The sequence below is a fragment of the Sutcliffiella halmapala genome (assembly GCF_050107295.1).
Taxonomy (GTDB): domain Bacteria; phylum Bacillota; class Bacilli; order Bacillales; family Bacillaceae_I; genus Sutcliffiella_A; species Sutcliffiella_A halmapala_A.
Window position 1 is genome coordinate 1 of record NZ_JBNIKR010000008.1, and the last position, 115,343, is coordinate 115,343.

Genomic DNA, 115,343 nt, shown 5'->3' on the forward strand with positions numbered 1-115,343 from the left:
CTTTCTCTGTAAAAAGCTTTTTAGTCATAATTCTCCGTCTCCAAATTCATGATGTTATATTGATTATACAAAAAGACCCTATAGAGAGCACTTTTTTTAAGTGTCTACTCTATAGGGTACATTTTAAAAGGATGCCCTCCTCTTTCATCTTCAGTTCAACACACGCTCCACCGATTCTTCCCCAAGCTTGAACGCTACATGCAATGCCTCCACAGCCTTGACCATGACCGCAACATCCACCACAGTGGATACCTTGATTTCGGAGGTACTTACCATTTTGACGTGAATGCCTTCTGTCGCCAGCACCTGGAACATTTCAGCAGCTACACCAGGGTTGGAAATCATACCGGACCCAACGATGGAAACCTTCGCTAAGTTGCTCTCTTTTTCAATATGGGTAAAGCCGAGATGGTCTTTATATTGCTCGAGCACTTGGATTGTCTCTTCCACATCTTTCGTTTTGACCGAGAAAGAGATATTAGTTGTATCTTTATCCATACTTGTCTGGATGATGATATCGACGTTCAGGCTATGTTTCGCCAATGTTGTAAAAATAGTGGATAGAGTATGTAGCTCATTCGGCAAGCCACATACGGTAATACGGGTAATCTGATCTTCAAACGCAATTCCTCTTACTACTAAACTCTTTTCCATGGAAACTTCCTCCTCAATGATGGTGCCTTCTTCCTCTTCCATACTTGAACGCACTACAAGCTGCACTCCGTAATTTTTCGCAAATTCAACCGCTCTTGGGTGCAATACACCCGCTCCTAAATTGGCAAGCTCCAGCATCTCGTCATAGGATACTGCCGCCAATTTTCTTGCTTCTTTCACAAAACGGGGATCCGTCGTAAACACCCCGGTCACATCTGTATAGATATCACATTTCTCCGCTTCAAGTGCAGCAGCCAGTGCAACAGCCGTTGTATCGGAACCGCCTCGGCCAAGTGTCGTGATCTCATTCGTCTCCGTAATACCTTGGAAGCCTGCCACAATCACAATTTTCCCTGCAGCAAGATGGCTTTTCAAAAGGTCTGTTTCAATATGGGTGATTCTGGCATTCCCATGTACCGGCTCTGTACGAATACCTGCCTGCCAACCAGTCAAGGATACCGCTTCTTGGCCTCTTACCTGAAGTGCCATCGCTAAAAGTGAAATGGTGATCTGCTCTCCGGTTGTAAGCAGCATATCCATATCGCGTTTGCTCGGGTGTGGATTAATTGCATTTGCCAACGTTAACAACTGATCTGTCGTTTTCCCCATGGCAGAAACCACCACCACTACCTTGTGGCCTTTTTCTACTTCAGAAATAACTCGTTTTGCAACATGCTGAATCCGCTCAACAGACCCGACAGATGTTCCTCCAAATTTTTGTACAACAATCGTTGACATACCCACCATTCCCTTTTCTTTTTTTTTTCATCATAATGTAAAAGATAGAAAGCCCAATGGATGCACCTCGCGAGGAAATAAGTCTTAAGCCCGTGACTATTTCCTGAATGAAGGTATAAAAAAACAGCAATGAGCTTTATCTCATTGCTGTGATTGGCAAAATATAAAAACCGTTCACGCGTGAGATAGCTCTCCAGGCAGCACAAAAACAGCCTGACAGTCCTACATTTCTTAAACGCAGAACCAGTAAAAAAAAGAAAAAGAGACTTTTTTTTACTTCGGCGATCCTCCCCTTTCCGTAATCTTCTCGGAAGCTCTTTCTTCTCCGATTACATACTTTTGAAGTTCGCACCTCTATCATCACTTCATTAATTTGAAGTGGCACATTATGAAATTAATAGTGATTATATCAGACTCAAAGAATAGATTCAACACCTATTCCTGTAATTTTTTAAAAATTTCTTCAGCGATGGCACGTGGAATTTTCGCCTGCTGAATCTCTTCCACTGTCGCTTCCATCAGTTTTGAAACAGATCCAAACTGCTTGAGCAGCGCTTTTTTCCTTGTCGCCCCTACTCCAGGAATATCGTCCAAAACGGAGTGGAAGACATTTTTACTCCGTAGCTGGCGATGGAATGTAATCGCAAATCGATGGACCTCATCCTGGATTCTCTGCAGCAGGTAGAATTCCTGGCTCGTCCGCTCGAGCGGGACAATCATGGCGTCCTCACCAGCCAGCAGATTGCTCGTCCGATGCCTCTCATCCTTTGCAAGTCCGACAATCGGTATAAAGAGGTTCAACTCGTTTTCAAGCACATCTCTTACAGCCGACATATGCCCTTTTGCGCCATCAATGATGATCAGGTCTGGCAGTGGCAGGGATTCCTTCAGAACTCTCGTGTACCTTCTTCTTACCACCTCACGCATGGATTCGTAATCATCCGGTCCTTGTACGCTTTTTGTCTTGTATTTCCGGTACTCCCTCTTCTCCGGCTTCCCATCGATGAAAACAACCATCGCAGAAACAGGATCTGTCCCTTGGATATTCGAGTTGTCGAACGCTTCAATTCTTAGAGGGGTTTCAATTCCAAGAATCTCACCAAGGTTTTCCACCGCTTTGATTGTTCGCTTTTCATCGCGTTCAATCAAGGAGAACTTCTCCACCAAGGCTACTTTGGCATTTTTTTTCGCCAAGTCCACCAATTGCTTCTTTTTTCCTCTTTGCGGCTGCATCACATTGGTCTGCAGAAGTGCCTGCGCCATCTCCAATTCAATTCCATTCGGCACCATCACTTCTTTTGGGACAAAGTGATTCTGCTTGGAGTAGAATTGTCCGAGGTATGTCAGGAAATCCTCCTCCGGTTCATTATAGATCGGGAAAAGTGATACATCCCGTTCTATCAATTTTCCTTGTCGGATAAAGAACACCTGCACACACATCCAGCCCTTGTCCACCGCATATCCGAACACATCACGATCCACAAAGTCGTTCATTTCCATCTTCTGCTTTTCCATCGTGGCTTCGATATTCAGGATTTGATCGCGAAATTCCTTTGCCCTTTCAAACTCCAGATCCTCTGCGGCCTTCTGCATCTTTATGGTCAATTCTTCCTTGACCTCTTTATATCCGCCGTTAAGGAATCTCACAATCCCATCGACCATCTCTTTGTTCGTTTCCTGGGATATTTCCTCCACACACGGGGCCAAACATTGACCCAAGTGATAATAAAGACAGACTCTGTCTGGAAGAGTCATACATTTACGCAACGGATAGACGCGGTCGAGCAGCTTCTTGGTTTCATTGGCAGCCTGTACATTGGGATAGGGTCCGAAATACTTGCCCTTATCCTTTGCCACCTTTCTTGTAATAAGAAGTCGTGGATGCTTCTCCGCCGTAATTTTTATAAAAGGATAGCGTTTATCATCCTTCAGCATCACATTGTATTTCGGGTTATGCTTTTTGATCAAGTTCAGTTCAAGGATCAATGCTTCAATATTTGAAGACGTGACAATATATTCAAAATCCACGATCTCATTCACCAGTCTCAGCGTTTTCCCATCATGACTTCCTGTAAAATAAGAGCGGACCCGGTTCTTCAGCACCTTTGCCTTTCCAACATAGATGATGGTACCCTGCCTATCCTTCATGAGGTAGCATCCTGGTTGGTCAGGCAAAATCGAAAGCTTTTCTTTTATGTTCAGTTCCATTTACCCTTTCACCCCAACCAATGATTTGTCTCTTTTTATTATACATCTATCTGTTTTTTTGTTCCATTTTGAGTTTGGTGTGGACCTAATCAAAAAAAGCCCGGTATCCCCATCTGGGACACCGGACTCTCTGAACGCTCAAAAATTAAGCGTGTTTGTTCAATAGTTCAGCTAAAGCTTCTTTAGGTTGGTAACCAACTGCTTTATCTACCACTTCACCGTTTTTGATAACAAGTAAAGTCGGGATGCTCATTACGCCGAATTTGCCAGCAGTTTCTTGGTTTTCGTCTACGTCGACTTTTACGATCTTCACTTTTTCGCCCATGTCTTGATCTAGTTCTTCAAGTACTGGAGCAATCATCTTGCAAGGACCACACCAAGGTGCCCAGAAGTCTGCTAATACTAAGCCTTCGCTTGTTTCTTGAGTAAAAGTTTGATCTGTTACATTTTGAATAGCCATTAAAATTCCTCCTAAACGGTTATGTCACAACTAACGTAAGTTAATTGGCTTCTCTGTTAGATGGAAAATCTTTCAGAGTTTTTGTATAGCTAAAGTATAGCACTTCCGAAATACTGACGCTAATTATTTGCCTCACTCTAGTTTTAACCTATTTTTCAAAATTAATTTGCGCTTTTCCAATAAAAAACGACCAAGCGATTGTACCCCACTCGCTTGGTCGGTCTATTGCCTTAGTTTGTAACTAAAAGCTTTTTGAACTCTGCAGTCAATAAAGGTACAACTTCGAAAAGGTCTCCAACAATTCCATAATCCGCGATCTTGAAGATATTCGCTTCCGGATCTTTGTTGATTGCTACGATTACCTTGGAGTTCGACATACCAGCCAAATGCTGGATCGCTCCTGAGATACCGCAAGCGATGTAAAGGTCGGGAGTGATTACTTTACCAGTCTGCCCGATTTGCAGGGAGTAGTCGCAATAGTCAGCATCACATGCTCCACGGGATGCCCCGACTGCTGCTCCAAGCACGTCAGCAAGCTCTTTTAGCGGTTCAAATCCTTCTGTACTCTTCACTCCACGACCGCCTGCCACTACTACCTTCGCTTCAGAAAGGTCGACACCGTCCGTTGCTTTGCGAACCACTTCTTTAATGATGGTACGTAGGTCTTTTACATCAACATCCAAAGAGGAAACGTCGCCAGTTCTAGACTCATCCTTTTCTAACGTTGCGATGTTGTTTGGACGGATTGTTGCAAAGATTAGACCATCCGTTACGATTTTCTTTTCAAACGCTTTACCTGAATAGATCGGGCGAGTGAACACAAGGTTTCCGCCCACTTCTTCTACTTCTGTAGCATCTGAAACAAGTCCTGAATTCAACTTGCTTGCAAGCTTTGGTGAAAGGTCTTTTCCTAATGCCGTGTGTCCGAAAATCAGTCCTTCCGGTTTTTCTGCATCAATGACAGCCGTTAAAGCTTGCGCATATCCATCAGATGTATACGTTTTCAAATTGGAGTGCTCTACAGTAATGACACGGTCTGCTCCGTATGCAATAAGCTCCTGTGCCAGAGAACCAACACTTTCTCCCACTAATACGGTAACAACTTCTCCACCCTCTGCAACTGTTTTACCTGCAGCAATCGCTTCGAATGAAACATTACGCAATGCCGATTCACGTACCTCTGCTAAAGTTAATACTTTTCTTGCCATGTTTGTCTCCTCCTGTCCATGTATCGATCTATCTGTATAGGTTAGATTACTTTCGCTTCATTTCTAAGTGCTGCCACAAGTTCTTTTACTTGTGCATCAAGCTCGCCCTGCAACACTCTTCCCGCTTCTTTTTTAGGCGGCAGATAGATTTCCAATGTTTTTGTTTTTGCTTCCACATCATCTTCTTCAAGATCCAGATCATCAAGCTCCAGTTCCTCCAAAGGCTTTTTCTTCGCCTTCATGATACCAGGCAATGATGGATAGCGCGGTTCATTCAATCCTTGCTGAGCTGTTACCAATAATGGAAGAGATGTCTCGATTACTTCTGAATCCCCTTCCACGTCACGAGTGATGGTTACTTTTTGCCCCTCGATTTCAAGCTTCGTGATCGTTGTCACGTAAGGGATGTTAAGAATTTCTGCAACACGCGGTGCCACTTGGCCAGACCCGCCATCGATTGCTACGTTTCCACCAAGGATCAGATCTGCATCCTTGTCTTTTAGGTATTCCGCCAAAATTTTTGCTGTTGTGAACTGGTCGCCATTTTCAATATCATCCTCTGTATTGATCAGCACTGCTTTATCGGCACCCATTGCCAACGCGGTACGAAGCTCTTTTTCAGCTTCTTCCGTTCCAACAGTAACTACGGTGATTTCACCGCCATGAGCGTCTCTTACTCTAATTGCTTCTTCCACTGCATATTCATCATAAGGGTTGATGATAAATTCCGCTCCGTCTTCATTTATCCCACCATTTGACACCGTCAGTCTTTCTTCTGTATCAAACGTTCTTTTAAGTAACACATAAATATTCATCACAGTACCTCCTGTTTAAACATTAGTTTTATTAGTAATATTCTGTTTTTTATAGATAAAAAATTACTTCCCTTTGAATTCGGGAGCTCTTTTTTCTATAAACGCCTGGATGCCTTCTTTTCCATCTTCGGAAGTAAACACTCTTCCAAACAGCTCCGCTTCCCTTTGAACGCCGTTATGGAATTCCTGCGTTTTGGAGTAGCGGGCCAATTCAATGACTGATGCCACAGATATTGGTCCTTTTTGTGCGATTTTCTTTGCCATTTTAAAAGCCTCACCCATCAAGGCCTCTTCTTCATATGCATGATTTGCAAGGCCCCATTTGACGGCTTCTTCGCCAGTTAGAGGGTCACTGGTAAACAGCATTTCAAAAGCTTTAGCAGATCCTACTAATCTAGGTAAACGCTGTGTCCCTGCAAAGCCGGGAATGAGTCCCAGCTGAAGCTCAGGCAAGCCCAGCTTGGCTGTTTTCGTGACAAGACGGATATGGCAGCCCATTGCAAGCTCCAGCCCTCCTCCGAGTGCAGCGCCATGAATGGCAGCTATTATCGGTTTCGGGAAGGTTTCCATCTTTTCGAAAAGGTCCTGACCGAATTTAGCTAGTTGAGTAAACTCTTCTCCTGTTTCGACAGTGGTGAATTCCTTGATATCCGCTCCCGCCGAGAAGAATCTGCCTTCCCCATGAAGAAGCACTACACGGACTTCCTCCTGATTTTCCAACTCGTCAAGAACAATTGAAAGCTCTTTCAAAACTGCGGACGATAAAGCATTTGCCGGCGCCTTATTAATGGTAATGGCGGCAACCCCATCCTCCACATTCACTTGTAGAAAATTCATGTCCCATCCCTCCTTATGTATAAAACCGGAGCCACTTAAGGTGTGGCTCCAAACCCTTTGATTAAAAGATCGTGTACACGCGGTGCAATGGCTGTCAGGTCATACTTCTGATCATTCATCACCCAGGTGGTAATGGTTTCATCAATCGTCCCGAACACCATCTGCCTTGCCAGGCGCACATCCAGATCATCCCTGAACTCACCGGTTTCTTTCCCGACAGTCAGAACTTCATCTACAACCATTAGATACCCTTTTAGCACCTCGTTAATCTTCAAGCGGAGCTCTAAATTGGATTGTCTGAGTTCCAATTGGGTGACGATGGCCAGGTGATGGTCATCTGCAAGCATGGAAAAATGTTTTTGTATCAATGTTAATAGTTTCTCTTTTGATGTCGATTTTCCTGCAATTTCTTGACGAATCTTTTCGACGAAGAGCCCCATTTTTTCCTGAAAAAGCGAAATAAGAATGTCTTCTTTATTTTTAAAATATAAATAGATGGTTCCGTCCGCTACTCCTGCCTGTTTTGCAATCTTGGAAACTTGTGCATGATGGTAGCCGTTCTCCGCTATAACAATAACTGCGGCATCTATTATTTGCTTGTATTTAGGTTTTTGTTGTTTCAACCTGTTCTCTCCTTTTACAAAATGAATGAATAATCATTCATAATTTTATAATACTTTACCCGAAAAGAACTGTCAATTACTATCTTATCATATTATTCTGAGAATGGTAGATAAAAAGTTAGGTCCATTGAACACCGCAGTTGATTTCCGCACTAGGCTACGCTTTCCGCGGGGCGTTTGTTGAGCCTCCTCGGCTTCGCCTGTGGGGTCTCAACTAAACGCTTCCTCCCGCAGGAGTCTTCGCCTATTGCTCCAATCAACAGCTAGATTCTTTTATACTATCACTAGTCTATAAAAGAGATAAAAAGAAAAAGACGATGCATACATCATCTTTTTCTCTTTAGAATTTAGATACCGTTGATCATATTATTTTGCTATCTTCTGCTTTTCCTCTTCTATTAGCGCTCTTCTCAGTATTTTCCCGACCGCTGTTTTCGGCAGTTCGTCCCTGAATTCATAAAGTCTCGGAACCTTGTAGGCCGCTAGATGCTTTCTTGCATAGGCATCCAGCTCTTCTTCGGTCAAGGTTACGCCCTGTTTTTTGACAACATAAGCTTTTACCGTCTCCCCTCTATATGGGTCAGGTATCCCTGCAACAATCACTTCCTGGATTTTCTCGTGCTCGTAAAGCACTTCCTCAATCTCGCGCGGATAAATATTGAAGCCGCCGGCAATGATCATGTCCTTTTTGCGGTCGACCACATAGAAGAAACCTCGTTCGTCCATATAGCCCAAGTCGCCAGTCAAAAGCCAGCCATCCTTCAGCACCGCTTCCGTCTCTTCCTTACGGTTCCAATAGCCCTTCATTATTTGGGGACCTCTCACGACGATTTCCCCGATTTCGTTTACTGGAGCCTCTTCACCGGTTTCCATGGAAATGATTTTGGAATCAGTGTTCGGCCATGGAATACCTACGCTTCCCGATACTCTTTCATCCCATAAAAAGTTTGCATGTGTGACAGGGGATGCTTCTGAGAGGCCGTAGCCTTCTACAAGCTTACCGCCGGTTACCCGTTCAAACTGTTCCTGAACCTCCACAGGGAGTGCGGCTGATCCGCTGATGCAGGAATCAATGGAAGACAGGTCGTATTTCTGGATATCAGGATGGTTCAGGAGTGCAATATAGATGGTTGGAGCTCCCGGAAATAGGGTCGGCTTCTCTTTTTGGATCGTTTTCAATGTTGTCTCTGGATCGAATTTCGGCAAGAGCACCATTTCAAATGCCTGCATGATGGAAAGATTCATGACAGCCGTCATTCCATATACGTGAAAGAAAGGCAAGATCCCGATTACCTTCTCCTGTGCCCTTTTACATTTATACATCCACTTCACACTCATCATCGTGTTGGAAACCAGGTTCATATGGGTCAACATGACACCTTTCGGGAAACCTGTCGTCCCCCCGGTATATTGAAGCAAGGCAAGATCATTCTCCGGGTCAATATCCACATCAATCTCATTAACCTGGGATTCCTTCATCACTTCTGTAAACAAGTGGTTTTCTCCGCTATGTTCCACTTTCACGACGATGCCATATTGTTTTTTCTGAACAAAAGGGTAGAGCATATTTTTCGGAAACGGCAGATAATCCTTTATACCCGTAACAATGATATCCCTGAGCTTTGTCAGCGCTTTCACTTTAGATACTCTTGGATAGAGGATATCAAGTGTAATGATGATTTCTGAACCGGAATCATTTATCTGGTATTCCAGTTCCCTTTCCATGTATAGCGGATTGGTCTGCACCACAATACCACCGGCAAAAAGCACGCCATAATAGCTGATGACGGCTTGTGGACAGTTTGGCAGCATGATGGAGACGCGGTCACCCTTTTTCACACCAAGTTCTTTCAGGTAGTTTGCAAGTTTCAAAGATTGATCATACACCTCTTGGAAAGTAAGCTTTTTCCCAAGAAAATGGATGGCGGTTTTGGAAGGATGTTCAATGGCAGCTTCCTTTAAATAGGACTGAAGTGTTCTTTCTTCGAAGTTGATTTCATGAGGTATTTCACTTGGATAAAGCGAGAGCCATGGCTTATTCACTACTTGTTCCAATTCATTCCCTCCTTTTTCGGCCTGTACTATTACAATAGGCCCATATCTTTTTGTTATAGTATATCAGTTATCCCATCAAAATTATAACATTTTTTTAATTTTTAGATAAATCAGTGTGCTTACACTTTAAAAAAAGAGTTTGACCAAAATTGATTTAGTCAAACTCCTGCTGTCTTATGCTAAAAAGAATAGATATACGATGCCAATCAAGACAAACAATCCGCATAGTCCAATTAATACTTTTGCTAAAGTTTCCATTCCATAACTCCTTACCCGATGCTTGCCCCAATGATAAATGACAGTCCGACAGAAATGGCAAAGGAAATAAGTCCTACTGCCCGATTATCCTTGCTTATTTCATCGTCAATATTGAAGCTTGGTGTCAGAAATTCAAAGATGAAATAGGCAAAAAGCAAAAGGACGAAGCCAAGCGCTCCCCACCCGATCATCGTAAAAAGCGTGTCATGGTCAAGAATGGAGTAGCGAAAGATATTGGCAATCCCCAATATCTTTCCTCCTGTTGCCAATGCTACCGCCATATTGCCTTTTTTGATCTCTTCCATATTATGATATTTAGTCACCAGCTCAAAAATCGCCAGAAATAAAATCATGCAAAGGACCACGACACTGAAATTGGCTGCCGTTCTTACTAATTCATTCTCCCAGAAACTAGACATAGTTTGCTCCCCCTGTTATTTCAGTTCGACCACTGTCACTCCGGTTCCGCCTTCTGAAGCTTCTCCAAAGCGATAGTTTTTCACAGAGCGATGATTTTTCAAGTAATTTTGCACCCCGATGCGCAGCGCCCCGGTTCCTTTTCCATGAATGATGGATACGCGATGATAACCTGCAAGTGTTGCATCATCAATGTATTTCTCCACACGCATCAATGCATCCTCAAAGCGTTCCCCTCGCAGGTCCAGCTCAATGTTCACATGATAATCCTTGCCTTTTATCGTAGCCAAAGGCCTTGTCTCGACAGGCTTAGGTCTGCTTATATACTGAAGGTCTTTTGTTTTCACTTTCATTTTCAGGATCCCGATCTGGACCTGCCATTCCTTATCATTCGTCTTTTCCACCAGATGGCCTTTTTGGTTCAGACTCAATACTTTCACCTCGTCACCTGGCTCCAGGGTCTGATTGGTCGCTTCCTGCTTTTTGGTTGAGGCTGACTTCTTGACGGTTGGCACGGCTTCTTCCAAGCGTTTTTTTGCATCAATCAGTTCATGCTCTTTGACAGTGGCATGCTGCTCGATTCTCATTTTCCGAAGCTCCCTGATGACCTTTTCCGCTTCTTCTTTCGCCTCTTCCACCATTTTTTCCGCTTTTAGTGCCGCTTTTTCCATAAGCTTATCGCGCTCTTCATTCAGATCCTGCATCTGTTCCTGTAAGTCCTCATGCAGTTTTTGAGAGGTCTTTCTGATTTGCTCGGCCTCTTTCCACTCTTCTTCCGCCCTCTTTTGGGAAGCTTCCAAGGAGGCGATCATGTTCTCCACTTTGTTGCTGTCTTCGCTTACAAAGCCTTTGGCGCGTCCAATGACATCCATGGATAATCCAAGGCGCTTTGAGATCTCAAATGCATTACTTCGGCCAGGAACCCCGATCAATAGACGATAGGTCGGGCTTAGTGTATTGACGTCAAATTCCACACTCGCATTTACCACGCCATCCCTATTATATCCGTATGCCTTCAATTCCGGGTAATGGGTCGTCGCGATAACACAGGCACCTCGGCTGTATACTTCATCCAGAATAGAGATGGCAAGGGCCGCTCCCTCTTGAGGGTCTGTACCCGCTCCCAGCTCATCAAAGAGCACAAGGCTGTTGTGGTCCACCTTTTTCAAAATATCCACGATATTTACCATATGGGAGGAGAAGGTACTCAAGCTCTGTTCAATCGACTGTTCATCCCCGATATCTGCATACACGGCCGAGAATACGCCGACTTCCGAACCGTCCTGGGCAGGAATATGCAATCCGGCCTGTGCCATGATAGTCAATAGTCCCAATGTCTTCAATGTAACAGTTTTCCCGCCCGTATTCGGACCGGTGATAACAATGGATGTGTATTCTTTCCCTAATTCGATCGTGTTCGGAACCACCTCATCCGGTGAAATCAACGGATGACGGGCCTGGACAAGTCTTACATACTTCTCATCATTGATTGCAGGCTTGGTTCCTTTTACATGCTTGCCGTATTTCGCTTTGGCAAACATAAAGTCAATGTCAGCCAGTATCATGACATTGGCCAACAGCTCTCTTGCGACTTCCGCCACCTCTGTGGACAGTTCAGCGAGAATGCGGTCGATTTCGAGCTTTTCTTTTACTTTTGCCTCTTGTAGCACATTGTTCAGATCGACCACCTGCTGCGGCTCGATAAATAGTGTCGCACCGGATGAGGACTGGTCATGCACAATCCCTCCGTATGCCCCTCTATATTCCTGTTTGACAGGGATGACATAGCGCTCGTTCCGAATCGTGATGATTGCATCTGAAAGCATTTTTTGTGCATTAGAGGATCGGATCATGCTTTCGAGCTTTTCACGAACCCTCGATTCCGTCGAACGCAGTTGCTGGCGGATCCCGCGCAGCTTGTCACTTGCTCCATCCAATACTTCCCCGTACTCATCAATGCAGTTTTTGATGTTTCTTTCGAGCTCAGGATAGATGTTCAACTGCTCCATGTAATTTTTCATGATCGGAACATCAATTTCATCATCAAGCAGGGCTTCGACAAAGCGATCAAGTTTTCTTGCCGCGTAGATTGTACCAGCCACATCCAGAAGCTCGTGCGTATTTAATGTACCGCCGATTTCAGCTCGCTTCACATGTGCACGGATGTCAGTGATACCCCCAAGCGGAATCTCCCCTTTTATCCGAAGTATCATGGCCGCTTCGTCGGTCTGCGCCTGTCTTTCCACAACTTCCAAATATTCGGTGGATGGCAGAAGCTGTGCCACCTTTTCTTTTCCTAATGAGGAAGCTGTAAAGGAAGCCAATTTATCTTTTACTTTATTAAATTCCAAAACCTTCAATACTCTCTGTTGCACGTGACCATAACTCCCTTCTCTGCTTGCTTTACGTATGATGACGTGATAAGAATCTCTTTAGCTCATCTTCCGTCCAGGTGTTGATGACATTTTCTTTTCTGATCCAGCCTTTTCTGGCAGTTGCGACTCCCGTTTCCATATGTTCAAGCATATCGATGCTATGGGCATCCGTATTGATGACAAGCTTCACACCTGCATCCTGTGCCATTCTTACATACTTGCTTGCCAGGTCCAATCTGTGCGGATTGGCATTCAGCTCAAGCGCCGTATCCGTATCCTTTGCTAATCTGATCAGCATCTCCATATCCACTTCATAACCTTCCCTTTTACCTATCAGTCTTCCTGTAGGGTGGGCGATGATATCCACATGGTTGTTTTCCAATGCCGTTTTCAAACGCTCCATGATCACATCTCTCTTTTGCGAGAAGCTGGAATGGATGGAGGCGATGACAAGGTCCATCTCTTCAAGCAAACTATCATCATAATCCAAGGAACCATCCGGTAGGATATCCATTTCCACCCCTGATAGTACCGTAATATCATCATATTTCTCATTGAGCTTCCGTATCTCTTCCTTTTGCTGACGCAGCCTTTCCGACGACAATCCGTTTGCCACCTTCAAATACTGGGAATGGTCGGTGATGGCAATGTATTTGTATCCTTTGGCGCGGCATGCTTCAATCATTTCTTCGAGCGTATAGGCGCCATCGCTCCATGTTGTATGCATATGCAGATCGCCCTGGATATCTTTCAAGTCAACAAGCGGAATTTCTCCATTTTCGATTGCATAATCCACTTCCGTGCCATCTTCCCTGACTTCAGGAGGGATAAAAGGAAGATCGAAATGCTTGAAAAATTCTTCTTCCGTTTTGAAATGGGTGGCTTCTCCCGTTTCTACATTCTCCACGCCGTACTCGCTAATTTTCTCACCGCGGTCCTTAGCGAGCTGACGCATGCGTACATTATGATCCTTTGATCCTGTAAAATGGTGCAGGGTCGTCGGAAAGCTGATTGGATCAACCATCCGGAAATCGACGGAAACATCATAGTTGTACTCAAGCACGATAGAAACCTTCGTATCCCCGTTTGAGATAATCTCCTTCACCCTGTCCATTTTTACAAGTTGCTCCCGAACCTCGGCAGGATTCGTGGTAGAAATGATAAAATCAAGATCTTTTATCGTTTCTCTGTATCTTCTTAAGCTTCCCGCTCTGGAATAGGCCTCTATTCCGGTGACTTTGGAAAGGTGTTTTTCTATTTCCTCTGCAATCTCTGTCATAAAGGAGATTGGCAGGCGTTCAGGCCTTTTCCCGACCTCTTCTATGGCAGCCAATATCTTCTCTTCCGTTTTCTTTCCAAAGCCTGCAAGAGCCTGAACCTTCCCGGACTCACACGCTTCTTTCAATGTCACAATATCCACTACGTTTAATTCCTGATAAAGTTTCGCTATCTTCTTTCCGCCAAGACCCGGCAGATTCAATAATGGAACCAACCCTTCTGGAACCTGCTCCTGCAATTCCTCCAATACTGATGATTTCCCAGTCTCCAGTACCTCTTGTATGACGGAAGCAGTCCCTTTTCCAATACCGTTTATCTTCGTAAAATCATCGATCTGACTCAGGCTTCTTTCATCGTTTTCAAGTGCCAGCGCTGCTTTCCTGAAGGCTGATACTTTAAAACCGTTTTCACCTTTCAATTCCATATATATCGCAATGGTCTCCAACCATTTGACAATCTGCTTCTTGTTCACTGGTATCACCCTACCTCAGAATAATAGTCCTACTTAAAATCATACAAATAATTGACCTAAAAGTACAATTGAAAAACCGGCATGACACCATGACAAAAGAAAAACCCCTCAAGAAAGAAGAGGAGTTTTAATTTCCAGCCATATAACCTGTCCATAAATCCTTGAGCTTTTCAGAAAAAACAGGCGTGTTCTCGACGATTCCTTTCGCCATGGAGGAATCGCTGATCGAGCTTTGGACAATTTCCACTGGTACCAATGCACCTATGTAAAGAAAAATAAACACAATCAAGTAGATTTCCACAAAACCAAGTACAGCACCAGCCCAGCTGTTCAGCTGCTTCAGAATTGGCAGATGGGAAAGAAAATCAAACATCGAACCTATAATCTGTGCCGCTATCCTTGTACCAAAAAATAGCATGGCGAAAGCAATGGCACGATAATAAGCAGTATCCAAGCTGATTGTTTCAAAAAACATCGTCGCCGACTCCGGATCGCCAAAGCTTGGCATCGGAATCCAAAGCTTCAGTTTTGGTGCAAGATCGGCATAGAACATATATGCTACGACAAACGCTGCGATAAAACCGGACAAATGTACGATCTGCATGATAAAACCACGGCGTATGCCTATAATTAACCCCATTATAAACAAGAAGATAATGATTAAATCCAACATTCCATTCAGCCCTTTTTCTTCATTTCATTTTCAAGTGTTTCGTATGCATCTTTTAATTTGATATAATCATGTACAACATTGACTGCTGTAAGGACAGCCAGTTTGCTGATATCCAGATTTGAATTTTTCCCATTGATTTCTCTCATTTTTTCATCGACAATGGAAGCAACAAGTCGTATGTGACTTATACTTTCCGTACCAACAATAGAATATTGCTGTCCATATATGTCGACGGTCGTGCGAGTTTTCTGCTCTGACAACGTGTATGCCCCCATTCATAAAATCCTAATCTTAATAATACCATGAAAGATTGGAAGTTGGAAAGCAAACCTGTTAGTTTCCATAGAAAAATGTAAAATTTTGTAGTAGGAGTGAAAGATTTGTCATATCAAGTCATACAAGTGCCAACAAGTGTTCTTATCAAGCTAAAAGAGTTCTATCATCCCCACCGGATCGAGAAACTTCCAACAGGTGCAGTATTCGCCGCAAAATCATCACAGTGCATGATTACAGCCTATAAATCAGGTAAAGTATTATTCCAGGGAAAAAGTGCAGATGAAGAAGCGGCGATCTGGAGAGAGTTCGGAGGGACACCTGCTTCTGTAGCGAAGACCACTGCTGGTAAGCCAAAGTCCTCCCCAACCAAAAGCGGAACTGGTCTGCCACCTGGTTTCGCGTCATTATCAGTCATCGGATCAGATGAGGTGGGAACAGGAGATTACTTCGGCCCCATTACGGTGTGCGCCGCTTATGTAAGAAAAGACCAAATGGCGAAGCTGACCGAGCTAGGGGTAAAGGATTCAAAAGCATTGACGGATGAAAAAATTGTGCAGATCGCTAAGAACATTCTTCCTCACATTACATATAGCCTACTTGTTCTGCATAATGAAAAATACAACAAACTTCAGCAGAGCGGCATGACACAAGGGAAAATCAAAGCGATATTGCATAACAAGGCCTTAGAGAACGTGCTTGGCAAAATTGCACCGGAGAAGCCGGATGCCATTCTGATCGACCAGTTTGCTGAAGCGGGCGTGTACTACAGGCATGTAGCAAAAGAAAAGACCATCATCAAAGAGAATGTATATTTTTCCACAAAAGCGGAAGGCCTTCATCTTTCAGTGGCAGCAGCATCCATCATTGCACGCTATTCTTTTTTGAAAGAGATGGACAAAATCAGTGAGATTGCAGGAGTGACCATCCCTAAAGGCGCTGGCGCAAAAGTGGATACCGTAGCTGCAAAAGTGATTCGAACTCACGGGGAGTCGATCCTGAACAAAATCGCCAAGGTGCATTTCGCCAATACGTTGAAAGCCAGAAAATTGGTTTGATGCCTTTGTGTCTGTTTACAGCTTTAAAGGTTGTGCTATAATCAATTTATACACATATTCGAAGAAGCCAAAGTGTTGGACGCACTTTGACCCTTAACAGTATAACTCCCGCAGAAGCACGGCTACTGTGGAGTCGAACGTACTAATAACTCACCCGACTGCCTAACAGCGAATCAGTAGTCACGGGTGGGTTATTTTTTTGTCATTTCCTTTATCAGCACAATTACTAGATTCACAAATGCAAAGAGGAATAGTCCTGAGGTCAAAAATAGCTGCATCTCACTCATACGGTCACCCCCGTTCTCCACAGGGACTCACCGCACCACCCGTTCCTATTATACTGTCTCCTCTATTATACCATTCTATCGGAAAAACAGAACACCCGTTCTTATAAATCGTACGTTTTACCTATTTTTTAGTAGATTTATTATTAATCTTTTTGAACACCGCTGGTGATTTCCACAAAATGCTTCGCTTTCCGCGGGGCGGTGCTGGAGCCTCCTCAGGCTTCGCCTTGCGGGGTCTCCAGCCTACCGCTACCTTCCCGCAGGACAAGGAAGGCTACGGCAGCGATACATCGCACGAAGAAAATGCTCGCATTTTCGAGGAGTCTACGCATTTTGCTCCAATCACCAGCTAGCAAACTTGAATTGCCAACGTCCTTCTTAACATTAGGTATAAAAAAGAGACACCACCTTTTTAAAATGGCATCTCTCTTCATTTTCTCTTTATCAGCTTCTCAATACAGCGTCAAATTTCTCTTCGACTGCTTTCAGAACTTTTGTATGCACTTTTGTTACTTCTTCGTCTGTCAGCGTGTGCTCTGGGTGGTAGTAGCGCAGTGCGAATGCGACTGACTTTTTCGAAGCATCGATTTTATCGCCTTCGTATACGTCGAAAACTTGAACATCCGTGAGTAGCGTTCCGCCAGTTTCCTTGATTACCGCTGCAAGCTCGCCTGCAGGTGTATTGCGGTCCACTACAAGTGCGATATCACGCCCGATGGATGGGAACCTTTGGATGGCTTCGTATTTGATTTCATTTACATTAGCTCCTAATAGGTCAGTCAAGGAAAGCTCAAACACGTATGTCTCAGGTAGATCCAGTTCATTTAATTTTTCCGGATGAAGCTGGCCGATGAAACCGACAGTTTCTCCATTTAAACGGATTTCCGCTGTACGGCCAGGATGCAAGCCGACTTTTTCTGCACGGGTATATGAAATTCCTTCACTTATACCAAGCATCGCGAACATGCCTTCCAGAATTCCTTTTGCCACAAAGAAGTCAACGGCCTTTTTCTCGCCCTGCCACGGATGCTGCTCCCATAATCCCGTCAAAGCTCCAGCCAGACGCTCTTTCTCAGAAGGCAGGATGCTATCGTCTGAACCGATGAAAACTGATCCAATTTCATAGACTGCATTTGCAGGCAAGGAACGAGCGATATTATGCTGCAGCGCCTCCAATAGATGTGGAACAAGACTTAAACGCAAGGTGCTTCTTTCTTCACTCATCGGCATCGCCAAGCGGATTGCTTTTCCATCCTCAAGCGCGAATTGCTTCGCACGCTCTTCACTTGTCAAGGAGTAAGTGATGTTCTGGATCAGACCGGCACCTTCCAAATAACGGCGAACTTTACGGCGTTTCGCTTGATAAGGAGTCAAAACTCCAGGTGTCGCTGCACTTACCGGCAGGGTTGTCGGGATATTATCATAGCCGTAAAGACGAGCAACTTCTTCCACCAGGTCCTCTTCGATGGTGATGTCCCCGCGACGTGTAGGTACCGTTACAGTAAAGCGTCCGTTGTCTTCTTTCACTTCGAATTGAAGTCTAGTGAAGATATCCTTCACTTCAGCCGCTGTTACGGTTGTGCCAAGAACGGAATTGATTTTTTCCACAGTAGTCACCACTACTGCAGGTTCCACTTTTAATGTGTTCACTTCAACAGAACCGCTGACCACTTCACCACCAGCATACTCCTCCATCAATGCAACCGCTCTTTCAGCCGCTTCACGCGTGCGGTTCGGATCGATACCTTTTTCAAACCGGGCACTTGCTTCACTGCGCAGTCCGTGGTCTTTGGATGCTTTACGGACAGTTACTCCGTTAAAGTATGCAGACTCGAGCAGGATTGTGGTAGTGTCTGATTGAACCTCTGAATTCGCTCCGCCCATCACACCGGCAAGTGCGATCGGTTCTGTACCATTTGTGATAACCAGATGATCTTCCGTTAATGTGCGTTCTGCATCGTCAAGCGTGATGATTTTTTCATCTTTGTTCGCACGACGCACAAGAACTTCCTTGCTGCCAAGACGATCATAATCGAATGCATGCAATGGCTGACCGTATTCCAGTAAAATGTAGTTCGTAATATCGACTACATTGTTATGTGGACGAATTCCGGCTGCCATCAATCGCCCTTGCATCCAAAGAGGCGCTGGACCGATTTTCACGTTCTTCACGATTTTCGCAACATATAATGGATTGTCTTCTGCTGCATCCACTTTAACAGAGATGTAGTCTGCAGCCTGTTCATTGTTTGCATCGTATGCTGTTTCCGGCCATTTCACTTCTCTTCCAAGGATTGCGCCAACCTCATAGGCCACTCCAAGCATGCTTAAAGCGTCTGAACGGTTTGGCGTCAAGCCAAGCTCCATCACCTTGTCATTACGGTTCAAGTAATCGAGTGCGTCTGTCCCGAATTCCACGCCTTCTGGGAAAACGAAAATTCCTTCTGCAAATTCCTTGGCTACAAGCTTGGAACCAATGCCTAGCTCCTGCAGGGAACAGATCATTCCGTTTGATTCTTCGCCACGCAGTTTCGCACGCTTTATTTTAAAATTACCCGGAAGCACAGCGCCAACTTTCGCAACAGCAACCTTCTGGCCCTTGTCGACGTTTCGTGCACCACAGATAATCTGTACCGGCTCTTCGTCTCCAACGTCCACAAGACATTTGTTCAGCTTATCGGCATTCGGGTGCTGCTCTTTTTCAAGGACATGCCCGATTACAACACCTTGGATGCCTTCATTCAGAATCTCCACGCCTTCCACTTCAATACCGCTTCTTGTAATCTTTTCCGCCAGGTCCTTTGCGGAAATATCATCTATATTTACGTAATCTTTTAACCAATTGTAAGATACTAACATGGTTTCCCCTCCTCTTAAACTCGATTGAATTGCTTCACGAAACGCTGATCGTTCGTGTAGAAATGGCGGATGTCATCAATGCCGTAACGCAGCATTGCAATACGCTCCGGCCCCATTCCGAAAGCAAATCCCTGATATTTTTTCGGGTCATAGCCGGACATCTCGAGTACGCGGGGATGAACCATGCCAGCACCTAAAATCTCGATCCAGCCTGTACCTTTGCACATGCCACAGCCTTTTCCTCCACATTTCGCACATGTCACATCAATCTCAACGGATGGCTCAGTGAAAGGGAAGAAGCTTGGGCGGAGACGGATTTCACGGTCTTCGCCGAACATTTTTTTCGCAAAAGTTTCAAGCGTGCCTTTTAAGTCACTCATGCTGATATTCTCATCAATGACAAGCCCCTCGATTTGAGTGAACTGATGGGAGTGGGTCGCATCGTCGTCATCACGGCGATACACTTTTCCAGGACAGATGATCTTGATTGGCCCTTTTTCCTTGTTCGCTTCCATTGTTCTTGCCTGTACAGGGGAAGTTTGCGTACGCAATAATACTTCATCCGTGATATAGAAGGAATCCTGCATATCACGCGCTGGATGATCCTTCGGCAGGTTCAATGCTTCGAAATTGTAATAGTCCGTTTCCACTTCCGGACCTTCAGTGATTGTGTAGCCCATTCCAAGGAACAGGTCTTCAATTTCTTCGATTACCTTTGTTAAAGGATGTGGGTTTCCTGTTGGTGCAGGACGTCCCGGCAGTGTAACGTCGATGGTTTCGGATGCCAGCTTTTTCGCTACCTCCGCCTTTTCCATTTCCGCCTGTTTCTCTTCGATTTTCGAAGCAACAGCTTCACGGACAACATTTGCAAGTGCCCCCATTTTCGGACGCTCTTCGGCAGAAAGTTTACCCATTCCTTTTAAAATTTCCGTGATTGGCCCTTTTTTCCCTAGGTACGCAACACGCACTTCATTCAACTGCTTAAGATCCTGTGCTTGACTTACCTGCTCTAACGCCAGTGCTTCGAGTTCCTTTAAACGCTCTTCCACATCTATTCCTCCTTGATTCATTTTTAGACAAATAAAAAACTCGCCCCTCAAAAAGGGACGAGATATTCGCGGTACCACCCTAGTTAACAAAGAGTTTGTGCTCTTTGTTCGCTCCATTCCAGATAACGGCTATCTAACCGGAACACCTTTACAGCAAGGTTGCTGGTCCAAGTGCCAACTCAGGAGGTGAAATTTCACTTAGCCTTCCTTAAAAATGCTTGCAGTCTACGGCATTTTTTCCCTGAAAAGGTTGGGTGTAAGCTACTTTCCTCTGTCATTGCTTTGTTCTTTATGTAACTATTTTTATATTATATTGAAAACAGATGCCGGATGCAACTCTATCCGCGTAAATAATACATTAATATTCCTGCTGCAACACCAACATTCAACGATTCACTCTGACCATGGATGGGAATGTAGAGATTTTGGTCGGTCTGGTCCAGGTGCTCCGCTGCCATACCTTTTCCCTCGTTGCCAAGGATAAGGGCAAAAGATTCGGAAGGTGCAACTTCATCGTAAGGAATGCCATTTTGAAGAGATGTTCCATAAACAGGTATCTGCTGTTCCTTCGCTTTTTTAATCCATTCACTAAGGTTTCCTCTATGGATCGGCAAGTGAAAAAGTGATCCCTGGGTGGAACGGATGACCTTGGAGCTGTATAGATCGGCACAGCCCTCTCCCAAGATCACCATATCCAAGCCAGCAGCATCTGCCGTTCTTATCATTGTTCCCACATTTCCCGGATCTTGTACATTATCCAGGAATAATAGCCGTTGATTCGGCAAGATGCTCAGCTCATCACTTTTTGGTATCCTGCAGATGGCAACTATCCCTTGAGGAGTTTCTGTTTCACTAAGTTCCTTAAGCACATTAGGAACGGCATAAATGAGTTCCACGTTGTTCAAGTTCCAGTGAGATGGGATGGAGCGGTCCTCTGCAACGATGATTTCTTCTATGAGACCTTCTATTTTCAAGGCCTCCTCGATCAGATGAAAGCCTTCAATCAGAAACATTCCTGACTGCTCCCGTTCTTTCTTTTTATGTAGCTTCTTCCATTGCTTCACTTTATTATTCTTTACCGATTCAATATGTTTCAACGTCGTAATTCTCCTTTTAGTGCTCGATACTGCTATTATACGCATTTTTTATACATATTTAAAGGCAGGAACAGACATCCTATGGGATGATACTATTTTTCCCTACGAGGTGATAAGGATGAATTTGAATTTACGTCATGCTATTCGTCAGAATGTGGAAGGCAATTCCCAAGACCAACTAAGAGATACGATCCTAGATGCCATTAATAAAGGCGAGGAAAAAATGCTTCCAGGTTTAGGCGTGTTGTTTGAGGTAATCTGGGAGAATTCCTCCGAGCAGGAAAAAACTGAAATGCTCTCTACACTTGAGGACGGATTGAAATAGTATTAGCTTGGGGCAGCTCCTTTACGGGGCTGTTTTGTTTTTAGCATACGTTTTGGGAGTGTGTAGGTGCGCTGGTACATAGACCCACAATGTTGAAGTTCCAGTGAGGAGATTATTTTTGAGGTAATGGAATCGGAGTGAAGTTCCAGGAACTCTTTAAATTGTTTATGCGTTATTTGTGCACCGAAAATAAGTAAACGATCTTCCAAAGCGGCTAAGTGTGCATTTTTTGACTCGTTTCTGCACCTTGTACAGACCCACCTACCTCTCGTTCTTTTCATTGTTATTTCCATGCAACTTGGACATTGTACCCCAGATATTATCTCTTCAGGAGCAATATTATATCGCTCTAAAATGTTTATATCCTCTTCACGATGTTTCTTTAATAACAATCTTGATAGCTTTGCCAGTTCTTTTTCCGTTAGTATCGGCTGGGCATGATTTCGTTCCATTTCTTCAATTTTAGCTAAAAGATTGTGGCTATGAATCACCGAGCGGGAGGCATTTACCCGGGAATCGGCTCTGATGATGGTTTGGGGATTGGTAAAACAAACTAAAGATTCAATTGGGATTTCATTTATTTTATGGTCTTTAAGCCATTTTTTCAGTCTGTGCTTCTGCAATTTAATTTGACTCAGGGGATTAAGGAAACCTTCTTCCTTCCCATTCAATGTCCTGATAAATTGATCAAAGTGGCTTTCGAATAAAACAGTACCGATGATGTTTTTAATTTCTAAAATGAGGATATATCGGGTGGTCAATATGAGGATGTCCATCTGAAATGCATAGTTATTGTTTATCAACCTTAAACTGTGAAAAATCAGATGTTTTTGTGGATGTAAAAAGGTCAAATGATATTTCATGGAAAGTTCACCTTTATACCCTGCCATCCTTTTTGCGAAGTCCTGCTCAATTAGTGGCCTTTTAGGGTGATCTTTAGTAATTCTTCTGAGTAATGCCACCAATATAAGAATAATAAGCGGCATTTCTAATGGTTTTTTTATCATGGATTACCTCCTAATAGCTTAGTGAATTTCATCTTACCATAATTTAGAATTTATACGGGTATTTTTCAGTGTTTTTTTGAAGTTCGTGCGGAAATGTACCGAGTTCATGCGAAACTAGCAATAGTTCGTGCCGAAATGCACCGAGTTCGTGCCAAACTGCCCTTAGTTGATGCCGAACCCCATATTCGAACCCCAGCTCCACAACCCACACAAAAAAAGAACCCATCGCCCAACCGAGCGACAAGTTCCCAATATCAAAAGCTATCAATCAAAAGTTAATCTTTCAACCGTCTCACTATCCAAACGCTTGATCACTTCCGCAATCAGCTTTACTGCATTCTCGTAGTCATCACGATGTAGCATTGCTGCATGTGAGTGGATGTAACGAGTTGCAATGGTGATGGACAATGCTGGTACACCTTGGGCAGTCAGATGGATTGCTCCGGAGTCCGTACCGCCTCCTGCAACGGAGTCGAATTGATATGGAATGTCCATTTCGTCCGCTACGCCGGTTACAAAGTCACGCAATCCTTTGTGGGAGATCATGCTTGCATCATAAAGGATGATTTGCGGACCTTTGCCCATTTTGCTGAGGGCTTCTTTTTCGGTTACGCCTGGAGTGTCCCCTGCGATTCCAACGTCAACTCCGAAGCCGATGTCAGGCTGGATCAGGTTAGCGGATGTTTTCGCACCGCGAAGTCCCACTTCCTCTTGCACCGTTCCTACGCCGTAAACCACGTTTGGATGGTCTGCATCTTTCAAATGCTTCAATACGTCAATAGCGATGGCACAGCCGATACGGTTATCCCATGCTTTTGCAAGAAGCATTTTTTCGTTGTTCATGACGGTAAATTCGAAGTAAGGAACCACCTGGTCGCCAGGACGTACTCCCCATTCCTGTGCTTCTTCACGGCTGGAGGCACCGATATCGATGAACATGTCCTTGATATCAACCGGCTTTTTGCGTGCTTCCGGAGGCAGGATGTGCGGCGGCTTGGAACCGATGACGCCTGTTACGTCCCCTTTGCTCGTTACGATTGTGACACGTTGTGCTAGCATTACCTGGGACCACCAGCCACCAACTGTTTGGAAGCGCAGGAATCCGCGATCATCAATGTTTGTAACCATGAAGCCGACTTCATCCAAGTGGCCTGCTACCATTACTTTCGGTCCGTCCGCTTTCCCGATTTTCTTCGCGATCAAGCTTCCCAATCCGTCTGTCATGACTTCATCTGCAAAAGGAGTTATGTATTTTCTCATTACATCGCGTGGTTCCTTTTCATTGCCCGGAATACCCTTTGCATCTGTTAAATCTTTTAGCATGGTTAAAGTTTCATCTAATTTAGCCATTTATTTCGACCCCCTTAATTTCTCTCAAAGAATATTATACAGAAAACTCTTACTAATGTAAAAAACATTAGTATCCCTGCTGCTGCCTCTTATGATTCACTAGATTCTTCTCCATATACGCCTCTTCTACTTCTTTCCATGAAAAGCCTAGCATTTCCCCAAGCTCCACGTAAGTTGCAAACAGCACCTGAAACGGTTCCTCCTGCTTTTCGACGCGGAACAAGCTTACCAGATCGTATAGTATTAAAAATTGATCGGTCAGCGATTCTGTTCTTGTCCCCGCTTCACGTGGAATTTCATTTGTGTAGCCCAACGTCAATCCAACGGAAAGGAGAAAATGAACCCCATCCACATATTCCTCGAGAATGACACTTCGTTCAGAGGCAGGCTTGACGCTCCAGAACTTGAAGCATCTTGTTTCGTTGGCCAGTTCCCCCAATTCTACAAGGAGCGCCAAGATCTTTTGGTCGACGAGATCTTTATTGTCCAGTCCGTGCTGTTCTTCTATTTTTGCATCAAGTTCCTTCTGCATCGTGTAAAGCTCTTTTAGTCCCATATGTACCGCCTTTATAAAATTTTTTAAAATAAAATGAAACTTTCTGTTCCCTTAACCCGTATAAAAGGTATTTTATAATATATTTTATGTTTTTGCGAAGGAGAAGCGAATATGTTTTTTATTATCCTCATCCGATTGGCATTGCTTGCACTCATTATTTTTATTATTTATTCGATCTTCAAGTATTTGCTCAATCCGAAACGGAAACTGGAGCTTGCACATGAGCAGAAGAATTTCTACCTGCTTGATCAGAAAAACAATGTACGCAAGAATTTCCTGCTTACCTATAAAGGAGTCATGTTTGAGGGCGAAAAGTATTTGGGGACAACGGAGAAATCTTTTGAGGTCATTTCGATTTTCATCTGGCCAAAAAATCCGGAAAAGCTGGAGGGTTTGAAGAAGCAGGATTTTTCTTTTATTCAAAAGGAAATCCGAAAGCAGTACCCGGACGCTATCATTGATTGGAAAAGTCCAATAAAAGAGTTTTTGAAGGAAGATTAAAAAAAAGAGGATAGCATGGCTGCCTGGTGAAATCGGCATCCTAGGCTATCCTCTTTTGTATTGCTTTTCTTTTTGAAAAAATTGCTCCCATTTCATGACTACTACCTTCTGCCTCATGATAAGGAGCATCGCTGAAAGGAATATCAGTATACCCACCATGGCAGTTGGAGAGAACCCAGTGATAAATTGACCAAAAACCGTATAGATGATGGCAAGCGGGATATTGGTAAGAAAAGACGCTCTGGCGTATTTGGAAAATGTCTTGGTAGTTTCAATCAGACAAAGGGAGAGGAGATGGAAATGGATGAATGGGACGAGGCGCAGAAAGGTGATCTGCCCTACTGAAAGGTTTCCTCTGTTTCCGAACCATCGTTCCTTCATGGCAAGAACCTTTCCAAATACCCTTGGCATCTGGTGGTAAAGGAAATAGAAAAAAAGACTGGAGATCGTCAACCCCACAATGGAGTAGATGCTGCCGATCAAGCCTCCAAATAGGGCTCCGCCTGCTATACAGATGATGACTACCGGAATGAAAAGGACTTGTCTTACTATATGAAAAATAATAAAACCGAGAGAAGCCAGCCACCAATGAGTTTCGATGATGACAAATAATACGTTCAACTTTTCATCCATAAGGCTTCACCTCTCCTATTCTTGGATAGACAAGGAATAATATAGCTTATTCAAAAAAGAATACATTATGTTAACACGATGAGAATATAGCTTATCAGTGCCGCTTGCAGAATCGTCATTAAAGGCAAGCCGTACTTGAAGGGAAAATGCTTCGTTTTATGGCGATAGGTTCTCATCCCCATCCAAGCTCCCAAGGCCCCACCTATGAATGAAACGGTCCAGAGCTTGGATTCCGCGATTCTCCATTCGTGATTGACCGCCCTTTTTTTATCCACTTTCATCAGTAGAAAAGCAAGGATATTTATTAGTATGTAAATTGTGATAAATAGTTCCATGTTCGACCTCCGCACATCTTCTTCTTGATTTCTTTATACTACACCGACTCTTGCAGAAAATAAAGAAAAGAGGCTATCTAAAGCGATAGCCTCAATCAGAAAAATTATTTGTTTAAGCTGTTTTTTGCAGCTGTTGCAAATTCAGAAAATGCTTTTTCGTCGGTAACTGCTAGCTCAGCTAACATTTTACGGTTAACTTCGATACCAGCTAATTTCAAACCGTGCATTAGACGGCTGTAAGAAAGACCGTTCATGCGAGCCGCTGCGTTGATACGAGCGATCCAAAGCTTACGGAAGTCGCGTTTCTTCTGGCGACGATCGCGATAAGCATACATTAGGGATTTCATTACTTGTTGGTTTGCTACTTTATATAAAGTGTGTTTAGAACCATAATAACCTTTAGCTAATTTAATGACTTTTTTACGACGTTGACGTGTTACTGTACCGCCTTTAACTCTTGGCATTATAAATACCTCCTAATTAATTTATTACTTGATGTTGTCTAACATGTGACGGATGCGCTTGAAATCGCCTTTGCTAACTACAGCTGCTTTACGTAATTTACGTTTTTGCTTCTGAGATTTGTTAGCGAATAAGTGACTTGTGTAAGCATGAGAACGCTTCAGGCTTCCAGATCCAGTTTTCTTGAATCTTTTCGCTGATCCACGATGAGTTTTCATTTTAGGCATTGGAGTTCCTCCTCATATCATTACTTTTCGTTTTTAGGTGCTAGTACTAAGAACATGCTACGACCATCCATTTTCGGATGTGATTCGATGGTTGCCACTTCTGCACAAGCTGCTGAGAAACGGTCCAATACTCGCTGACCAATTTCCTTATGAGTGATTGCACGGCCTTTGAATCGGATCGAAGCTTTCACTTTGTCCCCTTTTTCAAGGAACTTAATTGCATTTCGAAGTTTCGTATTGAAATCATGCTCATCAATAGAAGGACTTAAACGAACTTCCTTAATGTTGATTACTTTTTGGTTTTTGCGCGCTTCTTTGTCTTTCTTCTGTTGTTCGAAACGGAACTTTCCGTAGTCCATGATTCGACATACAGGAGGTTTTGCAGTTGGCGCCACCATTACTAAGTCAAGGTTTGCACGTGCTGCGATTTCCAGCGCTTCCACCTTTGACTTGATTCCAAGCTGGTCTCCATTTTGACCGATTAGACGAACTTCACGGGCACGAATGCCATCGTTTACCATCATATCTTTGCTAATAATTAGCCACCTCCAAGGTTTTTTCCGAACACCGTTTGACGAACAATTACTCAGCAAACAAAAAAGTGTGGGTGCACATGACACCCACACTTTACGATTAAGTAAAAGATTGAAATCTTTCTCGTAAAACCTGTCAACTGCAATCATTTGCGTCAATCAGGTGAGAAGCGGGTGCTTCTTCTTGTTCTCAAACAAGTATTCAATTTGACCTTGTATAATATATCATTAATGATGATTGATTGTCAAGAATTCGTATCAAATGAAACAACGTTTTAAATGATATCAGATATATTTCAGTTATGCAATAGTTTTTTTACGGGTTCTTAAAAATTAGAAGTTCACACTAAATACCGCAGTTGATTTCCGCAATAGGCTGCGCTTTCCGCGGGGCGTTTGTGGAGCCTCCTCGGCTACGCCTGTGGGTCTCCACTAAACGCAACACCCGCCGGAGTCTTCGCCTATTGCTCCAATCAACTGCTGGAGAATCCTTGTAATAAAAATTATATTTCGTCTTACCTCTTAGCCTCTTTCACGATGGAATCCACAAATTTTTCCAAGGAGATTGTTTCGGATTTTTGTTCTCCGTATTTGCGGACATTTACGTCGCGTTCTTGGATTTCGTTGTCCCCGATTACGAGCATGTAAGGGATTTTTTGCATTTGTGCTTCACGGATTTTGTAGCCGATCTTTTCGTTTCTTTCATCCATCTCGACACGCAGGCCTTTGGATTTCAGAAGGTCCTGCACTTCTTTTGCATAGTCGAAGTGTGCGTCGGGAGATACAGGAATCACTTGAACTTGGACAGGTGCGAGCCAAGTTGGGAATGCGCCTTTGTACTCTTCGATCAAGAAGGCAACAAAGCGTTCCATTGTGGAAACAACCCCGCGGTGGATAACGACCGGACGGTGCTGTTTTCCGTCTTCCCCTACATAAGTCAGATCGAATTTCTCAGGCAATAGGAAGTCAAGCTGTACAGTGGAAAGTGTTTCCTCTTTTCCAAGGGCAGTGCGAACCTGTACGTCCAATTTAGGTCCGTAGAATGCCGCTTCGTCGATCGCTTCGAAGTAGTTCAATCCTAGATCGTCCATTGCTTCTTTCAGCATGCTTTGTGCTTTTTCCCACATTGCATCGTCATCAAAGTACTTCTCTTTATTTTCCGGATCACGGTAGGATAGACGGAATGAATAGTCATCCAGGCCGAAATCTTTGTATACTTCAAGAACCAGGTTCACTACACGCTTCAGCTCATCCTTGATCTGGTCAGGGCGAACGAAGATGTGCGCGTCATTCAGAGTCATCCCGCGTACACGCTGCAGTCCTGCCAACGCTCCGGACATTTCATAGCGGTGCATTGTTCCAAGTTCGGCAATGCGGACAGGAAGCTGGCGGTAGCTGTGAATGCTGTTTTTATATACCATCATATGGTGCGGGCAGTTCATTGGACGAAGCACCAGTTGCTCGTTATCCATTTCCATTGGAGGGAACATGCCGTCCTGATAGTGGTCCCAGTGACCGGAAGTTTTATAAAGGTCAACGCTTCCCATGATAGGAGTGTAGACGTGATCATAGCCAAGAGAAACTTCTTTGTCCACAATATAGCGCTCGATCACTCGGCGGATTGTAGCACCTTTTGGCAACCAAAGCGGTAACCCCTGCCCAACCTTTTGAGAGTTGAAAAACAGATCAAGCTCTTTTCCAATTTTACGGTGGTCACGCTCTTTTGCTTCTTCCAACAGGCGTAGATGCTCATCCAGTTCCGCTTTTTTGAAGAAAGCAGTTCCGTAAATACGCTGAAGCATCTTGTTTTTGCTGTCGCCTCTCCAATACGCCCCAGCAATGCTAAGGAGCTTGAACTCTTTGATTTTGCCAGTGGATGGTACGTGAATTCCGCGGCATAGGTCAAAGAATTCGCCTTGCTCATAGATGGAGATTATTTCTCCTTCCGGAAGTTCACGAATCAATTCAAGCTTCAGTTCGTCATTCATCTCTTCATAGCGACGCAGCGCTTCTTCCCTGCTGACTTCCACCCTTACAACATCCAGGTTTTCACTTACAATCTTCTTCATTTCCTTTTCTATTCTTTGCAAATCATCAGGAGTCAATGACTCTTCCATATCAATGTCATAATAGAATCCATTTTCGATTACTGGTCCAATCCCAAGCTTCACGTTGCCATATAGACGCTTGATCGCCTGTGCCATCAAGTGTGCAGTGCTGTGACGCATGATTCCAAGGGCTTCCTCAGTATCCTGGACAACAATGCTGATTTCTCCATCTGCTTCTATCGGGGAACGAAGGTCAATGAACTCTCCGTTAAGTTTACCTGCAATAGCTTTCTTTTTCAGACCCGGGCTAATGGATGCAGCGATATCTTCTGTTGTCGTGCCACGCTCAAACTCCTTTACCGCTCCGTCTGGAAATGTGATTTTCAATAATTCCGACATCCCTGTCACCTCTTCTTTAGATTTTTTAACGCTCCGTTAAAAACCGCAGTTGATTTCCGCAATAGGCTGCGCCTGTGGGGTCTCCACTAAACGCAACACCCGCTGGAGTCTTCGCCTATTGCTCCAATCATCTGCTAGATATACAAGATAACTCTAGTCTTTAACAGAGAATTTTGAATAAATAAAAAAACCCGTCCCCTATAAATAAGGGACGAGTTTAATATCCGTGTTTCCACCCAAGTTCCCATCTTTTTTAATCTTTAAAAAAAGACGGCTTCGTTTTCGATAACGGGGGATTTCCCCGTCAACAGCTACTGTGATGTTCGCTGCTGAAGTTTAGAGGTGGTAAATACTTTAACCGTAATAGGAAGCTTTCAGCCGGTGACTTCCCTCTCTTGAATTCGTGTTAATCGTACTCATGTCCTCATCATTACTTGTAGGCTATAAGGTTTAAAATTGATTATGTCTGTTATTATATTCTCCATATCAAGGAAAATCAAGTACACATCTTAATCAATTTTGCTTTTTTTTTGCCCAAAATAGTGATAAGGAAGAATTTCCGTTCTCTCCTCGAAAATATTGCGGATGGTTTCTACCAGCTGATGATCCGTATTGTCGGTATAAAGGAAGAGCTTTCTCGGTGCAATAGATACCAATGGGGCCAATACGACTGAATCGATGTAGTAGGAATAGTTGTTGAAATGCGTTCGGTTCATGTATTTTATCAGTTGATTCTTCGTAATATGATTCAAGCTTTCATCGTAGAAATCAAATTGGTATTGGTAGACAAGGTGGACCTCATTCAATTTGGAATCCGTGGCGTTCAACAGCTCCCGCAACTGATGGATGAAGGTCTGGTATTCCTGTTCCAGCTTGTATTCATCTATTGCCGCCTCCAGATAAATCTGCAAGGTATCATAGTACTCTTTTAGGCGGAAAGTCAAAAAAGAATCAAAAGAAAAGGAAACAGGTTCCAAAAAAAAGCCATGGATGATGGAATCTAGCTGCTTTTCTCTTTCCTCAATGGGAGGGAGATTGGGTATATCGCTTCTTTCCCCTTGAAGGATAGATTGCAAGATACATAGAATCTGTTCGTGCTCTTCTTCATCCTTGAAGTAAAATGTATTTTCCAAGGTAGATACAATATACGCTTTTTCCTTCACCTTTGTAATGAAGCTCTTTAATGCAGGTATGATTGCATGTTGGTAAAAAACAAGATCCTTTGACTCCACTACAATTTTTTCTTTATGTAAAGAAAGGATTGAATCACCTTCTGGATTAGTCTCAAGTATTCGTAAAAACACTGTTTTTGCATCCAATTCATCGCGAAAGGAAATCTCAAACAAGTTTGTCCCCCCTTTGGTACACCTGATTCTATGTATATGGGAGGACAAGGGAAAAAATGATAACAAAAATAAGGAACAAGAGGGGATTATTTTCTCAACAACCCTCCTCCTTATGGCAAAATGGGGAGACCTCTCTATACTATGGCAGCAAAGTCTCCCACCAGGACTTTCAGATGGTTGGGTAGAATCTTTATTTTGGATGGGGTGCTGAAATTGCATTCCCCGTCACAATCTATTTCCTGTTTAGGGGTTGTCTCAATTTTCAGCTCCCGTGCCTGGAAGTAAATCAGGTCTTCGTTCGCTTCTGCAGGAAATTGCTGCTGGATTTTGGATTGCATCCACGTCCATAAGTGGGTGAGGGAGGTTTGTTTGACTATCAGGACATCAAGCAACCCGTCCTGGACATGGCTTTCCGGAAAGAAGGACTGGAACCCCCCCACATAGGAGCCATTTCCGATCAGAAGCATCATCGCTTCTCCCTCGTAACTTGTCGTGTCACTCTTTATTTTCAGCTGAAATGGTTCACTATCGAGAACCGTTTGGCCGGCAGTGATATAATACGAAAGCTTTCCAAGTAGCTGTTTATTTTGGGTATCCATATTATCCGAAACCTTTGATATCAGGCCGATTCCCCAAAAGTTAAGAAAATATTGTTTTTCACATTTTCCTACATCGACGAGTTCCATTCTCTTTTCAACAATCTGTTCCGCAGCAAGGATCGGATCCTGGTTCATTCCGATTGTCCTGGAAAAATCATTGCAGGTGCCACCCGGTATAATGGCAAATGCAGGACGATCCTTCTGCTTGCAAATGGCGTTGATCAGCTCATAGATGGTTCCGTCCCCGCCTGCGCCAATGATAAGGTCGACCTTGCCTTCCAGGTCCGAAACTATCTTTGCTCCATCCCCAGCTTCCTTTGTTACACAAATCTCCACGTCATTAAAGCCTTTCTGCAGCGTTTCTTTAATCACATCAATTGACTTCGCGAGTTTTCGCTTCCCAGCGTTCGGGTTTAAAATAAGTGCCACTTTTTTCACAAATCGTACCTCCTTCCGACATGAAATTATCGTACATTTATTTTACCATACCCAATAATTGCATGAATAACGTGAGAAGGAGGACTCTTCCTAGAAAAAATACAGACAAAAAGCCGCGCAACACTCTGACAAACCGAGTGCACGCGGCTAGGTGGTTCTAGTTATCAAGCTTCAACTTCCTGTTTTTCAATTTTGCAAGGCGTTCTGCGAGCTTCTGTTTGTCCTGTTCTTGTACTTCCTGGAAGCTTTCAGCGTTCTCCTCTGCAGGGTCCGGCTCGCTTACAAAGCGGTTCCGGACCTGCTTCTCTTTCGAAGCGGGGGCAGATTTCTTCGTCGTTTTCGTATCGGCCCAGTTTTGATACTGGCGATGCTCCTCTTTTGCAAGCTCCATCGCAGCGCTCACTGTTTTGACCTGCTTGCGGGCCCAGTGGCTTGCTATTTTCTCTACATATTTGCGGTTCAGTTTCATGTCCGTTTTCAGTAGAACGTAGTACAGCAATACGTTTGTAACCCCAGGGGTGAGCTGTTGCTTGAACATGACGTCCTCGACAATGCGCAAATCCGATAAGGACGGCTCCGCTCCTCCTGAGAGGTCTGTGAGCATCGCTTTAGGCGATACATTTTCAAGTTGCTGTATCAGCTGCTCCTCCTTGGATGAAGGGTTTTTATCGGTAAACTGTTTAAGATTGGCCGGCTGGGTTTTCTCAACCAAAGAGGGAAGGGTATTGTGATACTCCAATTGGTACCAGTCACGTGCCGCTTTTCTTAATTTCTCCAGATTAATCATATCGTCTTCATCAATGACATTCATCATCAGATCCTTCATCGTTATCGGATCGATCTGATAGATAAAGGCGAGCTTCTGGATGGCTTGTTTCACTTTTGCTGTGATCGCTTTCTTTGGAATTACCACATCAGAAAGACCGGCATAAAACAACTCGAAATCAAATTCACTTTTTCCGACTTCCGGCTCCCGGCCAGCTTTACGTCCTATCCACTCTTTATCCTCTGATAGCTGCAGCTCTTCCATCGTTTCCTCATTTGCGGCATAGGCGATATTTTCTGCTTGGACAGATTGAAAGACGTCACTGAATTGACGGGTGATCTGGGTGTAATCCGCCTCCGGAATCGCCTCATCTGAAAAATACTTCTTTACGCTCAAGTATTTTGTCTTACCGAGTCGATTGTAGAGGTAGATGGTCAGCATAGGCTCGGAAAAGAAGGCATCAGGAGAAAGGGGAGGCTGAAGCTCATAGATGAACGTCCGTGAATGCTCGTCCTCCTTCACCCAGGTTTTCAAAAGCCCGATACCTTCCAGCTTGATCCGTTCCTGATGGATGTCCTTTAAATTGCATTGCATCGTTGTCATGATGCCGTGATGGGTCGTCACTTCCCCCCATAGCCGATCCTGGTCCAGCTCACTCCAAAGTGTCATGAACAGGCTGAAACCCCTATAGCCGAGAAGAGGCTGATAGAGCATGGTCAATATTTTCCGATCAAATGATTGAAGTACCCCGCTTGCACGGACCATATAGCGGTCAACAGGTACCAGTTCTTTCCAATGACGTTCAGACATAACACATTCAAACCTTTCTCTAGCTATAAGTGATCAATGATAAAACAGAGAGGCTGATATTTCTCCTCTCTGTTCTGCTGATTTTGCGATATTATTTCCGCTCTTTTTCTATTATCTCTTTTAATTCATCAAGGAAAACATTGATATCCTTAAATTGACGGTATACCGAGGCAAATCTCACATAGGCGACCTCGTCAATTTTGGAAAGTCGCTCCATCACCATCTCACCGACAATATCGCTCTTTACTTCGGATATGCCGATATTGCGAAGTTCCTTTTCCACTTCGATGACAATGTCTTCTAGCACTTTGAGCGCTACCGGTCTTTTTTCGCAAGCCTTTATCAGGCCACGCAGCACCTTTTCCCTACTGAATTCTTCCCTGATCCCTTCTTTTTTCACCACGATCAAAGGCATCTCTTCCACCTTTTCAAATGTGGTAAAGCGATAGGAGCAGGACTCACACTCTCTTCGTCTACGAATAGAGCGCCCTTCCTCCACTGGTCTGGAATCCAATACCTTGGTGCCATTATGTTGACAAGCTGGACATTTCATAAGGGTTTCAGCTCCATTTCCTTATCGTATTTTTATCTTTCCGAATTTAAACCCGAACCTGTATAGTTGAGAGATTTATTAAGTTCCTGGTACATATGCAGGACCAATTTGCGACTGAAGCCGAAATCTGTCGGCAGAATGGCAGAATCCGTTGTAACGGAAAAGTCGATTGCCGTTTCAAATGGCCTCACCGAAATCACCGTCACGACCATAAAGGCCTTTTTTCCTTTGTTCACCTGTACCGCTATTTCTCCATGTTCCTCTGAAACGGATTTGACTGTAAACCCGTCCATCTTTTGGAACATCTCCTGGATGGCTTTCATGGCATTTTTGTTGGATACCTTGTAATAATGGCTTCGCAATGCTGCATCGCTATGATTTTCCCTTGTCTCCGTATGAGTGGATAAAAAATTTTTTAATTTCTGCATAGCTCCCACGATAATTTGACAACCCCTTAGTTTTACTACGTTCTATATAAAAGAAATGATATGTAGGAAAAAAGATATAATAAAAAGAGGTGCATATTATACACCTCTTACCATTTTAATCGATTTAGATATAATTTTAAAGTGCTTTCGCTTTGTTTACTTGAACAGGACCCATTCCACGTGGAAGTTCGATAGTTTCACGAGTCTGTGCATTTAAAGCTTCAGCAATGTAATCTGCAGAAATGTTAGGATCCAACTCACCGCATGTATAAACGTCAATGCTTGCATATCCGTGTTCTGGGAAGCTGTGAATAGTTAAATGTGATTCAGAGATGATGACAACTCCGCTGACTCCTTGTGGTGCAAACTTATGGAATGCAACCTCACGAACCTCAGCTCCGGATTTCAACGCAGCATCAACAAAAGTTTTTTCAATGTAATCCATATCATTCAACTTATCAAAATCGCAACCCCATAATTCTGAAATAACGTGACGACCTACTGTTTCCATCTCACGTTCCCCCTTTAACATTTTTTAGAATACATGAATTCCTCAAAGGTGAAGATTGATTATTGTATTACTACCACGGGGGAAAGTTAGTCCAGAGAGGTCCTAACCCTTTAAGTAGCCACATAACCGTTTCAAGAAGTTCACGAAAAATAGTATACTGTTTTTATATTAGTTTTGCAACATGCATTTCATATTTTTTTGTTATCAGAAAAAGAAAGAATTCATCCTCCCTTTTCTTCCAACGCAAAAAAGCGGCTAACATGGTATGTTAACCGCTTTCACATTTTATCAGTACACACTACAGGAAATACTATCCAGCCATTACTTCTTTCGCTTCTACCATTTTCTCTGCTACATAATGAACCAGGTCCACTACTCGGCAAGAGTAGCCCCACTCGTTGTCATACCAAGCCAATACTTTCACCTTAGTTTCCCCCATCACCATGGTGGATAGGCCATCGATCACTGCCGAGTGTGGATTTGTGTTGAAATCGACTGACACAAGAGGCTCCATGGTTATACCCAAGATGCCGTCCATTGACCCGACTGCAGCTGTTTGGAATGCATTGTTTATATCATCCACCGTTACAGGCTGCTTTAGATCCACAACCAAGTCTACCAGCGAGACATTCGGTGTAGGTACTCGTAATGCCATACCATGCAGCTTGCCCTTCAAATGCGGCAATACAAGGGACAATGCTTTCGCTGCACCAGTCGATGTCGGGATGATGGACTGACCGCACGCTCTCGCACGTCTCAGGTCCTTATGCGGATTATCGATGTTTTTCTGATCATTCGTATATGCATGGACCGTCGTCATCAATCCATTTTCGATTCCGAACTGCTCATCTAGGACTTTCACAACCGGCGCCAAGCAGTTCGTTGTACAAGATGCATTCGAAATGACATAATGCTGATCCAAATTCAAGGCTTCTTCATTTACACCCATTACGATGGTTACATCCTCATCTTTACCAGGGGCAGTAAGAATCACTCGTTTGGCACCTGCATTCAGATGAAGCGCCGCTTTATCGCGTGCATTGAATTTTCCTGTCGCTTCAATTACGATATCAATATTCATTTCCTTCCAAGGCAATTCTTCCGGATTACGGTTATTGACCAATTGAATGCGCTTACCATTTACAATAAGAGCGTTGTCCTCTGCGTAGACATCAGCATCGAAACGCCCATGATTTGTGTCATACTTAATTAAATGAGCTAACGTTTCGGCTGGATAGCTCGCATTGATTGCAACAATATTCAAACCTTCCTCTTGGATGGCACGTCTAAATACCATTCTTCCAATACGTCCAAAACCATTAATTGCAACCCTTTCCTTCATGCAAATTCCCCATTTCTGTATATATGTTATACTTATGTTATGATTACCTGCAATTAGTATAACATATTTAATTTGAATATGTCATGAAAAAATAAAAAAAAGGGCATATCCCTATTTTTGGATAGCCCATTTCTTCAATATAGTATGTAGCTGTTCTTTTGTTTCTTCTATTGAACCGTTGTTTTGTATAACTTCATCTGCTAGATTCACTTTTTCCCGGAGCGGCATTTGTGAGGAGATTCTAGCCATGGCATCCTCTCTAGATAGGTTATTTCTTTTCATGAGCCTCTCGAGCTGCACTACTTCATCCACGTAGACAAGCAAGGTCTTTTCCACAAGATGAGTGAGCTTGCTTTCAAACAGCAGTGGAATATCCATGACAACCGTTTGATGCCCTTTATTTACATACTCCTTCGTCTCTTCCTTCATTCGGTTACGTATACTCGGATGCATGATGGAATTTAAGCGCTCTCTTTTTTCTTTATTTTCAAAAATGAGTTTCCCAAGCTTTACCCTGTCCAGAGATCTGTCCTCCTGTAAAATGCCTTCTCCAAACTCTGAAACCAACTTTTCATAGGTTTCCTCACCAACTTCCACCACTTCGCGGGCTACTACATCTGCATCAACAATCGGCAATCCATATTCCTTCAGCATTGCAGCTACCGTACTTTTGCCACTGGCTATTCCGCCGGTCAATCCAATAATCATGGGCCAGTCCAGCTCCTCTCTAATGGAAGAGGCTACTGTGGGAACAGATAGCCTCAAATCTTGATAATCCCGATAATAATAAGTAAAACACCTGGCAAAAAAGAAAATTTGTTCATCCAAGATACTCCGGAAAAGATTCTTCCAAGCTTTATGCCAGTGATAACAAATAGGGAACTCATCATCGCAACAGAAACAGCCATCATCCAAGGGGAATATCCCAATAACGCTGCGCCTATCCCGGCTCCGAATGCGTCAAGCGATAATGCAATCCCCAGAAAGAATGCCTCCAGTCCAGTGATGGACCCTGATTTGTCAAAATCTGCTTCTGTCGGCTTCCTTAAAATATTGATGACGACTCCCAAAGACTTGATTTCTAGATTGAATAAGATTTTCTCTCCAATCGGTGTTGGATCCTCAGATGTATTCGACTTGAAAAACTGATACAGCACCCAGACTCCAAGAAGAATGAGAATCGCTCCTCCTATACTCTCTGCATAGACAGGAGAAAGGAACGTTGTAAGTATCGTGCCAACAAACATCGCCAGCAAAAGTGAAACAGCAGAGCAGCATGCAATGATACTGATCGATTTGAGCGGCATATGCATTTTTCTAAGGCCATATGTCAAACCGACACTGAAACTGTCCAGACTGACAGCAAATGCTAAAAGAACAAGTGAGATGTATGGAATCATAAAGAGCTCCTCCCTAACTATCACTGAGATAGTATATGGCAGGAGCCCATTCGATGTGTTTTATCGAATGACCCTTTCATAAAGATTGTTGTTTTAAGCATGGGGCTCTCCTGAAAATAGAGTGTACACATTAAACCCCCTGTTGGTTTCCGTTCCAGGGGTTCGCTTATCCAGGGCGGCCACGGGAGCCTCCTCGGTTCTATTGCGCCTGCGGGGTCTCCCTTGACACGCTGCTCCCGCAGGACAAGGAAGGCTGCGGCAGCGATACATCGCACGAAGAAAATGCTTGCATTTTCAAGGAATCTCACCCCTTGCACTACAACAAACAGGGGAGACAGAAAAAATTCAAAATAGAATTATCTTCCTTTCGGCTGGCAGATGGGACACGTGTGGGTTCCTCTTCCTGCCACCACGGATTTCTCAATTTCCGTTCCACATTTTTTGCAAGGTTCCCCTTTTCTCCCGTATACAAACAGTTCTAGCTGAAACATGCCGATCTGACCTTGAGAATTGATGTAGGATCGGATCGTACTTCCGCCCTTATCCACCGCTTCCTGAAGCGTGAGGACAATTTCCTTCTGCAATGTCTCAAGTTCCTGATCGGAGAGGCTGTTGGCAAATCGCTCCGGATGTATCCCTGCACGAAAAAGCGCTTCATCCACATAGATATTGCCAAGCCCCACTACAACGGTCTGGTCAAGCAGGACGGCTTTGATGTTCCTCTTCTTCTTGTAGAGGGTTTCCTTGAAGCCTGCGAGGCTGAAGCCCTCGTCAAATGGTTCCGGTCCAAGGCTTGCAAGCGACTTCGCCTTCAGCTCCTCCCCTTTTCTATAAAGGTGGAGCGTTCCGAACTTCCTCACGTCCTGGTAGCGGAGCTCTGTTCCGTCCTCAAAATTGAAGAACACATGGGTATGCTTATTGAAAGGTTCGTCCTTTTGGTAAAGTCCGTATTTACCTTCCATACGAAGATGGGAAACCATGCAATAGTCATCCAGATAGAAAAGAAGAAATTTCCCTCTGCGCCCAATCGTCTGAATGGTCTGCCCCACAAGCATATGCTCAAACAGGGCGACATCATCCGGCTCCTTCACCATTTTTGGCCATAGAACCCTTACCGCTTCAATCTTCTTTCCTTGCACAAGCTGCAGAAGTGTTTTCCTGACGGTTTCAACCTCTGGAAGCTCTGGCATAATAAAAACCCCTCCCTTACATCATTTTGCATCGTACCAGGTGGAGCCGTAAGAGTAGTCGACCTTCAATGGCACGGTCAGCTCCAGTGCTTGCTCCATCACTTCCGGCACGATTTTCTTCAATTTTTCTATTTCCTCTTTCGGAGCTTCAAAGACAAGTTCATCATGCACCTGCAGCAGCACTTTTGCCTGCATGTTTTCTTTCTCCAATCTCATCGACATTTCAATCATCGCCTTCTTGATGATGTCAGCTGCACTGCCCTGGATTGGGGTGTTCATCGCCGTTCTCTCGGCAAAGCTTCTAAGATTGAAGTTGCTGCTTGTAATCTCCGGCAAATAGCGTCGACGGTGAAGCAGTGTCGTTACATAGCCCTTATCCTTCGCTTCGAGTACCACGTCATCCATATACTGCTTGACTCCCGGGAAGCTCTCCAGATAGCGGTCAATGAACAGCTTTGCTTCTTTCCGTGTGATATCCAGACTTTGCGATAAACCATAGTCGCTGATTCCATAGACAATACCGAAGTTGACCGCCTTCGCCTGACGTCTCATGTTGGAAGTGACCTTATCCTCTGTAACATGAAACACATCCATGGCGGTTTTCGTATGAATATCTGCATCCTCCCTGAATGCTTCAATCAGCTTTTCATCATTGGCAATATGGGCAAGGACCCTTAACTCGATCTGGGAATAGTCCGCTGCAAAAATGACCCAATCCTTATGGGATGGAATGAATGCCTCCCTGATTCTTCTACCTTCCTCCAGTCGGACCGGAATGTTTTGAAGGTTTGGATCAATGGAGCTTAATCTGCCAGTTTGGGTTAGCGCCTGGTTGAAGCGTGTATGGATTTTATTGGTGTCTTCATGCACAACCTTCAACAAGCCTTCAATATAGGTTGATTTCAATTTCCCCAGTTGACGATAGAGAAGGATCTGGCGAATGACCTCATGCTTGTCAGCGAGCTTTTCTAGTACATCGGCTGAAGTGGAGTATCCTGTTTTCGTTTTCTTCACCGGCGGTAGTCCGAGCTTTTCAAAAAGAATGACACCAAGCTGCTTTGGCGAGTTGATGTTGAACTTTTCACCGGCAAGCTCAAAGATGTCCTCTTCAATCTTCTCTAGCTTTTCGGATAAATCTTGTCCCATATCCTCCAGACGGGTTTTATCAACCTTAATTCCGAGCGCTTCCATTTCAGCAAGTACAAGTGTCAATGGCATTTCGAGTTCCTCAAACAGCTCAAGTTGTTCGTTATCCTTCAATTCATGGATAAAAGACTCCTTCATCTCCTGCATCGCAAAGGTTTTGCGAACAAGATGCTGCGATACCGTCTCTTGATCCGGCACTGCCCGTTTGGCGCCCTTGCCATAGACCGCTTCATCCGTTTCAATCTGATGATACCCTTTCTTCCGTGCAATCTCCGCAAGATCCGTTGACGTATCGGACGGGTTAACGATGTAGGAAGCGATAATAAAATCAAAGTCTATCCCATTCAGCTCGATTCCCTGCCATTTTAGTGCCACGATTGCCCGTTTGGCGTCAAAGACGGTCTTCTTTTTTGTGGAATCTGCTGCGAAGTCTTTAAACTCATCTGACTTCAGTGCCACTTCAGTAGGAATGAAGAAGTTGCCCTTTTCATTCACAAGCGCAAATCCTTGAATGTCTGCCCGGTGATAGTTTTCTTCCAGGACCTCTACCATGAAAAAGTTTTCTTTTGCAAAATGATCGGCAGTCAGCTCATCCACTACATCAAACGTAATGTCAGTTAAGTCCTCGGTAACTGTTTCCCCTTCGTCCCCCATCTTTTCCAATAAGGAGTTGAAGCTCAGTTCTTTGAATATCGAGATGACTTTCTTCTTATCAAAACCTTCATAGATAAGTTCATCTACCTGCATTTCAACAGGCGCTTCCGTCATGATGGTCGCAAGCTCCTTGCTCATGATTGCCTGTTCCTTGTTCTCCTCGAGTTTTTCCTTCAGCTTTTTACCGCTGACCTGATCGATGGATTCCAGGAGCGTTTCAATGGTGCCAAATTCCTTCAACAGTTTGATTGCCGTCTTTTCCCCGACTCCCGGAACCCCAGGGATGTTATCGGAGGAATCACCCATCAAGCCCTTCATATCAATAATTTGATCCACATTCAAGCCATACTTCTCTTCAATGAAGGCAGGTGTATAGGAGTCAACATCCGTGATCCCCTTTTTCGTGATATCCACCGTTATCTTATCGGTTGCTAACTGAGTCAAATCTTTGTCACCAGAAATGATCTTCACGGTAAAATCATCGTTGGCTGCCTGGCGGGCAAGGGTCCCGATAATATCATCCGCCTCGTATTCCGGCAGTTCATAGCGTTTAATATTATAGGCATCCAATAATTCTCTTAAAAAGGAGAACTGTTCGGAAAGCTCAGGTGGGGTCTTTTGTCTCCCCCCTTTATATTCTCCGAACGTTTTATGACGGAAGGTTGTTTTTCCTGCATCAAAAGCCACAAGCATATGTGTCGGTTTTTCTTCCTCCAAGATCCTCATCAGCATCATTGTGAATCCGTAAATCGCATTTGTATGTATACCCTTTTCATTACTTAAGAGGGGCAGCGCGAAAAAGGCGCGATATGCAATGCTGTTCCCATCAATCAGGACTAATTTGTTTGCCATGTGAATTCCTCCTTCTTCCTTTTATGGTCTATGTAAATACTTCTTTCAAACATATAAATAGCCACAATCTCCCTCTCTATTTTATCATGGATAAGAACAGAAAGAAAAATTGCGGCATTATTGATTTTATCTTACTCCATATAGCCCATTAAGAGTCGTGCATATGGGGAACTGGACGGCAGCACGATTACCGTTTCACCGTTGATGGTTTTCTTATAGGACTCGAGTGTACGGTATAACTCGTAGAACTCGGGATCCTTCGAGAAGGTGTCATTGTATATTTTCGCGGCTTCCCCTTCTCCTGTTCCACGGATGACATCTGCGTCCGCTTCGGCTTTTGCAAGAATTTCACGAACCTCTCTATCTGTGTTGGCGATAATGATGTTCTTATCAGCATCCCCTTTGGAGAGGTAGTCCTGTGCAGTGGACTCACGCTCGGAAATCATGCGGGTAAAGACGGATTGTTCATTTTCCGGAGGCAGATCCGTTTGTCTCATTCTTACATCTGTTACAACAATCCCGTATCCGTCCTTTGCAAGAAGCTCATTGACTCTTTCCGTTACACGGTCATTCAGGCTCCCCCTTGAGGACTTCTCATCATTGACGATCTCATCATAGTTTAATTGACCAAGCTCCGTCCGGACGACGGAAAATACAAACTCGGACATTTTAGTCTCTGCATTAATAATATTGGCAAGGCTGTCAATCATCATTCTGGGATCTTCCACACGCCAAACCACATAGTTATCAATCAACATCCGCTTCTTATCTTTTGTATTGATTTCCGCTCCAGCTTCATCATAGAGCATCTGGTATTTTGGAACGGTCGTTATTGTCTGGACGAATGGCACTTTGAAGTTAAGACCTGGTTCATCCACAATATTAACTACTTCCCCAAACTGCCTGACTACCTTGTACTCCCCTTCCTTTACCACAAACACATTAGCAAGACCTACACCCAGCAGGACGATAAGAAGAACGGCTATTATCCCGCCTCTGACCATCTTCCTCCACTCATAGGTAGGTTTACGACCCTCTAAATCTATGATGTTCTGATCACTCATTTGTCCCACTTCCTTCCTGCGTTGTTGGAGGCTTAGGAGTTGTGCCCGTCGTTTCCGTTCTCTCCATTGGACGTATCGGGAAGTACTTCATCGTATTGCCATCATCATTCATGATATAGATTTCTGCGTACGGAAGGACTTCTTCCATTGTCTCAAGAATCAATCGTTTTCTAGTCAGTTCAGGTGCATTCACATATTCTGCGTACAAGGAATTGAACCTGGCAACATCCCCACGTGCCTGCTCGACTCGGGCTGCCTTTTCCCCTTCTGCCCTGGAGATGATTGCCTTCATTTCTCCTTCCGCTTCATTCATTTTCTGATTGCGGTAGCGGTTTGCTTCATTGATTTTGGTATTCATTGTTTCCCTGGCATCTGTAACATTGGTAAATGCTTTACGAACCTCCGCATTCGGAAGCTCCACATCCTGCAGCTTAACCGCAGTTACCGATATACCAACGTCATACTTTTCCATAAGTGAGGTTAATAGATCAAATACCTCCACTTCGATCTGGCCTTTTCCAGATGTTAATGCTTCATCGATTTGCGAGCTTCCGATGATACTTCTTAAAGAAGCGGATGTTGCATTGTAAAGGACCGCTTGCGGATCGTCCGAATTATATAGATATTTACCCGGATTGGTTATCTTCCACATCACGACCATGTCGGCCAGGACGATATTTTCATCTCCGGTTATCATTTTTGTATCACTGGTGAATTCTACAACTTCCCCATCCTTTTCCTCATAGCCGAACTGTAAGCTGAATGTCTCTTTTGACAGCTTTTCCACAGTCTGGATCGGCCAAGGCATCTTGAAGTGCAGACCCGGTTCACTTATTCCCTCTTCCACTTTTCCGAAGGTTTGGATGACAGCCTGTTCGGATTGGTCCACTGTGTACCAGGAACTGAAGGCCACTATTCCAAGCATGACAGCCAGCACCACAAGAAAAACAGTTGTATATATGCGCTTTAAACTCATCACTGTTGTCTTCTCCCCTTTTTTTGTTCTCAGTGATTAATACGTTCAAGTAACAGGAAAGTTTCTTTTTTTACAGAGGTTTTTCATTTTCATAGGCTCTTTTTGTAAAGATTATTGTTTTAAGCATAAGTAGCTGGACTAAAGATGAAATGTGGACAATAAACACCCTGTTGGTCTCCGTTCCAGACGTTCGCTTTCCGCTGGGCGATGCATGGGCCTCCTCGGCATAGCCTGTGGGGTCTCAAGTCAACCGCTATCTCCCGCAGGAGTCTCACGCCTTGCACTCCAACCAACAGGGGTGACTCTTAGTATAATACTTGCCTTTTAAAGCTTGGAAAATTGGGCATTGTCTCATCTTTTCATTTCAGCGTAGCAAATAATATCAAAAAAACTGAGTTGATTGTAGCGGAGGACACTTGACTCCTGCGGGAGAGTAGAGGGCATGGGAGACCCCACAGGCGAAGCCCAGGAGGCTCCCATCCGTCCCCGGGGAATCTTGTGTCTCTCGCTGCAATCAACGGCTTCATTTAAAGATTGCACCTTTTCTAAATAGCAATAATGATTGCGAAAAAATCCTATAAATAAAAAAAGAAGGCGAGAACTGAAGAGTTCTCGCCTGCCAAAATTGGCTCCTTGGATGAAGGGGTTTTCAATAGTTATAGTAACAGAGCTTTGTTAAGCAGCAATGGAAAAAATGTAAAGCTATTGTAAATCTTTGTTTTCTTTGGACAATTTCACCTTAAATGCTGTCCCGCTGTTCACTTTACTCGCAACTGTAATACTGCCGTGGTGCGCTTCCACCAGGTGTTTGACGATTGCCAACCCTAACCCTGTACCACCGGAATTTCTGCTCCTCGCTTTATCCACACGATAGAAGCGCTCGAAAATTCGGGGTATCTCCTCTTCATCCATTCCAATTCCTGTATCTGAAACGGTTATTTCTACCTTGTCACCTGCATCCTGGACTGTTACACTCACTTTGCCGCCGGACGGGGTGTAGGCTAATGCATTATTGATAAGGTTAATGAAAATCTGTTTAACCCGAGGGTTATCCCCATAGATAAACAAGTCCCTTTTCGCTTTCGACAGCTCCAGATCAATTTCCTTCTCCTTGGCTTTTGCTCCAAGAATGATAAGGATATCTTCCAATAATTCATGGATATCCACATAATCCATATTGAGTTTGAAGCCTTGTCTTTCTATTTTGGAAAGATCTAACAAGTCTTCTATCAACGACTGAAGTCTCTCACTCTCCTTTAAAATGATGGAAAGGAAGTACTCCAGTGTCTCTTTGTCGTTCATGGCTCCATCCAGAAGCGTCTCCGAAAACCCCTTGATGGAAGTGATCGGTGTCTTCAATTCATGAGATACGTTAGCTACGAAGTCCTTTCTCATCTGCTCCAGCTTTTTAAGCTCTGTGATATCATGGAAAACAAGTACAATTCCCTTCCATTCATCATTAGTGCCGATGATTGGTGCCCCGTAAACTTCAAAATGCCTTCGTTCAATTTTAAGAGGAAGCACAAGCTGCTTTCTTACACGGACTTCCGTCATGAAAATTTCTTCCACCAGCTCTACTACTTCTTTATGCTCCAATGCTTCATAGTATAAGCGGTATAAATAGTCGGATTGCTCTACATGAAAGGTTTCCTTATAAGCACGATTGATCAGATTCACATAGCCTCTTCCATCTATCAAAATCAAGCCGCTTCCCATATTTTCGATTAATGTGCTAAGTCTATCCTGTTGCATTTCCTGCGCTTTTGTCATATCCTGCAGGTTTCTCGCAAGCACATTGATTGATTGACTCAGCATCCCTGTCTCGTCCACGTGTTCCTCGTAAGTTCTCGCTTTATAATTACCTTTAGCAAGCTCCATTGCCACTTTTGTCGCCGATTCAATCGGTCTCGTATACTGGGCTGTAATTCTGACCCCCAGTAAAAGAATGACAACAAGTGCAGCACCGAGACTTGCAATCAATAACCCCCAGATTTGTTGATTGACCCTGTGGAGGGATTCTACAGGCGTGCTTAAAACCACAAAACCAGCGCGTTCACCATCTCTCTTCAAGGAGGCACCATAATAGTACATTTCATCATTTCGTTCATAATAGACGCGCTGCTTATCTTTGTTTTTTTCTATGATCTGCTGTAGCACATCCTGATGGGAATCCTCTTCAGGTTGCACACTGCCATCCGTATCATACTGAAGGGTACCATCCAGATCTGTAATACTAATTCTCGCAGCTAACGTCTTTCCGATATCCTCGAGGTGTTTTTGAAGCGAAGGCGTGATGGTTTCTTCCTCTTCCACTAATAGCGTGACAAGGTTGGTTTCTTTCTCGAGACGCTGATTGAATGTATTAAGATAAAAGCTTTTAAAAAGCTGTCCCAATAAAAGCCCCAACCCAACAAGAACGACAATAATGAGCGTAATTAAAGCAAAAAGCAGACGGGAACGAAACCTACTCATCTAATTTCGGTTCCTCAAGCTTGTAACCTAACCCTCTTATTGTCTTTATATATGTAGGTTTTTTTGTATCTTTTTCGATTTTCTCCCGCAAGTGGCTGATATGCACATCCACAATCCTGGTGTCACCGGCAAAATCGTAGTTCCAAACTGCACTTAACAGTTGATCACGGGTCAATACCCTGCCTTTATTTTTTGCTAAATAGACAAGAAGCTCAAATTCCTTTGGAGTCAATTCAATACGTTCATTTTGGAAGTACGCTTCATAATGCTCCGGCAATATCTTTATATCCCCAATGATGATCTTTTCGGAAGGATCCTCACCTTTTACATTTTCCTCATGACCTGACAAGAGTTGTGTCCTTCTCAGGATAGCCTTTATACGCGCGACCACTTCTCTTGGGCTGAAAGGTTTTGTCATATAATCATCAGCACCTAGTTCGAGTCCCAACACTTTATCAAATTCATCATCTTTTGCGGTAAGCATCAAAATGGGAGTGTTTATTTTTCGTTGCCTAAGTTCCTTGCACACCTCGATACCATCCATTTTGGGAAGCATCAAGTCCAGAACAATCATATCAAATTGCTCATCTGCTGCTTTATTAAGACCTTTCTCCCCATCCATGGCAACTGACACATCAAATCCTGCCTGCTGTAAATTATATTGCAATAAAGTTACAATGGACTGTTCATCGTCAACGACCAATATCTTTTTACTCATCTTTTTCCTCCACCAATTGTTTTGGAAAGCCCCTATTCATCCATGAATATCTATCTATGTATTTACAATACCATCATACACCTTAAATTATTTCTTCACAATAAATAGAAAAAAGAGCCCAATATGAGCTCTTTTTTGGCACTGTTATACACCGCTGTTGATTTCCGCACTAGGCTGCGCTTTCCGCGGAGCGTTTGTGGAGCCTCCTCGGCTGCGCCTGTGGGGTCTCCACTAAACGCTTCCTCCCGCATGAGTCTTCGCCTATTGCTCCAATCAACAGCTAGTATTGGTTGAGAACAATTTTTCTAAAAGTTCTCCATCGCGCTGCTTTCCATAGGTTCCAATCGATGGGGAGGACAGACGGTTATTGTTCCCTTTGCTACCGTTTCTTCCTTTTCGTTTGTTCCATGGACCGTCATTTCAATGGTGTGCTTATCGTAATTCACGTCAACAATCTCAAATAGAAATTGAATCGTTGCATAATGGTAAACAGGCTTTGGAAAGGATAGCTGTTGTTCTACAACATGGCTTCCCGGCCCTGGCAAATACTTTGAAACTGCAGAAGTAATAATTCCAGTTAACATGATACTAGGAACAATCGGCTTCTTAAATGGTGTCTGAGACGCATAGTCATGCTGAATGTACAATGGATTGGCATCATTGGTCAGTCCCAGATACAGAAGCAGATCTTTGTCTTCAATCTTTTCGGTTAGAGCGAGCTTTTCACCCACTTGAATTTCTTCCAGTCTTCTTCCAAGTTTTCTCTTTTTACCAAGTAACATTGTGACACCTCCAGTTGTGAAAGCGATTACATTATCTTTTGAAAAATTCGGGGATATTCTCCCCGAATCCACTCACTATTATGATAATACGTTCATTACGCTTTTTACAGATTCTACTGATTTTGCAAGTGCAGAGCTTTCTTCGTCAGTCAGCTCAAGTTCGATGATCTTCTCGATTCCACCGGCACCAAGGATGGTAGGAACTCCAAGGTAGATACCTTCATGTCCATATTCTCCTTCAAGGTATGCGATAGAAGGAAGTACACGTCGCTGGTCTTTAAGGATGGCTTCCACCATTTCCACCATGGATGCAGCTGGGGCGTAGTATGCACTACCGTTACCTAAAAGGTTAACAATCTCTCCGCCGCCTTTTCTTGTTCTTTCCACGATAGCATCCAGACGATCTTGCGGAAGCAGTGTTTGAAGCGGGATGCCTCCAGCATAGGAATAGCGAACCAATGGCACCATGTCATCCCCATGTCCGCCTAAAACAAATCCTGTAATGTCTTTTACAGACAAGTTAAGCTCTTGGGAAACGAATGTACGGAAACGGGCTGTATCAAGCACACCCGATTGACCGATTACACGGTTTTTCGGGAAGCCAGACTCTTGGAATACTGTGTAAGTCATTGCATCAACAGGATTTGTCAACACGATGATAAAGCATTCTGGTGAATACTTCACGATTTCTCTCGTTACACTTTTCATGATGTTTTGGTTTGTTGTAACTAGGTCATCACGGCTCATTCCAGGCTTACGCGCAATACCTGCAGTAATGACAACGATATCGGAGTCTGCAGTGTCTGCGTAGTTGGATGTACCTGTGATATTTGCATCAAATCCTTGTACCGGACCAGCTTCCAGCATATCCAAAGCTTTACCTTTAGTAGGGTTCTCCATTTGTGGAATATCTACCAATACCACATCTGCAAGCTCTTTTTGTGCTAGTAAAAACGCTGTAGTGGCACCTGTGAAACCTCCACCGATTACGGAAACCTTTTTACGCCTCATTGTCATGAACTATTCCTCCCAGCCCAAAGTATTTAAGCTAAAGCTGGCACGAAGCCAGCTTCAATATTACATATTTTTAATTAGTTCTTCTCCGAATTCAGAGCATTTAACTTCTGTTGCGCCATCCATCAGACGTGCAAAGTCATATGTTACCACTTTGGAAGAAATGGATTTTTCCATTGCATCCATTACCAATTTCGCAGCTTCTGTCCAGCCAAGGTGCTCAAGCATCAATACACCTGAAAGGATAACAGAAGATGGGTTCACTTTGTCCAGTCCAGCATATTTAGGAGCCGTTCCATGAGTGGCTTCGAAAATCGCATGACCTGTTTCATAGTTGATGTTTGCACCTGGAGCAATACCGATTCCACCAACCTGTGCAGCCAACGCATCAGAGATATAGTCTCCGTTCAGGTTCATGGTAGCAACTACATCAAATTCTTTTGGACGAGTAAGGATTTGTTGCAAGAAGATATCTGCAATGGAATCCTTCACAAGAATCTTGCCTTCTGCTTCTGCAGCTTCCTGTGCTTTATTTGCAGCGTCTTTTCCTTCCGCTTCAGCAATACGGTCGTATTGAGCCCAAGTGAATACTTTATCGCCGAATTCTTTTTCAGCCAGTTCATAACCCCAGTTCTTGAAAGCACCCTCTGTATACTTCATGATGTTTCCTTTGTGTACCAAAGTTAAAGATTTACGGCCATGCTCAATTGCATAGTTGATTGCAGCACGAACCAGACGGGATGTACCTTCTTGGGAAACAGGCTTGATTCCGATACCGGAAGTTTCAGGGAAGCGGATTTTGTTTACTCCCATTTCATTTTGAAGGAAGTTGATAAGCTTTTCCACTTCTGCAGATCCTTTTGCATATTCGATGCCAGCGTAGATGTCTTCTGTATTTTCACGGAAGATAACCATATCCGTATCTTCAGGGCGTTTTACAGGGGAAGGCACCCCTTGGAAATAGCGAACTGGGCGAAGGCATGTGAAAAGATCCAATTCTTGACGCAATGCTACGTTTAGAGAACGGATTCCTCCACCAACAGGAGTTGTTAAAGGACCCTTGATCGCAATTATGTATTCACGGATTACATCCAAAGTTTCTGCAGGTAACCACTCACCAGTTTGGTTGAATGCTTTTTCTCCTGCCAACACTTCTTTCCATACGATTTCTTTTTCACCATTGTATGCTTTTTGCACAGCCGCTTCTAAAACCTTGGATGCCGCCGACCAGATATCAGGACCGATTCCGTCACCTTCGATAAATGGGATAACCGGATTGTTTGGTACATTAAGTACACCATTTGTTACTGTAATTTTAGTTCCTTGAGTCACGGTAAAATACCTCCTATGATAGTTGAAATTTAGGGAGGAAGTTATGAGGCCCCCCCCTTACCTTGATAGTAATAAATTATCTTTGCTCTAATGGTACATAATCTTGCTTTCCAGGTCCAGTATAATCCGCACGAGGACGAATTAGCCGGTTGTTGGAGTACTGCTCCAAGATATGAGCCAACCAGCCGGATACTCGGCTAACTGCAAAAATTGGTGTGAAAAGATCATGATCAATTCCTAAAGAGTGGTACATGGATGCAGAATAGAAGTCCACGTTTGGCGGAAGCGGTTTTTCGGAAGTTACCACTTCTTCCACTTTTACAGACATTTCATACCATTTCGGCTCCCCGGTCAATCCAGCAAGCTTTTCGGACATGGCACGAAGATGCTTGGCACGAGGATCGCCTTGACGATATACTCTGTGACCGAAGCCCATGATTTTTTCTTTGTTTGCCAATTTTTCACGAATATAGCTCTCTGCATTTTTCACTTCCCCGATTTCGGAAAGCATTTTCATAACTGCTTCGTTGGCTCCACCGTGAAGTGGTCCTTTTAAAGCACCGATTGCTGCAGTGACTCCTGAGTACACATCAGATAGAGTGGCTACACAAACACGCGCTGTAAAAGTGGAAGCATTCAACTCATGATCCGCATGAAGTACAAGCGCTTTATTGAATGCTTCTACCGCTATCTCGGATGGCTCTTCGCCAGTTAGCATGTATAGGAAGTTTGCCGCAAAACCTAAATCGGTTCTTGGAGCAATAGGATCCAATCCTTTACGAATTCTTGAGAACGCTGTCACAATTGTCGGCATTTTAGCTTGTAGGCGTACCGCTTTGTGATAGTTGGCGTCCTGATCCATATTGTCAGCTTCTTCGTCATATAAACCTAATAGTGAAACGGCTGTGCGTAATGCCGCCATTGGATGTACTTTCTCGATCGGGTATGTTTTGAAGTGGTTGATAACCTCTTGTGGAAGGGCAGCTTCTTCCGCCAGTTCCTTTTTAAGAGCGTCCAACTCCTCTTTTTTCGGCAATTTCTGGTGCCATAAAAGGTAGATTACCTCTTCAAAGCTGGCGTGGTCTGCTAAATCATCAATATTGTATCCAACATACGTCAGCGTATCATCAATGATAGAACTGATTGCTGATGTTGTTGCTACAACTCCCTCTAGACCTTTTGTGGTTGTCATTTAAAACCTCTCCTTTACGTATAGTTTCCCCATATCCTTATCTACTTCCGCCTATTGAACGCTTGCTCACCATAATGATTGTAGACATCCTTGTTAATAAATACACATTATTGGTGCATAGATTAACAAGCCTATATAATTCTATCAAAATAAGAAAATGCTTACATTTCCATTCATAAAAATAAGCGCATAACCATTTCAATCATGGGATGTGCGCGCACTTCCAGGCGAACAAAATAAGAGTAACCCATAGGAAGGATGTGTCCTTGTCCCTATTATAAACAATTATCTGAACTTTGTGAATGAAAAGAACAAAACTACTCGAAAAAATATTATTACGAAAAAACAATTTGTGAAAATTATCCTTATGTAAAGTACTCTACCACCTTCATGGCCAAATAGGCAATTCCTGCACCTATCAATGGTCCTACTGCAACCCCCTGGAATAGTGCCACTGCGAGAATGGTCCCAAAAACAAGAGCAGTTGTAATGTGGGGATCATTTGCAAGCAGCGTCAATCCACTTTTTGCAATCAATGCCACTGCTATCCCAGCTCCAAGGGCAATCCATGCATAGGAGGATTTAACGGCCTCCTGCAGCTGTTTGAATCCTATATCACCAGTAGCAATCGGTACAAGTACAGCTATCGTAATGATCGTTACTCCCCAATTGATGCCTTTTGATTGAAGATAGGGGAATATTTTATTATCCAAGCCAATAGCTTTAATAACCAGCAGTACACCGACTGCAAACATAAGCGAGGGATTTTTCGCAATAAATCCAATTACAAGTAGAATGACCAAAAACAATGTAGCTTGACTTAACATTCTATTCCATCCTTCCAAAAGGCCAGAGCCTATTTCCATCCTAACATAAAAAAAATCCAATGAAAAAGATTTGAAACCAGTCAATGTCTAATATTAGAAAACATTTATCTTTCCAAAGAAATTCAAAGGCTGTAAAATATGGATTAAGAGAGTGTTGGTAAATAAAGGAGTGTTGCGGTTGAATTGGAATTACGTTCATATTGTATTCAGAAGCTTGCTTGTTATCCTGATTGCCATTTTAGGATTGCTTTCCTTTTATTATCTTTTTTCCATTGCCTATCCATTCATCATCGCTTTAACTTTAGCTTTCCTTATTAACCCCCTTGTGAACATCATCGAAAAAAGAGGAAAGATCCCAAGAAGCTTCGCCGTATTCATTTCGTTGATGGCCGTCTTTGCCAGCGTCGCCGGTATTGTCACACTGTTGATTGTGGAGATTGTTTCCGGAACTGAATACTTGGCAAAGGTCGTACCTGGCCATTTTGAAACGTTGGTCGTATTTGTCGAGCAATTCATCGTAACCAAGGTTCTTCCTTTTTTCAATGAAATAACTACGATGTTTCACAGTCTCGAAGAAGGGCAGCAACAGTCCGTTCTTACAAACATAGAAAATATGGGTGCAAGCATTGCTACTAATGTCGGGGAATTCATCCAGTCATTCCTGCAAAACCTCCCTAAATTGATTACATGGATTCCAAGCTTTGCTACAGTGCTTATCTTTTCCCTCCTCGCCACATTTTTTATCAGCAAGGACTGGTACCGTCATCAACAACGATTAAAAAGAATCATTCCTGCTAAAGGACAAGAAAGCCTTACAAAGGTTTTTCTGAGCCTGCAAAAAGCATTCATTGGATTTCTCCGTGCTCAAGCGACACTAATTTCCATCACTACAGTCATTGTGCTGATAGGATTATTGATTCTGCGGGTTGAATACGCCATTACAGTAGCATTGATAATAGGATTGGTGGATCTTATTCCATACCTTGGAACCGGATTGATCTTTGTACCTTGGATTATTTTCCTGGCCATAAGCGGCAATCTTCCGCTTGCCATTGGACTTGGCGTTCTGTACCTTATTGTAATTGTGCAGCGACAACTGATGGAGCCGAAAATCCTTTCATCGAGTATTGGATTGGATCCTTTGGCTACTTTGGTATCTTTATTTATCGGATTTCAGCTTTTCGGGTTCCTGGGACTTCTTGTAGGTCCTGTCACAGTTGTGATTTTCAATACCTTGTACAAAGCGGGAGTATTCCATGAGATCTTTACTTTTATCATTGGCAGAAATCGAACCATATGAAAAAGAAAAAAGAGGCTGTCCCCAAAAAAATTCGGGGCAGTCTCTTTTCCATTATTTGAATAAATTAGCGATGGATTGAAAAAGCTCTCTGAAGAAATCTGCAACTCCCTGCCAGAATCCCGGATCACCTATTACATTTTCCACTCGATCTTTGATTTCCTTAGAAATATCCTCAAGCTGCTGCTTGACACCGTCAAAGTTGATGTCAAGCTCCCGCATTTTATCAAACAAGTCGATAAGCAGCTGTCGATCTTCCTCACTCAACTGAATTTCAAGCTTTTTTAATTGCTCTTCGACAATCTGTTCAATATCTTCTCTTGTAGCTGGATTTTGTTCTGCAATCTGCTTTTTAATTTCTGTCAGCAGTTCACTTACTTTTTCCTGATCCATACCTTCTTTTTCCGCAAGGTTGGTAGCAAGGCTAAGCTCCTCATTGGCCACTTCCATGCGATCCTTGTCCAGAACCTCGCCGCTTACTTCATATGCTTTATAGATACCAACAAGGGCGGAATGGCCGCTCACCTTTACAGGAGAGACCACGATAACCTCTGCGTCCTCGATTCCCGCCGTCAATAGTGCATTGGCGTACATATCATTTGTTACTTCTGTAATATTTTTTGGAGTTTCCCTTTTGATTGCAAGGCCTTCTCCTTTTTCTTTTCTCGTAATTTTAGCAGAAGAGAACATTCTTGCATTTTGATCTTCCCCATCGATATACTTTACAAGGTCCTCACCTGTTACTGTGATTTCCTCCACCATTTCCGGATCCTTCACATTTAAAAGCTCACGGACCTCCTGCTTCTGTTCCTCAGAAAGAGACCCGCCGTATACAACAATCGGCAAGCCGAACTTTTCATTGATGCTATCTTCCTCTTTGTCGCCATTAGCGGCTAGGGCTGTCCCTGTAAAGCTCAAACCTGTTAGTATTAATGTAAAAACTAGCAAGACTTTCAATAGGTGCTTCATCGTTTATCCCCCGTATTTTTTACATATTTTACAATTCTATCTGTCTCATATATTAGCATGAATTTACAGAAAGGCAATGGTTTCCCAATGCCTTTCATTCTTTTATCTTCTGTTGATGATGGTAAATTGCCCCTTGTCCATTCTATTCCGGATTCCCCGGATGATGAATGGCTTCACGATATTTCTGGTAGCAGGAATCAGCAGAAAGAATCCAATGGAATCCGAGATGAATCCCGGAGTGAGCAGCAGGACACCACCAACCAATATGCATAATCCATCAATGATCACATCTCCAGGCATCTGCCCATAACTCATTTTTTGCTGGGCATTCCTCAATGCTTCCAGTCCTTGATATTTTGCCAGCCATGCGCCAAGAACACCTGTCAGGATAATCAGGATAATGGTTAGCCACGGTCCGATAAATTGACCAATTGAAATCAGCAACCAGATTTCGAGTGCAGGCACAACTATTATTAAAGCCAAAAGTATTCTGAACACAGAGGTCATCCCCAATCGTAAAAAAGCTCGTTATTTCTATAGAAACCTCAAGCTCCTATTTTATAATTATATCAAATGGAGCGGGATAACTCTAATTTTAGAAGAATGGTCCACAATTGTGCAGGTTTTATCCAAGTTATCAATTGTGTATACTTCATTGATTATCTATAAATAAAAAACCACAAAAACGCCCTTTCCCGTCAGGCGACTTCTGTGGTTCAATCATTACATTTTTCATTTTCATAATAACAGGTGGAATAAAAATGAATTTGAAAATTAAATGTTTATGTATGCTTGAAGGTTAAAATCCAGCGCTCTTTTCTATAGCACTTTCCCAATTTGGAAAATAATACAATGCATTTTTCATTAGCTCTGGATTTGACTTCTTAACTTGCTTCTTACGAAGTGGCTGTCCTTCTTTTTGCGAAAGTTTCGAGATTTGGCTCATCACTTCTTCCACACTCATACTCGTTTCCACTTAATCCCTCCTTTCTGTTCTCAACTTTATAATTTCCACTTAACGAAAAAAAATTACAAATTCCCCTCAACATTACTGCTTTTTTAGTTCAAAAAAATAAGAGGATATCCTCATTAGAAGATAGCGCCCTCTCGTATTATTAGGTCATCCAGTAAATTATTTTATCTGGTTGGCCTATTATTTATAGGACTCGCTATTTGTAAAAAACAGCCCTCATCTAACATCTAAGTTAGAAAGGGCTGTCCCGTTTTTACCTATTATAGTACGCTTGCATGTCCAGTGTAGATGGTTCCTCTGGAGGAATCCACTGTGATTTCCTGGCCATCTTTCAGAATGGAGGTTGCACCTTCCACCCCAACAATGACAGGAATGCCAAGGCTTAAACCTACCACTGCTGCGTGGCTTGTCAATCCGCCTTCTTCTGTGATCAGGGCAGATGCTTTTTCAAGTGCTGGCATCATGTCTTTGTCCGTACCATTTGTAACAAAGATTGCACCATGGCTCATTTTGGATTTAGCTTCTTCCGCTGTTTTCGCTACAACCACTTTACCGTATGCAGATTTTCTTCCGATTCCTTGTCCACTCGCAAGAACGTCGCCAACCACATGGATTTTCATCAGATTTGTTGTTCCTTTTTCACCAACAGGTACACCTGCAGTGATTACAATCAAATCACCATGAGAAACAATACCTGTGTTGATGGATTCTTCCACCGCTACATCCAGCATTTCGTCCGTTGTAGTAGCTTGACGGCCGATACGAGGGTATACGCCCCATACTAAAGCTAGCTTACGGGACACCGCTTCACAAGAAGTGACTGCAACGATCGGCGCTTTAGGACGGTATTTGGAAATCATGCGTGCAGTATGACCGCTTTCCGTTGGGGTTACAATGGCAGATACGTCCAGGTTGATCGCTGTGTAAGCAACAGATTGTCCAATAGAATCTGTAACTGATGCTCTTGATTGCTTGCTTCTCTTACTTAACAGCTCTTCATAGGATAAAGCCGTTTCTGCACGGGATGCGATATTGTGCATTGTTTGAACTGCTTCGACCGGATAGCTTCCTGCAGCTGTTTCACCGGAAAGCATGATTGCGTCCGTACCATCAAAGATCGCATTCGCTACGTCACTTGCCTCTGCACGTGTTGGACGCGGATTGCGCTGCATGGAATCCAGCATTTGTGTTGCCGTGATAACAGGTTTACCAACCAGGTTGCATTTTTTGATCAGTTCTTTTTGAACTAGAGGTACTTCCTCTGCAGGAATTTCCACACCAAGATCTCCACGTGCAACCATCAAGCCATCTGAAACCTCAAGGATTTCATCGATGTTATCCACACCTTCTTGGTTTTCGATTTTAGGGATGATTTGAATGTCTCCTGCATTGTGGGCTTCCAATAACTCGCGGATTTCCAATACATCGGATGCACGGCGAACGAAAGAGGCTGCAATGAAGTCTACACCTTGTTCAATACCGAAACGGATGTCATTTGCATCTTTTTCAGTCATACCAGGCAGCTTCACTTTCACTCCAGGAACGTTTACACCTTTTTTGTTCTTCAGTGTACCACTGTTAAGGATTTTCGTATTGATCTCATTGTTACTGAAACCGATTACTTCAAGACCGATCAATCCATCATCAAGCAGGATTCTTGATCCGATTTCTACATCTTCCATTAGTCCTGGATAAGAGATGGAGAACTTTTCAGTCGTTCCGATCACTTCTTTCATGGAAAGGATGATTTCTTTTCCTGCCTCAAGCTCAATAGCTCCGTCCTGCATTGTATGTGTACGGATTTCCGGACCTTTTGTATCCAATAGGATTGCCACATTTTTGCCTGTACGCTCGGAAGCTTCGCGGATATTGCGGATTCGTGCACCATGCTCCTCGAAATCTCCATGGGAGAAGTTAAGTCTTGAAACATTCATTCCTGCATCAATAAGCTGGATTAACTTTTCGACACTTTCACTTGCCGGTCCTATCGTACAAACAATCTTGGTTTTTCGCATGTAAAGTTTCCTCCTATAAATTACCCGTTCTTTTTATATACCTTATTATAAGCCAACCCTGCCAAAATTAACATTCTTAAGGGTATAGCCTAGTTATGAAAACGATTCCAAAACCTCCACATCGTTAAATGGAAAGTTCTTTTGAAAGGTCATACATTTTGCGATCAATGGTATGAGTTCTGGATAAAGCTTCAATAATATCATGGTCCACTAATTCATTACTTTGAATACCGACACATCTTCCGCCCTTGCCATCAAGTAAAAGTTCTACTGCACGAGCACCGAGACGACTTGCAAGTACACGATCATGGGCTGTCGGCGAACCGCCTCGCTGAATATGGCCCAATACGCTGACACGAGTTTCGAATTTTGTTTCTTCCTGGATTTTCTTACCGAATTCCACACCACTGCCAACGCCTTCAGCAACAATAATAATACTGTGCTTTTTTCCGCGATCCGATCCACGTTTAAGCCTTGCAATAACCTCATTCATATCATCTTCCGCTTCGGGAATAAGAATAGTTTCCGCGCCTCCAGCAAGTCCTGCCCATAATGCAATATCACCAGCATGTCGACCCATTACTTCAATTACATATGTACGTTCGTGAGAAGTTGCAGTATCGCGTATTTTATCAATTGCATCAATAACAGTATTTAAAGCTGTATCGAATCCAATGGTAAAGTCCGTACCTGGAATGTCATTATCAATGGTTCCCGGAACACCGATACATGGGAAGCCGTGCTCTGTCAATTTCTTCGCCCCCTGGTAGGAACCGTCTCCACCAATAACAACCAATGCTTCAATTCCATGTTTTTTCAGGTTTTCAATTCCTTTAAGCTGGCCTTCCAATGTTTTGAATTCCTCACATCGTGCAGAATAGAGCATGGTACCGCCACGATGAATAATATCTCCAACTGAACCTACTTCCAGTTTCTTAATATCCCCATCTATCAGGCCAGCGTATCCGCGATAAATGCCGTATACCTCCATATTGTGAAAAATAGCTTTTCGAACAACCGCTCGTACCGCAGCATTCATACCTGGTGCATCTCCACCACTCGTCAGTACGCCAATTCGTTTCATATCTCAATCACCTCTTAGGCATTTTTGCTTATTAACTTTCATCCAAACATATATTTTATTAGAAATCTGCCTAGATTGCAAAGCTGTTTTATTAAAAATTAACACGAAGGTATGTCGAAAACAATAGAAAACAGTCGAATAATTGTTGCAGAACAAGAAATTTTTGTTTGCCGTTGGCAAAGGATCAACACCAACTTACCACTATTTTCTAGCGAATAGCTAAAAAAGAGGAAGAGTTGTAGCTAACTCCGCCTCTTTTTTGAGATGCTATTGTTTGATTTTCTCCAGGTTTTCCGTAAAAGAAAATTCCCCAATACGCTTATATTTCGCATAGCGATGCTCGATAAGCTCCTCAGGTGTCAATGGCATTAAATCCTGAAGAGATTCCTTGATGATCTCCCTGATTCCTATTGCCTGGAAATCCACATTCTTGTGGGCGCCACCCTTGGCTTCCGGAATGATTTTATCAATGATGCCAAGTTCATATAGATCCGGAGCTGTGATCCTCATGGATTCAGCCGCTTTTTTGGCAAGTGATGCATCCTTCCAAAGAATAGCAGCCGCACCTTCTGGTGAGATAACGGAGTACGTGGAATTCTCAAGCATATGCAAGTGATTCCCCACTCCTAAAGCCAGTGCCCCTCCGCTGCCGCCTTCCCCGATTACAATACAGATGACCGGAACCTTTAAGCCAGCCATTTCAAAAAGATTTTTTGCGATTGCTTCACTCTGTCCACGCTCTTCTGCAGCCTTACCAGGGTAGGCACCCTTCGTATCGATGAAGCAGATAATCGGACGATTAAATTTCTCTGCCTGATACATGAGGCGCAGGGCTTTTCTATATCCTTCAGGATGGGGCATACCGAAGTTGCGGCGGATATTCTCCTTCGTATCCTTCCCGCGCTGATGTCCGATAACTGTTACTGGTACCCCTTCAAACTTGCCGATTCCACCAACAATCGCCTCGTCATCACCGTAGTATCTGTCACCATGGCATTCCAAAAAGTTCGTGATGACTCTTTCTATATAATCCAACGTGGTAGGCCTTTCCGGGTGTCTTGCAATCTGTACACGATCCCATGGATTCAGGTTACCATATATATCGCTTTCCAGCTTTTCCAATCTTACTTCAAGTTTTTCAATCTCGTTGGACAGGTCCATATCACTGTTTTTCGTAAATTCTCTCAGTTCACCGATTTTTTTCCGCAATTCCACAACCGGTTTTTCAAATTCCAGTTCCCCTACCATTTGGTATCACCTCCAGGAGCGTGAATATCTAATACGTTGGATAAGGTTTCCTTTAAGTCCAGACGGGAGATTACTGCGTCCAACTGACCGCACTTAAGTAGAAATTCTGCTGTCTGGAAATCTTCCGGAAGCTCCTCCCTGATCGTCTGCTCGATGATTCTTCGGCCTGCAAATCCGATAAGTGCTTTCGGTTCAGCAAAGTTATAGTCTCCTAAAGAAGCAAAACTAGCTGAAACTCCACCAGTAGTAGGATGGGTCATAATGGAAATAATTAAACCTCCGCTTTCGCTATGGAGTTTTAGCGCACTGCTCGTTTTTGCCATTTGCATCAGACTTAAAACACCCTCCTGCATCCTCGCACCGCCCGATGCAGTGAAAATGATGAATGGCACTCCTTTTTCCTTTGCTTTTTCAATGGCTCTGGTAATTTTCTCCCCCACTACAGACCCCATGCTTCCCATACGGAAGGTGGAATCCATGACTGCAAGGACGAGAGGGAAATTGTTCAATGTCCCTTCCCCGGTAACAACCGCTTCATTGATGCCTGTTTTTTTTCTGTCGCCTTCCAATTTCTCCAGATAGTTTGGAAACTGTAGGGGATTTTCAGAAATCATGTCTGCATCATAAGCAACAAAGCTCCCTTTATCGAGCAGACTGTGAATTCTTTCCTTTGCATTCATAGGATGATGATGGTTACAATGCAGGCAAACTTTCAGGTTTTTCATCAATTCTTTTGTATACATGATCTTTTTACAGCTTGGACACTTTGTCATGATTCCTTCTGGAACATCTTGATTCGCTACTTCAGATGGTATAGAAGCGTATTTCTTCTTTTTCGTAAATAAATCCTTTAACAAAACAACAGAACCTCCCTTATCTACTTGCATTCCTATCTCCCCATACCTCACTCGGAGCCATAAGCTGCAAAATAACATTTCTACTTGTTTACGTACACTTGTATAAAGTGTCCCAATGCTTTATCATCTGCCATTGGGATTTGGTCCTAATAATAGGTGAAAATATAGGCAAGCAAGGCTGTTAAAGTTATAGTAATAAACAAAACCCTCTACTTACCAATATACTTGTACTATTAATGTAACGGAAATGTGCTGAATAATGTTGTAGAAATTTGTCTACTTGCTCGCGACAATTTCCGCAAAATGTTTTTCATATAGTAATATTGCCTCATTGGCATTTTTAGTTTCTAGCAATTGAATAAGAGATTTGAACAAGTCACTCTCTATTCTATTATCTTTGGTGATAATTAGTGCATAACTATTGACAATATTCCATATTCTCAACATTAGACTATTATCAATAAGTGTAACCATCTGTTTGAAAAAATCGGTTCTTGAAAATTCGGCGGACTCGATCATCTCTTTTAAAAGAGTAAATTCCTTCGCACCTGCTTTTTTAGCAAAAAGCTGGATACAGGTCTTTTCGATTTCCATTTTTGTTTCAATCAGATCTGTCTTCGTCTTATCCTGCTCGAGTATAAACGTTCCAAGCAGCTCAACAAGATGATGTTCCTTGAAATCCTTGATGAATGTCCCTTCGCCCCGTCTCGTTTCAATGAGACCCAGAAGCTCCAATGCACGAAGCGCTTCACGAACAGAAGACCGCCCGACATTCAATCTGTCGGACAGCTCTCGTTCTGAAGGAATCTTATCACCGCTGCTTAATCCATCCTCCACAATAATGGAACGGATTTTTTTGACGATCTCTAGATACATTTTTGTAGGTGTGGTTGTCATGGACTATTCACTTTTTCCGATAATCGCAGCTTTTCTTGTTTTTTCCGCTACTTCTTCCGGATCCACCTGAATTCTCGCAACTCCCGTTTCCATTGCAGCTTTGGCAACGGCTGCTGCCACTGCCGGAGCTACTCTTGGATCGAAAGGAGCAGGGATGACATAATCTGCACTTAATTCGTCGGTAGCAACAAGACTGGCAATCGCTTCAACTGCCGCAATCTTCATTTGCTCATTGATATGGGTCGCCCTGACATCCAATGCCCCGCGGAAAATACCAGGAAATGCAAGAACATTGTTAACCTGGTTAGGAAAATCGGAGCGTCCCGTTCCAATGACACTCGCTCCAGCAAGCTTCGCCTCTGCCGGCATGATTTCCGGGTTCGGGTTTGCCATTGCAAAAATGATGGACTTTTCGTTCATGCTTTCTACCATCGCCTGAGTAAGGGCCCCTTCAACGGAAACTCCGATAAAGACATCTGCACCCTGCATCACATCAGCCAGTGTACCTTCCACCCTACTACGGTTGGTATATGTTGCGACTTCCGCTTTCACACTGTTCATCCCAAAAGGACGGCCTTCATAGATGGCACCCTTGGAATCACACATGGTGATATCTCGGACACCATAGCGGTATAAAAGCTTGATGATGGCGATTCCAGCCGCACCAGCACCATTTGCAACCACTTTGATTTCCCCGATATTTTTCCCTACAAGTTTCAATGCATTGACAAGTCCAGCGACTGTAACAATTGCCGTTCCATGTTGGTCGTCATGGAAAATAGGGATGTTTGTTTCCTTTTTCAAGCGTTCTTCAATTACAAAACAATTAGGTGCTGCGATGTCCTCAAGGTTCACTCCACCGAATGTCGGCTCCAACAGCTTGACTGTTTCCACAATTTTATCTACATCCGTCGTGTTCAAGCAGATCGGGAACGCATCCACCCCGGCAAAACTCTTGAATAATACAGCTTTCCCTTCCATAACTGGCAGTGCCGCTTCCGGTCCGATGTTACCAAGTCCCAATACCGCTGTACCATCTGATACGACTGCTACCATATTGCCCTTCATTGTATAGTCATACACTTTATTTTTATCATCATAGATCGCTTTACAAGGCTCAGCTACACCAGGTGAATATGCCAGACTCAGATCTTTTGCATTTCTGACAGGTACTTTTGACTTTGACTCCAACTTCCCTTGGTGAATCTTATGCATATGTAACGCTTCTTCTTTTAGTGACACTTTTTGGTCCCCCTTGATTAAATGGCTTGCGCACCATGATAAGTGCTATTGCTAGAAAATATTATAATGATAGTCCTTCTATATTCGATAGGAGATATCATTCTCATATGCTTTTATTTTACTAGGAGTAGAAGAAAAGCGGAAGTATTAAACTGAATCAGGAAGGTGGTCAGACCACCTTCCTGTTAACTATAGCATAATATTAATTATTGTAAAGATTTTTTGAAAACCACATTCGCCTCACCTAGCAATTCCTTCAGGGCATCCAAACAGGCAACTGTTGGCGTGACATGATAAGCAGGCTGCAGTCTGATTGTTTTTTTCTCTTTGATATAGTGAAGGTAAACAGGAGATGGGCCGTGATGTTCCTTTAGCACCTTCTGCACCTTTTGCAGGACATCTCCCCCATGCAGATGCTCTTCAATCTGCAAATAGATGTTTCCCACCAAGTGTGCATATGTTTCTTTTAAAGTATCCATGTTCATCACATTTTTCAGAATCAACTGCTCCTTGCCATCCCTCAGCTCAAGGGTTCCTTCAGCAAGAACTGTTTGGCCGGTTTTCAGGACAGAGGAGAATTTTCTATATAAATCCGGGAAGGCTACCGCCTCTAGATCTCCCGTCTGGTCGGACAAAGTAAGGAAGGCCATCAGATCACCTTTCTTTGTACGAATAATACGCTCGGCTGTTACGAATACGCCAAACTTGGCCCTTTTCGCATCTCCCCCAAGGATATCCTGGATAAAGGCCGTCCCCCCCAGTTGGAAATAGGCCGAGAAAGGTTCTGTAGGATGCTTAGATAAATAGAATCCCAGCGCTTCTTTTTCAAGTTGAAGCTGTTCTGTCAGTTGAAGAGGCTCCACCTTCACATATTTAGGTTTCAGGGAAAATTCCTCTTCAATGAAAAAGTCGATTTGATCATCGTTTGCGGGCATCATCAATTCTGCATGTTGAAGGGCTACATCCAGGGTGGCGAGAAGGGTGGCCCGATCTTCATTGAATTCGTCAAGTGCTCCACCATAGATGAGGGTTTCCATTGCTTTTCTGGTAACCTTATTGGAAAGCCGTATGCAAAAGTCAAAGAGGTCCTCAAATTCCTTTTTCCTGCGCTCTTCCACGATGGCTTTTATGATCTGACCGCCGACACCCTTTAAGGTGAGCAGGCTGAACCTGATCTTATTATTCTCCACCTGGAAGTAATAGCCGCTCTTGTTGATGGAAGGAGGCAATACGGTGATTCCCTTTCTTTTTGCCTCACTGATGTATTGGGCCACCTTCTGTTCACTGCCTACCGCACCACTCATCAAAGTTGCCATGAAAATGACAGGATGATTGGCTTTAAGATAGGCCAATTCATAAGAAATCATACTGTATGCCACGGCATGGCTTCTGTTGAATCCGTAATCAGCAAAGCGGACGATCAAATCATACACCTGATTGGCAGTTGTCTCGTCATAACCCTTTTTTAAGCAACCGCTTACGAAATGATTACGCTCTTCTGCCAGCACTTCTTTCTTTTTCTTCCCCACCGCTCGTCTTAGCAGATCCGCTTCTCCAAGCGAAAATCCAGCCATAACAGCCGCTATCTGCATAATTTGTTCCTGATATACGATGACACCATACGTATTTTTAAGAATCGGCTCCAGGTCAGGATGAAGATATTCCACTTTCTTCTTTCCGTGCTTTCTGTCAATAAAGAGTGGAATCTGCTCCATTGGACCAGGACGATAAAGGGCATTGACAGCAACAATGTCTTCGAGGGACGTCGGCTTCAGTCTTGTTAACACCTTTTTCATTCCCGGAGACTCCAATTGGAAGATGCCTGATGTGTCCCCATCACTAAGCAGTTTAAAGGTAGAAAGATCGTCAGCTGGAAGTTCTTCCATGCTTTTGTAGGACTTCTTCGACTTTTTCAACTGGTTTTGAATGTTCTGGATCATTGTCAAGTTGCGCAGACCGAGAAAATCCATCTTTAAAAGTCCGAGTTCCTCGAGCGTCTCCATTGTAAACTGGGTAAGGTAGATATCCTCGTGACCTGATTGGATCGGAATGATTTCCGTTAAAGGCTTATGGCTGATGATCACGCCTGCAGCATGAGTAGAGCTGTGTCTTGGAAGACCTTCTATTTTCTTCGCAGCGGCAAATGCCCGTTTCCGCTCCTCTGTTTCATTGATTGCTCTTCTTAACTGCTCATTTTCCTGATAAGCCGCGTCAAGGGTGATGCCTGGTCTCGATGGAATCATTTTGGATATCATATCGACCTCTTTACCGGACAGGTTCAGCACCTTGCTGACATCCCTCCAGGCTGCCTTGGCAGCGAGGGTCCCAAAGGTGATGATCTGGGCTACATGCAATTCCCCATACTTCCGGGCCACATATTGAATGACCTCGTCACGCCTATTGTCCTGAAAATCGATATCGATATCAGGCATCGTTATCCTCTCGGGGTTCAGGAATCGCTCAAATAGAAGCTGATGCTCGATTGGATCGACATCCGTAATATAAAGACTGTAGGCTACCAGTGAACCGGCAGCTGAACCACGCCCCGGTCCTGTGAGAATGCCTTCTTTTCTGGCAAAATACATAAAGTCCCAAACGATCAGGAAATAATCACTGAACTTCATGCCCCTTATCACTTTCAATTCATAACGAAGCCGTTCTTTATATGTTTCGTCCACCTCACCCAAGCGGTCCGTGAGCCCGAGCCAGCATCGTTCTTCAAGATACTCATCAGCGGAAAGACCATCCTCGACAGGATAGCTCGGCAATGCATTCTGATTAAATTGTATGTGAACCTGGCATCTCTGGCTGATGAGATAGGTATTTTCCATCGCTTCAGGAATATCCTGAAACAACTCCATCATCTCGTTGACATTTCGTAAATAGTGGGGAGCGGTCTTCGGCAGGGATTCAAGCTTCACTCCCTCTTTGATCGAACGGAGACATTCATAGACAAAAGCATCCTCCTGCACCGTGTATTGGACTTTACTTAATGCTACGATAGGCAATGTCAGGGATTTACGGAGAGCTTCCGATTTGTCATAAGCTTCTTTGGTGTTTCGATCGATACCGAGAAATACATGCGGCTTGCCAAACATTTCTGTATACTGCTTGACGATGCTTTCAATTGCTTCCATTTCTTCCACCCAAGCCAGTTCCGATTCTGTTGCAGAGAGTATCGCGGTCAAACCCGCAGCATAGTGCTTGAGCCATTTTTTCGGGACCCCTTGAGGTGACTTTGTTTGTACAATGCTCGAGAGCTTCATCAGATTTGTGTAGCCTTGCATGTTTTCTGCAAGCAATACAATCGAACTGCTTTCCACATCCTCCTCAGAATTCAAAACAGATAGTTTCAGTCCGATAATCGGCTTGATATCCGCTTTTTTGCATGCTTTATAAAAATCAACCGCTCCATACATCACATTTTCATCCGTTAATGCAAGAGAGGTTAATCCAAGTTGTTTTGCTCTGTCAATCAGCTGTCCGAATCGTACCGAACTGTTCAACAAACTGAAAGAGCTCATTATATGTAAATGGACGACACTCATTTTTATCACACCTTACTAACTAATCCTGAATTTATTATAAATTTTCCTTTTATTAAAAAACAATCCTGATAACCTAAGTCTAACACATCATACTTCCTACTCCCTGTCCATATATATAAATAATGACAGAAAGGATGATGGGCATGGATGTAAAGGATCCATTTGTAGCAACAATGCTATTCAGCTTCTTTATAGCGATCGGAGTCATTATCGGCGGGGCCATCATAGGTGGTATTGCCGCCTTTTTAGTGGGGGATGCACCATTGACAAGGATTTTCCGGCTTGCAAACAGTTTGAAGATATGGGCTATTGTGGCGGCCATCGGTGGAACATTTGATACTTTTTATAATCTTGAAAAAGGACTGTTTAACGGGGAGACAAAATTCCTTGTTAAACAGCTACTCCTGATTATTTCAGCAACCGGCGGCGCTCAGACAGGTGCTTTGATCATCAGCTGGCTGACACAGGAAGACCTCTGAGATGCGGGTGCCTCCTTATCATAAAGAGCCAAGCTGGCAGCTATTCTTTTCAGGAGTCGTGCTTGGTGCAGTCATTGGTTGGGTAGTGTTCTTGGTTTTGTATGGAGCCATTCAGGAGCGGCAGGTTGGTGAATTGATAAAAGCAAAAAAACAATTGGAGCTGTCTGAAGCAAGATATCATATTTTAATAGAAGACAATGAAAAACTTAAAGAGGAGAAAGATAAACTGAAGGTGCAGGATATCAAGATCATCATTATCAATCATGACAAGTACATGTTGGGATCCCTGACTCGGTTTTCCGTCATAGAAGGAATAAAAAAGGACTTGAATCATCTCATCGCAAAGGAAGTCAAAGGTATCAAGGACAATAAGGAGCTCTTGAAAAAAACGATAGAAAACAAAAGCTACGAACTGGATGAAAAGAAATACTATTTTCATGTGGAAGACCTTTATATTGATACGACCATTGAAATTGGTCTTATGATCGTGAAGGTGGAGTGATGGGAGGCTGGAGTCGGATGACGTCAGCCTCTATCTTTTATTCTCCCTGCAATTGCGCTCTGCACGTTTCAATTAAATCACTCAGTACATTCTCCGCTTCATCCCACTGGTAGATCGAAGCTCCTGATGCCAGAGGATGCCCCCCGCCGTTATAGCGCTTAGCCACCTGGTTTACAATCGGACCTTTGGAACGGAGTCGTACTCTGATCTGATCTGTTTCCTCGATAAAGAAAACCCATGCCTTGATTCCTTCGAGGTTGCCAAGCATTCCAACTAGCTGAGACGCTTCGGAAGGCAATGCGTTGTAACGCTGAAGAATCTCTTTTGTGATTCTCATGGAAGCGACCCCCTCTTCATGCAAGGTGAAGTTTTCCAGCACATACCCACTCAGCTTTGCAACATGAAGCTTCATTTTATAAAGCTCATTATAAAGGTCGGTCATGGAGAAACCATAGCTTAATAGCTCGCCTGCATACTGAAAGGTTTTGGTGTTGGTGCTTTTGAAAAGGAATCGTCCTGTATCCCCGACAATCCCTGCAAAGATCAGCCTTGCCGCTTCTTTTGTCATTCGGTAGCCCTGATGCTCTCCTGCAAGATAAAGTTCATAGATCATTTCGCTTGTAGAGCTTGCATCCGTATCTACCCAGACCAGGTCTCCATATTTGTCATCGTTCGGATGATGGTCGATTTTTATTAGCTTACTCGCCAGCTTATACCGCTCATCACAGATTCGTTCCGCATTGGCCGTATCACAGACAATCACGAGTGCCCCTTCATAGCTGGAATCAGGTATTTCATCCAATCTGCTAAGGAAGTTCAGGGATTCCTCCGCTTTTCCTACTCTGTACACCATCTTCTCTGGATAAGACTCTTTGATGATTTCAGCCAGTCCACATTGAGATCCATATGCATCAGGGTCCGGACGAACATGACGGTGAACAATAATCGTGTCATGGGCCTTGATTTCATCTATTATTTGCTGCTTCATACTATCCCTCATTTATCTGTTTCATTACTTTCATTTAATCATAGTTTCTCTCAATATCAAAGTGATATAAAGGGTACCACCGCTATCAACTGGGAGCAAAAGTAGAATTTTTGTCACGAACACGTTACAATAAGGTGGCAATCTTTTGTTAAAATGAAACTAGTTCACATATAAGGAGTGTTCCTGCATGCCTATTTTTGTATTTTTGATCATTTTCTCGTTCATTTTCTACTTGTTCTATAAAGTAAAATACTTCCGTACCCAATTGCCTGCTGAAAAGAAATGGCTAAGCGCGAAATCCAGTATGGCTCTGGGCAGCTTCGTCTTTTTCTTTGGTTTGAATACGATTATTAATCCGTTGTCGACTGTGGCGATTGTGGTCGGAGTCGTACTGATCTTGGTGGGTGCAGCCAGCTTTTGGGCCGGACTTAAGTCATACCGCTTCTACCTTCCATATGCAATCAAAGAAGCGGAATATGTAAAAGAACAGGAAATGAAAGAAAAGACCGTTACTAATTGATAGATTACAGACGTAAGAAAGCTGCCTTATAAGAGGCGGCTTTTTTTTGTGAGATTCGACTAGATTGTGTGGTTGCAACAGTCCGGTTGGAACGAAAATTGACTTGTCGGTTCCATGTTGAGGGATTTGATGGTTAATTACCACGCAGAAGGTTTTATGCATAACGTTAATGTTTTTGTGCATAAACCGTATTTCACATCCCTCCAATAGCCCAAAAGAACCGGATTCCCAGGGTTTGGGGATCCGGTTCTCTATTTTTATTGCATCAACTGCACCATCATCATCGCTTTTCCGACAACGGCGCCTTCATGGTAGACTTCTACGTCCACTTTTCCGAACTTACGCCCGACCTCAAGTATCTTCGGTTTAATCTCGATCATGCTATCAATCTGAACAGGCTTGATAAAGTAGATGGTGATATTCTCCACAACCATATCACCCTTTTTCAGGTTACGGATTGCCCGTTTTGCCGCTTCCGTGACGATTGTTGTAAATACACCATAGGATATGGTCCCAACAGAGTTCGTCATCTGAGGAGTCACTTCGCTTTGGTAGTGTTCCTCCCCTTTTGTCTCTGTTACATCCACGAATTGATTGGTCACGATGTCGTCCAGCGTTTCCCCGACCTGTGGCTGCCTTTGGATCATCTGCAGCGCCTTCAGGACATCCTGGCGACTGATGATGCCAAGCAGGCGATGGTTTGGATCGACGACAGGCAGCATCTCAATGCCTTCCCACACCATGATATGCGCTGCGGATGCAACGGACGTTTTTCCGTTGACGGTAATCGGATTTTTCGTCATCACTTTTTCAATCAGAAGTCCATTATCTTTTCCGAGTACGTCTTTGGATGTGACAACCCCCTGGACTTTCAGGTTCTTGTCTATTATCGGAAAACGGCTATGCTTGATTTCCTCGTTATATTTATACCAGTCCTTGATTGTATCCTCGGTCGTCAGATAGGTTGTCGCTTCAATAGGAGTCAAAATGTCCTCAACCAGTACAATTTCTTTTTTGATGAGCTGGTCATAGATGGCTCGGTTGATCAGCGTTGCCACTGTAAAAGTATCATAGCTGCTGGAAATGATCGGAAGCTTCATTTCGTCTGCGAGCTTTTTCACATGCTCGTCTGTATCGAATCCGCCTGTGATAAGCACAGCGGCTCCCGCTTCAATTGCAAGCTGATGGGCATTCGTCCGGTTACCGACAATCAATAGATTGCCCGCCTCCGTATAACGCATCATTGCCTCCAGTTTCATGGCGCCGATGACGAATTTATTCAAGGTTTTATGTAACCCTTCTTTTCCGCCCAACACTTGTCCATCCACAATATTGACAACCTCAGCAAATGTCAGCTTTTCGATGTTCTCTTTCTTTTTTCGTTCGATGCGGATCGTACCTACACGTTCTATGGTACTGACGTAGCCTTTGTTTTCCGCATCCTTGATCGCCCGATATGCTGTCCCTTCACTCACAGTCAGCTCTTTCGCGATCTGACGAACAGAAATCTTCTCCCCGATTGGCAGTTCTTCAATAAAATGGATAATTTGTTCATGCTTTGTCACACTCTTCACCCGTCCAACTAATTATTTATCCCTTTATTATACGGTGGAAAGGTGGTGGATTCAATGAGTTTACTAATATTGGCGCAAACGCACCCTTTTTTCCTGCTCGATTTTCACTTTGCTGACGATGCGCTTTCTTTTTGGAAGATACATAAGTGCTGCAATATTCCCCCCGATTGCCATCAAACATACAACGAGCCAGGCAAGCGCAAACCAGCCGGCAAGCCCGTCTTCTCCCATCGGAAGCCTTGGCACTGCCACATACAATAATGCCCCGATACAAAGCAAGCTTAGCAGAATTCTATTCTTCATCTACAGTCCCTCCCACTCTATTAACAGCTTGTTCTATATATATTCTTAAGGCCAAAAAAAAGAAGCAGGGATTTCTGCTTCTCTTCTCGTTACAAATCTATTGTGTCTCCTACCTTCATCACAAGGCCTGTCCCCCTTGACAGTCTTGCAACAAATTCGTCCGGGTTCTGTTCGATTACCGGGAAGGTATTGTAATGGATGGGAACCACCCGCTTTGCATCCAGCCATTTTGCAGCCCGCAAAGCATCCTCAGGTCCCATTGTATAATTGTCTCCAATCGGCAGGAAGGCCAGATCAATCTCGTTAAGTTCCCCGATCATTTTCATGTCTGAGAATAGACCTGTATCACCGGCGTGATAAATCGTTCTGTCATCTACCGTCAGCAAGATTCCGCTTGGCATACCAGCATAGACGATTGTTTTAGATTCATAATCCGTATAGCTTGAGCTGTGGAAAGCCTGGGTCAGTTTTACCGTTCCAAAATCAAAGGTATGGGAACCGCCAATGCTCATCCCGTGTGTTCTCAAGCCTTGCCATTCGAGGTATTCAGCAAGCTCAAATGGTGCAATTACCAAGGCATCATTTTTCAAGGCAAGATCTACCGTATCTCCTACGTGGTCATTGTGCCCATGCGTGAGGAGGATCACGTCAACTTTTACATCCTCAAGCTTAAGATCGGTACTGCCGTTCCCTGTAATAAACGGATCAAACAATATTGTTTTTCCCTTCGTTTCCACTTTCACAACAGAGTGACCATGAAATGAAACCTTCATAACTATCCTCTCCTATCGATAGATTTCTACCATAGTTTCTCTTCCAAAAGGGAGAAATCCTCCTTTTAATTTTACAGATGTATGATTCCCTGCTAATCTAAATGTAAAACACACATACTTTGTAAGTGGAATGATCTAAAAGGAGTGATAGAAATGAAAGAACAACGACTGAAACAGCTCGTACATTGGGTAAAAGAAGAAAATCTTTCCGCATGTTTTTTAACTTCCACACCTAACGTTTTTTACCTCACAGGATTCTACACAGATCCACATGAGCGTCTATTGGGGCTTCTCGTTTTTCCTGACAGCGAGCCAGCAATTGTCTGTCCGAATATGGAGAGGGAGCAAGTGAAGAAAAGCGGTTGGACGTATGGAATCATAGGGTATGACGACACGGACGATCCATGGGCAAAAGTGAAGGAAGATATAGCAAAGCGTAACGTTACAATCGAAAAGCTTGCGATCGAACAGGAACATATGACGGTTTCACGTTTCCAAAAGCTTCAGGAGATTTTCCCTCAAGCTGCATTTACTTCCGCGGAAGTGAAGATGTATGAGCTTCGCCTGACCAAGGATGAGGATGAGATTTCCATATTGCGTGAGGCGGCAAAGCTTGCTGACTACGGAGTGGAAGTAGGCGTACATAACATTAAAAAAGGGCGCACAGAGCAGGAGCTTGTGGCCATTATTGAATACGAACTAAAGAAAAAGGGGATAAGCCAGATGTCCTTCTCCACCATGGCACTTGCAGGGGAAAAGACGGCTTCTCCACACGGTAAACCTGGACTCGAGACTATCCAGCATGGCGACCTTGTACTGTTCGACCTCGGCGTTGTCCTGAATGGTTATTGCTCTGACATTACCAGAACGGTCGCATTCGGGGATGTAGGCGAAAAGCAGCAGGATATTTACGAAACAGTTCTGAAAGCCCAAACCTCGGCACTTGAAATTTGCAAGCCTGGCGTTGAGATCGGACTGATAGACCGTACTGCCCGCTCCATCATCACAGAAAAAGGATATGGCGAGTATTTCACGCATCGCATCGGCCATGGCCTCGGCATTGAGGTCCATGAATATCCATCCATGAATGCCACGAATACCATGCTTCTCCAAAAAGGAATGGCGTTCACTGTCGAGCCTGGCATCTACAAGCCGTCAGTTGGTGGCGTAAGAATCGAGGATGACATCCTGGTGACAGAAAGCGGAATTGAGATCCTCACAAGCTATCCGAAAGACCTGCAGATTATTAAAGCATAATAGATAAAATGGTCAGAGTTTTTTAATAACTCTGACCATTTTTCAAATCTATTTATATCTTTTCCTTCTCATCCATTGTGTTGCTGCCCACTTTTCCCCCTTGATAATTGGAGAACCACCATGTAAAGTCAGTTCGTTCAAATGATGATTATCATAAAAGTATTCGAAATACACCGCCATCCCCTTTTTTGGAGCCACTGAAAAGTTCAGTTTACGAAAATATGTCTCTCCACCCTCCTCCACGTCATTCAAGTACATGACCAGGGTGCTTACTCTCGGATTGTTTACCGGTCTACTGGCTGATGAAAAAAAATCGAAATGAGCTTTATACTCTTGTCCTATTTTATAGTTAAGAACTTGAAGTCCTTCTCCATGTTCAACAGGAATGTTCATAATCTGTGAGGTTCTTTTTTCAATTCTGGCAATAATGTCATTTTCACCTTCTTGAAAAAACATACTGCTACTTGTTCTGAGTTCATCGACTTCACGCGCATTACCAATCTTTGAACGCTGCATCCTATCTCTTGACTGTATAATCAATTCGTCACATTCAGCATCACTTAAAACATTGCCAAGGACTACTATTAATGGTTCTTCCAATCTAGCAATTATGTTTATTTCTCTATCTTCTGTGATTATTTTATTTCCCGTGTGATGAAAAATGGTTTGTTCTTTAATAGTTACATCGTGTGTCAACTTCATCGACCTCTTTAACAGTTTTAATATTCTGATTTTTCAGTTGCTAGGAGTGATAAATTATTCGACTCCTCTAAAGACCGCAGTTGATTTCCGGAATAGGCTGCGCTTTCCGCGGGGCGATGCTGGAGCCTCCTCGGGCTTTGCCCTGTGGGGTCTCCAGCCTACCGCTATCTCCCGCAGGAGTCTTCGCCTATTGCTCCAATCAACTGCTGGAATACATAAAAACAACAATATAGTTTATGAAAGCAAATATTAAATATTAATAAGTTATTTTTAATAATTTTACACCTTGATTTGGGGAATATCTATCATTATATTTTTTTACATCAAAAAAAGAAGCACCCCAATTGGAATGCTTCCGTGATTTTAATTAAACTCTGAATCTCGAGATGGATTGCTGCAGACTTACTGTGAGTTCCTTCAGTTCAAGAACTTTTTCACTCAGGTTGGTGAATGCGTGGACTTGTTCTGTGGTGGCGGCGCTGATTTCTTCGCTGCCTGCTGCTGTCTCTTCTACCACTGCGCTGATATTATCGACATTGGAGAGGACGTGTTCGCCGAGTTCCTTTGACTTGGAAACACCCTGGACAAGGTTGGAGATTTGCGCGTCCATCAGCTCCATGCTTTCCTGTATCACATGAAATGACTTGGAAGTGAGCGTCATGGTCTCTTTTTGCTCTAGGGACATAGTCACACCATGCCCGACGGATACCACTACTTCTTCAAGCCCCAGTTTCAATTCCCCAATAACCGAGAACACTTCTGTCATCAGGTTTTTTGATTCATCAGCTAGCTTTCTCACCTCTGTTGCTACAACAGCAAAGCCTTTTCCAGCTTCACCTGCTCTTGCAGCCTCTATGGCAGCATTTAATGCTAACAGGTTGGTATGCTCTGAAATGGAAGATACAGAGGCCGCAACATCTTCAATTTTCTCGGCGTAGGATTGGAACTGTTTGGTTGCCCGTTCAATGGATTGAGTCGCAAGCTGTGTTTCCTCCACATTTTTTTCTTGGGACTGAAGCGTCCCCAAGCCGGTATCCACCGCAGCCTTAGCCTTTTGGGCCAGCTCCTTGCTCTCTTTTGTAATGACAACATTGGAGGAAAAATGCTCATCCATATCAGAAATCATATGCACAGAGTCCTGTAGCTCGCTTGAAATGGATTGGGCTCCTGCAGACAGTTCATCTGTCGATACCGCAATCTGCTTTGTAATTTCACTCAAAGTGGCATTTTCGGCTTCCACAAGCGTAGCGAAGCTGTTGACCTGATCACTTGCCACTTGAACTTCTTTTATCAAGTGATGCAGCTGTTCAGACATTTGCTGGAATGAATGATTCAATTGGCCAAGCTCATCTTTTTTATTATAGACAAACGGCTCCACCTGAAGGTTTCCGTCCGCAATTTCCCTTGCCTGCTCGGCAATGCGATCCAACGGTCGGGTAATGGCATATGTCATCCTTAATGAAGAAGCGATGGAAAAGATGATGAGTATTACAGCTCCGATAATGGCAGATACCACTATGGACTTTACCTGTTTTTCCAGATTGGTCTGCACTTGATCGTAATATTCCGTTACATACATATTGAGCATGTAGATATCATTGGAAATACCATCTACACGGACAGACTGGCGTTTTAGCTCTGCGTTGTCATTGGCATTCAATGCTGAAACGGTCGAATTGTTCAACAGTTCCAGCTTCATTGCAGCGTTTTCCAAGTATCCTCTGCTCTCTTTGTCGAATAATGTTTCCTCCAGCTTCTTGAACCAGGAGAGTGTGTGATCCCTTGCTACCTTGACCTCATGCTTACTCGCGTCATTGTTTAAAATCGATGCATTATTCAGGCTCTGTTTCAATGTCAGCGTACTTGATTCCAGTTTTTGAACATTCACAAGAACATCTACAACATCGCGGTTACTAGTCTGCATGGAAATCATTTGAAAAATGATAGTGGCGACCATGATGAGTGCAACGATAAGAACCGCAGTGGAATTGAGTATTAGTTTTCTTTTGATCGTCATCTTATTCTCCTCACTTTACGGTAATCGTTCCGTCCATGATATTTTCTTTCCACTCCTCCAGCTCTTCCTGATCGATAGTGGAGTGCGTGATGACCCTGATCGGTGCAAGACCGACTCCACCTTCCACCAAGCCTAATTCAATGGTTCCGGAAGGTATCTCCGGACTTTTGGTATATTCATCTATGATATTGTATAATGCGATGTCCACATTCTTCATCATAGAGGATATAACGGCCTTTTCAGCAAAAAAGAATTGATCGCTGTCCACTCCAATAGCAAGCTTACCTTGGGTTTGGGCTTCTTTTAGGACACCTACACCGGTTAAGCCAGCTGCGGCATAGAGAACGTCCACATTTTCATCCATCAACTTTTTTGCAAGCTGTGAACCTAAGTCACTATTGCCGAAATCATTGGCAAAATGGGATACCACTTCGATACTAGGGTCGATCGCTTTCGCTCCTTGCTCAAATCCAGAAAGGAATTTTCGGATGAGCGGCACATCAGCTCCTCCTACGAAGCCCAATTTCTTGGAGTTAGTAGTTTGGGCAGCCAAAACACCAGCCAGAAAGCTTCCTTCATTTTCTTTGAACGTAATTGATGTGATATTTGGAAGCTCCGAAACCGAATCCACCAATATAAAGTTCTGTTTTGGAAAATCAGAGGCGACTTTTTCCAGATCCTCCTGTACCATGAAACCTAAACCAACAATCAGGTCATGATCTTCTTCCACCAATTCCAGTAGTCCTTTTTCATAGGTGCCTGTTTCCGAAAGCTCCTTATAGGAAAAAACAATCCCCAATTCATCCCTGGAACGGACAAGCCCCGTAAATGCAGCATCACTGAAGGACTGATCTCCGAGTCCCACATCCGACAGCATGATTCCGACACTGACAGTATCCTTCATATCAACGGTAATCTCCTGCTGGGAGCAACCTCCCAATAATAGTAATATAGTAATAAATAAGATCAAAACACGGCTATTTTTCATAAAAAAACTCCTTCAACTAGTGTACCTAACTTATATCGGCCACTAAATGAAGGAGATTAATATGTTTTAAAATAATCCGCAATTTTAACTATTCTAACTATTTTAGAAAAACAGTCCATCTGGCGGCAGGTAACGGTATTTGTCCAAATCGATTCTGTTATTTTCATCTACAATGATTTGCTCCATTTCCAATATTCTTTTTTGTTCAAACAGCTGTCGCTCATCCTTGAATCCAATCTCACCCTTTGCATTGATAACACGATGCCAGGGGATATCATGTTTTCTACTCATGGAGTGAAGAATCCGGACAATCTGGCGAGCGCCTCTCGGACTTCCCGCCAAAGCCGCAACTTGCCCATAGCTCATCACTTTTCCAGCAGGAATCTGTTTCATGATCGTAATAGCTCGTTCCGTAAAAAGGTTCATTTTTATTCATCCTTGCTATATAAAATAAGACCGAACAAGTGGGGCTCCACCATGTTCGGTCTTCTATATCAAGCTTTTGATAATAATGTGCTTGCGCTCTCGTAAGCCAAACCATGAGAATCTGCAACAGCGGCATAGGTTACATAGCCATTCAAGGTATTGATACCTTTTAATAGCGCCTCGTTGTCCAAGCATGCCTGCTTGTAGCCTTTGTTCGCGATTTGCACTGCATACGGCACTGTTACGTTGGTCAATGCAATAGTCGACGTACGTGGAACAGCTCCTGGCATGTTTGCTACTGCGTAATGCACAACATCATGCTTCACATAAGTAGGATCATCATGCGTTGTAATGCGATCGGTTGTCTCAAAGATTCCGCCTTGGTCGATAGCGATATCGACTACAACAGAACCGGCACCCATGGATTGTATCATTTCTTCTGATACAAGCTTTGGTGCTTTAGCTCCTGGAATAAGAACGGCACCGATAACAAGATCGGATTCCTTCACTGCTATTTCCAGGTTCAACGGGTTACTCATTAAAGTCTGAATGTCTTTTCCAAAGATGTCATCCAACTGACGCAAACGGTCCGGGTTCAAATCAAGGATTGTGACATCGGCACCAAGACCGATAGCCATTTTTGCAGCATTCGTACCGGCAACACCACCACCGATGATGGTTACTTTACCGCGGCGAACACCTGGAACACCACCAAGAAGGATTCCTTTTCCGCCTTTGATTTTCTCAAGGAACTGTGCCCCAATCTGCGTTGCCATACGTCCTGCCACTTCACTCATTGGAGTCAATAGCGGCAGGGAACCGTTTGGAAGCTGAACCGTTTCATACGCTATCCCAACCACTTTGTTGTCGATAAGCGCTTTTGTCAATTCAGGCTCTGGAGCTAGATGTAGATAAGTGAAAAGAATCAATCCTTCACGGAAATAACCGTATTCGGAAGGAAGCGGCTCCTTTACTTTCATGACCATATCCATGGACCATGCTTCTTCAGCTGTATCAACTATTTTAGCTCCAGCCTGCACGTACTGCTCGTCCATAAAACCCGAGCCCATACCTGCTTCTTTCTCTATGTATACTTCGTGTCCAAATCCAACAAGGTTCACAACACCTGCTGGAGTCATGGCTACACGGTTTTCATTATTCTTTATTTCTCTAGGCACTCCAATACGCATGGATCAAATACCTCCTTCATATAATCACAAAGACGTAATTAATATAACATTAAAAAAGAAAATGTAAAACCATTTTCTGCAACTTCATGTAAGCGCTTTAATAAACTCAGAATTATCAATATTGACAAATAATTCAGATAATCCATTAAGTGTGATTATAGGCTCTCTAGCGGTGCCGATTGATGACATCCACTCCCCCTGTAACTTCCATTACGGTTCCTGTAATCATATCGGAATTATCGTCACATAGGAAAAGAATGGCTCGTGCAATATCTTCTCCGGTTCCCGAACGTCCAACTGGGGTTTGAATATCTGCAATGCCTCGTGAATACGCGATATCCGCCTCTTTCATTTCCCCTACAATATTTCCTGGACATATCATATTAGAGGTTATTCCATTCTCCGCCTCTTCAATGGCAATGGATTTTGTCAGGGAGACCAAGCCCACCTTCGAAGCAGCAAACGCGGAACGGTAGATCCAACCTGGTGAGGACTCCGCTCCTTGAAACCCGTAAGTAACAATTCTCCCAAACTTCTGCACTCTCATGATCGGAATGGTATGGCGGAATAAATGGAAAACCGAACTCAAGTTGCCTTCTAACATCTCATACCATTCATCTTCGGTATAATCTGCGAGCTTTTTCCGTTCAAAAATATAAGGTCCTGCATTATTAATCAAGTAATCGATGCGACCGAATCTAAGGACAGCTTCTGTAACGAATCGTTCCATGTCCATTTTTTTCGTCACATCCCCTTGGAAGAAATGAAGGCGGTCTTCTCCATAATGAGCCCATTTCTTTTTTAGTTTTTCTATCGCATCCTTGTCACTGCGAAAATTGATGGAAACGGTACAGCCTTTTTCTAGAAGCATTTCAGATACTTTCTTTCCTAGCCCTTTGGAACCAGCTGTTATCAAAGCATGACGCAAAACAGGATTCCCCCTTAAACTGAAGTCTCTCTCTATTTTCATGCAGAATAAAAAAATTTACAACATTTAAGCTGTCAACATGCGATAAAATGAAACTAACATCATTTAGAGGATGTTCAAAAAGTCCGGTTAAAAAGCTATAGAATTTCTTCGTCAGCTTGCCTCTCCGCTCCGCAACATTACAAATCATACGCTGCGGTGCTCGAGTCTTCGCTTCCTCGAACTTCTTTGCTCTTTTTATTCTCCTTTTTGAACACGGACTATTAAACGGGAAGAAGGGAACACCGTCGTGGCAAATTTAGAAAACACCGTACCTCTTCGTAAAACAAGAGTTGAAAAATTCGGACTGGAAGCAGTACCACAGGAACTAAGAAAAACCAAATGGTATGAGTATATGATCATTCAAATAGCATTTTCCGTTAATGCAGGAAACTTTCTCGTCCCCGCCTTGGCGGTCATCGAGGGCGGTTTGAACTTTACAGCTGCATTTTTGTCTACGATTGCCGGGGCAGCACTTGCTTTCCTTTTTGTGTCCTTCTTATCATTGCCTGGTGCAGAACGAGGCATACCTTCACAATTTGCAATCAGATCGATTATCGGAGTAAAAGGGGCACGATTCGTCTCTTCCCCATTAAGGACAATCACATCGCTTTACTGGTTTTCGGTACAAACCATTGGAGGCGCAATGGTGGTGCAATTCCTGTTGGAACGGGTCCTTAAGGTTTCCATACCCTTTGCTGTCATTGCCATGGTCCTCGCATCCATTATGACGCTCTTGGCACTTGTCGGGTTCGAAGCGGTGAAGAAAGCAACGAAATACTTTATGCCATTATTGCTGACAGGACAGATTCTAATGTTCTTTCTATTATTAAAAGGACTGTCTAGCAAACCTATTCTGGATGCCAGTGACGGGACATGGGATCTGTCGATGATGGTTTTCTTCGCAAGCCTGGCTTTTGTGCAGTACGTTTCAGGTGTATCTGCTTCTTCGGATATGACCAGATATGCCATCACAGCTAAACAAGGTTTCTGGGGACTCTATGCCGGTAATGTTTCCGGATTTATCCTCACGGCGTTTTTCGGGGCATTTACAGCGAGTTTGAACGGCTCTTTGAATCCCTTTATTTCCACAAGTGAAATGACCGGTTCTGCCGTATCTGGCTCCATTATCCTTGGGGCAGCCATGGTGTCGATGATCTACATCAACCTAAGCAACGCCTATACGGGGGGCTTCAGCCTGCTTAATTCTGTTCCGAAACTCGGAAGAATAAAGAGTTCGCTGATCTTCGGGGTGGCAGGCATTCTTCTTTCCCTGACACCTGCACTCGTGGAACAGGCAAAAGACTACATATCACTGATAGGTGCCTTTGTTATTCCTTTATCCGCTGTGATTGTGACAGATTTTCTGTTCATCAAAAAATTAAAAATAAACGAGGAGCATACATTACCGGCCTATAATAAAGCCGCATTTTATTGTATTGCAGCAGGAATCCTACTCTATTTCCTGCTGCCTGACCCCTTCTCTCCAGGATTTCTATCATTTGTATTTACAGGCTGCTTATATGTATTGTTCAAGAAATCATCCAAAAAGGTGCCGGCATAGTTGCCGACACCTTTATTATAGAGAATTTATTGCCCCTCTTGCTTGTTCGGCTCTTCTTCAGTCGGCTGATAAGCATTCTGGCTGTACTGGTCCCCTACCACTCCACTTGAATAGGCATCCGTAATTTGATTATGCACTTGATTTACCGCTTCATCGTCATAAGAAAATATCTCTTTTGGATCTTTTTCTTTCATACTATTTCATCCACCTTTCTCATCTCTTTTTACCATGATAGCTTTCCTCGTTTATCATTCTTTTAAATGTGGTAAAAAATAGTATAAAAGAGAATGGAGCTGATCAATATGGATGGATCATATCGAAATATACTGGTTGCAATTGACGGTACGGAAGAGGGCATATCAGCATTTCATAAGGCTATTCACCTCTGTCTACAAAGTAATGCCGCACTCTTCATTACACATGTCATTGATATCAGATCCATCGCAACGACGGAGGCATATGATGTGACAATGACTGATGAGGCGGAAGGACATGCCAGAGAGCTATTGCAAGAGTATGGCGAGCAAGCAAAAGGAAAAGGAATCCATACCGTGAAAACCATCATGGAATTTGGTTCACCCAAACAGACGCTGCCAAATGAAATTGCAGAAGATCATCAAGTGGATCTCATTGTTTGTGGTTCCTCGGATATGAATCTTGCTGAAAGGCTGGTCCGTGGGAGTGTTTCTGAAAAGATTGTCCGCCATGCAAATTGCGATGTTCTAGTCGTACGGAGTTAAAAGCGGGAAACAGATATTTCCTTTTCATAGATTGTTGAACTCGCTTGTTATACAATAAAGAAAACGAGAAGAAAAAGGATGTTGTCGTCATGTTTTCTTTTAGACAAAATGAACGATTAGGAATTCCCCTGCCGGAGTTAGAGATGGATTGGAAACAATACAGCAAAGAGACCCAGCAGGAAATTCTGTTGGAATGGGAAATAATCAGAGGTAAGATCCCGGACCGAATAAAGGAATTGGAAAATGAAATCAATGAAAAGCAGGAGAGATTGAATAACGAATCAAATTTTGAACGCTCCTGCCAATTAAATTCAGATATTGCAGAACTAGCAAGTGTGATCAATGATCTGTGGCTTTGGTATCGCATGAATCAGCACGTATCACAAGATCGTCTGCACGCCTGAAAAAAGACCGGCACTCAAACCTAGTTTGAGTGCCGGTTTTTTAAGTTAGTTGTTTGCTGAAAGATGGCGCATCACATAATAATGGTGGGCAAATTGAGAGACTTCTTTTGTCCAATAATAATTGGTACCAGCAGCAGCCACCATGCCTATGAAAGGAATGCCATTCACTTTCCTCCGCCCAAGCACCACGACAAATAATAGTTTTACAAGATGAAACAAAGGCTGTTGGAGCCAAACGGTAGGATGGTCCTTTTCCGATAGCGTGTCAAAATAAAGATCCCCTTCCTCTCCTATGTCTTTTGTCAGTGACTGCCACCGCTCATATTGATATTTTTTCGGGATGGTAGCACAGTAGAACAGCTGCAGGGCTTTCACCATTTCATACGGTGTGCTGGCACGATATCCGAAGGACAAAGAAATCAGCTGGGTTGTTCGAATATTCAATGCTGCAAATGCCGGAATATCCACGGCAAGTGTAGAAAGCTTGCCCGTACCGGTCATCCCTCCCTGGACAACGGAGTACAGCTTTTGCTTGGCAATCTGCTGCTCAGCAATAAAAACTTTTTGGCTTAAAGTCAATGTCTTGATGTCTTCAATCGTTTCCACATCCTCCTTATAGCTTTGGGCCATTTTCAAGATCCGTTCTTCGGCCTGTTGCTGAAAGGAAGTTTGTTGAATAAAGCCGTGTAAGTGGAATAGCCAAGTGTCAATTTGAGAAAAGAATATATCTTTGGTATCAGCCGGCAGGTATTCAAATGCCAGATCCAACCAATAATCCACTGTGGCGCTGAACTGTGATGGTTCATATGAATAAAGGGCTTGCTCCCATTTTTCTATTCTTTGCTTCCATTGTTCTTCGGTAGATTTGACAGACACTGTCTTCCCCTCACTCTCCAACATGATTAGTACCATTATAGCATAGAAGCAGGCTGTAAAAAAAAAGCCCAAGTCGGGGGAATATCCAACTCAGGCTTTCATTTTTATAGTGCTATTTTCACAACATCTCTTGCGATCATTACTTCTTCATTTGTAGGGATTACCATTACTTTTACCGGTGAATGAGGGTAGTTGATGAATGCTTCTTTTCCACGTACCTTATTCAGCGCCGGATCCCAGTAGACGCCCATGAATTCAAGGCCCTGGAGTACACGAGCACGGATTACATCACTGTTCTCCCCGATACCGGCTGTGAAGATGATGGCGTCCACACCGAACATTCTTGCAGCATAAGAACCGATGTATTTATGGATACGGCTTGCAAACACTTCAAGAGCAAGTTCCGCACGCTCATTTCCTTCCTTGGCAGAAGACTCGATATCACGCAGGTCACTGGAGAAACCGGATACCCCTAAAATACCACTGCGTTTATTTAAAACATCCAAGACTTCGTCAGCCGTTTTTCCTGTCTTCTCCATAATGAACGGAATTAAAGCCGGATCGATATTTCCGGAACGAGTTCCCATCGCTACACCAGCCAATGGTGTGAAGCCCATGGAAGTATCGATTGATTTACCGCCCTCGATAGCTGCGATACTCGCACCATTACCTAAATGGCAGGAGATTAGACGAAGCTGTTCAACCGGTCTGCCAAGAAGCTCAGCTGCACGCTCTGATACATACTTATGGGAAGTTCCGTGGAAACCATATTTACGTACACCATAATCCTCATAGTACTCGTATGGCAAGCTGTACAAGAAAGATTTTTCAGGCATCGTCTGATGGAATGCCGTATCAAAAACAGCAACTGCCGGAACGTTTGGCAGAATTTCTTTGAAGGCTTTTATTCCAACGATGTTTGCAGGATTATGAAGAGGGGCCAATTCGGAAAGCTCTTCAAGCTGACCTAGCACTTCATCCGTAATCAGGACGGAATCATTGAATTTCTCTCCACCATGCACGACACGGTGGCCAATTCCTGTGATTTCGTCAAAGCTTTGAATGATTCCCAAATCTATCAGTTTGCTCAATAATATTTTAACCGCTACTCCATGTTCGGGAATGTCTGTGATTTCTGTTACTTTTTCTCCGTTCACGGAAATAGTGAATACTGCATCATTTAATCCGATACGTTCCACTAGCCCTTTTGTAATAACATTCTCACTTGGCATTTCGAAAAGTTGGAACTTAAGAGAAGAACTACCTGCATTTATCGCAATAACTTTTGACATGACGTTACGTACAACTCCTTTTATATTGTCACTCATCTTATATGAAAAAAAGGGTGACCATACTAATCCTAGCTTGTGCAATGCACGTTCATTATATATACCTTTTTCATTTAAACACCGTCATAATTCATTTGCAAGAGCCTTCCCTTAATGGTAACGCTTTCCTTATATATTCGTTATTTTCTGAATAGAAACACCTTTATTTGGAGGTGTTTTTCTCCGTAAACCACTGATTGATCTGCCCCATCATTCGCTCCATCGCCTGGACGTTAGAGAAGCTAGGAAGACTGGCAAGCAGCGCTTCTTTCGGCTTTTCCACTCCTATGCCTTTTTTCTGGAGGATCAGGATGCTTTTCCCGTGCTTATTGTGCTGGAACATGGATTCGGGCAGCTGCAGCATCCCTTGGATATACGCTTCTTCCTTGATAAGGGTATTCAACCTTGGTGCATCCTCGTCCTCGAACATGGAGTTGGGAATAAGGAAGAAAAGGTATCCACCTGATTTGGTATACTTCAAGCTCTGTTCAATAAATAGATAGTGCGCATAGGAATGGCCTTCCGAGGCTTTCAGCTGGAAGTTGGCAGCATTCACCGCGTTCGGATAGTATCCGACTGGCAGGTCACTTACCACGACATCCACAGGCTCCAGATATAAGTTACCCAAGCTGTCCTGGTTAAAAAGATTGATGGACTGCTCCTGCAGATTGGCATTATTATAAGCAAGCTTTACTAGGAGCTCGTCTACATCAATTCCAAAGCCTTCAAGCTTCTTCCCTTGCAGATGGTTAAGCACAGCGGTCAACAGGTTTCCTGTACCCACTGCAGGATCGAGAAGTGTCAGCTGCTGCTCTTGGGAAGTGAATTTCCCTACAAGATAGCCCATGAATATGGCTATGGCATCGGGAGTCATCTGATGATGAACCTGAGCCGCATCCTTCATGCCTTTTAGAATGGCAAGCTGGAATCCTTTGCGGATTTCTTCCTTACTTAGCGACTGCAGCTTCAATTTGTCATACTCCTTTGTAAGGCGGCGCTTCGTCACTTCCGATACTTCCTCCTGGATCACGTCCCCGTGAAACATATTCTCGGCCGTTTCCGCAAGTGCCTCCAAGTACGTGCACCCCAATTCCTCCTGCAAAATCTGCGCGGTTGTATCAAATAAACTAAATGTGTTTTCCAATTTGGTAATGGACATTCCTGACACTCCTATTCTTTTTTCCTTAATGAGTATACTTATTTTAACTAGTGCTGACCTGAAAGTGCAAGCCGCTTGGTCAGCTCCGACAAGCAAAAAAATAAAGCAGACTGCATGTTCTACAGTCTGCTCCTATCGATGCCAAATAAGACGATTAATTACTCAGCAGCTTTCAAAGCTTCGATAGCCGCATCATAATCAGGGTGATCTGTTCCTTCACCTACATATTCCACATACGTTACAGTATCATTTGAATCAACTACGAAAGTAGAACGAGCCAATAAACGAAGTTCTTGCATTAACACGCCATACGCTTCACCAAATGATGCATCGCGATGATCGGAAACAACTTGTACATTATCTAGGCCGCTGGCAGCACACCAACGCTTTTGAGCGAAAGGTAGATCCATGCTGACAGTGATCACTTTTACATTATCCAATTTAGAAGCTTCTTCATTGAAACGGCGGGTCTGTGCATCACACACACCTGTGTCAATAGAAGGTACTACACTGATTAGTCGCTTGAAACCTTTAGAATCTTCAAGAGCCACTGGGGATAGATCGTTTGCAAGTACGGAAAAATTAGGTGCCTTATCCCCAACTTTAACTTCGCTTCCAACTAAAGTCATTTTGTTCCCTTTGAATGTAACGTTTGCCATGAAATGTTCACTCCTTAAAAGTTATGTACTATGTTAATAATAGCCCTGTTGAGGGTGTTTTGCAATTAATCACCCTCCATAATCGCTTTTTAAAGTCTAACCGTTCAATTAATAAGGTTCTGGTACTGTCTAGTATTGATATAATAAGAATCTAGCTGTTGATTGGAGCAAAAGGCGGAGACTTCTCGAAAATGCGAGCATTTTTCTTCGTGCGATGTATCGCTGCCGCAGCCTTCCTTGTCCTGTGGGAGATGGCGTTTAGTGGAGACCCCACATGCGAAGCCGAGGAGGCTCCATCAACGCCCCGCGGAAAGCGCAGCCTTTTGCGGGAATCAACAGCGGTGTTTAAATGAGACATAAAAAAAGAAGTCAACTGCTAAGCAGCCAACTTCTTAAAAGTCCAAATCCTGTTTGTGATCTGAATAGGAGTTGTGATTGGAATGCTGGTTTTGGTTCTTTTTATTGCTGTTCATCATCTGCTGCACTTTTTCCACCGCTTGTGGAGCCAAATCCAGAATGCGCTCGTAGAGATGTGTGCTTTCATCAAGATGGAGCATTTTCACACCTGAAGAGCTGACAATCAAGAAGGCGATTGGGGTAATGGAAACTCCTCCACCGCTACCTCCACCAAAAGGCAGCTTAGACTGCTGTTGCTGGCCATTGCCGCCATCATGCTTTTCCTGGCCTGCAGAAGAAGTGCCTTGAAATTCACTTCCACCAGCTGCGAATCCAAATCCCACCTTCGACACGGTAAGGATGACACTTCCATCAGGTGTCTCAACCGGATCACCTATGATGGTATTGACATCAATCATATCTTTCAAGTTTTCCATTGCGGTCGTCATCAGACTTTTAATAGGATGTTCAGACATATAGATCCTCCTTCTTTACACTTACATAGATTCTTGTCTATCTTCTTCCTTAGACAACATTGATAACGGACGAGTCTTGAATTTCGGCCGTCCGCCTTTCCAATATTTAACGGTTCTTATTCCTGCTAGAATAGCATACCCGATTTGAAAACGAATCATACACTTAATCAGAGTTTGGGTGACCATCATTTGAAAGTAGGGGGTAATAGTGAGAACCGGCTGTGTCTGCAATTTGGTAAAGTGGCTCATAAAGCCGACTATCCCACCCTTTAGCGTCCAGCCCGCACCAACCACCATACCGGTATGGGCAGCATCCCCAAGTCCGATATTACTGTGCCATTCCAATTCTTTGATTTCCATTTTCGATAAAAACCTTCTAACTATTTTATGCATTCCCACCACATGTCTCACCAGTTCATAGGTATCACGAAAGCTATTGAGTATTTCCTCTGGAGAAAACTTTTTATCCTTCTCCTTCGTCTTCCCACCCTTACCCATATGAGTCTCTTCCTTCACTTCAATGGAGGCCGTTTCCTTGTCCACTTTTATTAAGGGAACATCTATCGTATACCTAATAAGCCCAAACCAGGCGCTTAGGCGAATTATCATTTCGTCATCATCCTGCTGGTGATGGTAATAAAAATGGACCGTGATTTTAGTGAAAAATATCAATAAAAATAGTAAAAGGACGATTCCAACTAAAATACCAATCCAAATCAATATACTCACGCCCTTTCCTTCAACAACCATTATCTCCTTGGACAAAAAAAATAAACCTGCAAGCTACAAGCCTGCAGGTTTATCATCAATTTTCATGAACAACACTAGTATCAGCAAAGAGGTCATGCACGCCTTGCTTCTTTTTCGTGAAAGCGGCAACCAGATAGACTACAAAGGTGATAGGCGCAAAAACGCCTGCAATGTAACGCCCGATGCCTTCACGAAACAATACTGTTTTCCAGGATAGCCTTTCCTCCGCAAGATCGACTACCCTCAGTCCAAATACCATTTTACCTAGCGTCTGTTTAAAGTATTTGGTCATAAGGATAAAGTAGGCATAAAAGACAATGGTCGTTGCAATAGTGGCCGGCGAAAACATGGAGCTCTCTCCAGTAGAAAGACCAAGCCCCCTAAATAGTGGAACAATTAAGATGGACCCGATACTCCAAATAATGATTCCATCCAAAAGAAATGCCCACAGTCTCATCCAGAATCCTGCAAACCGGTATACTGGCTTTTCCGGCGGAGACTTAAAGACGGCACTCGGATAGGAATCGTGAACCAACTCCTCCTCGACGTTCTCTACATGAACCTTTTCAACATGCTCATTCTTGTTGTCAGCATTCCTATTCATTTCAGGCTCTGTTCTATTAGATTCTTCTCTCATTCTTCCACCCTCCTAGTCCGCATACAAGTACATCAGTCTTGGGGAATTAGGCTGGTTGATGAGTTTCGCAAGCATCTGCATCTCTGAATCCGGTTTAAGGAGAGAGCTGGCATTCATACTGAACAGGGAGCCTAGCCCTACATTTTCTTCATACTGAATCACTTGGACACTTCCTAGTTTATGGTCCTTTTTGATAGCTTCCACTACATCCTCGAAATAGCCGATTTCATCAACAATATTGATGTCTTTGGCCTGCTGGCCGTCGTAGATGCGTCCATCAGCAATGTTACGTACCTCCGCCTCACTCATACCACGGCCCTCTACAATAACATTGACAAAGCGGTCGTACATATTGTCGACCATCGTTTGTAGAATTTGGCGCTCTTCATCCGTCATATCCTTTGTTGGGGACATGATATCCTTATAGGGCCCACTTTTGAAGGTCTCGAATTTCACACCATACTTTTCTGCAAGCTCCTTGTAGTTCACACCTTGCATAATGACCCCGATGGAGCCGGTAATCGTTTCATTGGTTGCAAAAATTTTATCTGCAGGAGCGGCGATGTAATAACCACCGGAAGCGGCCATCGCTCCCATGGAAACATAAATCGGCTTTTTCGTCTCTTCTTTGATTTCCATCAATTTTTTATGTATTTCCGCACTTTCCGACACCCCGCCACCAGGTGTGTTCACTCGAAGTACGATTCCCTTCACAGAATCATCTTCTTTCGCCTGATCGAGCATTCTCAAGAATTGGCGATGATTATAGCCTGCTGATTGAAAAATGGATGTCACATCTTCCCCCAGATCTTGAATGGCACCATTCACTTCCAATACAAGAAGCTTGCGGTCCGGGTTGCCCTCTTCCACCACTTCTTCAACAAACCCCGTGTCTGTTCCAAAAATATCTGACAGTGACTCACTGCTTTCCGTTGCGCTAACAGTCATATTCGTCACGATTGATACCAAAAATAGCAATGAGGCTATTCCTAATGCTGCCCACCGTTTTCCGCTCATGCTAAAACCTCCTAAAGTGTGTGTACAGTACTACTACGATAAATTCTTTCAAAAAGTTTCATGAAAATGATAAACTAGTCACAATATAGAATTGTACTAAAAACAAGACAAAAAGGATAATGATTATTGGTTATCTTTTGATTTTCTACCATTATTTATTAATCAGAGGAGGAAAAAAGATGACAGAGCGCCGTAAAATGTATTTCTTTTATAAAAAGGAGCAGGACCTTGAAACAAAGGTGAACAATTTGCAGCTTTTAGCGGAAGCCAATAACTTTGAGGTGGTAAAAGACTACCGGATAGCCAATATCATTGTTGCTGTTGGAGGGGATGGCACGATCCTGCAGTCTGTCCAAAAAACAGGATTCAAGGAGGATTGCCTTTACGCAGGTATTTCCACTGAATATTCTTCCAGCTTCTATTGCGATTTTCATATAGACGAAACCGATAAAATGGTGGAGGCTATGACAAATGAACAGATTGAAGTAAGAAAATACCCTACTATCCAAGTGACGGTGGATGATTTGTCCAAGTTTTATTGCCTGAATGAATGCTCGATTCGATCAGCCATCATCAAAACCTTTGCCATCGATGTTTACATAGACGACCTGCATTTCGAAACATTCCGTGGAGATGGCATGATCGTATCCACACCTACTGGAAGCACCGCGTACAATAAATCCGTACATGGAGCGGTTGTGGACCCGATGCTGCCATGCTTCCAGGTAAGCGAGCTTGCTTCCATCAACAATAACAGCTTTCGGACACTTGGCTCCCCATTCATTATGGCTGGCGCAAGAAAGCTGACACTAAAAGTGATCCAGGACGGAAATGACTACCCAACTATCGGTATCGACAACGAAGCCTTAAGTATCCGTCATGTCGAAAAACTAGATATACAATTGACCGACCAGAAAATCAAAACCGTAAAATTGAAGGACAATTCCTTCTGGGAAAAAGTGAAACGCACTTTCCTATAAGGATAAGCACCCCACTCCATCGACTCTGGAGTGGGGTGTTTTATTGGCATGTCATTTTTGATACATGACAGTTCCGTCCACGACCGTCATTCTTACATTAGTCTCCAGGATTTCATCAGTGGCAATCTGGAACAGATCTTTATCCAGTATCGTGAAATCCGCGTAGTACCCTCCCTTGATCAGACCCTGCTTCTCTTCCTCACCAATGGCCTGGGCACTTCCTTTTGTGAATAATTGAATGGCTTCATACATCGATAAGCGTTGCTCCGGTTGATACACCGTTTGTTCCGGGTCGGATGGAATCTGCCTTGTGACAGCGGCATGTATGCCGAGCAATGGATCTACCGGCTCGATTGGCGCATCGGATCCACCTGCACATATCAACCCTTCATCAAGCAGCGTTTTCCACGCATAGCTGTACTTCAAGCGATCCTCTCCAAGTCGTTCAATAATCCAAGGAAAATCCGTTGCGACAAACCGGGGCTGAATATCCAAGATGATCGGGAGCTTTTTAGCACGCTCAATCAATTCCTCTGTTAATATCTGTGCATGAATGAGACGGTCCCTTTCCCCTGCCGGTGCAGGATAAAGCTCGATTACATCCAAAATATATTCAAAGGCCTGATCGCCGATGGTATGAACGGCGACTGGCATCCCATAATCCCTCGCTTTTTTGACAAGCATCTCCAGCTGTTCCTTCGAATGGATCTCCACCCCCGAGGTTTCCGGTGCATCATTATAAGGCCTGCTTAAAAGTGCTGTTCTTCCACCAAGCGCACCATCTGCAAATATCTTCATCGCACCAAGCGTGACAAATCCTGTGGAATCTTTATAGCGGTGTCCGAATTCGTGCATATCATCCACAACCTCATGATGCACAAGAAGATGTGCACGGTACTTGCAATTGTCCCGTTCAATCAGATTCACAAATGCTCCGTACGTTTTGTGGAAGCTGCCGTAATAGCTTAGGTCCTCGCTGTGGCTTCCTACCAGCCCAAGAGACAGGCAATCCTGAACCGACTTCTTCAGTGCGGTATACAAGTATTCTTCTGTCGCTTTTGGAATGATCGCTTTGACCAGCTCCTGTGCCTGATCCAATAGATATCCTGTGGGCTCACCTTGCTCGTCCTTCACAATGACGCCTCCAGGAGGATTTTCGGTATCCTTTGTGATACCTGCGAGCTCTAATGCCTTGGAATTTACGAGTACCGCATGGCGGCATACTCTCGATAGGATCATCGGATGGCTGGAGGTGATCTCATCCAGTTCTTTTCGATGAAAGATTTTTCTATCGATAAAGTTGTTTTCATTCCATCCTTCTCCAAAAATCCATTCTCCAGCAGCAGTTTCAGACACTTTTTCAAACAATTCATTTTTCATTTCCTGAGCGGATTTCAAATCAGACAAATCCAAGCGCAGCAACTTTTCCCCGTGTCCGATCAGGTGCATATGACTGTCGGTAAATCCAGGGTACATCACCGCTCCTTGAAGATCCTTTTTCTCAGCAGCTTCATATTTATGGATCAGCTCTTTTGCAGCCCCAACTTCTTTAATTACTCCATTTTCTGTGTAGACCGCTTCCACCGTTTGTCCTTCTTGCACGAGGGTATAAATCTTGCCCCCAAACCATATTTCTCCCATATACATTCTTGCCCCTTTTCCTATGTAAGTTTTTAAGGTAATAGTTTCAGATTATCATTTGTAAGGGTCCTATACAAAAAAACTGCATGCAGAACAAAGGCGGGTAATGGATCCATTACCCGCCACCCTTATTTACTTTGCCTTTGAAGCCAATTCCTTTTGTCTCAATTCGATTCTTCTTATTTTACCTGAAGTCGTTTTTGGCAATTCCGCCACATACTCTATTTTTCGAGGATACTTATATGGTGCTGTAAGCTCTTTGACGTGCTCCTGCAAAAGCTTTGTCAATTTAGCCTCCTCTTTTTCTGCTCCGTCCTGCAGAACGACAAAAGCCTTGACGACACTGCCCCTGATTTCATCAGGACTAGCAACCACCGCGCATTCCCGTACAAATGGATGCTTCACGAGTGCATCCTCCACTTCAAAAGGGCCAATCGTATAGCCTGAACTGATGATGATATCGTCACTGCGCCCTTCAAACCAGAAGTAGCCCTCTTCATCCTTTTTCGCCCGATCCCCTGTAATGTAATATTCACCTCTAAATTGTCTGGACGTACGTTCCGGATCTTTATAGTAATGCTTGAACAGTGCAGGAGTCTCGATATGCACCGCGATATCCCCTACTTCACCTACCTCACATTCTTCGGCATGGTCATTGATGATGGTAACTCTGTTTCCTGGGGTCGGTTTTCCCATGGAGCCCGATTTGATTTCCATCCCCTTCAGTACACCAATCAAAAGAGTATTCTCCGTTTGTCCATAACCGTCCCTTACATCAATTTCAAAATGCCTTCTGAACGTGTCGATCACCTCTCTGTTAAGCGGTTCGCCTGCAGAAACGGCACTATGCAGATGCGGCAGCGAATACGCATCCAGATTATCCACCTTCGCCATGATCCGGTACTCCGTCGGTGTGCAACATAGTACATTCACTTCGTACTTTTCGAGAAGCTTTAAATACGTGTTCGGATCGAATTTACCATGATATACAAATCCTGTGGCACCTGAACCAAGAGTAGAGAGGAATGGACTCCAGATCCACTTTTGCCAGCCAGGGCTCGCCGTTGCCCATACCACGTCATCCTCTTCGATTCCCAGCCAATGTTTGGATGTTGTACGAAGATGCGCATAGGCCCAGCCATGTGTATGTACAACACCTTTCGGGTTCCCTGTAGTACCTGATGTATAGGAAAGGAATGCCATGTCGTCTTTGGATGTTTCAGCGAAAGGCATGGTATCGGATTGCTTCTTCATCTCGTCTTGGAGATCCTTCCAGCCTGCATCATTAAATCCGCCGACACTGAAACGGATCAAGCTTCCCACTTCCTCCAGTTTATTAGCCTGTTCCACATAAGGATGATATGTAATGATACCCTTCACATCACCATGTTCAATACGATAGGATAAGTCCTTCTCCCTTAGCATTTCAGAGCAAGGAATTACAACTAGGCCAGCTTTCAGAGCTCCAAGGTAGATTTGATAAGATTCAATCAGCCTCGGCATCATCACAAGGACCACATCCCCTTTTTGCAGTCCCTCGGCCAGTAAAGCGTTTCCAATTTTATTTGCAGCTTTCATTAATTCCTGATATGTAACCTGATCTTTTTCCCCTTGCTCGCTTTCCCAGATCAGTGCAAGTCTTTCCCCCTCTTGCGCGTACTTTTCCATTTCCTGAACAAGGTTGTACTTTTCTGGTGCCAATAATTCCTCTCTCAACATATGAAGTCATCCCCTTTGTATTAGTACTACCTCTATCTTACAAAATTTTTTAAATAATTTGAATTATTTTGTTGGAATTTTATCTATTTGTAATATGGGGATGGCTTGGTCGGGCAATTTTCTCTTTAACAAAGGCTGTTTTCGCATTTATTATTGCTACTTAGATAAATGTATCCATCTAATGTTGCCCGTTGATTTCCGCTCCGGACACTTGCTTTCCGCGGGGACGGATGGGAGCCTCCTCGGCTTCGCCTGTGGGGTCTCCCATGCCCTCTACTCTCCCGCAGGAGTCATGTGTCCTCCGCTACAATCAACTCACGTTTTAAACATTATTTGCTATGTGAAATAGCCTTAAAACGAATTAAATTCCAATTGAAAAAGAAAATAGGATGGAGATAAAATGTAATTTTTGTACCATTAGTAAGGCAAATTTATTACTATGAGTCTCACCCCTGTTGGTTGGAGTGCAAGGGGTGAGACTCCTGCGGGAGGAGCGTGTCAAGGGAGACCCCGCAGGCGCTTTAGCGCCGAGGAGGCTCCCGAGACCGCCCGCGGAAAGCGAACCCCTGGAACGGAGACCAACAGGGTGTTTAATGTTGACATCTTATCTTTAGCCGAGCCTTATTCCTAAAGCAACAATCTTTCCGGAAAGGTCCTTCACAAAAAACAGCGCCCTCCATAGAAGGCGCCATCATCAATTACTGCTCATTGGATTTTTTTGCGTGTTTTGGTTCACTTTGACGTTTACGGCCTTGTTTCTTTTGCTGCTTTTCAACCTGGTTCTGCTCCTTCATCAACAAACACCTCCGAGGGAATATAAGAAAGGTGGGGTTGCCCCCACCTCGTAGCCATTTATATTTATTATTTTTGGTAACCGCCACCAAAGCTTTGCTCAGCCATTTGAACTAAGCGCTTAGTGATTTCTCCACCAACGGAACCGTTAGCGCGAGCAGTTGCATCAGGACCAAGTTGAACACCGAATTCAGTAGCGATTTCGTATTTCATTTGGTCAAGAGCTTGTTGTACACCAGGTACAACTAGTTGGTTTGAACTGTTGTTTGCCATGTGTTTTCACCTCCTTGTGACTATAGAATGTGTAAAAACACATGGCATCATTCATGTTTTAAAAATGGTAATTGTTCACAGATTTCCAGCCTCTAAAATAGTTCCTTGAAAAGACTGTCTTCTTTATCTGATTTTCCCGTGATTTTAAGCTTTTCTGTGTTTTCAACCGCATCCCTTACCATTTGTTCAACGTCAAAAAAGCTTTCATAGAAGTTGATTTTTTCTGCTTTCGGCTTCGTTTTCGGTGAAGCGGGAGTAAAAATGGTGCAGCAGTCTTCGTATGGGCGATTGGAAATTTCCAATGTATCTATTTTATCCGCAATATCCATGATTTCCGTTTTATCCATCGTAATCAACGGACGGATAATCGGTGTACTTGTGACTTCATTAATGGCTACCATGCTCTGCAGGGTCTGGCTTGCAACCTGACCAAGGCTTTCACCTGTTATGATTGCCAGTCCTTTTTCTTGTTCACGCAGCATATCTGCTATCAATAGCATGAATCTTCTCGTGGAGGTCATGGTGTAGTTTTCAGGAACCTGCTTTTGGATGGCAACTTGGATGTCAGTGAATGGAACGATATGCAGATTGATGGAAGGACCGAATTCCGTCAGTTTTTCAGCCAGATTGATTACCTTTTGTTTTGCACGTTCACTTGTGTAGGGCGGGCTGAAAAAGTGTACAACCTGCAGCTCGATTCCCCTCTTCATCGCAAGATATCCCGCAACCGGACTATCAATCCCGCCTGAGAGCATCAATACGCCTTTTCCACTCGAACCAACCGGCAGGCCTCCTGCTCCTAAAATGTCCTTACAGGTAATATAAGTGGCTTCCTCGCGTACCTCCACCCTGACATTTATATCTGGTTGTTTGACATTCACCTTCAGATTTTCTGTGTTTATCAATAGATGAGATCCAATTGCATGGTTCAACTCGTTTGTATCTAGTTCAAACTCTTTGTACGCTCTTTTGGCAGTAACTTTAAAAGTCTTACCTTCATAAGGTAATGCTTTTAACGCAAAGAGCGCTCCTTTTTTCATATCTTCAAGCTCCGTCGCTGTTTTTACTGCAAGGCTGAATGAGTAGATTCCGAAAACACGTTGAAGCTTTTCAATGATTGGCTCCGGCGGTTCCCCGTTCAGCTTGATAAACATTCTGTCTCTGCTTTTTTCGATTCCAACTTTAGGGAAATCTTTTACTTTATCCAGGATGTTCGAGCTGAGCTTTTGAACAAACTGTTTTCTGTTTCTACCTTTAGTGGACATTTCTCCATACCTGATCAAAATGTGGTCATAATTCATCATCTTCTACCTCGTTACCTGTTTTATTGTGGCGATTGCTTTGGCTACTTCTTTTAAAAATATATCAAGCTCTTCCTTCGTTGAGTCGAAGGTCATACTGATACGGATTGCCGTCTCGGAGCGTTCCTTCGGGAGCCCCATGGCAGAAAGTGTTTTACTTGGTGCCTTTCGCTTGGAGGAACAGGCGGAAGTTGTTGATACGAAAATCCCCTTTTCACCAAGTGCATGCACCAACACTTCCGATTTCACTTTCGGAACGGAAAAATTGACGATATGCGGGGCTGAGTCATGGAAAGGTGTATTGACTGCAAGCTCTTTCATCTCATACAGTTTATACAACAAATACTCTTTGAGGCTCTGAATGGAATCCAAACGCTGTTCACTGAGTTCCAAGGTCATTCTTAATGCCTTGGTCATCGCCACAATCCCGGCAACATTTTCTGTCCCAGAACGGAGCGTCCATTCCTGATTTCCTCCACTAAAGAGTGGATGCAACTTTTCCCCCTGCTTGACAAGCAATACCCCGTTCCCTTTTAGTCCATGAAATTTATGGGAGGAGATGGAACATAGATCGATTCCCTCCATATTGAGTGGAACTTTTCCTATACCCTGCACATAGTCCACATGGAGACTGGCGAGAGGAAACTGTTTAACCACTTTTTTTATTTTCTCAATGGGCTGGATGACTCCCGTTTCATTATTCACATGGATGATGGAAACAAGAATCGTTTCCTTCTTCATTGCTTTTTCCACTTGTTCTTGGGAAACTCTTCCTTCCTCATTTACCGGCAAGGTTGTGACCTCAAAGCCTTCTTTCCTTAAGTCCTCTATCGCATTGGTAACGGATGGATGTTCGACTGAGGTTGTGATGATATGGTTACCAAGATGTTTTTTGCTGAGGGCAGACCCTTTTATTGCCAGGTTATTACTCTCTGTTCCACCAGATGTGAAGATGATTTCCCTATGCTCTACCTTCAGTAGGGATGCGATCATCTCACGGGAATGATGAAGCAGCTTTTCCGCTTCTCCCCCCAGGGAATGAAGAGAGGATGGGTTGCCAAAATAATTGGTGGATACAGCTATATAGGAATCTAACACTTCTTTATATGGTTTTGTTGTCGCACTATTATCCAAATAGATCATCATAAAGCCTCCAGCTTGGGATGCAAGTATTTCACTGATAATTTTTTCATCTAAGCAAATATTAATGTTAGCACACTTTACAAACAGGGAAAAGATTCGGTCTTATCCATTCGCGAAAACAGACATTTTCTACTGGAAACTGTTCTCACTTTTCATTCATCCTTATCTATGTTACGATTGTTAAATGTTTTTCTAATATATAGAATTATCCAACTTTTAAGTTATTCGACAAATTTCAGCAAAACTATGATAGTATGTAAACGTATTCATTATTTCTTGTCATCAGGAGGTTCACTTATGCAACAAAAACTATATTCCAATAAGGATGTTCTCATATTAGGCTTAATGCTTTTTGCCCTATTCCTGGGAGCCGGAAACATGATTTTCCCGCCATTGATGGGGCAGGCAGCTGGGACTAGTGTAGGTACGGCGGTTATAGGATTTTTAATTACCGGAGTCGGATTGCCACTACTCGGTGTCATGGCGATAGCATATACCGGTGGTGACCTGCAGACACTTGCTAATCGTGTCAACCCAATTTTCGGAATTATTTTTACGTTCATCATGTACTTGGCGATTGGACCATTCTTCGGAATTCCACGTACTGGTACGGTAGCTTTTGAAATTGGTGCTACTCCATTTTTACCGGAATCCGTTAATCCGGTGGGCTGGCCTTTATTCATCTATACAATTGGATTTTTTGCTATCACGTATTTTCTTGCACTGAATCCAACCAAGCTTGTAGATCGAATCGGTAAAATATTGACACCCCTTCTATTAGGGGTAATTGGAATATTAGTTATTAAAAGCATCGTGACCCCGATGGGAGAGCTGCAAAACCCCTCGGAAGCATATGCGAATTCTCCATTTTTCAAAGGATTTTTGGAAGGATATCTTACGATGGATACCATTGCAGCATTAGTTTTCGGAATTGTCGTGATTTCGGCCATCAAGGACAAAGGGGTTACCGATAAAAAAACTATTACCTCCCTTTGTATGAAAGCCGGATTCATTGCAGCAATAGGATTGACCCTGGTATACGGCGGACTCTCCTATTTAGGAGCTACCAGTACAAATGTTGTAGGAGCAGCAGATAATGGAGGGCAAATTTTATCAGGTTCTGCAAACTATCTGTTCGGTTCCTTAGGTACTGTTATTCTTGCGCTTGCCATTACTTTTGCTTGCCTGACCACATCTGTTGGGTTAGTATCTGCAACAAGCCAGTTTTTCGTAAAAGTGTTCCCTTCCATCTCCTATAAAATATTTGTTGCGATATTAAGCATTTTCAGCTTGATTGTGGCGAATTTCGGTTTAAATCAGCTTATCGCAGTCTCATTGCCTGTACTGATCATGATTTATCCATTAGCGATTGTATTGATTCTCTTATCCTTCTATCGCTGGAAAAATGAATCGTATGTATATAGCTTCGCACTACTGTTTACGGGAATTATAAGCTTTGTCGATGGATTGGCCATTGCGAATATCAATATTATATTCCTTCAAGATATCTTTAGTGTTCTCCCATTTTATAGCGTTGGAGTTGGCTGGTTAGTTCCTGCCATCATCGGTGCTTTAATTGGAATGGCAATTGGAAACCTGATGCCAAGAAGTAAACGTTCGGAAAGTATTGCATAATAAAAAAACTCCACTTGGGTTGCCAAGCGGAGTTTTTTTATCTGATCTTTTTTCTTTCTACATAGGTAAGCAACTCATCAATGGATACACGCTGGTTTTCTGCCTGGAGTTCAGTGACGTCTTTATAGGTTAAGCCATAGACGCCTGAATGAAACGTTTGAACATCTTTCGGGTCCTGAATAATAAGGGAAAGTGGTTCTGCTTCCAGATTCTTTTTCAATGAATGCTTCTGCACGGTCAAAGGCTGATCCTTAATGGTTGCCAAAGAATGATAAACCAAAAACCATGTCGCCGCCCCACTTACAACCAGTAATCCGATAAGCAAGAACCTTAAGGTCGTCACGTTCTTAGCTCTCCTTTTCCAAGATCTGCTCTATTTTCTTCAGTACGCCTGGCTCCACTTTCTCAAGCGCAGTAGCCGCTTCTTCCAACGCGTTTTTGTATTCATAGTTTCTGAATAGTTGTTCCGCTTCTATCAAGCTTTCATGGACGAAAGCATGCTTGCTTCTATATCTGTTGCCATATTGTATGATATTCTCTGCCAGATAGGCATGGTCTAATATGTCCGTACAATCGGCATAGCATTTTTCCACTAAAGTGAAAGCCTGATGTAAGATGGCATTCACTTCAATAATGTTCAGCGGCTTTTCCTCCAACTTTTCCTTGACTGCTTTCAGCTGCTCACTTGCTGCTGTCAGCTCCTGATAAACGGTTTCCGGAAGTCCAGGCATGTTGCTCTTTTCGATTTCCCTTTTCACTTCCAATAGCATTTTGCGCAAAGTTGCCAATTGGTCTCTTGCGGCCATTTCATCTTTTCTCAAAGCCTGCAATATCTCCGTGTACTGTTGATGTATTTCTTGCAGGGAGTTAATCTGTTCGCAAATATCCTCGAGCTCTTCTTTGAGGATGGAGAATGCTATCGTCTGGTTTTCCAGATGAGAACTGAGTTTCTCATAACGATCGACAAGAGCCAGCATGGAATGTTCTATTTTACGTTGGGTTTGAATGTCTTCTTCCTGCAGGCGATAGCTCTCCTGTACTACATAGGTTTCTTCCTTGGATTTTGCGCTTGCCTCGGATAGGTTATGCAACACCGTTTCGACAACAGGCAACTCCTTCACAATGTAGTGTTTGGCAATCACTTCATTTTCAATGTTGTCATAGAGCTTATCCATTTCCTCTTTCATAAGCTCTATGCCTTCTTTTGCTTCCGCCACTTTTGTTTCAAAAAGAAGATTGGTGATATGCTTTGTCTTTTCTTTCAGACTTTCTACATTTTCTTCCAATTTAACATGATCAAGTATGTATCCCTCTTGCAGCATTTCCTTATAGCCAGTTTCCACCTCGGCCAGCTGGCTTGGCAGGACGGACTGACAATCGACCAATAGACTTGGGATATTCGCTATTTTAAATTCAAATGCTTCGATTTCTTTTTCCAGCTTTTGCACTAACCCTCTCGCTTCCAAATAATTACCATTGTTCATACTATCATGAAATTCAAGGAAGGTTTGCTGAAGGTGATCGACTTCCTTTTCCAAAAGGGCTGTCGTACTCCCGTATTGATGGCGCTGGTTTAACAGTTTCTTTTTTAATTCCGTATAAGTGACTTCCAACATGTCGATTTGTTCCACGCTTTTCGCTTGGCTGCCGATCAGCTCATCCAGTTCATCAAATATGGACTTGATTTTATCCTCAATGCCTTCAAGCTTCTGATTTGCCCTAGCAAGGACATCTTTCGCCTTTTTGAAACGGTATTTATCGACAAGATCCTCTGCATCAAACAGATATTCTTCAATGCTCTGTAATTCGGAGGACAGGATATCATCCCATTGATAGCGCCAATTCTCAAAGAGCTCTTCTGTCTGCCCGGTCATGTTAAGATCTTTCACTTTTGACAGCTCTTCAGAAACGGGCTTATTCATAATCGATACCTTCCACGTTTCCAACCGATCTACTTCCGCATAAATCTTCTTTCTTCTTAGATAACTGAAAATGACAAATATAATTACTGCTACTAGTACTCCAATGATTATTTTCATACCTAATCCCCTTTGGCCTGGATGGTTGTAACGATTAACTGAACTTTTATTATGTAAGCTGGTTGAACACCGCTGTTAATTTCCGCTATAGGCTGCGCTTTCCGCGGGCTTACGAGAGCCTCCTCGGCTTCGCCTGTGGGGTCTCCACTAAATGCAACACCCGCCGGATTCTTCGCCTATTGCTCCAATCAACAGCTAATTTTCACTTATAACTGCTCTCTTCTTAAACAAAGCCATTATGTAAGACGATCAAGGCCATTCTTCCTTTTGATCGCATGCTAATTTATATATGGTTCGAAACTAGAACTGCCATTGTAGCCACTCTTTATTAAAATATTTTGTTCTGGATGGTAAACATGTATAAAACATGCCCATTCTATTTATAATTCAATGTATTTATGATACCATGTAAACGACATTTTTTGACCAATATTTTAAAATTTTTTACATATTTCTTCAAGTATTGGAGGCAAGGTTGATGATTATCGATAAACACGTACATACCCCCTATTGTCCCCATGGTAGCACAGATCCACTTGTGTCGTATATCGAACAGGCTATCGCCTTGAATTACCGGGAAATTTCCTTTACGGAACATGCTCCATTACCAAAGAATTTCATTGATCCAACACCGGAAAAAGACAGTGCGATGTCACTAGACCAAATGTCTGCTTATTTGGAGGAGTTATGTAGGTTGAAAACTTACTATTCTTCAGCACTAAAGGTTAATATCGGTTTGGAAGTGGACTTTATTGAGGGCTATGAAAAAGAAACTGCCTCTTTTCTCGATGAATATGGTCCCTTATTGGATGACAGCATACTATCTGTTCATTTTTTAAGGTTTGGGGAATCGTTCTATTGCATGGATTTCAGTGAGGAAATCTTTGAGGAGATGATTCAGATTTTTGGAGGATTAAGCAAGGTTTATGAAGCATATTTCTCCACTCTGAAAAAATCCATTGTTACAGATCTCGGGAAATATAAACCAGGTCGGATCGGTCATATCACGCTAGTTGAAAAGTTCAAGGGCAAATTCCCAAATGACCAGGATCTTTCTGGCTATGTGCTGCCAATTTTGGACATCCTTGCGGATAAAGGATACGAACTTGACTATAATGGCGCAGGTTTCACTAAGCCACTTTGTTTGGATTCCTATCCACCGGCGTCAATCGCATTGGAGGCATATAAAAGAAAAATCCCTCTAGTCTATGGATCGGACGCCCACAGCGCAAAGGGATTAATGCAGGGATATCAACAGCTGGAGGGGACTCTTCTTGATTAGAGGGCAATCCTGTCCACAACCCTGCTTGAGAAGACGGAATGCTCGAGCCATTCAATGATCTTCTTCTGGTAAAGATCGACCGTTTGTGTCTCATACGGCATCACATGCCACACTTCAGCCAAATACTGAGCTTGTAAAAATGGCATACTGATCATACTTTTCAGCTGCATCACCGCAAGAGGAATGGAAATAGGCTGAAATTCTTTGTTCTTCTTGCCTTTTTCAAAAAACAATTGCAAATAATATTTCTCCTTCATCAGGTAGGTGGTCATCACTTCCCGTACCAATGTGGTATCGAGCGTAATTTCCCTGTAAACATATCTTGCCAACTGGCGATTGTCACGATGAAAACTCATCACATTATTCACTGTAAGAATGACACATTCCTGCGCTGATAGAATGTTCATCTTTTTATAGACTTGCTCCAGGACGGACAGATATTCTTCCAGAAAAGCTGCAAGCAGATACTCCTGTAGCCCTGCCTTGTTTGTAAAATAATAGGATATATGTGCAACATTGACCTTTGCCTTTTTAGCGATTTCTCGAATTGAGGTACCTGAAAAACCATTTGTATTAAATAGATGAACAGCTGCTTCTATTATTCTCTCTTTGGTCGATTCCATCCTTTTCACCCCTTTTGGTGATTCTCTTTTATTGATTTCTAGCCGTGGAGCGTATATCCTTTTATTAAATGTCGACAAAGTACATAGGAATTCTACTTATAGTTTGGTAATTCCGCATTTTATTAGGAAAAAGTGAGGGGATTATGATGTTTCAAGTCGAAAACTACAAAGGAACTCGAGAAGAAAATTACGAACTGGTCATCAAACAGCTGCAGGCTTTGATTGCAGATGAGCCAAGTTTCATCGCCAACCTTTCCAACGCCTCCGCGCTGTTAAATGTCTTCCTGGATCGGATCAACTGGGTAGGCTTCTACCTGACTGAAGGCGAAAGCATGCTGGTACTGGGTCCATTCCAAGGCCTCCCTGCATGTGTACGAATTCCTTTCGGCCGTGGAGTTTGCGGCACAGCAGCAGCGAATGCAAAAACGGAGCTTGTTGCAGACGTTCACGCTTTTCCGGGACATATTGCCTGTGACGCCGCGTCCCAATCGGAAATTGTGGTGCCAATGGTGAAGGATGGAAAAGTCATCGGGGTACTCGATATCGACAGCCCCATCAAAGAACGCTTTGATGAAGTGGACCGAAAATACCTCGAGAAGTTCGTTGAGGTACTTCTGGCAAATTAAAAAGGCTCTTTTCGTAAAGTTTGTTGCTTTTGTTCGTAAAAAATCGGCTTTTGGATTTTTTACTGCATTAATTACTTAAAGTTTATTGCTGAACCAATAATCCAAACTAGAAAAGAGCACGATGACGAGTAATATTACGGCTTATAATCGCATACGAAAAGCAACAAAATATGCGAAAAACCATTTAAAAAAAGTGCCAAGCTCCAGTTTTATTAACAGGGGTCTTGGCACTTTTCTGTTTTATACGATTTTATCCAATGCCTGTTTCAGGTCGTTCCAGATATCTTCCTTCGCTTCAAGACCCACGGAAAGGCGGATCAGACTATCAGTAATCCCCATCTGCTCCCTGTTTTCCTTTGGTACAACTGCATGTGTCATGGTAGCAGGATGCTGAATCAACGTTTCTGCATCCCCAAGGCTTACTGCAATCTTTATCAGATTCAACTCATTCAGCAGTTTCTGAGCCTTTACTTTTCCACCTTTTATGGTAAAAGATATAAGTCCGCCACCACGCTTCATCTGTTTTTTCATAATGGAGTAGGATGGATTGTGTTGATCGCCAGGATAATAGACGCTTTCAATTGCCTCATGACCCTTCAATTGTTCAATGACGTACTCTGCATTGTCGCAATGGCGGTCCATACGCACATGCAAAGTTTTTAACCCTCTGATCAACAGCCACGCATCAAATGGTGACATGACACCGCCAATATCCTTCAGTGTGGTCATGGATATCTCTTGAATCATTTCCTTGGAGCCTACAATCAAACCTGCGATGACATCTCCATGACCGCCAATATATTTAGTGGCACTATGGATGATGATGTCGCAGCCGATGTCCATAGGCTGCTGCAAATATGGAGAACAGAATGTATTGTCCACCACCACTTTGATACCATATTCCTTCGCAATCGACACCACCAATTCGATATCGATCAGCACCATCGTAGGATTTATCGGTGTTTCTATATAGATGCAAGTGGTTTCAGGACGAATAGCATCCCTGATTTCCGCTTCTGTTTGCATGCTGCAGAAGCTGTGGTCCACCTCATATTTGTTTTTAAGAAGCTGCAATAATCCAAATGTACAGCCATATATCCCCTGAGAACACAAAATATGTCCATTGCTTCTCGTCAGGGCAATCAGTACTGCAGAAACTGCCGCCATTCCGGAACCAAAAGCCAATCCCGCTTCCCCATTTTCAAGCGCAGCAATTCTATCCTCGAGCATCTTTACTGTCGGATTTCCGAGTCTTGAATAGATGTACCCTTCCTGTTCGCCCGCAAACCGTTTTTCCCCTTGTTCTGCCGTTTGAAAGGAAAAAGTAGAAGTTTGAAAGATTGGTGGCGCCAAGCTCCCGTGATAAATGGAGCTGTCATATCCATGATGGACAACTTCTGTCTCAAACCTTGCATTTTTCTTTTCCATAAAAATTTCTCCCTTCAAATATCACATCCATAACTAGCATATGGCAAAATACCAAAAAATGAAAGCGTTTTCTTTTACTGTAGTACTTTTCCTAGGAAAACTGCAAATGATGGAATTCATTTAAAAAAGCGGCCGATTCAGCCGGCCGCTAATTTTATCCACAATATTCCTCTGACTCGATGCATAGCTGGTTTTTACCTAAATCTTTTGCTTTCAAAAGGGCAAAATCAGCCCTATGAAAGAGGTCGCGCGCGGAATCGTTCAGTCCTTTTTTCCAGAAGGATAGTCCGCAGGAAACCGTCACGGCAGGAGAAGTCTGTTCTTCAATTTTCTTGATGATGCGACCGGCAATCTGCTCACCTAGTGCCAAATCAATTTTCGGAAGGTAAATGGCCAATTCCTCCCCACCCCACCTAGCGCCAATATCCGTTTCTCGAATACTTGCGTTGATGATTGCGGCGACCTGCATCAGGATGGTATCCCCAATCTGGTGACCGAATGTATCATTGACCCTTTTAAAATCATCAATATCCAATAGAATAAAGGTTCCATAGGAATCGTGCTTCATTGATTTCTTTATTTTTTCGTCCAAATATTTTCTTGAATAAAGCTTAGTCAAGTAGTCCGTGATCACGTACTTCTCCAATTCCTCCCGCAGCATTGAATTACTGAATGCAAGCGTTGAATGGTGAATAAGCGATTGAAGAAGCTTAAATTGCTCAAAGCTGAAAAAATAGGGCAATGTGTGCGTAACGACACATGCTCCTTTAATGCCGTTGGAGGCATGCATCGGAATAATCATACAGGAACAAAACGGCAGATCGGAAAGCCGCTCATGTACACGTAAATCCCCGATAAAAAGCGGTTCTCCATCTGAATATACATAACCCTGCATATGGGATAAATATACTCCGATATCCTCCTGCTGGAAAAATTCGGTGGACCCTGGCAACACCTCTGCCCCTCCCGCTTTATATAGGACGAATGCCGCTTCTTTTGCCTCGAAGAAATGCATGATTTTCTTGATCATATATGCCGTAACTTCCTGAAGCCTCAGGTTGGAATTCAACTGATGGGAGGTCTCATTGATCAGCTGTAGATCGGAAATGACTTGCTTCGATTGCTCATACAGTTGTGCATTTTCCAGGGCTGTTCCGGTTGCGTTGGCAAGCAAAGTGATAAATTTCAGCTCTTTTTCAGGCAAATAGTATGAATCCAGGGAGATGATCTGCAATACGCCATAGATCCCCTGCTCCCCTTTTATCGGAACATAAATATAGGTTCTTCTATCCCTGATACAGTTCTCAAGCTGAACTTCCCCAGTCACATAGGCATTCATTGCGCTCATATTAGAGTCATCGAAATCCAATTTTTTTACCGGCAGATGCTGCAGGTCATCATTATCCGATGTAAGCAACAGCAAATAGGAAAAATCCTCATACGTATTTCGTAATATTTCGATAATTTCAGATAGTATGCCTTCCACCCTCATGGAAGAATGGAATTTGGAAGTCACTTTATACAATTCTTCGTATTGCTTCTCTTCAAATCTAGTATGTATGTATTGGTTGTATTGTTGAAAGATTGTGGAAAGTTCTTTTGATAACTCGTCAAAGCTTTCTAGCGAAAGAGGTAATGGAGAGGTAAATTGCAATTCTACTGCACCCAAAAAATCCTTGTCCCCATAGAGAGGCAGGTTGACATTTCCCCAGTCACTTGCCCCTGCTTCAAGAGTTTTATGGTAAACTGCACCCATTTCCCTCACTCTGAGCTGATCGTAGATGGGTGAAAACTCTTCCATTGTAACGGTGACCGAATTCGCCTTCAGCTCTTCTTTTAGGATGGATTGCAGCATGGTGAGAAATGTAGCTTGTGTAAGATTAGAAGACGAAAGAAAAAAATCTAATATTCTGCTTTTTATTTCAAGAATTTTTTTAGTCGATTCCATTTTTTTCACCTTTTACATTACTATTTACCTATATTATAACGGCAACAGGTTAAATTTTCCTAGTATTATTTTAAGGAATTAACAAAACAGTATCTTTTTCAAACAAGACAAGCCACAGATCATGCTTATCCGAAAGTTTATGTACCGAGATCGGTTTTTCGTCAAAAGATTTCTGAATGATAAAACCCGATTCGTTGGATAGTTTTACCACATACTGTTCCGTATCTGTCTCTTCTATAGCGACTTGATAATCTTTCTTTTCTTCATTCTCCTCTTTTTTTACACCTTTTTCCACTTTTAACTCTTCATTATAGAACATCCATTCTTCATCGGTTTTCAGCCATACACCTTTGGAGTTTGGATCATATTCAAGTTGAGTCGGATGAGTCTCCAGCTCGATGGCATTTATCGTGTCAAACTTGTAATTATCTTTTTCATCTATCTTATAGGTAACAAGAATTGGCTTCTCTTCATGTTCTTTTACAATTGCAATGACCGGGGTCTGATTTTGTTGATCTTTCTCCTGGACGACCACAGCCATCGGTTGGAAGGATTTTTGGGGATTCGCCATTTCCTTTTCTTCCTCGGTACCATATTTTATGGAAAACAAATACAAGGTTGTAATCCCGATAACTCCTATAATAAGAAAGCGAATCATTTTTTCTTTTTTCGATTCTTTGTACATGTTTATTTCTCCTCGAGGCGTTTGTATTGAAAATTATAACATAGGAGCTATAAGTACGAACACGCACGTTTACGAAATTATTGCCGGCTTCCTGGTTGTGGTATAATAAATGCACTGCAAACACCCTTCCCCAAAACTATTCGATTCTATCCTTGACTTCCTATACATTTTTCCGATATAATAGCCTTTGTGTAAAATATTGCAGCCTATGTGGTATGCTATGTTGATTCATTTTGTTCCCCGTTCCATAAAAACGGAGGTGTATCGTGTAACTCTTTGCTGCAGAGCGAGGATACATGAAAACAAAATGGTCGGGTAGATTAGTCGCATCTGTTATTATTTTACAACAAATAATAACACGAAGGAGGAGTCATTCATGGCTCGTTATACAGGTCCAAGTTGGAAACTTTCTCGCCGTCTAGGCATTTCATTAAGCGGAACAGGTAAGGAATTAGAAAAGCGTCCTTACGCTCCTGGACAGCATGGTCCAAACCAACGCAGAAAGATTTCTGAGTACGGTTTACAATTACAAGAAAAACAAAAATTACGCCACATGTACGGTGTAAATGAACGTCAATTCCGTAGCCTTTTCGATGCTGCTGGCAAGTTGCAAGGTAAGCACGGTGAAAACTTCATGGTTCTTTTAGAATCTCGTTTAGACAACGTAGTTTACCGTTTAGGTCTAGCTCGCACTCGTCGTGGAGCTCGCCAATTAGTTAACCACGGTCACATCACGGTTGATGGAGCTCGCGTAGACATCCCATCTTTCCGCGTGAAAGCTGGTCAAACAATCGGTGTTCGTGAAAAATCACGTAACCTAAGCACAATCAAGGAATCTATCGAAGTAAACAACTTCGTTCCAGAATACCTTACTTTCAATGCTGACGCTTTAGAAGGAACTTTCACTCGTTTACCTGAGCGTTCCGAGTTAGCTGCTGAAATTAACGAAGCTCTAATCGTTGAGTTCTACTCTCGTTAATGATAAGAAACACCACCGGATTTCGGTGGTGTTTTTTTGTTTCTCCCCTTTAAAGACCGCTGTTGATTTCCGCACTAGGCTGCGCTTTCCGCGGGGCGTTTGTGGAGCCTCCTCGGCTTCGCCTGTGGGGTCTCCACTAAACGCTACCTCCCGCAGGAGTCTTCGCCTATTGCTCCAATCAACAGCTAGATACATAAAAGCAATTACTTTACAAAAAGAGGCGGACATTTTATCCACCTCTTTCCACTAACTTTAGTATTTAATTAGGAAGTACTTCTTCTTCCCTCTTCTGATTACGGTAAATTGACTTTCAATACGATCGGCTTCTCCTAGTACATAGGATAGGTCCTGCACTTTCTCGCCATTGATGGAAATGGCACCGTTTGTGATGTCTTCTCGGGCCTGGCGCTTGGATGGGGCAATCTTGCTTGCTACCAGCAATTCGACGAGTTGCAGCTGCTCTTCGTTTTCAATTGTAAAGGAAGGAACATCTGCAAATCCCTGCTTGATTTCTTCTGCGGTCAATTCCGAGATGCTTCCGCTGAACAGCGCTTTAGAAATACGGATCGCCTGCTCAAGGGATGACTTCCCGTGTACCAATTTCGTCACTTCTTCCGCCAGACGCTTATGCGCTGAGCGTTTTTCAGGAGCTTCCTGCAATTCCTTTTCCAGCTCCACGATTTCTTCGTGAGATAAGAATGTGAAGAACTTCAAGTATTTCACTACATCACGATCATCTGTGTTGATCCAGAACTGGTAGAACTCGTATGGAGAAGTCTTTTCACGATCCAACCAGACCGCGCCGCCTTCCGTTTTACCGAATTTCGTACCATCCGCTTTCGTTACAAGAGGAATCGTCAATCCGAATGCCTTTGCATTCTCCTCAGACTTACGAATCAACTCAAGGCCGGCAGTGATGTTCCCCCATTGGTCACTTCCACCTATTTGAATCTTACAGTTTTCCTCTTTGTATAAATGTAAAAAGTCCAATGATTGAAGGATCATGTAGCTGAATTCCGTGTAGGAGATTCCTGACTCAATACGGGATTGCACGGAATCTTTTGCAAGCATATAATTCAGGCCGAAATTTTTCCCGACATCACGCAGGAAGGTGATGACATTCATTTCGCCGATCCAATCGTGATTATTCGCGATTACCGCAGGGTTTTCATTAGCTTTGAAATCCAGGAATTGTGAAAGTTGATTTTTGATACGGTTGGACCACTCCACTACGATATCGGACGTATTCAACGTACGTTCCGCTTTCTTCCCGCTTGGATCCCCAATCAATCCCGTTGCTCCACCAACCAAGGCAATTGGATGGTGACCTGCCTGCTGGAATCTTTTCAACGTCAAGATTGGAAGCAAGTGGCCAATATGCAAGCTATCACCGGTCGGGTCGAAGCCGGAGTATAATTTCACCTTCTCCTCGGATAAAAGCTTCACCAATCCCTCTTCATCTGTAACTTGATTCACTAAGCCTCTAAATTTTAAATCTTCTAATAAGTTCATGTTTTTTGCTCCTTTTGTTAAAAATAAACACAAAAAAACCCATCCCTCCGTAACAGAAGGGACGAGTTTATACGCGGTACCACCCTAATTGAAAAGCAATATGCTTTCCCACTCAAAAATGTAACGGTTCTCACCGTCTTTTGCTACTAGGCCCAAACTTAGCCGTTCCCAAAAGATGCTCAAGGAGGTAATTCATCTATAAGGGTGTACTGATTCGCACCAACCATCAGCTCTCTTTAAGCAAGCCCATATACACTACTCTTTCCTGTCTACGCTCTTATGTTAAAAATAATATACAGTCTTTTTATCATAAGAGCAAGCCCAGTGTCAACAAAATCCTGGAAAAAGTAAAAAGTTTGTCGCTTGAAATCCGCAATATGCTATAATTAGTATGATTTGCCGGGGGGTAGATAAATTATGTCAAACTACGACAAGTTCAAAGAAAAAACGCAGTCCTTTTATCAAATTTTCGTCAATAAATACACGAAAAAGGGCGCAAACATTACATATTTAGTAGTGTGGAATCTAATCTTGATTTTCCTTGTCATCGGATTGATCGGAGCATCCTTTGCAGGTGGTGCAGGTGCAGGATACTTTGCAGCACTCGTAAAAGATGAAGAAGTCCGTTCCTATGAAGATATGAGGAAAAACATTTACAACTATGAAGAATCGACAGAGATGTTTTTTGCAAACGATGTGTACCTAGGAAAATACCGCGCGGATCTTCTCCGTGAGGAAGTGGACCTGGAAAACGTATCCGAGCATTTGATTAATGCCCTTGTGTCAACCGAGGATGAGTACTTTTTTGAACATGAAGGCGTCGTGCCAAAAGCGATTGTCCGCGCCATTGTCCAGGAAGTGACGAACTCCGCCAACCAGACCGGGGGAAGTACCTTAACACAGCAGCTTATCAAGAACCAGGTGCTGAGCAACGAGGTATCCTTCGACCGAAAAGCGAAGGAAATCCTTTTAGCCCTTCGTCTGGAAAACTACTTCAGCAAAGAAGAGATACTTGAAGCTTACCTGAATGTTTCCCCATTTGGAAGAGATTCTTCCGGTAGAAACATCGCAGGAGCACAGACGGCGGCAGAAGGAATCTTCGGCGTCGATATCAGCGAGCTTTCCATTCCGCAAGCAGCCTTTATCGCCGGACTTCCGCAAAGCCCATTCGCCTATACGCCATTTACTAGATCTGCAGAAGTGAAAGACGTAGATGGATTGGCTCCAGGCCTTGAAAGAATGCGTTATGTGCTTCACCGGATGAATGCGATGGGCAAGATAACAGATGAGCAGTACGAGGAAGCTATTGCGTACGACATCACAAAGGATTTTACTGCACCAACGAATTCAGCGATTGAACAATATCCGCATGTGACGTTTGAGTTGGAAAAGAGAGCAAGGAACATCATTTCGGAACAGCTTGCCGTTGAGGATGGATATGAAATAACTGACCTCGAAAACAATCCAGATTTGAAGGAACAATATCGATCGCTTGCAGATACTGCTTTAAGACAAAAAGGATACCGTATCTATACCACGATTGATAAGGATATTTATGACAAGATGCAAGCAGTGAAAGATAATTTCGAGTATTTCGATGCAACCTTTGATTATCAGGAAAAGACGGATCCTGAAACTGGTGAATTGATGAAGAATAATGCAGAACAAGTGGCTGCTGTCATGATTGATAACAAGACTGGTGCCATTAAGAGTTTTGTTGGCGGCCGGGACTTTGAGTTATCATCCGTCAATTTTGCAACAAGCACCTATCGTCACAACGGATCCACGATGAAGCCTTTACTTGGCTATGCTCCAGCCTATGAATTGGGAACTTTACAGCCTGGTAGTATTTTGGCTGATATACCTTTACGAGTTCCTCAGCCAGACGGGAGCTATTGGGAACCTTTTAACTGGAATAATAAGTTTAATGGTCTTGTAACAGCACGTGATGCTGTAAGACTCTCACATAACTTATCAGCTATTAGAGGTTATATGGAAATATTACCTCAACGACCAATGGAATTTCTATACAAGCAAGGATTCACGGGACTAACACCTGGCGATGCTGAATATCCTTCTGCAGTATTGGGTGCTCCCACTTATGGAGTAACTGTTGAAGAAAATACCGGCGGCTACGTTACATTCGCCAATGGCGGGAACTACGTGGAACCTTATTTGATTGAAAGAATTGAAACAAGTGATGGAGAAATCGTTTATGAACATAAAGTGGAACCTGTTCAGATCTACTCTCCACAAACAGCTTATCTTATGATTGATACGATGCGTGATGTGTTCAGCAGAGGTACTGCAATTCCGGCAAGAAACAACCTTCAATTCTCTGCTGATTGGGCAGGAAAAACTGGTACCACACAAGATACTCAAGATATTTGGATGATGGGATCGAACCCAAATGTAACCTTTGGCTTGTGGATGGGTTATGATGAAAGAAGAGTACTAAAATCTGTTAAAGGTTATACTCCAACCCAACGAAGCCAAGTTCTATGGGCTCAATTATTGAATGCAGCCCACGAAGTAAACCCGGAATATATTGCACCAACACAACGATTCCAGATGCCAGGCGGAATTGTAAAGCGCAGTTACTGTAAGCTTTCCGGCATGCTTCCATCCGATTTGTGCCGTCAAGCTGGTCTCGTTGGTGAGGATCTCTTCAACGCAGCATTCGCACCGACAAAAGTGGACGATAGCTTAACGGTTGGAAAGTACGTTCAAATCGGCGGCGTGGCATATGAGCCACTCGGATCCACACCTTCTGAATTTGTAAAAGAAGGGCCGATGTTAAAGCCCGATTTCTTAAAGAAACTACAAATTAAAGATGTTGAAGAGCTGGCAAAGTATATGGAAAACAAGTCAATCTTTGATAACCTTACTGTCCTATCTACAGATCCACTGCCGGTCAACAACCAGGCTCCAAAGCAAGTAGGCGGAATAAGCATCTCCGGCTCGACACTTTCCTGGTCTGCAAGTCCGGAAAAAGATGTGATTGGCTATTATGTGTATCATGCTGCAAACAGTTCAAGCTCTGCCAAAAAAATTGCTTCTGTTCCTGCAGGCAAAACAACAAGTACGAACTTATCACAAGGAACTGGATTCTATTATGTAGTAGCGATCAATGCCAGTGGAAAAACTTCCTCTCCATCTAATTCAGCAAAACTTGGAGATCCGGATAAGAAAGAAGAACCGAAACCAAAACCTGATCCGAAGCCACCAACCAATCCACCAGGAGGCGGCAATAATGGCGGAGGAAATGGAAACGGAAATGACGACGGAGACGACAACTCCACCGATCCGCCACCTGATTCCAACGGTGATGATTAATCTAAAGAAGAGCCCCGAGACAAAATTTGTCTCGGGGCTTTTTTTCTTATATTTTCAACTCTCCCCTGCTACCTGTACCTGCTTCTTTTTTGCAGAGTGCAATAAAGAAATACCTATGGCAATAAGACATGTAGTGATTAAAGTTCCGTGAAGAATCCACACCATATGCGGCATACTCATATTACTTATCAGTATTGTAGCCGCAAAGAATCCAAGAGCAAATCCCAGTGACTTGAGAAGCATTCCCACAGCGAACACCCTGCCACGAATGTAATTGTCCGCTTTCTGAAGCAGACTTGCATGAAGCGTGGTGAATCCTGCATCGAAGATACCTGTCAGGAAAGCAAAGCCTAGCACAACAGGAACCATTGTGCTGGACAAAAACGAAATAAATCCAATTGACATGAACATGGCGCATACAAAAAACACCATATATATTTTTTCACTTCTGATGATGCTTAGACGAGGAATCGTATAGGTGGCAAGCACAGATCCTATTCCCCAAACTCCCCAGATCAAACCGTAATAAAAGCTTTGGCGCTCAGGACTTATATCCTCCGCCAACAACGGAATACCAAGGTTATGGGAACTTCCGGCAAAGGCTCCAACCAGAAAGACAACATTAATCTTCAGAAGCATCGGAGCCCTTTTCACATAACCGAGCACTTCGGAAATGTCCTTCCCTATAGAATAAATGTTTTGTTTGAACCCTCTTACGGCTTCACGTGTTTCAGATAGTGCCATGTTCCATTTCAGGCGCCAAAGTACCAGTGCTGATAAAAGGTATGTAGCCGCATCAATCATCAGCGTATATTTATATCCGAGCATTTCTGTTATCACACCAGCTCCTATAAAACCTGTTACCAGGCTGACAGAGGTAAGCCGTGCGATAAGGGAATTGGTCTCAATAATCTTATCCTGACCGAAAATCTGTGGAATCTCCGCACTGAAACTAACCATAAAGAAACTGTTAATAAACCCGATCAGACAGGATACGATGATTATCATTACCGGATCCGGAAACGGGATAAGCAGCAGTATCAACCCCGCCCTTGCAATATCCGTAACAAGCATAATCGATTTACGGTTCCATTTATCTGCAGCCACACCCGAGACCAAGCTTGCCAGCACTCCCCCAACCGTCCTGGCTATCATCGTTGCAGCCAACCATACAGGACTGCCCGTAGCCGCATAAACAACAACATTCAACACAATAAGGTCCATAAACGAACCAAAATCAGATAACGCCTTCGTGTATAAAAATAACTTATGATTTCTCAATGCTGCTTCCCCACTCTCTAGTTCTTGTATTTATTGTAAGCTTGCGGGAAGTGTTTCGCAATACGAAATTTATGTGTTGGGAAATAAAACATCCCATCAAAAAAACAGCCACTCCCTCCAAAGGGGGTGGCTGCTCCAAATCTCTATTTCATCGACTTCGTCAACTTCCAAAGCCGCAGCTTAAAACTCCGAAAATCAATCCTCCATCGTCGATAAATCACCAGTCGGCAAGTCAAGCTCCCAGGCTTTCAGCACGCGGCGCATGATCTTCCCGCTTCGTGTCTTAGGGAGCTTATCACGGAACTCGATTTCACTAGGTGCTGCATGGGCCGCTAGTCCGCGTTTCACGAACTGGCGGATTTCCTCTTTCAGTTCATCAGTCGCTTCATGACCATCTCGCAACGCAACGAACGCCTTGATGATTTCCCCTCTGACAGGATCAGGTTTTCCGATTACGCCCGCTTCCGCTACAGCCGGATGCTCGACAAGCTTGCTTTCCACTTCAAATGGTCCTACGCGTTCTCCGGAGGTCATGATGACATCATCGATTCGGCCTTGGAACCAGAAGTAGCCTTCCTCGTCCATGTAGGCGGAGTCTCCTGAAACATACCAGTCGCCCGGCATGAAATAGGATTCGTATTTCTCCTTGTTGTTCCAGATTGTGTGCATCATGGATGGCCATCCTTTTTTGATGGCAAGGTTACCCATGCGGTATGGAGGCAGCTCGTTCCCTTGGTCATCAACGATTGCCGCTTCGACACCAGGGATCGGTTTCCCCATTGAGCCCGGCTTGATTTCCATACAAGGATAGTTACA

At 43.3% G+C, this 115,343-nt stretch carries 105 protein-coding genes, 1 riboswitch and 3 other annotated features (1 of these 109 running past the window's edge); of the genes, 17 read left to right on the forward strand and 88 right to left on the reverse strand.

What is annotated here, in order from left to right:
• Positions 1 to 150: 150 nt before the first annotated feature.
• The 13 genes from ACQCT5_RS14030 to zapA form a co-directional block, all read right to left on the reverse strand.
• Positions 151 to 1,392, reverse strand: coding sequence for an aspartate kinase (locus tag ACQCT5_RS14030; RefSeq protein WP_499642639.1), 1,242 nt, complete (start codon positions 1,390 to 1,392; stop codon positions 151 to 153).
• Positions 1,393 to 1,570: 178 nt separating this feature from the next.
• Positions 1,571 to 1,757: riboswitch (Lysine riboswitch) on the reverse strand.
• Positions 1,758 to 1,827: 70 nt separating this feature from the next.
• Positions 1,828 to 3,600 carry an excinuclease ABC subunit UvrC gene (gene uvrC / locus ACQCT5_RS14035; RefSeq protein ID WP_499642640.1) on the reverse strand — a complete coding sequence of 591 codons (1,773 nt, stop codon included), beginning with the start codon at positions 3,598 to 3,600 and terminating at the stop codon, positions 1,828 to 1,830.
• Positions 3,601 to 3,745: 145 nt separating this feature from the next.
• Positions 3,746 to 4,060: a thioredoxin gene (gene trxA, locus ACQCT5_RS14040; protein ID WP_499642641.1), complete on the reverse strand. Its 315-nt coding sequence runs from the start codon at positions 4,058 to 4,060 to the stop codon at positions 3,746 to 3,748.
• Positions 4,061 to 4,290: 230 nt separating this feature from the next.
• A complete protein-coding gene (locus tag ACQCT5_RS14045) occupies positions 4,291 to 5,268 on the reverse strand; it encodes an electron transfer flavoprotein subunit alpha/FixB family protein (protein WP_499642642.1) in 978 nt (325 codons plus the stop codon).
• A 41-nt stretch (positions 5,269 to 5,309) separates the two neighbouring features.
• On the reverse strand, positions 5,310 to 6,083 hold the full coding sequence (locus tag ACQCT5_RS14050; RefSeq protein WP_499642643.1) for an electron transfer flavoprotein subunit beta/FixA family protein: 774 nt from the start codon (positions 6,081 to 6,083) through the stop codon (positions 5,310 to 5,312).
• 63 nt (positions 6,084 to 6,146) lie between these two features.
• Positions 6,147 to 6,920, reverse strand: a complete 774-nt coding sequence (locus tag ACQCT5_RS14055) for an enoyl-CoA hydratase (RefSeq protein ID WP_499642644.1) — start codon at positions 6,918 to 6,920, stop codon at positions 6,147 to 6,149.
• 35 nt (positions 6,921 to 6,955) lie between these two features.
• Positions 6,956 to 7,543 (reverse strand): fatty acid metabolism transcriptional regulator FadR, encoded by a 588-nt coding sequence (fadR, locus tag ACQCT5_RS14060; protein ID WP_499642645.1) that lies wholly within the window; start codon positions 7,541 to 7,543, stop codon positions 6,956 to 6,958.
• A 366-nt stretch (positions 7,544 to 7,909) separates the two neighbouring features.
• Positions 7,910 to 9,586, reverse strand: a complete 1,677-nt coding sequence (locus tag ACQCT5_RS14065) for a long-chain-fatty-acid--CoA ligase (protein ID WP_499642823.1) — start codon at positions 9,584 to 9,586, stop codon at positions 7,910 to 7,912.
• A gap of 281 nt (positions 9,587 to 9,867) precedes the next feature.
• Complete coding sequence (locus ACQCT5_RS14070; RefSeq protein WP_386640744.1) at positions 9,868 to 10,275, reverse strand: DUF350 domain-containing protein; 408 nt, start codon at positions 10,273 to 10,275, stop codon at positions 9,868 to 9,870.
• 15 nt (positions 10,276 to 10,290) lie between these two features.
• Positions 10,291 to 12,648 (reverse strand): endonuclease MutS2, encoded by a 2,358-nt coding sequence (locus tag ACQCT5_RS14075; RefSeq protein WP_499642646.1) that lies wholly within the window; start codon positions 12,646 to 12,648, stop codon positions 10,291 to 10,293.
• Positions 12,649 to 12,676: 28 nt separating this feature from the next.
• On the reverse strand, positions 12,677 to 14,407 hold the full coding sequence (polX, locus tag ACQCT5_RS14080; RefSeq protein ID WP_499642647.1) for a DNA polymerase/3'-5' exonuclease PolX: 1,731 nt from the start codon (positions 14,405 to 14,407) through the stop codon (positions 12,677 to 12,679).
• A gap of 118 nt (positions 14,408 to 14,525) precedes the next feature.
• Positions 14,526 to 15,071 carry a CvpA family protein gene (locus tag ACQCT5_RS14085; RefSeq protein WP_386640753.1) on the reverse strand — a complete coding sequence of 182 codons (546 nt, stop codon included), beginning with the start codon at positions 15,069 to 15,071 and terminating at the stop codon, positions 14,526 to 14,528.
• Between the two features lie 5 nt (positions 15,072 to 15,076).
• Positions 15,077 to 15,346: a cell division protein ZapA gene (zapA, locus tag ACQCT5_RS14090; RefSeq protein ID WP_499642648.1), complete on the reverse strand. Its 270-nt coding sequence runs from the start codon at positions 15,344 to 15,346 to the stop codon at positions 15,077 to 15,079.
• Between the two features lie 105 nt (positions 15,347 to 15,451).
• Between zapA and rnhC the strand changes: the two genes are divergently transcribed.
• Positions 15,452 to 16,402, forward strand: coding sequence for a ribonuclease HIII (gene rnhC, locus ACQCT5_RS14095; protein WP_499642649.1), 951 nt, complete (start codon positions 15,452 to 15,454; stop codon positions 16,400 to 16,402).
• 731 nt (positions 16,403 to 17,133) lie between these two features.
• On the opposite strand, the gene pheT is transcribed toward rnhC, so the two are convergent.
• The 3 genes from pheT to ACQCT5_RS14110 all read right to left on the reverse strand — a co-directional run bounded on the left by pheT (position 17,134) and on the right by ACQCT5_RS14110 (position 21,739).
• Positions 17,134 to 19,548, reverse strand: coding sequence for a phenylalanine--tRNA ligase subunit beta (gene pheT, locus ACQCT5_RS14100; RefSeq protein ID WP_499642650.1), 2,415 nt, complete (start codon positions 19,546 to 19,548; stop codon positions 17,134 to 17,136).
• Between the two features lie 14 nt (positions 19,549 to 19,562).
• On the reverse strand, positions 19,563 to 20,597 hold the full coding sequence (gene pheS / locus ACQCT5_RS14105; protein WP_224838316.1) for a phenylalanine--tRNA ligase subunit alpha: 1,035 nt from the start codon (positions 20,595 to 20,597) through the stop codon (positions 19,563 to 19,565).
• Between the two features lie 50 nt (positions 20,598 to 20,647).
• Positions 20,648 to 20,884: a binding site (T-box leader), on the reverse strand.
• A 51-nt stretch (positions 20,885 to 20,935) separates the two neighbouring features.
• The gene (locus ACQCT5_RS14110) at positions 20,936 to 21,739 is read right to left on the reverse strand and encodes a TrmH family RNA methyltransferase (protein ID WP_499642651.1); all 804 of its coding nucleotides are present in this window, start codon (positions 21,737 to 21,739) and stop codon (positions 20,936 to 20,938) included.
• A gap of 73 nt (positions 21,740 to 21,812) precedes the next feature.
• On the opposite strand from ACQCT5_RS14110, the gene sspI reads away from it, so the two are divergent.
• Positions 21,813 to 22,019: a small acid-soluble spore protein SspI gene (gene sspI / locus ACQCT5_RS14115; protein WP_204416247.1), complete on the forward strand. Its 207-nt coding sequence runs from the start codon at positions 21,813 to 21,815 to the stop codon at positions 22,017 to 22,019.
• A gap of 2 nt (positions 22,020 to 22,021) precedes the next feature.
• Here the strand turns inward: sspI and ACQCT5_RS14120 are convergent, their stop codons facing one another.
• From ACQCT5_RS14120 to ACQCT5_RS14130, 3 genes are all read right to left on the reverse strand, one after another.
• On the reverse strand, positions 22,022 to 23,026 hold the full coding sequence (locus ACQCT5_RS14120; RefSeq protein ID WP_499642652.1) for a nuclease-related domain-containing protein: 1,005 nt from the start codon (positions 23,024 to 23,026) through the stop codon (positions 22,022 to 22,024).
• A gap of 264 nt (positions 23,027 to 23,290) precedes the next feature.
• Positions 23,291 to 24,376, reverse strand: a complete 1,086-nt coding sequence (locus ACQCT5_RS14125; protein ID WP_499642653.1) for a M42 family metallopeptidase — start codon at positions 24,374 to 24,376, stop codon at positions 23,291 to 23,293.
• 67 nt (positions 24,377 to 24,443) lie between these two features.
• On the reverse strand, positions 24,444 to 24,932 hold the full coding sequence (locus tag ACQCT5_RS14130) for a dUTP diphosphatase (protein WP_499642654.1): 489 nt from the start codon (positions 24,930 to 24,932) through the stop codon (positions 24,444 to 24,446).
• A gap of 111 nt (positions 24,933 to 25,043) precedes the next feature.
• On the opposite strand from ACQCT5_RS14130, the gene ACQCT5_RS14135 reads away from it, so the two are divergent.
• Positions 25,044 to 25,433: a sigma-w pathway protein ysdB gene (locus ACQCT5_RS14135; RefSeq protein WP_499642655.1), complete on the forward strand. Its 390-nt coding sequence runs from the start codon at positions 25,044 to 25,046 to the stop codon at positions 25,431 to 25,433.
• A 45-nt stretch (positions 25,434 to 25,478) separates the two neighbouring features.
• On the opposite strand, the gene ACQCT5_RS14140 is transcribed toward ACQCT5_RS14135, so the two are convergent.
• The 26 genes from ACQCT5_RS14140 to ACQCT5_RS14265 all read right to left on the reverse strand — a co-directional run bounded on the left by ACQCT5_RS14140 (position 25,479) and on the right by ACQCT5_RS14265 (position 52,482).
• Complete coding sequence (locus ACQCT5_RS14140; protein ID WP_499642656.1) at positions 25,479 to 26,066, reverse strand: TVP38/TMEM64 family protein; 588 nt, start codon at positions 26,064 to 26,066, stop codon at positions 25,479 to 25,481.
• Positions 26,067 to 26,131: 65 nt separating this feature from the next.
• Complete coding sequence (locus tag ACQCT5_RS14145) at positions 26,132 to 26,401, reverse strand: DUF1294 domain-containing protein (protein WP_499642657.1); 270 nt, start codon at positions 26,399 to 26,401, stop codon at positions 26,132 to 26,134.
• A 104-nt stretch (positions 26,402 to 26,505) separates the two neighbouring features.
• Positions 26,506 to 26,865, reverse strand: coding sequence for a 50S ribosomal protein L20 (gene rplT / locus ACQCT5_RS14150; protein WP_499642658.1), 360 nt, complete (start codon positions 26,863 to 26,865; stop codon positions 26,506 to 26,508).
• A 24-nt stretch (positions 26,866 to 26,889) separates the two neighbouring features.
• Positions 26,890 to 27,090 (reverse strand): 50S ribosomal protein L35, encoded by a 201-nt coding sequence (gene rpmI, locus ACQCT5_RS14155; RefSeq protein WP_066415379.1) that lies wholly within the window; start codon positions 27,088 to 27,090, stop codon positions 26,890 to 26,892.
• 20 nt (positions 27,091 to 27,110) lie between these two features.
• The gene (gene infC / locus ACQCT5_RS14160; protein WP_386640873.1) at positions 27,111 to 27,629 is read right to left on the reverse strand and encodes a translation initiation factor IF-3; all 519 of its coding nucleotides are present in this window, start codon (positions 27,627 to 27,629) and stop codon (positions 27,111 to 27,113) included.
• A 50-nt stretch (positions 27,630 to 27,679) separates the two neighbouring features.
• Positions 27,680 to 27,815: a sequence feature (ribosomal protein L20 leader region), on the reverse strand.
• Between the two features lie 323 nt (positions 27,816 to 28,138).
• Positions 28,139 to 30,070 (reverse strand): threonine--tRNA ligase, encoded by a 1,932-nt coding sequence (thrS, locus tag ACQCT5_RS14165; RefSeq protein WP_499642659.1) that lies wholly within the window; start codon positions 30,068 to 30,070, stop codon positions 28,139 to 28,141.
• Positions 30,071 to 30,579: 509 nt separating this feature from the next.
• Entirely contained in the window at positions 30,580 to 31,416 is an 837-nt protein-coding gene (gene ytxC / locus ACQCT5_RS14170) for a sporulation protein YtxC (protein ID WP_499642660.1), read from the reverse strand.
• 134 nt (positions 31,417 to 31,550) lie between these two features.
• Positions 31,551 to 32,453 carry a diacylglycerol/lipid kinase family protein gene (locus ACQCT5_RS14175; RefSeq protein ID WP_499642661.1) on the reverse strand — a complete coding sequence of 301 codons (903 nt, stop codon included), beginning with the start codon at positions 32,451 to 32,453 and terminating at the stop codon, positions 31,551 to 31,553.
• A 157-nt stretch (positions 32,454 to 32,610) separates the two neighbouring features.
• Positions 32,611 to 34,029: a replication initiation and membrane attachment family protein gene (locus ACQCT5_RS14180; protein WP_499642662.1), complete on the reverse strand. Its 1,419-nt coding sequence runs from the start codon at positions 34,027 to 34,029 to the stop codon at positions 32,611 to 32,613.
• 91 nt (positions 34,030 to 34,120) lie between these two features.
• The gene (nrdR, locus tag ACQCT5_RS14185; RefSeq protein ID WP_204416270.1) at positions 34,121 to 34,582 is read right to left on the reverse strand and encodes a transcriptional regulator NrdR; all 462 of its coding nucleotides are present in this window, start codon (positions 34,580 to 34,582) and stop codon (positions 34,121 to 34,123) included.
• 32 nt (positions 34,583 to 34,614) lie between these two features.
• Positions 34,615 to 35,019 (reverse strand): cytosolic protein, encoded by a 405-nt coding sequence (locus ACQCT5_RS14190; protein WP_499642663.1) that lies wholly within the window; start codon positions 35,017 to 35,019, stop codon positions 34,615 to 34,617.
• 127 nt (positions 35,020 to 35,146) lie between these two features.
• Positions 35,147 to 35,521, reverse strand: coding sequence for an adenosylmethionine decarboxylase (gene speD / locus ACQCT5_RS14195; RefSeq protein WP_078379448.1), 375 nt, complete (start codon positions 35,519 to 35,521; stop codon positions 35,147 to 35,149).
• Positions 35,522 to 35,831: 310 nt separating this feature from the next.
• A complete protein-coding gene (locus ACQCT5_RS14200; protein ID WP_499642664.1) occupies positions 35,832 to 36,863 on the reverse strand; it encodes a glyceraldehyde-3-phosphate dehydrogenase in 1,032 nt (343 codons plus the stop codon).
• 111 nt (positions 36,864 to 36,974) lie between these two features.
• The gene (gene coaE / locus ACQCT5_RS14205; protein WP_499642665.1) at positions 36,975 to 37,571 is read right to left on the reverse strand and encodes a dephospho-CoA kinase; all 597 of its coding nucleotides are present in this window, start codon (positions 37,569 to 37,571) and stop codon (positions 36,975 to 36,977) included.
• A 53-nt stretch (positions 37,572 to 37,624) separates the two neighbouring features.
• Positions 37,625 to 38,263 (reverse strand): sporulation membrane protein YtaF, encoded by a 639-nt coding sequence (ytaF, locus tag ACQCT5_RS14210; protein ID WP_499642666.1) that lies wholly within the window; start codon positions 38,261 to 38,263, stop codon positions 37,625 to 37,627.
• 356 nt (positions 38,264 to 38,619) lie between these two features.
• A complete protein-coding gene (gene mutM, locus ACQCT5_RS14215) occupies positions 38,620 to 39,453 on the reverse strand; it encodes a DNA-formamidopyrimidine glycosylase (RefSeq protein WP_499642667.1) in 834 nt (277 codons plus the stop codon).
• Between the two features lie 21 nt (positions 39,454 to 39,474).
• Entirely contained in the window at positions 39,475 to 42,105 is a 2,631-nt protein-coding gene (polA, locus tag ACQCT5_RS14220) for a DNA polymerase I (protein WP_499642668.1), read from the reverse strand.
• Between the two features lie 131 nt (positions 42,106 to 42,236).
• A complete protein-coding gene (gene hflC, locus ACQCT5_RS14225; RefSeq protein ID WP_499642669.1) occupies positions 42,237 to 43,169 on the reverse strand; it encodes a protease modulator HflC in 933 nt (310 codons plus the stop codon).
• On the reverse strand, positions 43,162 to 44,145 hold the full coding sequence (hflK, locus tag ACQCT5_RS14230; protein WP_499642824.1) for an FtsH protease activity modulator HflK: 984 nt from the start codon (positions 44,143 to 44,145) through the stop codon (positions 43,162 to 43,164). Before hflK ends, hflC begins: the two co-directional genes overlap by 8 nt.
• A 702-nt stretch (positions 44,146 to 44,847) precedes the next feature.
• The gene (gene pnpS, locus ACQCT5_RS14235; protein ID WP_499642670.1) at positions 44,848 to 46,617 is read right to left on the reverse strand and encodes a two-component system histidine kinase PnpS; all 1,770 of its coding nucleotides are present in this window, start codon (positions 46,615 to 46,617) and stop codon (positions 44,848 to 44,850) included.
• The gene (locus ACQCT5_RS14240) at positions 46,610 to 47,335 is read right to left on the reverse strand and encodes a response regulator transcription factor (protein ID WP_499642671.1); all 726 of its coding nucleotides are present in this window, start codon (positions 47,333 to 47,335) and stop codon (positions 46,610 to 46,612) included. The genes pnpS and ACQCT5_RS14240 overlap by 8 nt, the downstream gene beginning before the upstream one ends.
• 305 nt (positions 47,336 to 47,640) lie before the next feature.
• A complete protein-coding gene (locus tag ACQCT5_RS14245; RefSeq protein WP_499642672.1) occupies positions 47,641 to 48,117 on the reverse strand; it encodes a MaoC/PaaZ C-terminal domain-containing protein in 477 nt (158 codons plus the stop codon).
• A gap of 78 nt (positions 48,118 to 48,195) precedes the next feature.
• Positions 48,196 to 49,134, reverse strand: a complete 939-nt coding sequence (gene mdh, locus ACQCT5_RS14250) for a malate dehydrogenase (protein ID WP_499642673.1) — start codon at positions 49,132 to 49,134, stop codon at positions 48,196 to 48,198.
• 60 nt (positions 49,135 to 49,194) lie between these two features.
• Positions 49,195 to 50,463 carry an NADP-dependent isocitrate dehydrogenase gene (gene icd / locus ACQCT5_RS14255; protein WP_204416292.1) on the reverse strand — a complete coding sequence of 423 codons (1,269 nt, stop codon included), beginning with the start codon at positions 50,461 to 50,463 and terminating at the stop codon, positions 49,195 to 49,197.
• A 76-nt stretch (positions 50,464 to 50,539) separates the two neighbouring features.
• Positions 50,540 to 51,655 (reverse strand): citrate synthase, encoded by a 1,116-nt coding sequence (citZ, locus tag ACQCT5_RS14260; RefSeq protein WP_417899352.1) that lies wholly within the window; start codon positions 51,653 to 51,655, stop codon positions 50,540 to 50,542.
• 365 nt (positions 51,656 to 52,020) lie between these two features.
• A complete protein-coding gene (locus ACQCT5_RS14265) occupies positions 52,021 to 52,482 on the reverse strand; it encodes a DUF441 domain-containing protein (protein ID WP_204416296.1) in 462 nt (153 codons plus the stop codon).
• 178 nt (positions 52,483 to 52,660) lie between these two features.
• On the opposite strand from ACQCT5_RS14265, the gene ytvI reads away from it, so the two are divergent.
• The gene (gene ytvI, locus ACQCT5_RS14270) at positions 52,661 to 53,782 is read left to right on the forward strand and encodes a sporulation integral membrane protein YtvI (protein WP_499642674.1); all 1,122 of its coding nucleotides are present in this window, start codon (positions 52,661 to 52,663) and stop codon (positions 53,780 to 53,782) included.
• A gap of 51 nt (positions 53,783 to 53,833) precedes the next feature.
• Here the strand turns inward: ytvI and ACQCT5_RS14275 are convergent, their stop codons facing one another.
• The 10 genes from ACQCT5_RS14275 to dnaE form a co-directional block, all read right to left on the reverse strand.
• Entirely contained in the window at positions 53,834 to 54,748 is a 915-nt protein-coding gene (locus ACQCT5_RS14275) for a DUF1002 domain-containing protein (protein WP_499642675.1), read from the reverse strand.
• A 102-nt stretch (positions 54,749 to 54,850) separates the two neighbouring features.
• A complete protein-coding gene (locus tag ACQCT5_RS14280) occupies positions 54,851 to 55,246 on the reverse strand; it encodes an FxsA family protein (RefSeq protein WP_499642676.1) in 396 nt (131 codons plus the stop codon).
• Between the two features lie 301 nt (positions 55,247 to 55,547).
• The gene (locus tag ACQCT5_RS14285; protein ID WP_499642677.1) at positions 55,548 to 55,724 is read right to left on the reverse strand and encodes a hypothetical protein; all 177 of its coding nucleotides are present in this window, start codon (positions 55,722 to 55,724) and stop codon (positions 55,548 to 55,550) included.
• Between the two features lie 257 nt (positions 55,725 to 55,981).
• Positions 55,982 to 57,736, reverse strand: coding sequence for a pyruvate kinase (gene pyk / locus ACQCT5_RS14290; RefSeq protein WP_499642678.1), 1,755 nt, complete (start codon positions 57,734 to 57,736; stop codon positions 55,982 to 55,984).
• A 124-nt stretch (positions 57,737 to 57,860) separates the two neighbouring features.
• Positions 57,861 to 58,820, reverse strand: coding sequence for a 6-phosphofructokinase (pfkA, locus tag ACQCT5_RS14295; protein WP_499642679.1), 960 nt, complete (start codon positions 58,818 to 58,820; stop codon positions 57,861 to 57,863).
• Between the two features lie 267 nt (positions 58,821 to 59,087).
• The gene (gene accA, locus ACQCT5_RS14300) at positions 59,088 to 60,068 is read right to left on the reverse strand and encodes an acetyl-CoA carboxylase carboxyl transferase subunit alpha (RefSeq protein ID WP_499642680.1); all 981 of its coding nucleotides are present in this window, start codon (positions 60,066 to 60,068) and stop codon (positions 59,088 to 59,090) included.
• On the reverse strand, positions 60,062 to 60,925 hold the full coding sequence (accD, locus tag ACQCT5_RS14305) for an acetyl-CoA carboxylase, carboxyltransferase subunit beta (RefSeq protein ID WP_499642825.1): 864 nt from the start codon (positions 60,923 to 60,925) through the stop codon (positions 60,062 to 60,064). Before accD ends, accA begins: the two co-directional genes overlap by 7 nt.
• 276 nt (positions 60,926 to 61,201) lie before the next feature.
• Entirely contained in the window at positions 61,202 to 61,822 is a 621-nt protein-coding gene (locus tag ACQCT5_RS14310) for a FadR/GntR family transcriptional regulator (protein ID WP_499642681.1), read from the reverse strand.
• Positions 61,823 to 61,825: 3 nt separating this feature from the next.
• Entirely contained in the window at positions 61,826 to 63,064 is a 1,239-nt protein-coding gene (gene ystJ, locus ACQCT5_RS14315) for an NADP-dependent malic enzyme (protein WP_499642682.1), read from the reverse strand.
• 206 nt (positions 63,065 to 63,270) lie between these two features.
• A complete protein-coding gene (dnaE, locus tag ACQCT5_RS14320) occupies positions 63,271 to 66,612 on the reverse strand; it encodes a DNA polymerase III subunit alpha (RefSeq protein ID WP_499642683.1) in 3,342 nt (1,113 codons plus the stop codon).
• 143 nt (positions 66,613 to 66,755) lie between these two features.
• Between dnaE and ytrH the strand changes: the two genes are divergently transcribed.
• A complete protein-coding gene (gene ytrH / locus ACQCT5_RS14325) occupies positions 66,756 to 67,091 on the forward strand; it encodes a sporulation membrane protein YtrH (protein WP_386642814.1) in 336 nt (111 codons plus the stop codon).
• Position 67,092: 1 nt separating this feature from the next.
• A complete protein-coding gene (ytrI, locus tag ACQCT5_RS14330; protein ID WP_499642684.1) occupies positions 67,093 to 67,593 on the forward strand; it encodes a sporulation membrane protein YtrI in 501 nt (166 codons plus the stop codon).
• Between the two features lie 37 nt (positions 67,594 to 67,630).
• On the opposite strand, the gene ACQCT5_RS14335 is transcribed toward ytrI, so the two are convergent.
• Complete coding sequence (locus tag ACQCT5_RS14335) at positions 67,631 to 68,581, reverse strand: DHH family phosphoesterase (RefSeq protein ID WP_499642685.1); 951 nt, start codon at positions 68,579 to 68,581, stop codon at positions 67,631 to 67,633.
• 187 nt (positions 68,582 to 68,768) lie between these two features.
• Here ACQCT5_RS14335 and ACQCT5_RS14340 point away from each other — a divergent pair, with 187 nt between their 5' ends.
• Positions 68,769 to 69,101 (forward strand): YtpI family protein, encoded by a 333-nt coding sequence (locus ACQCT5_RS14340; RefSeq protein ID WP_499642686.1) that lies wholly within the window; start codon positions 68,769 to 68,771, stop codon positions 69,099 to 69,101.
• Positions 69,102 to 69,358: 257 nt separating this feature from the next.
• On the opposite strand, the gene ACQCT5_RS14345 is transcribed toward ACQCT5_RS14340, so the two are convergent.
• From ACQCT5_RS14345 to ACQCT5_RS14355, 3 genes are all read right to left on the reverse strand, one after another.
• Entirely contained in the window at positions 69,359 to 70,666 is a 1,308-nt protein-coding gene (locus ACQCT5_RS14345) for a DRTGG domain-containing protein (RefSeq protein WP_499642687.1), read from the reverse strand.
• A 72-nt stretch (positions 70,667 to 70,738) separates the two neighbouring features.
• Positions 70,739 to 70,978: a hypothetical protein gene (locus ACQCT5_RS14350; RefSeq protein ID WP_499642688.1), complete on the reverse strand. Its 240-nt coding sequence runs from the start codon at positions 70,976 to 70,978 to the stop codon at positions 70,739 to 70,741.
• An 89-nt stretch (positions 70,979 to 71,067) separates the two neighbouring features.
• Positions 71,068 to 71,751 carry a metal-dependent hydrolase gene (locus ACQCT5_RS14355; protein WP_499642689.1) on the reverse strand — a complete coding sequence of 228 codons (684 nt, stop codon included), beginning with the start codon at positions 71,749 to 71,751 and terminating at the stop codon, positions 71,068 to 71,070.
• Between the two features lie 153 nt (positions 71,752 to 71,904).
• On the opposite strand from ACQCT5_RS14355, the gene ACQCT5_RS14360 reads away from it, so the two are divergent.
• Positions 71,905 to 73,008, forward strand: coding sequence for a M24 family metallopeptidase (locus tag ACQCT5_RS14360; protein ID WP_499642690.1), 1,104 nt, complete (start codon positions 71,905 to 71,907; stop codon positions 73,006 to 73,008).
• A gap of 48 nt (positions 73,009 to 73,056) precedes the next feature.
• Here ACQCT5_RS14360 and ACQCT5_RS14365 read toward each other — a convergent pair whose 3' ends face one another.
• From ACQCT5_RS14365 to ACQCT5_RS14390, 6 genes are all read right to left on the reverse strand, one after another.
• Positions 73,057 to 73,710 carry a 2OG-Fe(II) oxygenase gene (locus tag ACQCT5_RS14365; protein ID WP_499642691.1) on the reverse strand — a complete coding sequence of 218 codons (654 nt, stop codon included), beginning with the start codon at positions 73,708 to 73,710 and terminating at the stop codon, positions 73,057 to 73,059.
• 367 nt (positions 73,711 to 74,077) lie between these two features.
• Entirely contained in the window at positions 74,078 to 75,727 is a 1,650-nt protein-coding gene (locus ACQCT5_RS14370) for a methyl-accepting chemotaxis protein (protein ID WP_499642692.1), read from the reverse strand.
• A 10-nt stretch (positions 75,728 to 75,737) separates the two neighbouring features.
• Positions 75,738 to 76,715 carry a BMP family lipoprotein gene (locus ACQCT5_RS14375; RefSeq protein WP_499642693.1) on the reverse strand — a complete coding sequence of 326 codons (978 nt, stop codon included), beginning with the start codon at positions 76,713 to 76,715 and terminating at the stop codon, positions 75,738 to 75,740.
• 102 nt (positions 76,716 to 76,817) lie between these two features.
• Positions 76,818 to 77,141, reverse strand: a complete 324-nt coding sequence (locus ACQCT5_RS14380; RefSeq protein WP_499642694.1) for an MGMT family protein — start codon at positions 77,139 to 77,141, stop codon at positions 76,818 to 76,820.
• 68 nt (positions 77,142 to 77,209) lie between these two features.
• On the reverse strand, positions 77,210 to 78,331 hold the full coding sequence (gene ald, locus ACQCT5_RS14385) for an alanine dehydrogenase (protein ID WP_499642695.1): 1,122 nt from the start codon (positions 78,329 to 78,331) through the stop codon (positions 77,210 to 77,212).
• 166 nt (positions 78,332 to 78,497) lie between these two features.
• Positions 78,498 to 79,259, reverse strand: coding sequence for an SDR family oxidoreductase (locus tag ACQCT5_RS14390; protein ID WP_499642696.1), 762 nt, complete (start codon positions 79,257 to 79,259; stop codon positions 78,498 to 78,500).
• Between the two features lie 289 nt (positions 79,260 to 79,548).
• Between ACQCT5_RS14390 and ACQCT5_RS14395 the strand changes: the two genes are divergently transcribed.
• Positions 79,549 to 80,862, forward strand: a complete 1,314-nt coding sequence (locus ACQCT5_RS14395; protein WP_499642697.1) for a purine-cytosine permease family protein — start codon at positions 79,549 to 79,551, stop codon at positions 80,860 to 80,862.
• 26 nt (positions 80,863 to 80,888) lie between these two features.
• Here the strand turns inward: ACQCT5_RS14395 and ACQCT5_RS14400 are convergent, their stop codons facing one another.
• The gene (locus ACQCT5_RS14400; protein ID WP_417899329.1) at positions 80,889 to 81,056 is read right to left on the reverse strand and encodes a hypothetical protein; all 168 of its coding nucleotides are present in this window, start codon (positions 81,054 to 81,056) and stop codon (positions 80,889 to 80,891) included.
• Positions 81,057 to 81,164: 108 nt separating this feature from the next.
• On the opposite strand from ACQCT5_RS14400, the gene ACQCT5_RS14405 reads away from it, so the two are divergent.
• The gene (locus ACQCT5_RS14405; protein ID WP_499642698.1) at positions 81,165 to 81,602 is read left to right on the forward strand and encodes a universal stress protein; all 438 of its coding nucleotides are present in this window, start codon (positions 81,165 to 81,167) and stop codon (positions 81,600 to 81,602) included.
• Positions 81,603 to 81,691: 89 nt separating this feature from the next.
• Positions 81,692 to 82,006, forward strand: coding sequence for a hypothetical protein (locus tag ACQCT5_RS14410; RefSeq protein ID WP_499642699.1), 315 nt, complete (start codon positions 81,692 to 81,694; stop codon positions 82,004 to 82,006).
• A 45-nt stretch (positions 82,007 to 82,051) separates the two neighbouring features.
• Here ACQCT5_RS14410 and ACQCT5_RS14415 read toward each other — a convergent pair whose 3' ends face one another.
• The 8 genes from ACQCT5_RS14415 to sppA all read right to left on the reverse strand — a co-directional run bounded on the left by ACQCT5_RS14415 (position 82,052) and on the right by sppA (position 89,304).
• The gene (locus ACQCT5_RS14415; protein WP_499642700.1) at positions 82,052 to 82,882 is read right to left on the reverse strand and encodes an EcsC family protein; all 831 of its coding nucleotides are present in this window, start codon (positions 82,880 to 82,882) and stop codon (positions 82,052 to 82,054) included.
• Between the two features lie 104 nt (positions 82,883 to 82,986).
• Positions 82,987 to 84,174 carry an acetate kinase gene (locus ACQCT5_RS14420; protein ID WP_386642871.1) on the reverse strand — a complete coding sequence of 396 codons (1,188 nt, stop codon included), beginning with the start codon at positions 84,172 to 84,174 and terminating at the stop codon, positions 82,987 to 82,989.
• Between the two features lie 199 nt (positions 84,175 to 84,373).
• Positions 84,374 to 85,369 carry a class I SAM-dependent methyltransferase gene (locus ACQCT5_RS14425; protein WP_499642701.1) on the reverse strand — a complete coding sequence of 332 codons (996 nt, stop codon included), beginning with the start codon at positions 85,367 to 85,369 and terminating at the stop codon, positions 84,374 to 84,376.
• Positions 85,370 to 85,527: 158 nt separating this feature from the next.
• Positions 85,528 to 86,028, reverse strand: coding sequence for a thiol peroxidase (gene tpx, locus ACQCT5_RS14430; RefSeq protein WP_499642702.1), 501 nt, complete (start codon positions 86,026 to 86,028; stop codon positions 85,528 to 85,530).
• Positions 86,029 to 86,420: 392 nt separating this feature from the next.
• Entirely contained in the window at positions 86,421 to 86,900 is a 480-nt protein-coding gene (gene ytfJ, locus ACQCT5_RS14435) for a GerW family sporulation protein (RefSeq protein ID WP_499642703.1), read from the reverse strand.
• 21 nt (positions 86,901 to 86,921) lie between these two features.
• A complete protein-coding gene (locus tag ACQCT5_RS14440; protein ID WP_499642704.1) occupies positions 86,922 to 87,629 on the reverse strand; it encodes a DUF2953 domain-containing protein in 708 nt (235 codons plus the stop codon).
• A gap of 76 nt (positions 87,630 to 87,705) precedes the next feature.
• Positions 87,706 to 88,287, reverse strand: a complete 582-nt coding sequence (locus ACQCT5_RS14445; RefSeq protein WP_499642705.1) for an RDD family protein — start codon at positions 88,285 to 88,287, stop codon at positions 87,706 to 87,708.
• Between the two features lie 12 nt (positions 88,288 to 88,299).
• On the reverse strand, positions 88,300 to 89,304 hold the full coding sequence (gene sppA / locus ACQCT5_RS14450) for a signal peptide peptidase SppA (RefSeq protein ID WP_499642706.1): 1,005 nt from the start codon (positions 89,302 to 89,304) through the stop codon (positions 88,300 to 88,302).
• Between the two features lie 179 nt (positions 89,305 to 89,483).
• On the opposite strand from sppA, the gene ACQCT5_RS14455 reads away from it, so the two are divergent.
• Positions 89,484 to 90,284: an NAD kinase gene (locus ACQCT5_RS14455; RefSeq protein ID WP_499642707.1), complete on the forward strand. Its 801-nt coding sequence runs from the start codon at positions 89,484 to 89,486 to the stop codon at positions 90,282 to 90,284.
• A gap of 51 nt (positions 90,285 to 90,335) precedes the next feature.
• On the opposite strand, the gene ACQCT5_RS14460 is transcribed toward ACQCT5_RS14455, so the two are convergent.
• The 5 genes from ACQCT5_RS14460 to ACQCT5_RS14480 form a co-directional block, all read right to left on the reverse strand.
• On the reverse strand, positions 90,336 to 91,925 hold the full coding sequence (locus ACQCT5_RS14460) for an amidohydrolase (protein ID WP_499642708.1): 1,590 nt from the start codon (positions 91,923 to 91,925) through the stop codon (positions 90,336 to 90,338).
• A 132-nt stretch (positions 91,926 to 92,057) separates the two neighbouring features.
• Positions 92,058 to 93,644, reverse strand: a complete 1,587-nt coding sequence (mbcS, locus tag ACQCT5_RS14465; RefSeq protein ID WP_499642709.1) for an acyl-CoA synthetase MbcS — start codon at positions 93,642 to 93,644, stop codon at positions 92,058 to 92,060.
• Positions 93,645 to 94,505: 861 nt separating this feature from the next.
• Positions 94,506 to 94,709: an alpha/beta-type small acid-soluble spore protein gene (locus ACQCT5_RS14470; protein ID WP_499642710.1), complete on the reverse strand. Its 204-nt coding sequence runs from the start codon at positions 94,707 to 94,709 to the stop codon at positions 94,506 to 94,508.
• 92 nt (positions 94,710 to 94,801) lie between these two features.
• Positions 94,802 to 96,010 (reverse strand): tRNA uracil 4-sulfurtransferase ThiI, encoded by a 1,209-nt coding sequence (gene thiI / locus ACQCT5_RS14475; protein WP_499642826.1) that lies wholly within the window; start codon positions 96,008 to 96,010, stop codon positions 94,802 to 94,804.
• Positions 96,011 to 96,016: 6 nt separating this feature from the next.
• Positions 96,017 to 97,153, reverse strand: a complete 1,137-nt coding sequence (locus ACQCT5_RS14480; protein WP_499642827.1) for a cysteine desulfurase family protein — start codon at positions 97,151 to 97,153, stop codon at positions 96,017 to 96,019.
• 297 nt (positions 97,154 to 97,450) lie between these two features.
• Here ACQCT5_RS14480 and brnQ point away from each other — a divergent pair, with 297 nt between their 5' ends.
• Positions 97,451 to 98,788 carry a branched-chain amino acid transport system II carrier protein gene (gene brnQ / locus ACQCT5_RS14485; RefSeq protein ID WP_499642711.1) on the forward strand — a complete coding sequence of 446 codons (1,338 nt, stop codon included), beginning with the start codon at positions 97,451 to 97,453 and terminating at the stop codon, positions 98,786 to 98,788.
• A gap of 37 nt (positions 98,789 to 98,825) precedes the next feature.
• Here the strand turns inward: brnQ and ACQCT5_RS14490 are convergent, their stop codons facing one another.
• On the reverse strand, positions 98,826 to 99,131 hold the full coding sequence (locus ACQCT5_RS14490; protein WP_499642712.1) for a hypothetical protein: 306 nt from the start codon (positions 99,129 to 99,131) through the stop codon (positions 98,826 to 98,828).
• 4 nt (positions 99,132 to 99,135) lie between these two features.
• The gene (ezrA, locus tag ACQCT5_RS14495) at positions 99,136 to 100,827 is read right to left on the reverse strand and encodes a septation ring formation regulator EzrA (protein ID WP_499642713.1); all 1,692 of its coding nucleotides are present in this window, start codon (positions 100,825 to 100,827) and stop codon (positions 99,136 to 99,138) included.
• 478 nt (positions 100,828 to 101,305) lie between these two features.
• On the opposite strand from ezrA, the gene hisJ reads away from it, so the two are divergent.
• Positions 101,306 to 102,109 carry a histidinol-phosphatase HisJ gene (gene hisJ / locus ACQCT5_RS14500; protein WP_499642714.1) on the forward strand — a complete coding sequence of 268 codons (804 nt, stop codon included), beginning with the start codon at positions 101,306 to 101,308 and terminating at the stop codon, positions 102,107 to 102,109.
• Here hisJ and refZ read toward each other — a convergent pair.
• On the reverse strand, positions 102,106 to 102,732 hold the full coding sequence (refZ, locus tag ACQCT5_RS14505; protein WP_499642715.1) for a forespore capture DNA-binding protein RefZ: 627 nt from the start codon (positions 102,730 to 102,732) through the stop codon (positions 102,106 to 102,108). The genes hisJ and refZ overlap by 4 nt on opposite strands.
• A gap of 146 nt (positions 102,733 to 102,878) precedes the next feature.
• Between refZ and ACQCT5_RS14510 the strand changes: the two genes are divergently transcribed.
• The gene (locus ACQCT5_RS14510; protein WP_499642828.1) at positions 102,879 to 103,358 is read left to right on the forward strand and encodes a GAF domain-containing protein; all 480 of its coding nucleotides are present in this window, start codon (positions 102,879 to 102,881) and stop codon (positions 103,356 to 103,358) included.
• 240 nt (positions 103,359 to 103,598) lie between these two features.
• Here ACQCT5_RS14510 and megL read toward each other — a convergent pair whose 3' ends face one another.
• From megL to ACQCT5_RS14525, 3 genes are all read right to left on the reverse strand, one after another.
• Complete coding sequence (megL, locus tag ACQCT5_RS14515) at positions 103,599 to 104,786, reverse strand: methionine gamma-lyase (RefSeq protein ID WP_499642716.1); 1,188 nt, start codon at positions 104,784 to 104,786, stop codon at positions 103,599 to 103,601.
• Positions 104,787 to 104,940: 154 nt separating this feature from the next.
• On the reverse strand, positions 104,941 to 106,734 hold the full coding sequence (locus ACQCT5_RS14520) for a sensor domain-containing diguanylate cyclase (protein WP_499642717.1): 1,794 nt from the start codon (positions 106,732 to 106,734) through the stop codon (positions 104,941 to 104,943).
• Positions 106,735 to 106,804: 70 nt separating this feature from the next.
• Positions 106,805 to 107,419, reverse strand: coding sequence for a hypothetical protein (locus tag ACQCT5_RS14525; protein ID WP_499642718.1), 615 nt, complete (start codon positions 107,417 to 107,419; stop codon positions 106,805 to 106,807).
• Between the two features lie 376 nt (positions 107,420 to 107,795).
• Between ACQCT5_RS14525 and rpsD the strand changes: the two genes are divergently transcribed.
• On the forward strand, positions 107,796 to 108,398 hold the full coding sequence (gene rpsD, locus ACQCT5_RS14530; RefSeq protein ID WP_499642719.1) for a 30S ribosomal protein S4: 603 nt from the start codon (positions 107,796 to 107,798) through the stop codon (positions 108,396 to 108,398).
• A gap of 252 nt (positions 108,399 to 108,650) precedes the next feature.
• Here the strand turns inward: rpsD and tyrS are convergent, their stop codons facing one another.
• A complete protein-coding gene (gene tyrS / locus ACQCT5_RS14535; protein ID WP_499642720.1) occupies positions 108,651 to 109,910 on the reverse strand; it encodes a tyrosine--tRNA ligase in 1,260 nt (419 codons plus the stop codon).
• A 54-nt stretch (positions 109,911 to 109,964) separates the two neighbouring features.
• Positions 109,965 to 110,191, reverse strand: a binding site (T-box leader).
• A gap of 136 nt (positions 110,192 to 110,327) precedes the next feature.
• On the opposite strand from tyrS, the gene ACQCT5_RS14540 reads away from it, so the two are divergent.
• Positions 110,328 to 113,246: a transglycosylase domain-containing protein gene (locus ACQCT5_RS14540; protein WP_499642721.1), complete on the forward strand. Its 2,919-nt coding sequence runs from the start codon at positions 110,328 to 110,330 to the stop codon at positions 113,244 to 113,246.
• Between the two features lie 54 nt (positions 113,247 to 113,300).
• On the opposite strand, the gene ACQCT5_RS14545 is transcribed toward ACQCT5_RS14540, so the two are convergent.
• The gene (locus ACQCT5_RS14545) at positions 113,301 to 114,527 is read right to left on the reverse strand and encodes an MFS transporter (protein ID WP_499642722.1); all 1,227 of its coding nucleotides are present in this window, start codon (positions 114,525 to 114,527) and stop codon (positions 113,301 to 113,303) included.
• 195 nt (positions 114,528 to 114,722) lie between these two features.
• On the reverse strand, positions 114,723 to 115,343 hold the 3' end of the coding sequence (gene acsA, locus ACQCT5_RS14550; RefSeq protein WP_499642723.1) for an acetate--CoA ligase. 1,098 nt of this gene lie beyond the right edge of the window; 621 of the gene's 1,719 nt are visible here — the last part of the coding sequence; its start codon lies off the right edge, out of view; its stop codon occupies positions 114,723 to 114,725.

Bases quoted from the DNA above. Each gene is read 5' to 3' on its own strand.
- polA (WP_499642668.1), bottom strand. From the start codon at position 42,105: ATGGCAAACAAATTAGTCCTGATTGATGGGAACAGCATTGCATATCGC.
- ytfJ (WP_499642703.1), bottom strand. From the start codon at position 86,900: ATGTCTGAACATCCTATTAAAAGTCTGATGACGACCGCAATGGAAAAC.
- ACQCT5_RS14470 (WP_499642710.1), bottom strand. From the start codon at position 94,709: ATGGCAAACAACAGTTCAAACCAACTAGTTGTACCTGGTGTACAACAA.
- ACQCT5_RS14265 (WP_204416296.1), bottom strand. From the start codon at position 52,482: ATGTTAAGTCAAGCTACATTGTTTTTGGTCATTCTACTTGTAATTGGA.
- ACQCT5_RS14135 (WP_499642655.1), top strand. From the start codon at position 25,044: ATGTTTTTTATTATCCTCATCCGATTGGCATTGCTTGCACTCATTATT.
- ACQCT5_RS14125 (WP_499642653.1), bottom strand. From the start codon at position 24,376: ATGGCTAAATTAGATGAAACTTTAACCATGCTAAAAGATTTAACAGAT.
- tyrS (WP_499642720.1), bottom strand. From the start codon at position 109,910: ATGAACTTATTAGAAGATTTAAAATTTAGAGGCTTAGTGAATCAAGTT.
- tpx (WP_499642702.1), bottom strand. From the start codon at position 86,028: ATGGCAAACGTTACATTCAAAGGGAACAAAATGACTTTAGTTGGAAGC.
- ACQCT5_RS14085 (WP_386640753.1), bottom strand. From the start codon at position 15,071: ATGTTGGATTTAATCATTATCTTCTTGTTTATAATGGGGTTAATTATA.
- ACQCT5_RS14275 (WP_499642675.1), bottom strand. From the start codon at position 54,748: ATGAAGCACCTATTGAAAGTCTTGCTAGTTTTTACATTAATACTAACA.
- ezrA (WP_499642713.1), bottom strand. From the start codon at position 100,827: ATGAAAATAATCATTGGAGTACTAGTAGCAGTAATTATATTTGTCATT.
- ACQCT5_RS14520 (WP_499642717.1), bottom strand. From the start codon at position 106,734: ATGGAATCGACTAAAAAAATTCTTGAAATAAAAAGCAGAATATTAGAT.
- citZ (WP_417899352.1), bottom strand. From the start codon at position 51,655: ATGACAACCACAAAAGGTCTAGAGGGAGTTGTAGCAACAACATCAGCA.
- mbcS (WP_499642709.1), bottom strand. From the start codon at position 93,644: ATGTTGAGAGAGGAATTATTGGCACCAGAAAAGTACAACCTTGTTCAG.
- zapA (WP_499642648.1), bottom strand. From the start codon at position 15,346: ATGGGGGCATACACGTTGTCAGAGCAGAAAACTCGCACGACCGTCGAC.
- ACQCT5_RS14110 (WP_499642651.1), bottom strand. From the start codon at position 21,739: ATGCGTATAATAGCAGTATCGAGCACTAAAAGGAGAATTACGACGTTG.
- ACQCT5_RS14335 (WP_499642685.1), bottom strand. From the start codon at position 68,581: ATGAAGCAGCAAATAATAGATGAAATCAAGGCCCATGACACGATTATT.
- mutM (WP_499642667.1), bottom strand. From the start codon at position 39,453: ATGCCAGAGCTTCCAGAGGTTGAAACCGTCAGGAAAACACTTCTGCAG.
- ACQCT5_RS14510 (WP_499642828.1), top strand. From the start codon at position 102,879: ATGTTTCAAGTCGAAAACTACAAAGGAACTCGAGAAGAAAATTACGAA.
- ACQCT5_RS14140 (WP_499642656.1), bottom strand. From the start codon at position 26,066: ATGGATGAAAAGTTGAACGTATTATTTGTCATCATCGAAACTCATTGG.
- ACQCT5_RS14130 (WP_499642654.1), bottom strand. From the start codon at position 24,932: ATGGGACTAAAAGAGCTTTACACGATGCAGAAGGAACTTGATGCAAAA.
- ytaF (WP_499642666.1), bottom strand. From the start codon at position 38,263: ATGATTCCATACATCTCACTTGTTCTTTTAGCATTTGCTGTCAGTCTG.
- pheT (WP_499642650.1), bottom strand. From the start codon at position 19,548: ATGTTAGTATCTTACAATTGGTTAAAAGATTACGTAAATATAGATGAT.
- thrS (WP_499642659.1), bottom strand. From the start codon at position 30,070: ATGTCGGAATTATTGAAAATCACATTTCCAGACGGAGCGGTAAAGGAG.
- megL (WP_499642716.1), bottom strand. From the start codon at position 104,786: ATGGAAAAGAAAAATGCAAGGTTTGAGACAGAAGTTGTCCATCATGGA.
- rpmI (WP_066415379.1), bottom strand. From the start codon at position 27,090: ATGCCTAAAATGAAAACTCATCGTGGATCAGCGAAAAGATTCAAGAAA.
- ACQCT5_RS14455 (WP_499642707.1), top strand. From the start codon at position 89,484: ATGACAGAGCGCCGTAAAATGTATTTCTTTTATAAAAAGGAGCAGGAC.
- ACQCT5_RS14070 (WP_386640744.1), bottom strand. From the start codon at position 10,275: ATGTCTAGTTTCTGGGAGAATGAATTAGTAAGAACGGCAGCCAATTTC.
- uvrC (WP_499642640.1), bottom strand. From the start codon at position 3,600: ATGGAACTGAACATAAAAGAAAAGCTTTCGATTTTGCCTGACCAACCA.
- ACQCT5_RS14445 (WP_499642705.1), bottom strand. From the start codon at position 88,287: ATGAGAGAAGAATCTAATAGAACAGAGCCTGAAATGAATAGGAATGCT.
- ACQCT5_RS14420 (WP_386642871.1), bottom strand. From the start codon at position 84,174: ATGTCAAAAGTTATTGCGATAAATGCAGGTAGTTCTTCTCTTAAGTTC.
- hisJ (WP_499642714.1), top strand. From the start codon at position 101,306: ATGATTATCGATAAACACGTACATACCCCCTATTGTCCCCATGGTAGC.
- ald (WP_499642695.1), bottom strand. From the start codon at position 78,331: ATGCGTATTGGAGTGCCTAGAGAAATAAAGAATAATGAAAACCGTGTA.
- ACQCT5_RS14460 (WP_499642708.1), bottom strand. From the start codon at position 91,925: ATGGGAGAAATATGGTTTGGGGGCAAGATTTATACCCTCGTGCAAGAA.
- ACQCT5_RS14120 (WP_499642652.1), bottom strand. From the start codon at position 23,026: ATGATAAAAAAACCATTAGAAATGCCGCTTATTATTCTTATATTGGTG.
- sppA (WP_499642706.1), bottom strand. From the start codon at position 89,304: ATGAGCGGAAAACGGTGGGCAGCATTAGGAATAGCCTCATTGCTATTT.
- accA (WP_499642680.1), bottom strand. From the start codon at position 60,068: ATGGTAGGGGAACTGGAATTTGAAAAACCGGTTGTGGAATTGCGGAAA.
- ACQCT5_RS14525 (WP_499642718.1), bottom strand. From the start codon at position 107,419: ATGTACAAAGAATCGAAAAAAGAAAAAATGATTCGCTTTCTTATTATA.
- pyk (WP_499642678.1), bottom strand. From the start codon at position 57,736: ATGCGAAAAACCAAGATTGTTTGTACGATAGGACCGGCAAGTGAAAGT.
- ACQCT5_RS14365 (WP_499642691.1), bottom strand. From the start codon at position 73,710: ATGAAGTTGACACACGATGTAACTATTAAAGAACAAACCATTTTTCAT.
- ACQCT5_RS14145 (WP_499642657.1), bottom strand. From the start codon at position 26,401: ATGGAACTATTTATCACAATTTACATACTAATAAATATCCTTGCTTTT.
- refZ (WP_499642715.1), bottom strand. From the start codon at position 102,732: ATGGAATCGACCAAAGAGAGAATAATAGAAGCAGCTGTTCATCTATTT.
- ACQCT5_RS14310 (WP_499642681.1), bottom strand. From the start codon at position 61,822: ATGACAACCACACCTACAAAAATGTATCTAGAGATCGTCAAAAAAATC.
- ACQCT5_RS14245 (WP_499642672.1), bottom strand. From the start codon at position 48,117: ATGTTACTTGGTAAAAAGAGAAAACTTGGAAGAAGACTGGAAGAAATT.
- ACQCT5_RS14410 (WP_499642699.1), top strand. From the start codon at position 81,692: ATGTTTTCTTTTAGACAAAATGAACGATTAGGAATTCCCCTGCCGGAG.
- pfkA (WP_499642679.1), bottom strand. From the start codon at position 58,820: ATGAAACGAATTGGCGTACTGACGAGTGGTGGAGATGCACCAGGTATG.
- pnpS (WP_499642670.1), bottom strand. From the start codon at position 46,617: ATGAGTAGGTTTCGTTCCCGTCTGCTTTTTGCTTTAATTACGCTCATT.
- ACQCT5_RS14540 (WP_499642721.1), top strand. From the start codon at position 110,328: ATGTCAAACTACGACAAGTTCAAAGAAAAAACGCAGTCCTTTTATCAA.
- ACQCT5_RS14350 (WP_499642688.1), bottom strand. From the start codon at position 70,978: ATGAAGAATAGAATTCTGCTAAGCTTGCTTTGTATCGGGGCATTATTG.
- nrdR (WP_204416270.1), bottom strand. From the start codon at position 34,582: ATGAAATGTCCAGCTTGTCAACATAATGGCACCAAGGTATTGGATTCC.
- sspI (WP_204416247.1), top strand. From the start codon at position 21,813: ATGAATTTGAATTTACGTCATGCTATTCGTCAGAATGTGGAAGGCAAT.
- ytrI (WP_499642684.1), top strand. From the start codon at position 67,093: ATGCGGGTGCCTCCTTATCATAAAGAGCCAAGCTGGCAGCTATTCTTT.
- ACQCT5_RS14360 (WP_499642690.1), top strand. From the start codon at position 71,905: ATGAAAGAACAACGACTGAAACAGCTCGTACATTGGGTAAAAGAAGAA.
- ACQCT5_RS14380 (WP_499642694.1), bottom strand. From the start codon at position 77,141: ATGAACCTTTTTACGGAACGAGCTATTACGATCATGAAACAGATTCCT.
- ACQCT5_RS14370 (WP_499642692.1), bottom strand. From the start codon at position 75,727: ATGACGATCAAAAGAAAACTAATACTCAATTCCACTGCGGTTCTTATC.
- ytrH (WP_386642814.1), top strand. From the start codon at position 66,756: ATGGATGTAAAGGATCCATTTGTAGCAACAATGCTATTCAGCTTCTTT.
- rplT (WP_499642658.1), bottom strand. From the start codon at position 26,865: ATGCCAAGAGTTAAAGGCGGTACAGTAACACGTCAACGTCGTAAAAAA.
- rpsD (WP_499642719.1), top strand. From the start codon at position 107,796: ATGGCTCGTTATACAGGTCCAAGTTGGAAACTTTCTCGCCGTCTAGGC.
- thiI (WP_499642826.1), bottom strand. From the start codon at position 96,010: ATGAATTATGACCACATTTTGATCAGGTATGGAGAAATGTCCACTAAA.
- hflC (WP_499642669.1), bottom strand. From the start codon at position 43,169: ATGAGTGATCAGAACATCATAGATTTAGAGGGTCGTAAACCTACCTAT.
- ACQCT5_RS14375 (WP_499642693.1), bottom strand. From the start codon at position 76,715: ATGAAAAATAGCCGTGTTTTGATCTTATTTATTACTATATTACTATTA.
- ACQCT5_RS14050 (WP_499642643.1), bottom strand. From the start codon at position 6,083: ATGAATATTTATGTGTTACTTAAAAGAACGTTTGATACAGAAGAAAGA.
- trxA (WP_499642641.1), bottom strand. From the start codon at position 4,060: ATGGCTATTCAAAATGTAACAGATCAAACTTTTACTCAAGAAACAAGC.
- ACQCT5_RS14400 (WP_417899329.1), bottom strand. From the start codon at position 81,056: ATGAAAGAAAAAGATCCAAAAGAGATATTTTCTTATGACGATGAAGCG.
- ACQCT5_RS14355 (WP_499642689.1), bottom strand. From the start codon at position 71,751: ATGAAGGTTTCATTTCATGGTCACTCTGTTGTGAAAGTGGAAACGAAG.
- ACQCT5_RS14425 (WP_499642701.1), bottom strand. From the start codon at position 85,369: ATGTCCATTACCAAATTGGAAAACACATTTAGTTTATTTGATACAACC.
- speD (WP_078379448.1), bottom strand. From the start codon at position 35,521: ATGGAAACAGTAGGTCGTCACGTTATTTCAGAATTATGGGGTTGCGAT.
- coaE (WP_499642665.1), bottom strand. From the start codon at position 37,571: ATGATTATTGGATTGACCGGCGGAATAGCCAGTGGCAAAAGTACGGTA.
- ACQCT5_RS14180 (WP_499642662.1), bottom strand. From the start codon at position 34,029: ATGTCTGAACGTCATTGGAAAGAACTGGTACCTGTTGACCGCTATATG.
- ACQCT5_RS14055 (WP_499642644.1), bottom strand. From the start codon at position 6,920: ATGAATTTTCTACAAGTGAATGTGGAGGATGGGGTTGCCGCCATTACC.
- ACQCT5_RS14340 (WP_499642686.1), top strand. From the start codon at position 68,769: ATGCCTATTTTTGTATTTTTGATCATTTTCTCGTTCATTTTCTACTTG.
- ACQCT5_RS14405 (WP_499642698.1), top strand. From the start codon at position 81,165: ATGGATGGATCATATCGAAATATACTGGTTGCAATTGACGGTACGGAA.
- hflK (WP_499642824.1), bottom strand. From the start codon at position 44,145: ATGAGTTTAAAGCGCATATATACAACTGTTTTTCTTGTGGTGCTGGCT.
- mdh (WP_499642673.1), bottom strand. From the start codon at position 49,134: ATGACAATGAGGCGTAAAAAGGTTTCCGTAATCGGTGGAGGTTTCACA.
- ACQCT5_RS14030 (WP_499642639.1), bottom strand. From the start codon at position 1,392: ATGTCAACGATTGTTGTACAAAAATTTGGAGGAACATCTGTCGGGTCT.
- ACQCT5_RS14200 (WP_499642664.1), bottom strand. From the start codon at position 36,863: ATGAAGGAAAGGGTTGCAATTAATGGTTTTGGACGTATTGGAAGAATG.
- ACQCT5_RS14480 (WP_499642827.1), bottom strand. From the start codon at position 97,153: ATGATCTATTTGGATAATAGTGCGACAACAAAACCATATAAAGAAGTG.
- ACQCT5_RS14045 (WP_499642642.1), bottom strand. From the start codon at position 5,268: ATGGCAAGAAAAGTATTAACTTTAGCAGAGGTACGTGAATCGGCATTG.
- dnaE (WP_499642683.1), bottom strand. From the start codon at position 66,612: ATGAGTGTCGTCCATTTACATATAATGAGCTCTTTCAGTTTGTTGAAC.
- ACQCT5_RS14240 (WP_499642671.1), bottom strand. From the start codon at position 47,335: ATGAGTAAAAAGATATTGGTCGTTGACGATGAACAGTCCATTGTAACT.
- brnQ (WP_499642711.1), top strand. From the start codon at position 97,451: ATGCAACAAAAACTATATTCCAATAAGGATGTTCTCATATTAGGCTTA.